At 65.7% G+C, this 115,343-nt stretch carries 95 protein-coding genes and 1 pseudogene (2 of these 96 only partly in view); 49 read left to right on the forward strand and 47 right to left on the reverse strand.

The genetic code is table 11. From position 1 onward, the window contains the following. Positions 1–285 carry the 3' end of a M55 family metallopeptidase gene (locus AC6CIE_RS11475; protein ID WP_218345205.1) on the forward strand. The gene continues 549 nt to the left of window position 1, outside the view, so 285 of the gene's 834 nt are visible here — the last part of the coding sequence; its start codon lies off the left edge, out of view; its stop codon occupies positions 283–285. 14 nt (positions 286–299) lie between these two features. Then, the gene (locus tag AC6CIE_RS11480) at positions 300–2,090 is read left to right on the forward strand and encodes an aminopeptidase P family protein (protein WP_498092248.1); all 1,791 of its coding nucleotides are present in this window, start codon (positions 300–302) and stop codon (positions 2,088–2,090) included. Positions 2,091–2,180: 90 nt separating this feature from the next. Here AC6CIE_RS11480 and AC6CIE_RS11485 read toward each other — a convergent pair whose 3' ends face one another. Then, on the reverse strand, positions 2,181–3,179 hold the full coding sequence (locus AC6CIE_RS11485) for a hypothetical protein (RefSeq protein WP_218345203.1): 999 nt from the start codon (positions 3,177–3,179) through the stop codon (positions 2,181–2,183). A 220-nt stretch (positions 3,180–3,399) separates the two neighbouring features. Here AC6CIE_RS11485 and pyrG point away from each other — a divergent pair, with 220 nt between their 5' ends. From pyrG to ftsB, 4 genes are all read left to right on the forward strand, one after another. After that, positions 3,400–5,052 carry a CTP synthase gene (pyrG, locus tag AC6CIE_RS11490; protein ID WP_175122909.1) on the forward strand — a complete coding sequence of 551 codons (1,653 nt, stop codon included), beginning with the start codon at positions 3,400–3,402 and terminating at the stop codon, positions 5,050–5,052. A gap of 203 nt (positions 5,053–5,255) precedes the next feature. Then, positions 5,256–5,540: a DUF1330 domain-containing protein gene (locus AC6CIE_RS11495; protein WP_056322046.1), complete on the forward strand. Its 285-nt coding sequence runs from the start codon at positions 5,256–5,258 to the stop codon at positions 5,538–5,540. Positions 5,541–5,544: 4 nt separating this feature from the next. After that, positions 5,545–6,831 (forward strand): phosphopyruvate hydratase, encoded by a 1,287-nt coding sequence (eno, locus tag AC6CIE_RS11500; RefSeq protein WP_054429546.1) that lies wholly within the window; start codon positions 5,545–5,547, stop codon positions 6,829–6,831. Positions 6,832–6,897: 66 nt separating this feature from the next. After that, a complete protein-coding gene (gene ftsB, locus AC6CIE_RS11505; RefSeq protein ID WP_175122908.1) occupies positions 6,898–7,395 on the forward strand; it encodes a cell division protein FtsB in 498 nt (165 codons plus the stop codon). Positions 7,396–7,432: 37 nt separating this feature from the next. On the opposite strand, the gene AC6CIE_RS11510 is transcribed toward ftsB, so the two are convergent. From AC6CIE_RS11510 to AC6CIE_RS11575, 14 genes are all read right to left on the reverse strand, one after another. Beyond that, positions 7,433–8,209: a TadE/TadG family type IV pilus assembly protein gene (locus AC6CIE_RS11510; RefSeq protein ID WP_498092249.1), complete on the reverse strand. Its 777-nt coding sequence runs from the start codon at positions 8,207–8,209 to the stop codon at positions 7,433–7,435. Positions 8,210–8,283: 74 nt separating this feature from the next. Continuing rightward, the gene (gene hslO, locus AC6CIE_RS11515; protein WP_175184269.1) at positions 8,284–9,216 is read right to left on the reverse strand and encodes an Hsp33 family molecular chaperone HslO; all 933 of its coding nucleotides are present in this window, start codon (positions 9,214–9,216) and stop codon (positions 8,284–8,286) included. 85 nt (positions 9,217–9,301) lie between these two features. Then, positions 9,302–9,823, reverse strand: a complete 522-nt coding sequence (locus AC6CIE_RS11520) for a gamma carbonic anhydrase family protein (protein ID WP_175122905.1) — start codon at positions 9,821–9,823, stop codon at positions 9,302–9,304. A gap of 2 nt (positions 9,824–9,825) precedes the next feature. Then, the gene (locus AC6CIE_RS11525) at positions 9,826–11,541 is read right to left on the reverse strand and encodes an acetate--CoA ligase (protein WP_498092250.1); all 1,716 of its coding nucleotides are present in this window, start codon (positions 11,539–11,541) and stop codon (positions 9,826–9,828) included. Between the two features lie 125 nt (positions 11,542–11,666). Then, positions 11,667–12,539, reverse strand: a complete 873-nt coding sequence (locus tag AC6CIE_RS11530) for a UDP-2,3-diacylglucosamine diphosphatase (protein WP_175122903.1) — start codon at positions 12,537–12,539, stop codon at positions 11,667–11,669. A 106-nt stretch (positions 12,540–12,645) separates the two neighbouring features. After that, a complete protein-coding gene (locus AC6CIE_RS11535; protein WP_498092251.1) occupies positions 12,646–13,551 on the reverse strand; it encodes a DUF2167 domain-containing protein in 906 nt (301 codons plus the stop codon). A gap of 141 nt (positions 13,552–13,692) precedes the next feature. Then, a complete protein-coding gene (locus AC6CIE_RS11540; RefSeq protein WP_175122901.1) occupies positions 13,693–14,208 on the reverse strand; it encodes an RDD family protein in 516 nt (171 codons plus the stop codon). A gap of 255 nt (positions 14,209–14,463) precedes the next feature. Then, a complete protein-coding gene (locus AC6CIE_RS11545; RefSeq protein WP_498092252.1) occupies positions 14,464–14,652 on the reverse strand; it encodes a hypothetical protein in 189 nt (62 codons plus the stop codon). A gap of 263 nt (positions 14,653–14,915) precedes the next feature. Continuing rightward, the gene (locus AC6CIE_RS11550) at positions 14,916–16,304 is read right to left on the reverse strand and encodes a THUMP domain-containing class I SAM-dependent RNA methyltransferase (RefSeq protein ID WP_498092403.1); all 1,389 of its coding nucleotides are present in this window, start codon (positions 16,302–16,304) and stop codon (positions 14,916–14,918) included. A 570-nt stretch (positions 16,305–16,874) separates the two neighbouring features. Continuing rightward, a complete protein-coding gene (locus AC6CIE_RS11555) occupies positions 16,875–17,303 on the reverse strand; it encodes a CopD family protein (protein WP_175122899.1) in 429 nt (142 codons plus the stop codon). Between the two features lie 91 nt (positions 17,304–17,394). Continuing rightward, the gene (locus AC6CIE_RS11560) at positions 17,395–18,846 is read right to left on the reverse strand and encodes a bifunctional 2-methylcitrate dehydratase/aconitate hydratase (RefSeq protein WP_498092253.1); all 1,452 of its coding nucleotides are present in this window, start codon (positions 18,844–18,846) and stop codon (positions 17,395–17,397) included. Between the two features lie 73 nt (positions 18,847–18,919). Next, positions 18,920–20,113, reverse strand: coding sequence for a bifunctional 2-methylcitrate synthase/citrate synthase (gene prpC, locus AC6CIE_RS11565; RefSeq protein ID WP_056322074.1), 1,194 nt, complete (start codon positions 20,111–20,113; stop codon positions 18,920–18,922). Positions 20,114–20,202: 89 nt separating this feature from the next. Further along, positions 20,203–21,093 (reverse strand): methylisocitrate lyase, encoded by an 891-nt coding sequence (prpB, locus tag AC6CIE_RS11570; protein WP_175122897.1) that lies wholly within the window; start codon positions 21,091–21,093, stop codon positions 20,203–20,205. A 242-nt stretch (positions 21,094–21,335) separates the two neighbouring features. Continuing rightward, positions 21,336–22,325: a malate dehydrogenase gene (locus AC6CIE_RS11575; RefSeq protein WP_054429535.1), complete on the reverse strand. Its 990-nt coding sequence runs from the start codon at positions 22,323–22,325 to the stop codon at positions 21,336–21,338. Positions 22,326–22,680: 355 nt separating this feature from the next. Here AC6CIE_RS11575 and AC6CIE_RS11580 point away from each other — a divergent pair, with 355 nt between their 5' ends. The 7 genes from AC6CIE_RS11580 (at position 22,681) to AC6CIE_RS11610 (ending at position 28,510) form a co-directional block, all read left to right on the forward strand. After that, positions 22,681–23,460: a GntR family transcriptional regulator gene (locus tag AC6CIE_RS11580; protein ID WP_056322083.1), complete on the forward strand. Its 780-nt coding sequence runs from the start codon at positions 22,681–22,683 to the stop codon at positions 23,458–23,460. A gap of 120 nt (positions 23,461–23,580) precedes the next feature. Further along, positions 23,581–23,994, forward strand: coding sequence for a succinate dehydrogenase, cytochrome b556 subunit (gene sdhC / locus AC6CIE_RS11585; protein WP_063952703.1), 414 nt, complete (start codon positions 23,581–23,583; stop codon positions 23,992–23,994). Then, a complete protein-coding gene (sdhD, locus tag AC6CIE_RS11590; protein WP_008161843.1) occupies positions 23,995–24,378 on the forward strand; it encodes a succinate dehydrogenase, hydrophobic membrane anchor protein in 384 nt (127 codons plus the stop codon). Between the two features lie 3 nt (positions 24,379–24,381). Next, on the forward strand, positions 24,382–26,160 hold the full coding sequence (sdhA, locus tag AC6CIE_RS11595) for a succinate dehydrogenase flavoprotein subunit (RefSeq protein WP_175122896.1): 1,779 nt from the start codon (positions 24,382–24,384) through the stop codon (positions 26,158–26,160). Positions 26,161–26,178: 18 nt separating this feature from the next. Then, entirely contained in the window at positions 26,179–26,895 is a 717-nt protein-coding gene (locus AC6CIE_RS11600) for a succinate dehydrogenase iron-sulfur subunit (protein ID WP_056322095.1), read from the forward strand. Positions 26,896–26,919: 24 nt separating this feature from the next. Beyond that, positions 26,920–27,180, forward strand: a complete 261-nt coding sequence (locus AC6CIE_RS11605) for a succinate dehydrogenase assembly factor 2 (RefSeq protein WP_218345193.1) — start codon at positions 26,920–26,922, stop codon at positions 27,178–27,180. Between the two features lie 19 nt (positions 27,181–27,199). Continuing rightward, positions 27,200–28,510: a citrate synthase gene (locus AC6CIE_RS11610; protein ID WP_006218129.1), complete on the forward strand. Its 1,311-nt coding sequence runs from the start codon at positions 27,200–27,202 to the stop codon at positions 28,508–28,510. Positions 28,511–28,604: 94 nt separating this feature from the next. Here AC6CIE_RS11610 and AC6CIE_RS11615 read toward each other — a convergent pair whose 3' ends face one another. From AC6CIE_RS11615 to AC6CIE_RS11630, 4 genes are all read right to left on the reverse strand, one after another. Then, complete coding sequence (locus tag AC6CIE_RS11615) at positions 28,605–29,630, reverse strand: fimbrial protein (RefSeq protein ID WP_175122894.1); 1,026 nt, start codon at positions 29,628–29,630, stop codon at positions 28,605–28,607. A gap of 14 nt (positions 29,631–29,644) precedes the next feature. Then, positions 29,645–32,215, reverse strand: coding sequence for a fimbria/pilus outer membrane usher protein (locus AC6CIE_RS11620; RefSeq protein WP_498092254.1), 2,571 nt, complete (start codon positions 32,213–32,215; stop codon positions 29,645–29,647). Positions 32,216–32,353: 138 nt separating this feature from the next. Next, positions 32,354–33,091: a fimbria/pilus periplasmic chaperone gene (locus AC6CIE_RS11625; RefSeq protein WP_498092255.1), complete on the reverse strand. Its 738-nt coding sequence runs from the start codon at positions 33,089–33,091 to the stop codon at positions 32,354–32,356. An 81-nt stretch (positions 33,092–33,172) separates the two neighbouring features. Further along, complete coding sequence (locus AC6CIE_RS11630) at positions 33,173–33,712, reverse strand: fimbrial protein (protein WP_175122891.1); 540 nt, start codon at positions 33,710–33,712, stop codon at positions 33,173–33,175. 170 nt (positions 33,713–33,882) lie between these two features. Here AC6CIE_RS11630 and AC6CIE_RS11635 point away from each other — a divergent pair, with 170 nt between their 5' ends. Beyond that, positions 33,883–34,995, forward strand: a complete 1,113-nt coding sequence (locus AC6CIE_RS11635; protein WP_498092256.1) for a hypothetical protein — start codon at positions 33,883–33,885, stop codon at positions 34,993–34,995. A 25-nt stretch (positions 34,996–35,020) separates the two neighbouring features. On the opposite strand, the gene AC6CIE_RS11640 is transcribed toward AC6CIE_RS11635, so the two are convergent. The 3 genes from AC6CIE_RS11640 to mdeB form a co-directional block, all read right to left on the reverse strand. Next, on the reverse strand, positions 35,021–35,473 hold the full coding sequence (locus AC6CIE_RS11640) for a DUF2214 family protein (protein WP_498092257.1): 453 nt from the start codon (positions 35,471–35,473) through the stop codon (positions 35,021–35,023). Positions 35,474–35,572: 99 nt separating this feature from the next. Next, a complete protein-coding gene (locus AC6CIE_RS11645) occupies positions 35,573–37,873 on the reverse strand; it encodes an NADP-dependent malic enzyme (protein ID WP_498092258.1) in 2,301 nt (766 codons plus the stop codon). Between the two features lie 249 nt (positions 37,874–38,122). After that, the gene (mdeB, locus tag AC6CIE_RS11650) at positions 38,123–40,810 is read right to left on the reverse strand and encodes an alpha-ketoglutarate dehydrogenase (RefSeq protein WP_498092259.1); all 2,688 of its coding nucleotides are present in this window, start codon (positions 40,808–40,810) and stop codon (positions 38,123–38,125) included. A gap of 211 nt (positions 40,811–41,021) precedes the next feature. On the opposite strand from mdeB, the gene AC6CIE_RS11655 reads away from it, so the two are divergent. Then, positions 41,022–43,073, forward strand: coding sequence for an OPT family oligopeptide transporter (locus tag AC6CIE_RS11655; protein ID WP_498092260.1), 2,052 nt, complete (start codon positions 41,022–41,024; stop codon positions 43,071–43,073). 9 nt (positions 43,074–43,082) lie between these two features. On the opposite strand, the gene AC6CIE_RS11660 is transcribed toward AC6CIE_RS11655, so the two are convergent. The 4 genes and pseudogenes from AC6CIE_RS11660 to AC6CIE_RS11675 all read right to left on the reverse strand — a co-directional run bounded on the left by AC6CIE_RS11660 (position 43,083) and on the right by AC6CIE_RS11675 (position 47,623). After that, complete coding sequence (locus AC6CIE_RS11660) at positions 43,083–44,324, reverse strand: M20 family metallopeptidase (RefSeq protein ID WP_498092261.1); 1,242 nt, start codon at positions 44,322–44,324, stop codon at positions 43,083–43,085. A 4-nt stretch (positions 44,325–44,328) separates the two neighbouring features. Further along, positions 44,329–45,582: pseudogene (locus AC6CIE_RS11665) on the reverse strand (hydantoinase/carbamoylase family amidase); the annotation flags it as partial. 68 nt (positions 45,583–45,650) lie between these two features. Further along, the gene (puuE, locus tag AC6CIE_RS11670; RefSeq protein ID WP_498092262.1) at positions 45,651–46,595 is read right to left on the reverse strand and encodes an allantoinase PuuE; all 945 of its coding nucleotides are present in this window, start codon (positions 46,593–46,595) and stop codon (positions 45,651–45,653) included. Between the two features lie 119 nt (positions 46,596–46,714). After that, positions 46,715–47,623 carry a LysR family transcriptional regulator gene (locus AC6CIE_RS11675; RefSeq protein WP_498092263.1) on the reverse strand — a complete coding sequence of 303 codons (909 nt, stop codon included), beginning with the start codon at positions 47,621–47,623 and terminating at the stop codon, positions 46,715–46,717. A gap of 147 nt (positions 47,624–47,770) precedes the next feature. Between AC6CIE_RS11675 and AC6CIE_RS11680 the strand changes: the two genes are divergently transcribed. After that, positions 47,771–49,012: an MFS transporter gene (locus AC6CIE_RS11680; protein WP_498092264.1), complete on the forward strand. Its 1,242-nt coding sequence runs from the start codon at positions 47,771–47,773 to the stop codon at positions 49,010–49,012. A gap of 14 nt (positions 49,013–49,026) precedes the next feature. Here the strand turns inward: AC6CIE_RS11680 and AC6CIE_RS11685 are convergent, their stop codons facing one another. Beyond that, positions 49,027–50,043 (reverse strand): 1-aminocyclopropane-1-carboxylate deaminase, encoded by a 1,017-nt coding sequence (locus tag AC6CIE_RS11685; protein ID WP_498092265.1) that lies wholly within the window; start codon positions 50,041–50,043, stop codon positions 49,027–49,029. A gap of 192 nt (positions 50,044–50,235) precedes the next feature. Here AC6CIE_RS11685 and AC6CIE_RS11690 point away from each other — a divergent pair, with 192 nt between their 5' ends. The 12 genes from AC6CIE_RS11690 (at position 50,236) to AC6CIE_RS11745 (ending at position 66,154) form a co-directional block, all read left to right on the forward strand. Continuing rightward, positions 50,236–50,706 carry an Lrp/AsnC family transcriptional regulator gene (locus AC6CIE_RS11690; RefSeq protein WP_056567804.1) on the forward strand — a complete coding sequence of 157 codons (471 nt, stop codon included), beginning with the start codon at positions 50,236–50,238 and terminating at the stop codon, positions 50,704–50,706. Between the two features lie 327 nt (positions 50,707–51,033). Further along, complete coding sequence (locus AC6CIE_RS11695; RefSeq protein WP_498092266.1) at positions 51,034–53,901, forward strand: 2-oxoglutarate dehydrogenase E1 component; 2,868 nt, start codon at positions 51,034–51,036, stop codon at positions 53,899–53,901. A 103-nt stretch (positions 53,902–54,004) separates the two neighbouring features. Further along, positions 54,005–55,243 (forward strand): 2-oxoglutarate dehydrogenase complex dihydrolipoyllysine-residue succinyltransferase, encoded by a 1,239-nt coding sequence (gene odhB / locus AC6CIE_RS11700; protein ID WP_175122879.1) that lies wholly within the window; start codon positions 54,005–54,007, stop codon positions 55,241–55,243. A 132-nt stretch (positions 55,244–55,375) separates the two neighbouring features. Continuing rightward, positions 55,376–56,803 (forward strand): dihydrolipoyl dehydrogenase, encoded by a 1,428-nt coding sequence (gene lpdA / locus AC6CIE_RS11705; RefSeq protein WP_056567795.1) that lies wholly within the window; start codon positions 55,376–55,378, stop codon positions 56,801–56,803. A gap of 84 nt (positions 56,804–56,887) precedes the next feature. Next, the gene (zapE, locus tag AC6CIE_RS11710; RefSeq protein WP_498092267.1) at positions 56,888–57,979 is read left to right on the forward strand and encodes a cell division protein ZapE; all 1,092 of its coding nucleotides are present in this window, start codon (positions 56,888–56,890) and stop codon (positions 57,977–57,979) included. 113 nt (positions 57,980–58,092) lie between these two features. Then, on the forward strand, positions 58,093–58,626 hold the full coding sequence (locus tag AC6CIE_RS11715; protein ID WP_498092268.1) for a sigma-70 family RNA polymerase sigma factor: 534 nt from the start codon (positions 58,093–58,095) through the stop codon (positions 58,624–58,626). Beyond that, positions 58,619–59,593: a FecR domain-containing protein gene (locus AC6CIE_RS11720; protein ID WP_498092269.1), complete on the forward strand. Its 975-nt coding sequence runs from the start codon at positions 58,619–58,621 to the stop codon at positions 59,591–59,593. Before AC6CIE_RS11715 ends, AC6CIE_RS11720 begins: the two co-directional genes overlap by 8 nt. Positions 59,594–59,671: 78 nt before the next feature. Next, on the forward strand, positions 59,672–62,200 hold the full coding sequence (locus AC6CIE_RS11725; protein ID WP_498092270.1) for a TonB-dependent siderophore receptor: 2,529 nt from the start codon (positions 59,672–59,674) through the stop codon (positions 62,198–62,200). A gap of 201 nt (positions 62,201–62,401) precedes the next feature. Further along, positions 62,402–62,680, forward strand: coding sequence for a DUF3649 domain-containing protein (locus AC6CIE_RS11730; RefSeq protein ID WP_175122875.1), 279 nt, complete (start codon positions 62,402–62,404; stop codon positions 62,678–62,680). Then, positions 62,677–64,392 (forward strand): PepSY-associated TM helix domain-containing protein, encoded by a 1,716-nt coding sequence (locus AC6CIE_RS11735; RefSeq protein ID WP_498092271.1) that lies wholly within the window; start codon positions 62,677–62,679, stop codon positions 64,390–64,392. Before AC6CIE_RS11730 ends, AC6CIE_RS11735 begins: the two co-directional genes overlap by 4 nt. Next, positions 64,389–64,712 (forward strand): DUF3325 domain-containing protein, encoded by a 324-nt coding sequence (locus tag AC6CIE_RS11740; RefSeq protein WP_056567777.1) that lies wholly within the window; start codon positions 64,389–64,391, stop codon positions 64,710–64,712. Before AC6CIE_RS11735 ends, AC6CIE_RS11740 begins: the two co-directional genes overlap by 4 nt. An 86-nt stretch (positions 64,713–64,798) precedes the next feature. Continuing rightward, the gene (locus AC6CIE_RS11745) at positions 64,799–66,154 is read left to right on the forward strand and encodes a tryptophan--tRNA ligase (protein ID WP_239216232.1); all 1,356 of its coding nucleotides are present in this window, start codon (positions 64,799–64,801) and stop codon (positions 66,152–66,154) included. A gap of 57 nt (positions 66,155–66,211) precedes the next feature. On the opposite strand, the gene AC6CIE_RS11750 is transcribed toward AC6CIE_RS11745, so the two are convergent. Beyond that, a complete protein-coding gene (locus tag AC6CIE_RS11750; RefSeq protein WP_239216231.1) occupies positions 66,212–66,718 on the reverse strand; it encodes a hypothetical protein in 507 nt (168 codons plus the stop codon). Between the two features lie 348 nt (positions 66,719–67,066). Then, positions 67,067–69,442, reverse strand: a complete 2,376-nt coding sequence (gene tex / locus AC6CIE_RS11755) for an RNA-binding transcriptional accessory protein Tex (RefSeq protein ID WP_175184290.1) — start codon at positions 69,440–69,442, stop codon at positions 67,067–67,069. A gap of 174 nt (positions 69,443–69,616) precedes the next feature. On the opposite strand from tex, the gene yoaA reads away from it, so the two are divergent. Further along, positions 69,617–71,707 (forward strand): DNA repair helicase YoaA, encoded by a 2,091-nt coding sequence (yoaA, locus tag AC6CIE_RS11760; protein WP_498092272.1) that lies wholly within the window; start codon positions 69,617–69,619, stop codon positions 71,705–71,707. A gap of 80 nt (positions 71,708–71,787) precedes the next feature. On the opposite strand, the gene AC6CIE_RS11765 is transcribed toward yoaA, so the two are convergent. After that, complete coding sequence (locus tag AC6CIE_RS11765; RefSeq protein WP_175123345.1) at positions 71,788–72,576, reverse strand: outer membrane protein assembly factor BamD; 789 nt, start codon at positions 72,574–72,576, stop codon at positions 71,788–71,790. A 107-nt stretch (positions 72,577–72,683) separates the two neighbouring features. Between AC6CIE_RS11765 and AC6CIE_RS11770 the strand changes: the two genes are divergently transcribed. The 10 genes from AC6CIE_RS11770 to AC6CIE_RS11815 all read left to right on the forward strand — a co-directional run bounded on the left by AC6CIE_RS11770 (position 72,684) and on the right by AC6CIE_RS11815 (position 82,088). Continuing rightward, positions 72,684–73,682: an RluA family pseudouridine synthase gene (locus tag AC6CIE_RS11770; protein ID WP_498092273.1), complete on the forward strand. Its 999-nt coding sequence runs from the start codon at positions 72,684–72,686 to the stop codon at positions 73,680–73,682. Then, positions 73,670–74,434 carry a peptidoglycan editing factor PgeF gene (pgeF, locus tag AC6CIE_RS11775; RefSeq protein ID WP_498092274.1) on the forward strand — a complete coding sequence of 255 codons (765 nt, stop codon included), beginning with the start codon at positions 73,670–73,672 and terminating at the stop codon, positions 74,432–74,434. Before AC6CIE_RS11770 ends, pgeF begins: the two co-directional genes overlap by 13 nt. Before the next feature lie 124 nt (positions 74,435–74,558). Continuing rightward, complete coding sequence (locus AC6CIE_RS11780; protein WP_175122868.1) at positions 74,559–76,193, forward strand: PHA/PHB synthase family protein; 1,635 nt, start codon at positions 74,559–74,561, stop codon at positions 76,191–76,193. Between the two features lie 80 nt (positions 76,194–76,273). Continuing rightward, positions 76,274–77,011, forward strand: coding sequence for a 3-ketoacyl-ACP reductase (locus AC6CIE_RS11785; protein WP_056567753.1), 738 nt, complete (start codon positions 76,274–76,276; stop codon positions 77,009–77,011). Between the two features lie 119 nt (positions 77,012–77,130). Then, positions 77,131–77,697: a polyhydroxyalkanoate synthesis repressor PhaR gene (phaR, locus tag AC6CIE_RS11790; protein ID WP_175122867.1), complete on the forward strand. Its 567-nt coding sequence runs from the start codon at positions 77,131–77,133 to the stop codon at positions 77,695–77,697. Positions 77,698–77,919: 222 nt separating this feature from the next. Beyond that, entirely contained in the window at positions 77,920–78,456 is a 537-nt protein-coding gene (locus tag AC6CIE_RS11795; protein ID WP_056569437.1) for an iron transporter, read from the forward strand. A gap of 32 nt (positions 78,457–78,488) precedes the next feature. Continuing rightward, a complete protein-coding gene (locus AC6CIE_RS11800; protein ID WP_498092405.1) occupies positions 78,489–78,812 on the forward strand; it encodes a cupredoxin domain-containing protein in 324 nt (107 codons plus the stop codon). Positions 78,813–78,826: 14 nt separating this feature from the next. Then, positions 78,827–79,675: an FTR1 family iron permease gene (locus tag AC6CIE_RS11805; RefSeq protein WP_175122866.1), complete on the forward strand. Its 849-nt coding sequence runs from the start codon at positions 78,827–78,829 to the stop codon at positions 79,673–79,675. Positions 79,676–79,716: 41 nt separating this feature from the next. Then, entirely contained in the window at positions 79,717–81,141 is a 1,425-nt protein-coding gene (locus tag AC6CIE_RS11810) for a 4Fe-4S binding protein (protein ID WP_498092275.1), read from the forward strand. 74 nt (positions 81,142–81,215) lie between these two features. After that, complete coding sequence (locus tag AC6CIE_RS11815) at positions 81,216–82,088, forward strand: PhzF family phenazine biosynthesis protein (RefSeq protein WP_175184295.1); 873 nt, start codon at positions 81,216–81,218, stop codon at positions 82,086–82,088. 106 nt (positions 82,089–82,194) lie between these two features. On the opposite strand, the gene AC6CIE_RS11820 is transcribed toward AC6CIE_RS11815, so the two are convergent. The 5 genes from AC6CIE_RS11820 to cphA (AC6CIE_RS11840) form a co-directional block, all read right to left on the reverse strand. Next, on the reverse strand, positions 82,195–82,533 hold the full coding sequence (locus tag AC6CIE_RS11820) for a BON domain-containing protein (RefSeq protein ID WP_056567736.1): 339 nt from the start codon (positions 82,531–82,533) through the stop codon (positions 82,195–82,197). A gap of 74 nt (positions 82,534–82,607) precedes the next feature. Further along, entirely contained in the window at positions 82,608–82,772 is a 165-nt protein-coding gene (locus tag AC6CIE_RS11825) for a DUF1328 domain-containing protein (protein ID WP_006389411.1), read from the reverse strand. 27 nt (positions 82,773–82,799) lie between these two features. Further along, positions 82,800–83,000 (reverse strand): CsbD family protein, encoded by a 201-nt coding sequence (locus tag AC6CIE_RS11830; protein WP_006218180.1) that lies wholly within the window; start codon positions 82,998–83,000, stop codon positions 82,800–82,802. Positions 83,001–83,552: 552 nt separating this feature from the next. Further along, on the reverse strand, positions 83,553–86,123 hold the full coding sequence (gene cphA / locus AC6CIE_RS11835; protein WP_286939123.1) for a cyanophycin synthetase: 2,571 nt from the start codon (positions 86,121–86,123) through the stop codon (positions 83,553–83,555). A 59-nt stretch (positions 86,124–86,182) separates the two neighbouring features. After that, positions 86,183–88,798, reverse strand: coding sequence for a cyanophycin synthetase (gene cphA / locus AC6CIE_RS11840; RefSeq protein WP_498092276.1), 2,616 nt, complete (start codon positions 88,796–88,798; stop codon positions 86,183–86,185). Between the two features lie 259 nt (positions 88,799–89,057). Here cphA (AC6CIE_RS11840) and AC6CIE_RS11845 point away from each other — a divergent pair, with 259 nt between their 5' ends. Then, the gene (locus AC6CIE_RS11845) at positions 89,058–91,343 is read left to right on the forward strand and encodes a cyanophycin metabolism-associated ABC transporter (RefSeq protein ID WP_498092277.1); all 2,286 of its coding nucleotides are present in this window, start codon (positions 89,058–89,060) and stop codon (positions 91,341–91,343) included. A gap of 21 nt (positions 91,344–91,364) precedes the next feature. Beyond that, the gene (locus tag AC6CIE_RS11850; RefSeq protein ID WP_175122860.1) at positions 91,365–91,835 is read left to right on the forward strand and encodes a cyanophycin metabolism-associated DUF1854 family protein; all 471 of its coding nucleotides are present in this window, start codon (positions 91,365–91,367) and stop codon (positions 91,833–91,835) included. Between the two features lie 27 nt (positions 91,836–91,862). On the opposite strand, the gene AC6CIE_RS11855 is transcribed toward AC6CIE_RS11850, so the two are convergent. Beyond that, positions 91,863–92,996, reverse strand: coding sequence for a GNAT family N-acetyltransferase (locus tag AC6CIE_RS11855; RefSeq protein ID WP_175122859.1), 1,134 nt, complete (start codon positions 92,994–92,996; stop codon positions 91,863–91,865). A 96-nt stretch (positions 92,997–93,092) separates the two neighbouring features. Between AC6CIE_RS11855 and AC6CIE_RS11860 the strand changes: the two genes are divergently transcribed. The 5 genes from AC6CIE_RS11860 (at position 93,093) to AC6CIE_RS11880 (ending at position 97,459) form a co-directional block, all read left to right on the forward strand. Further along, positions 93,093–93,917 (forward strand): ferritin-like domain-containing protein, encoded by an 825-nt coding sequence (locus AC6CIE_RS11860; protein ID WP_218345165.1) that lies wholly within the window; start codon positions 93,093–93,095, stop codon positions 93,915–93,917. A 15-nt stretch (positions 93,918–93,932) separates the two neighbouring features. After that, positions 93,933–94,649, forward strand: a complete 717-nt coding sequence (locus tag AC6CIE_RS11865) for an MOSC domain-containing protein (protein ID WP_218345164.1) — start codon at positions 93,933–93,935, stop codon at positions 94,647–94,649. Further along, positions 94,646–95,899, forward strand: a complete 1,254-nt coding sequence (locus AC6CIE_RS11870; protein WP_498092278.1) for a lytic murein transglycosylase — start codon at positions 94,646–94,648, stop codon at positions 95,897–95,899. The genes AC6CIE_RS11865 and AC6CIE_RS11870 overlap by 4 nt, the downstream gene beginning before the upstream one ends. Before the next feature lie 141 nt (positions 95,900–96,040). After that, positions 96,041–96,454, forward strand: coding sequence for a YidB family protein (locus tag AC6CIE_RS11875; protein ID WP_498092279.1), 414 nt, complete (start codon positions 96,041–96,043; stop codon positions 96,452–96,454). A gap of 132 nt (positions 96,455–96,586) precedes the next feature. Further along, positions 96,587–97,459, forward strand: a complete 873-nt coding sequence (locus tag AC6CIE_RS11880) for a DUF4434 domain-containing protein (protein ID WP_343737414.1) — start codon at positions 96,587–96,589, stop codon at positions 97,457–97,459. 64 nt (positions 97,460–97,523) lie between these two features. Here the strand turns inward: AC6CIE_RS11880 and AC6CIE_RS11885 are convergent, their stop codons facing one another. The 11 genes from AC6CIE_RS11885 to wecB all read right to left on the reverse strand — a co-directional run bounded on the left by AC6CIE_RS11885 (position 97,524) and on the right by wecB (position 112,758). Next, a complete protein-coding gene (locus AC6CIE_RS11885; RefSeq protein ID WP_498092280.1) occupies positions 97,524–98,654 on the reverse strand; it encodes an acyl-CoA dehydrogenase family protein in 1,131 nt (376 codons plus the stop codon). Between the two features lie 10 nt (positions 98,655–98,664). Continuing rightward, positions 98,665–99,339 carry an alginate O-acetyltransferase AlgF gene (locus AC6CIE_RS11890; protein ID WP_175122853.1) on the reverse strand — a complete coding sequence of 225 codons (675 nt, stop codon included), beginning with the start codon at positions 99,337–99,339 and terminating at the stop codon, positions 98,665–98,667. Next, positions 99,336–100,829: an AMP-binding protein gene (locus tag AC6CIE_RS11895; RefSeq protein ID WP_498092281.1), complete on the reverse strand. Its 1,494-nt coding sequence runs from the start codon at positions 100,827–100,829 to the stop codon at positions 99,336–99,338. Before AC6CIE_RS11895 ends, AC6CIE_RS11890 begins: the two co-directional genes overlap by 4 nt. Before the next feature lie 25 nt (positions 100,830–100,854). Further along, positions 100,855–101,094: an acyl carrier protein gene (locus tag AC6CIE_RS11900; RefSeq protein WP_175122851.1), complete on the reverse strand. Its 240-nt coding sequence runs from the start codon at positions 101,092–101,094 to the stop codon at positions 100,855–100,857. A gap of 24 nt (positions 101,095–101,118) precedes the next feature. Continuing rightward, on the reverse strand, positions 101,119–102,699 hold the full coding sequence (locus tag AC6CIE_RS11905) for an MBOAT family O-acyltransferase (RefSeq protein ID WP_498092282.1): 1,581 nt from the start codon (positions 102,697–102,699) through the stop codon (positions 101,119–101,121). Between the two features lie 9 nt (positions 102,700–102,708). Beyond that, on the reverse strand, positions 102,709–103,764 hold the full coding sequence (locus tag AC6CIE_RS11910; RefSeq protein ID WP_498092407.1) for an alginate O-acetyltransferase AlgX-related protein: 1,056 nt from the start codon (positions 103,762–103,764) through the stop codon (positions 102,709–102,711). An 88-nt stretch (positions 103,765–103,852) separates the two neighbouring features. After that, the gene (locus tag AC6CIE_RS11915; protein ID WP_498092283.1) at positions 103,853–104,869 is read right to left on the reverse strand and encodes an alginate O-acetyltransferase AlgX-related protein; all 1,017 of its coding nucleotides are present in this window, start codon (positions 104,867–104,869) and stop codon (positions 103,853–103,855) included. A gap of 34 nt (positions 104,870–104,903) precedes the next feature. Further along, positions 104,904–107,648, reverse strand: coding sequence for an NfrA family protein (locus tag AC6CIE_RS11920; protein WP_498092284.1), 2,745 nt, complete (start codon positions 107,646–107,648; stop codon positions 104,904–104,906). Beyond that, a complete protein-coding gene (locus AC6CIE_RS11925; protein WP_175122847.1) occupies positions 107,645–109,339 on the reverse strand; it encodes a glycosyl transferase family protein in 1,695 nt (564 codons plus the stop codon). Before AC6CIE_RS11925 ends, AC6CIE_RS11920 begins: the two co-directional genes overlap by 4 nt. A gap of 12 nt (positions 109,340–109,351) precedes the next feature. Continuing rightward, complete coding sequence (locus AC6CIE_RS11930; protein ID WP_498092285.1) at positions 109,352–111,565, reverse strand: cellulose biosynthesis cyclic di-GMP-binding regulatory protein BcsB; 2,214 nt, start codon at positions 111,563–111,565, stop codon at positions 109,352–109,354. Positions 111,566–111,600: 35 nt separating this feature from the next. Next, a complete protein-coding gene (wecB, locus tag AC6CIE_RS11935) occupies positions 111,601–112,758 on the reverse strand; it encodes a non-hydrolyzing UDP-N-acetylglucosamine 2-epimerase (RefSeq protein ID WP_218345154.1) in 1,158 nt (385 codons plus the stop codon). A gap of 348 nt (positions 112,759–113,106) precedes the next feature. Here wecB and AC6CIE_RS11940 point away from each other — a divergent pair, with 348 nt between their 5' ends. The 3 genes from AC6CIE_RS11940 to AC6CIE_RS11950 all read left to right on the forward strand — a co-directional run. Continuing rightward, a complete protein-coding gene (locus AC6CIE_RS11940; protein WP_239212454.1) occupies positions 113,107–113,700 on the forward strand; it encodes a sigma-70 family RNA polymerase sigma factor in 594 nt (197 codons plus the stop codon). Positions 113,701–113,731: 31 nt separating this feature from the next. Then, a complete protein-coding gene (locus AC6CIE_RS11945) occupies positions 113,732–114,742 on the forward strand; it encodes a FecR domain-containing protein (RefSeq protein WP_498092286.1) in 1,011 nt (336 codons plus the stop codon). 269 nt (positions 114,743–115,011) lie between these two features. Continuing rightward, positions 115,012–115,343, forward strand: the beginning of a protein-coding gene (locus AC6CIE_RS11950) for a TonB-dependent siderophore receptor (protein WP_498092287.1). 2,116 nt of this gene lie beyond the right edge of the window; the window shows 332 of its 2,448 coding nt (coding positions 1–332); its start codon is at positions 115,012–115,014; the stop codon falls past the right edge of the window.

The following is a 115,343-nucleotide window of genomic DNA, read 5'->3' on the forward strand; positions in this document are numbered from 1 at the left end:
GTCACGTTGTCGCCCACAGCGTCCCGCCGCGCGATTGCCGCGGCCGCCGAAACCGCCGTGCGCAACTTCAAGCGCGGCGGCGACAAGAAAGCCGTTCCTTTCGTCATTCCCGCGCCTATAGAATGCCGGTTGCAGACGCAGAGCGCGGCATTGGCCGACCTGTTCTGCATGTGGCCCACGCTCGAACGCGTGGACGGCGTCACCTTGCGATTCACCACGGATAGCATGCAGTCCGCCATCCGTACGCTGAACAGCCTGGGCGCCATGTCTTTCATGTTGCGCTAAGGATCCCATCTCCCATGTCTAGCACCGACGCCCGTATTGCCCAATTGCGGCAGGCCATGAGCCGCCGCGGTCTGACCGCCTACGTCGTACCTTCCTCGGACCCGCACCTGTCCGAATACCTGCCGGCCCGCTGGCAAGGGCGGCGCTGGCTGTCGGGCTTCACGGGCTCGGTGGGCACGCTGGTGGTCACGGCGGACTTCGCTGGTCTGTGGGTAGACAGCCGCTACTGGGTGCAGGCCGAAGCGCAGCTCGCCGGCACCGGCGTGCAGCTGATGAAGATCGCGCTGGCATCGACGCCGGGCCATGTCGACTGGCTGGCCGCCAATACCGGCGCGGGCGACGTCATCGGCGTGGACGGCGCGGTGCTGGGCCTGGGCGCCTTCCGGGCCTTGTCGGCTGCAGCGGCAACGTCCGGCGCCGTGCTGGAAATCCGCGAAGACCTGCTGGACGAAGTCTGGAACGACCGCGCCGGCCTGCCGGACGCCAAAATTTATGAACACGTGGCGCCCGAAGCCTGCGTGACGCGCGCAGACAAGCTGGCGCAGGTGCGCGACGCGATGCGCAAGCACGGCGCGGACGTGCATTTCATCTGCACGCTCGACGATATCGCCTGGCTGTTCAACCTGCGCGGCGCGGACGTGGATTACAACCCCGTTTTCGTCGGCCATGCGCTGGTGGGCATGGACCACGCCACGCTGTTCGTGGCCGATGGCAAGATTGATGACGACCTGCGCGCCATCCTGGCCGCGGACGGCGTCGAAGTGGCGGACTATGCCCAGGCGGCGGATGCGCTGGCTTCGCTGGAACAGGATCAGAAGCTGCTGATCGATCCGGCCCGCGTCACCTGCGGCGTGTTCCATGCCATGGACCCGGCCGTGCCGCGCGTGGAAGCCATCAACCCGTCCACGCTGCTCAAGTCGCGCAAGACCGACGCAGAGCTGGCCAACGTGCGCCAGGCGATGGCGCAGGACGGCGCCGCGCTGTGCGAATTCTTCGCCTGGTTCGAAGGCGCGCTGGGCAAGGAAACCATTACCGAACTGACCATCGACGAGCAGATCACGGCCGCCCGCGCGCGCCGTCCCGCCTACGTCTGCCCCAGCTTCGCCACCATCGCGGGCTTCAACGCCAACGGCGCGATGCCGCATTACCGCGCCACGCCCGAATCGCACGCCACGATCGAGGGCGACGGCCTGCTGCTCATCGACTCGGGCGGCCAGTACCGGGGCGGCACCACCGACATCACGCGCGTGGTGGCGGTTGGCACGCCCAGCGCGGACCAGAAGGTCGACTTCACGCTGGTGCTCAAGGGCATGATCGCGCTGTCGCGCGCATCGTTCCCGCGCGGCACGCCGTCGCCCATGCTGGACGCCATCGCGCGTGCGCCCATCTGGGAAGGCGGCGCGGAGTACGGACACGGCACGGGTCACGGCGTGGGCTATTTCCTGAACGTGCACGAAGGCCCGCAGGTCATCTCGTACCGCGCGATGCCGGGCCCGCACACGGCCATGGAACCCGGCATGATCACGTCCAACGAGCCGGGCATCTACCGTCCGGGCCGCTGGGGCGTGCGCATCGAGAATCTGGTCGCCAACCGCAGCTGGCTGACCTCGGAGCTGGGCGAATTCCTGTGCTTCGAAACGCTGACGATGTGCCCGATCGACACGCGCTGCATCGAGCCTTCGCTGATGCGCGAGGACGAGATCGACTGGCTGAACGACTATCACAAGACGGTGTTCGAACGCCTGTCGCCGCTGGTCGAGGGTGAGGCGCTGGCGTGGTTGACGCTGCGTTGCGCAGCGATCTGACGTTGCATTGATGCCGGCGGCGCCCGGCGCAAAGCAGAAAGGCCACGACGCATGACGCCGTGGCCTTTTTTTCATGGCGCGCGGTTGAGGCTATCGCACGGACCCGCCTTGATTGCGGTAGAGCAGGCGCGTGGCCACCAGGCAACCCAGCGACAGCAATGCGCCGTAGGCCAGCAGCACCAGCGCGGCGGAAGCCGGTGATTGGGCGGCCCATGCCAACTGCTCCCAGGTCATGGACTTGAGGATGATGAGACCGGCGCCCAGGCCCAGCACCTGCGCGAACCAGAACGCAAGGCTGCCCAGCGCCACGGCCCGGCCGGTGCCGGCGTATTCAAAGGCGCGGGGTAGCAGCTTCAGGCACACGATCGTGACCAGCGCCAGCAGCGCGACTGGCAATACCCAGTAGCCCAGCGCGTACTCGGCCCATCCCGCTTCCAGCGTCTGCATCTGCAGAAAGCCGCCGAGCATGATGGAGAAGCTGGTCTGCCAGATCAGGACGGTCAGGCCGCAAATCCATGCCACATGCCGCCGCGTCAGCGTAAGCCCGGCGCCCGGGCCGGTGGGCCCCGCCGTCCATGCGGCAATGCGCAACGCCACCCAGATGCCGATGACTTCCAGCACGATGGTGACGGCGCGGATCATCAGGTTGATGGCGATGGACCGGCCCACGATGCCCAGGCCGAATGCTTCCTCGAGCCAGGAGCCGCTCTTGAACGTGCCGATCATGAGCACGTTCTGTGCAATGCCGACGCCGCTGGACAGGCACAGCGTGTAGAGCGCCTGCAGGGCCAGGAACGTAGCCAGCATCCTGCCGGGCTGATTCACGGTCGCGGCATCGTGCCGGGCGAGCCACTGGCGCGTCGCGCACCAGGCGGTCAGGCCCACGACCAGCAGGGTCGACACCAGGGTGGCCAGCAGCGGGGCCAGCACCGGCGGCTGCATGTAGCTCGCGCGGATCTGGTCGCCGTAGGGCAACGGCGTCATCAACGTGTAGGCCTGCACCAGCACGGAATAAGCCAGCCGCAGCAGAACGGCGGCGACAGCGATGCGCCAGGCAAGGGAATAGGCAGGACGGGTGGAGTCGGTCATCAGCGCGAGGGCGAAGAACGGAGGGCGCTGCCGGGAAGGCGGCGGTCGAAAAATAGGGAGCGACCATAGCACGTGCGCGTGGCGCGGATCGCAGCGTTGCCTTGCCGAGTGCAGCCAATTGTTACCCGCACGGCGCTAGGGGAAAACCCAAACAAGTCGCGTCGCCCGGCTATAATCCAAATTTCCCGCACGCGCCCGCTCGTCCCGGGTGCTCATTACGATGACCAAATACGTATTTGTCACCGGCGGTGTGGTGTCTTCCCTGGGCAAGGGCATCGCCGCTGCGTCGCTTGCTGCCATTCTCGAGTCGCGTGGTTTGCAGGTCACCATGCTGAAGCTCGACCCCTACATCAACGTCGATCCGGGCACGATGAGCCCCTTCCAGCACGGTGAAGTGTTCGTCACTGAAGACGGCGCCGAAACCGACCTGGACCTGGGCCACTACGAGCGCTTCATTTCCGCTCGCATGCACAAGGTGAACAACTTCACCACCGGCCAGATCTACGAATCCGTGCTGCGCAAGGAGCGCCGTGGCGACTACCTGGGCAAGACCGTCCAGGTGATTCCCCACATCACGAACGAAATCCAGGACTTCATCGCCCGTGGCGCCGAAGCCGGCTGGAATGGCAACACCGATGTTGCCATCGTCGAAATCGGCGGCACGGTCGGCGACATCGAGTCGCTGCCGTTCCTCGAGGCCGCCCGCCAGATGAGCCTGCGCATGGGCCGCAACAACGCGGCCTTCGTGCACCTGACGCTGGTGCCCTTCATCGCCTCCGCCGGCGAACTGAAGACCAAGCCCACGCAGCACTCGGTGCAGAAGCTGCGCGAAATCGGCATCTACCCGAACGCGCTGCTGTGCCGCGCCGACCGCCGCATTCCGGACGATGAGCGCGCCAAGATCTCGATGTTCTCGAACGTGCCCCTGGACGCGGTCATTTCCGTCTGGGACGCCGACTCCATCTACAAGATTCCCGCCATGCTGCACAAGCAAGGCGTGGACAACATCGTCTGCGAAGCCCTGGGCCTGACCCCGCCGCCGGCCGACCTGTCCATGTGGGACAACCTGGTCGAAGCGCTGGAACACCCCGAGCACCAGCTCACCATCGGCATGGTCGGCAAGTACGTCGACCTGACCGAGTCGTACAAGTCGCTGACGGAAGCCCTGGTTCACGCCGGCATCCACACGCGCTCGAAGATCAACATCGAGTACATCGACTCGGAAGACATCGAAACCCGCGGCACCGACCAGTTGAAGCACCTGGACGCCATTCTGGTTCCGGGCGGCTTCGGCAAGCGCGGCACCGAAGGCAAGATCGCCGCCATCCGCTACGCCCGTGAAAACGGCGTGCCGTACCTGGGCATCTGCCTGGGCATGCAGCTGGCGGTCATCGAATTCGCCCGTCACGTCGCCGGCCTGGGCGGCGCCAACAGCACCGAATTCGATCCCTCCGCACCGCACCCGGTGGTTGCACTCATCACCGAATGGATGGACCGCGAAGGCAAGGTCGAAAAGCGCGACAATTCGTCCGACCTGGGCGGCACCATGCGCAAGGGCGCGCAACGCGTGCCGATCAAGGCCGGCACCCGCGCGCAGACCATCTATGGCGACGAAGTGAACGAACGTCACCGTCACCGCTACGAGGTCAACAACGTCTACGTGCCGCGCCTGGAAGAAGCCGGCATGGTGATCAGCGCCCGCACGCCGACCGAGAACCTGCCCGAAATGATGGAACTGCCCAACCACCCGTGGTTCGTCGGCGTCCAGTTCCACCCGGAGTTCACGTCCACCCCGCGCGACGGCCATCCGCTGTTCTCCAGCTACATCCGCGCCGCCATCGAGCAGAAGGCTCGCCGCGGCCAGGAGGCCTGATGCGCGTCCGCGGTCCTGAGTTCCGTAAGCGGATCCTCGGGGCCGCGGGCCGTTTCCCCAGCGCCGCCCTATACGGCGGCGCTTCTTTCGGATACAACCGATTAGCATCGGATATGCGTCGCCCGTGCGCCTTGCGCGACACTGGCGGCGGCGTCGTATCCGGCGTCAGCCCCCAACCAACGCAACTGCTCTGAAGGAACCCCATGAGTGCTTATCTCATCGCCGACGTCAAAGTGACCAAGCCTGCGCAGTACGAGGACTACAAGCGTCTGTCCACGCTCGCGATGCGCGCGTACGATGCCAAGATCCTGGTGCGCGGCGGCGAATCCAAGCACCTTGAGGGGCGTGAACCCGGCCGTACCGTCGTCATGGAATTTCCGTCCATGGCCGCGGCGCAGGCGTTCTACGATTCCTGGCAGTACCGCCGTGCCCGCAATGCCCGCGAAGGCGCGGCCGTCATGAATATGTTTATCGTTCAGGGAATGTAAAGTCATGAGTGCAATCGTCGACATCATCGGCCGCGAGATTCTGGATTCGCGCGGCAACCCCACCGTGGAATGCGATGTGCTGCTGGAATCCGGCGCCATGGGCCGTGCGGCCGTGCCGTCGGGCGCGTCCACCGGCGCCCGCGAAGCCATCGAGCTTCGTGACGGCGACAAGGGCCGTTATCTGGGCAAGGGCGTGCTGCGCGCCGTTGAAAACCTCAACACCGAAATCTCCGAAGCCCTGATGGGCCTGGACGCGCAGGAACAGACGTTCGTCGATCGCACCCTGATCGAACTGGACGGCACCGAGTCCAAGGAGCGCCTGGGCGCCAACGCCATCCTGGCAGCCAGCATGGCCGTGGCCCGCGCCGCCGCCGACGAATCGGGCCTGTCCCTGTACCGCTATTTCGGCGGCAGCGGCCCCATGAGCATGCCCGTCCCGATGATGAACGTCATCAACGGCGGCGCGCACGCCAACAACACGCTGGACCTGCAGGAGCTGATGATCCTGCCGGTGGGCGCCGGCAGCTTCCGCGAAGCCCTGCGTTGGGGCGCTGAAGTCTTCCACATGCTCAAGAAGCTGATCCACGGCCAGGGCATGTCCACCGCCGTGGGCGACGAGGGCGGTTTTGCGCCCAACGTTCCCAGCCACGAAGCCGCCATCCAGCTCATCCTGAAGGCCATCACCGAAGCCGGCTACGAGCCGGGCACGCAGATCGCCCTGGGCCTGGACTGCGCCAGCTCCGAGTTCTACCGCGACGGCAAGTACACGCTGGCCGGCGAAGGCGGCATCTCGCTGTCCTCGCAAGAGTTCACGAACCTGTTGGCCACGTGGTGCGACAAGTACCCGATCATCTCGATCGAAGACGGCATGGCCGAAAACGACTGGGAAGGCTGGAAGCTCCTGACCGACCAGCTCGGCAAGAAGGTTCAGCTGGTGGGCGACGACCTGTTCGTCACCAACACCAAGATCCTGCGTGAAGGCATCCAGAAGGGCGTCGCCAACTCGATCCTCATCAAGATCAACCAGATCGGCACGCTGACCGAAACGTTTGCCGCTATCGAAATGGCCAAGCGCGCCGGTTACACCGCCGTCGTCTCGCACCGTTCGGGCGAAACCGAAGACTCGACCATCGCCGACATCGCCGTGGCGACCAACGCGATGCAGATCAAGACCGGCTCGCTGTCGCGCTCGGATCGCATGGCCAAGTACAACCAGCTCCTGCGCATCGAAGAAGAGCTGGCTGAAGTGGCGTCGTACCCCGGCCTGGAAGCTTTCTACAACCTGCGTTGATAAGAAGCGCGGCCCCGGCGTTTTGCCAGGGCCGCATCCACGCCACGACAGTTGAGGTTCCCGCGTATGCGCCTGTTGTTCCTGGTGCTGTTCGTGCTGCTAGGCTTGATCCAATACCCGCTGTGGCTGGGTAAGGGCGGCTGGTTCAAGGTCTGGGATCTGCAACGCCAGGTGGCGGAGCAGCGCGAGACCAACGAAGGCCTGCGCGCGCGCAATGCCGCGCTTGAGGCCGAAGTGCGCGATCTGGAAGGCGGATCGGGAGCCATCGAGGAGCGGGCGCGCGGAGAGCTGGGCATGATGCGGGACGGCGAAGTGTTCGTGCACATCCTGCCCCAGAATACCCAGCCGCCCGCCGGCGCCTCGCTTTCCGCCGAAGCGCCGCCCAAACCTGCCGTAACCGGCACCCCGGCGCGCGCAAATGCGCCGGCTGCCCGGCCTGCGTCGGCCGCGCCCACGACCCGGCCTGCTTCGACGACGGCCACGCCCCGGCCCGCGTCGGCAACGCCTGCCAGACCCGCCGCCACGACCGGCGCCAACAATTCAAATTCCACCGCCCGGCAGTGATGCCTGGCGGTTTTTTTTGTCCTGGTAGCGTCCCGGCCTAACCTGGGCCGCAGCGCAACTGCCGGCATTCCCCATACACCACGCCTTTCGGATGGGGCCGCTTGCGCGCCCAGTCGACCGGATGCGTGTGCATTTCGTGTTCCAGTTCGACCACGATGGGCAGAAGGCCCTGGGTCAGCGCGTGGCCGTTATACGTGCCATCCTGCCGGCCCAGCAAGGCAAGCAGTGCCCGCAACGGCGGCAGCAGTGGCTTGTGCAAATACGTCAGGCGCAGCTTGAGCGTGTTGGCCAGGAAGATGTCCTGGCCGCCCGGGCGTGGTGGTCGGCGGGCATGCTGCAGATCCTGGTAGCCGTTGTCGATGGTCCGTAGGCCCGGCGCGCCAGCCACCTGCAGGTCCGGCCGCCCGTGCTCGCGGAACGACTGGTCGTCGGGCCGCAGCACTTCAATGCGCCAGGGCGGGGCCCCCATCAATGCCTTCAGTGCTGCCATCGCGCCATCCCGCCGTTCAATGGCGCCGGCCGGGCCGCTGGCGCTCGCATGCAGCGGCAGCAACGCCTGCAGAAAGGCCGCTCGCAGCCGGGCCGGGTCGCCATGGCCCGTGGCGCCGGCGCGCGCCGCTTCCATCAGCGCCAGGTGTGCCATCTGGCGCGCGCCGTGCCACCGCGCGGCCTCGACGCACAGCAGGCCCAGCAGCAGCACGATGGCGCCTGCCACGGCGAACTCGAGGGCGGCGGCCCCGTGTTGCCGGCGTACGGTGCGTAAGTCGCAAGAAAAAATTAAGGCGGTCATGGCTGCGCAGTGTGGCGCGCCCATGACCGCCTGTCGATAAGGACAATCCGGCGTGACAAAAACGTTCCAGCGGGCTTGCCGCCGGGACGCATCAATCATCAATGCACGGTGGGAGGCTCATCTCCGGAAGACGTCTGGCTCGCCGAGAACAGCGCCGCGCAGTCGACCGTATCGAACTTGTAAGGCTTGCCGCAGAAATCGCAGGCCACGTCGACCTGGCCGCGCTCTTCCAGGATGCTGTTGACCTCTGCTTCGCCCAGCGAACGCAGCATGTTCGCCACGCGCTCGCGAGTGCAGGGACAGTGCCAGCTCACCGGCTGGGGGTCGAAGGCGATGAGCGTTTCTTCCCAGAACAGGCGATGGATGAGCGTGTCGATGTCGGTGGCCAGGATCTCGTCGCGCTTAAGCGTGCCGGCCAGGGCGTTGATGCGTTCCCAGGTTTCGGCGGCCACCTGTTCGGTCAGGGCGCGGTCGGTTTCGCCGCCGCCGTGGTGCGGCAGGCGCTGCAGCAGCATGCCGGCCGCGTGGTCGGCGTCGGCCGACAGCCACAGGCGCGTATCCAGTTGCTCCGAGGCCTTCATGTAGTGTTGCAGGGCTTCGGCGACGGTCTCGCCTTCGAGCGGCACGATGCCTTGGTAGGCCTGCTGGCCGGGCAGCTTGCGCTGCGGGTCCAGCACCACGATGAAGCGTCCATTGCCGCCGGGGTTCAACAGGCTTTGCATGTCGCCGGTGCTGGGCACCTCGTGGCCTTCGCGCATCTTGACTGTGGCGCGCAGGCTGAGGTCCGAGCGGCATTCCACCACCAGCAGGGCGATGGGGCCGTCGCCCTGAATCTGCAGCACCAGCGAGCCATCGAACTTGATGTTGGCGGCGAGCAGGGTGGATGCCGCCACCAGTTCACCCAGCAGGTCGGTGATGGCGGGCGGGTAATCGTGGTTGGCCTGGACGGCCTTCCACGTGTCAGACAGGCGCACCGCTTGGACGCGGACGCTGCGGTCTTCGGTAAGGTATTTTTTGAGCTGATCGGTCATAGCGGAATGTTAGCCGATCGCGGGGGGGTATTCCCCCTGCTGGCAGCAGGGGTTGGGGCACTTGCGGGGGCCCTCGGGGGAGCCGTCAGCCGATGCGTTTCAAGGCCGTCTTGTACTGTTGGCCGCGCGCCACGTAATGGGCGGTGTTCTTGTGCATGTTGGCGATTTCCTCGGCGGAAAGCTCCCGCACGATCTTGCCAATGCCGATGACCAGCGAATTGTCCGGAATGACCCGGTCTTCGGGGATGATCGCCCCGGCGCCGATCAGGCAGTTGCGGCCGATGACGGCATTGTTCAGGACGATCGCCTGCATGCCGACCAGCGCCCCTTCGTGGATGGTGCAGCCGTGCAGCATGGCCTGGTGGCCGACGGTGACGTTCGGGCCGATGGTCATGGGACAGCCCGCGTCGACGTGCAGGACGCTGGATTCCTGGATGTTGGTGCCTTCGCGGATCAGGATGGCGTCGTTGTCGGCGCGGATCGATACATGCGACCAGATGCTGACGCCGGCTTCCAGCGTGACGTTGCCGATGAGGTCGGCGCTGTCGGCCACGTAGGCCTGCGGGTCGATGCGGGGGATCAGGTCGTTGAGCTGGTAAATGGCCATGCCTAGGTCTCCGTTTGCCGCGCCGGGGCGGCTACGGGCGCGCCAACGTCGGTCTGGGGCGCGCTGGCCTGCGCGCGTTCTGCTTCACGCTCGCGCAGGATGCGCCGCTGGATCTTGCCCGTGGTGGTCATGGGCAGTTCGTCCACGTATTCGATTTCCTTCGGGTATTCATACGGCGCCAGGCGCTCGCGCACGTGCTCCTGAAGGTTTTCGGTGATTTCGCCTCGGTCCCGGAGGGCAAATTCCGGCGTCAGCACCACAAAGGCCTTGACCACCGCCCCGCGCTCGGCGTCCGGCTTGGGCACCACGGCGGCATTGGCCACGGCCGGGTGGCCAACCAGGCAGCTTTCGATTTCACCCGGGCCGATCCGGTAGCCGGCCGACTTGAATACGTCGTCGGCGCGGCCCGCATACCAGAGGTAGCCGTCATCATCGACGGTGGCGAGGTCGCCCGTCAGGCACCAGTCGCCCTTGAATTTGGCCAGCGTGGCGGCCTCGTTGCGCCAGTAACCCAGGAACAGGACCGGGTCCGGAAAACCGTGGATGTCCAGCCGGTTGACCGCGATCTCGCCCGTGGCGCCCGGCGCGACCGGCGTGCCGTCGTCGTCCAGCACCGCCACATTGTGGCCGGGATACGGGCGGCCCATCGAGCCGGGTTTGGCGGGCCAGCGTTTGTTGCTGTTGCCCACCACGTAGTTCATTTCGGTCTGGCCGAACATTTCGTTGGGCGTCACGCCCAGCGCCGTCCGGCACCAATCGAACACCGTCTCGCCCACGCTTTCGCCGGCGCTCATGATGGAGCGCAAGGCAAGCTGGTAGCGCTGGCGGGGCTCTGGCACCGCCTTCATCATCATCTTCAGCGCGGTGGGGAAGAGGAACGTATTGGTGACCTGATAACGTTCCAGCAGTTCGAAGGCGCGTTCCACGGAGAAGCGTCCGCGCGTGCCCACGATGGGGTGGCCGAAATACAGCGTGGGCAGCAGGGCGTCCATCATGCCGCCGGTCCAGGCCCAATCTGCGGGCGACCAGAACACGTCGGCGGGCTTGGGAAACCAGTCCTGCGAGGCAACGAAGCCCGGCAGGTTGCCGATCAACACGCTGTGGGGCAGCAGCGCGCCCTTGGGGGCGCCGGTGGTGCCAGAGGTGTAAAGCAGGATGGCCGGATCCGACGAACGGGTCTGCACGGCCTTGAATTCGTTGGGCTGGCGGGCCAGCAGGCTGCGCCATGGCAGCACACGTTCGTCGGCAAAGCCGATGCCAATGACCTGCTGCAGGGCGGGACAGTGTTCGATGACGGCCAGCAAATTGGCGCTGGAGGCGTGGTCGACGATGGCGACGCGGGCTTCGGCATCGCACAGGCGGCTTTGCAGCGCTTCGGGGCCGAAGAGCGCCGACAGGGGCAGGACCACCGCGCCGACGCTGTAGATGGCCATATGAGCGACCACGGTTTCCGGGCGTTGCCCCAAAACCACACCGACCCGGTCGCCCTTGCCCACGCCCATTTTCACCAGGCCGTTGGCGAGCTGATTGGCGGCTTCCGCCAGGCGGGCGAAGGTCCAGACCTCGCGGTTGCCGGACTCATCTTCGTAGTAGATGGCAATGCGCCGCGCATCCGGACTGCTGGATGCCCAGCGGTGGCAGCACGCTTCCGCAATGTTGAACTGGGTGGGCACCAGCCAGCGGAATGATTGGTAGAGCGCCTGATATTGGTCGTTCATGGCCCTATGTTGTAAGCATGTTGCGGCGTGAACGGGTCATATCGCCCGTTACTCAGGTGCAAGCATGACCTAGAGGGGCGTGAACTGCAATATCCCCGTTGCGTAACGGGGACGCATACGGGTTATCACGGATGCTTGCCTTGCCGGCGCAGCGCGGAGGGCAGGGCGGGCAGCGTCAGGGACCGCGGCGGGCGGTTGGCCGGATCGCGCTGGCGTTCGGCTTGCAGCACCGCCCAGTCCAGAAGCTGGAGCTGACCGTCGTGCGTTTCTGCCAGCGCCGACAGGCTTTCGACCCAGTCGCCGTCATTGCAGTACAGGATGCCGCTCACGTCGCGCAGTTCGGGCTTGTGGATGTGGCCGCAGACCACGCCGTCCAGCCCACGCCGCCGGGCTTCGCCGGCCAGCGCCTCCTCGAAGTCGGTGATGAACGACACCGCGTTCTTGACCTTGTGCTTCAGGTATTGGGACAGCGACCAGTAGTGCATGCCCAGCCGATGGCGAAGGCGGTTGAAATGGTGGTTGACCCACAGCGCAAACTGGTAGAGCCCATCGCCCAGGTGCGCCAGCCAGCGGCTGTGCTGGATGACGCCGTCGAACTGGTCCCCGTGCAGCACCAGCAGCCGCAGCCCCTTGGCCGTGACGTGCACGTCCTCGTCCAGGACCTCGATGTCGCCAAAGGCGAATCCGGCGAACTCGCGGGCGAATTCGTCATGGTTGCCCGGGATGAATACCACGCGAGTGCCATTGCGGGCTTTGCGCAGGATGCGCTGGATCACGTCGTTGTGCGCGCGGGGCCAGTGCCAGTGCTTGCGCAACTGCCAGCCATCGACGATGTCCCCGACCAGGTACAGGGTGTCCGAGTCGTTGTGATCCAGAAAATCGAGCAGGAATTCCGCCTTGCACCCGGCAGTGCCCAGGTGAATATCGGAAATCCACAGGGCGCGCCAGTGCGTCGGTTGGATCTCGTTCACGGTCGCTTCCCTGTGGGCTGTGGTCATGCTTGAGAATGAGACCACCTACCGATGACGCGCGCGTGACGAATCCATGACGCGGTTGTGACGGCGCGCGCGGCCAGGCAGGCGCACGCACCACCCGTCCAGCGGATCAGGACTGCCCGGTGGCCTTCTTGCCCTTCAGGCGCTTCCACAGCCCGCCGCCCAGCGCTGCCGCGGCCAGGATGCCGACCTTGGCGAATTTGGCAAGGAAAGCCGCGATCACCGCGAACAGGCCGAGCTTCTTGGCGGCGACGCCCGCCACCAGCGCCGCCAGGCCATACTCGGCGACCTTGTCGCTCGAGGCATCGAAATCGGCGTAGCGCTTGCCTTCCACGTAGTGCAGGTTGTCCAGCAGCGCCAGCACGGCGGCCTTGTCCGTGGGCACCTTGTTCTTTTCGGTGATCAGGTCCAGGGTGATGTAGCCGTCGCGGCCCAGCGCGTAGGTGTTGTAGTTGACCGTGGCGTCTTCCTCCGCGGCGGCGTCCTTGTGCTTGGCGGCCACCGACCAGACCAGTCGCTGCGTATTGCTGTCGTACTTTGGCGCCTCCACCCAGCCGCCCACCGTCAGCTCCGGAAAACCGCGCTTCCTGCGTTCCTCGTTGGACGCCTCGGTGCCTTCACGCAGGCTGTCCAGCAGTTCGTTGACGTTCCAGTTACGGGCGTCGTCGTCCTTGATGTAGCCGGCCTTGTCGAAATTGACAGTGACGACCCAATCCTCGTCGTCGCTCTTGGGCATCACGACGCCCAGCAGAGAAGGATCCTTGCCGTTGCCATAGGCCTGCATCAACCGGTCGGCCTGCGGGCGCGGCACGAAAAACATGTTCTGGGGCAGCTTCAGCGTGGCCTGGTCGCCCAGTGTCACGTCGGTCGGCCCTTGCCGGGCGGCGGCGAAGGCGGCCTTGGAAGCCGCTTCGATTTCCTGCTGGGCCGATGCGTTTTGGGCGGACGCGCCTGCGTGCAGGAACAACAGCGCGCTGGCGAGGGCCAGCGACAGGCGGGAAAGGAATGCGCGCATGGTGAGAATGAAGCCGTAAATTAAATGGGGCCTCATTGTCCGGGCGTGCGGCTGTCATCTTTCTGAACAGGCGAGCGAAATAGCGGGCGGCTTGGCAAGCATCAAACGGCGATACCGGCCGCGCGCCGCCGAGCGTGCCGGTCAGCGCGCTTTCTTGGCCTGCGGCGCGTTGCGCAGGCGCGTGCCCAGGATCCGGTCGTGCAGGAACTGACCGTCCGGGTCAAACCACGACCAGATGAAGATGGCAAAGGGGGCCGCCACGATGAACATATCCACGGACGGCCAACCGGTGGCCAGCGCCGCGCCCCAGACCACGGCGGCGCCTGCCAGCACCAGCGGCCAGGCCAGGATGTAGCGCAGGATCAGCAGGCCGGTTGACGGCGTGTTGCCGTGTCGGTCCACCAGCCGGATGTTCCAGGTCTTCATGGGCAGCGTCTGGCCGCGGCGGCGCCAGCACAGCACGAAGTAGGCGCCGATCGCCACGAACAGCCACGCCTGCCGGGCGGCCCGCAATTCCAGCGCATTGCGGCTTTGGGTGAGGGTATCGAGCAGGTAACCCGCGAGGAACACGACGCCGAACAGCAGGACGGCTTCGTACATCATGCAGGCAAACCGGCGCAGCCGATTGGGCGTCTCGTCGAGGTGGGCGTCATTCATGGACGCGTATTATCCATAAATTGTTGCCCGCACGCCGGTGGAGGTGTGTGCCCCCCACGCCGCGCGCGATACGCGCTTGCTGCCCTCGAGGGGGCTGCCCCGCCTTCGGGCGGCCGGGCGGCGGGGCAAACCCTTGCCACTGCCGCTTCGGCGCGGCGTTCGCGCAAAAAAAACCCGCCGGTGAGGGCGGGTCTATAAAAGGGGCTATGCAGCCCCCAAGGGGAAAATCGTTAGGCCCGAAGGCCTGAGCCCAGCTTAGGCAACGGAATGCGCGTTCTTGGCGCTCGTCTTGCCGGCCAGAGCCTTGATGCCGTGGGCCAGCTTGCGCAGGCCTGCAGCCAACGCCCGCATCGGATGCGGGCGGAATTGTTCTTCGATAGCCTGGAGCATCAGTTGACGCTCGAGTTCGTCGGTCAGGCGAATGGTGTTGTTCGGGTTGATCACAATAGCCTCCACGGGCTTGCACAGTTGTTTGCTACTAGGGATAACCCGGATTATAGGGGTTTACCCTGAAACTATGCAAGAGGCCGATTCAAGCTGGTGCAACCTGGCAACACCTTGGTGCTGATGATGCCCCAAAACCGCGCGGCCGGGCACCATAAGCAAAGATAGGCGCCGCATGTTGCGGCGCTTTTACAACGTGGGGTGCCGGCGGAATCAAGGAAGGGGCGGCCCCCGCGGCATGTGCCGCAGGGGGGAGAACGCACTCAGGCGTCGCGGTAGCCGGCGGCCACCAGCTCGAAGCCGAACAGGCGGCAATCGAGCGCGCCGTTGTGCAAGGGGACGCGCCGCTTGGGCTTCAAGCGCATCTGGTTGGGCAGCGTCAGGTCGCTGGTAATGACGTGCAGCTCCCACCCCGCAAAATTGCGTTTCAGGCAGGTGGCCCAGTCACGCCACAGGTCGGCGTCCTGCTCCGCGCCCATGCGCTCGCCGTAGGGCGGGTTGGTGACGATCCAGCCGTGGTCGGCGGGCGCCGTCACGTCGCGGGCGTCGCCCACTTCAAAACGGATCGAGTCGGCCGTCAGCCAGGCGCGCTCGGCGTTGTTGCGGGCGTATTCGATGGCCAGGGGATTGAGGTCGTGGCCGACCAGCGGCGCGTCCAGCTGCGGCAGGATGCGGGCGCGGGCGTCTTCCTTCAGGTCGCGCCAGCGGTACGCATCGTGGTCACGCAGACGTTCGAAACCGAACGGGCGCGAGATGCCCGGGGGCACGCCCAGCGCGATCCAGGCCGCTTCGATCAGAATCGTGCCGGAGCCGCAGAAGGGATCCAGCAGCGGCGCCGCCGGATCCCAGCCCGCCAGCGCCAGCATGCCGGCGGCCAGGTTTTCGCGCAGTGGCGCCTCGCCTTTGTCCAGGCGCCAGCCGCGCTTGAACAGGGATTCGCCCGACGTATCCAGGTACAGCGTGGCCGTGTGACCCGTCAGGAAAAGATGCACGCGCGCATCGGGGCGTACCGTGTCGATGCTGGGGCGCTCGCCTTCAAGCTCGCGCAGGCGGTCGCAGATGCCGTCCTTCGCGCGCAGGTTGCAGTACTGCAGGCTCTGCACCGGGCTCTTGATGGCCGAGGTGTCCACGCGCAGCGTCTGTTCGGCGCCGAACCAGCGTTCCCAGGGCGTATCGCGGGCCAGATCCAGGATGTCGTCTTCGTGCGAGATCTCGGCGTGCGCCACCTGCACCAGGATGCGGGTGGCCAGACGCGAGTACAGGTTGGCGCGCTGGATGCCGGACCAGTCCGACGTGAACGAACAGCCGGCCCGGCCTGCCTTGGCATCTTCGTAGCCGAGGGCCTGCATTTCGGCGGTCAGCGCTTCTTCCAGGCCTTGGGGGCAGGGGGCGAAGACGGTGAAGGTTTCAGCTTGACGCGGCTCGCGGGGACGGCGGCTGCGGACGTCGACGCGGGGGGCGGCGCGCTCGCGTGGGGCATCCCAGTCGTGATCTGCATCGGCTTCGTGCGCGGAATCGGATTGCTGCGCGTCGTCGGATGCTGCGGTGTGGTCGGGCTCTTGCGCGAATTCGGGGGCGGGGCCGTCGTCTTCGAACGGATCGTAGAAACGGCCGGCCGGCGTCGCCGGGGCAATGTACTGGTCGTCACGCAAGCGCGGCGCGCGCTGCGGCGTGCGGCCTGCGCGCGAGTCGGGTGCGTCATCGCGGCGGCTGTCATCGCGGCGGCCGTCGTCACGGCGCCCGTCGCCACGGCGGCTGTCGTCCGCGCGGGTGCGGTCCGAAGCGCCACGGCGCGCCGAGGGACGGTCGGATTGGCCGCGATCGGAAGGACCACGGTCGTACGGGCTACGGTCGGACGGACCGCGATCGTACTGGCCGCGCTCGGCCTGTCCGGGGCGTGACTGACCAGACCGCGACTGCCCCGAACGCGACGACGTGCCGCGAGCGGGCGCATCGCGACCCGCGCCGGACGGCCTGCGGGCGCTGCGGGCCTCTTCTTCCTGGCGCCGCTGGTAGCCCTCGGGGTCCTTCTGGCGTTCGGTGTTGTCGCGGGCGCGCTCGATCTGCGCGACCAGGCGCGCGCGGGCGCCGGTGCGGGTGCGTTTGGCAGCGCCCTCGGCTTGGGCGTCGCGGGCCGTTTTCTTGATCGTCAGCGTCTTGCGCGGGCGGTCCTGTTCATCAGAGGACATACGAATCCTGGCGAATGTGCAAAGGTAGGGGTATCAGAAGGGTTTGACGACGACCAGCGCCACCACCACCAAGAGCAGCAAGACGGGAACTTCGTTGAACCAGCGATAGAACTTGTGCGAACGGGTGTTCTTGCCCTGTTCGAACTTGCGCAGCATGAGGCCACAGGCGTGATGGTAGCCGATGACGAGCAGCACGAAAAAGAGCTTGGCGTGCATCCAGCCATTGCCCGGGCCCACGCCGATGCGGTAACCCACGTACAGCCACATCCCGAAAATGATGGCCACGACCGCCAGGATGGTGGTGAAGCGGTACAGGCGGCGCGCCATGCCGAGCAGCGTTTCCTGGACAGCAGTGTCCGAGGTCTGCGCCAGATTCACGAAGATGCGCGGCAGATAAAACAATCCGGCAAACCAGGAAGCGATGAAGACGATGTGAAAGGTCTTGACCCAGAGCATGGCCATGGCGCGATCCGATGGAGGAAAGCCGCATTGTATGCGCGCCGGTGTGAGCCGCAGACGCCTGCCGTTTACACCTCCCGTCAGCCGGACGCCCTCAGATCACGTACAAATCCATATATTCGTGGACCGGCATCGCTTCCAGCGTCTCCTGATCCAGCGACGCCGCCAAAATGCGCTGCTGCTGACGCGGTGGAAACACACGGGCCAGGTTGGTGCGGAATTTGGCCTCCAGCAGCGGAATGCCGTCGGCGCGGCGGCGCTTGTGGCCGATGGGGTATTCGCAGACGATTTCATCCAGCGCCGAGCCGTCGTTGAACTGCACGGTCAGTGCGTTGGCGATCGAGCGCTTGGCGGGGTTGTGATAATCGCTCGTGAACGCGGGGTCTTCGATGCAGACGATCTTGGCGCGCAGCGCATCGATGCGCGGATCCTGCGCGATCTCATCTTCGTAGTCGCCCGCGGTCAGGCGCCCGAACAGCACCGGAACGGCCACCATGTACTGAATGCAGTGGTCACGGTCGGCAGGATTGTTCAGTGGTCCCTTCTTGTCGATGATGCGGATGCACGCCTCGTGCGTGCGGATCCGGATCTGCTTGATGTCGTCGGCGCTTTTGCCCAGGGACTTGAGCAGACCGTGGAGCTGCATGGCGCATTCCACGGCGGTCTGCGCGTGAAATTCAGCGGGAAACGAAATCTTGAACAGCACGTTTTCCATCACGTAGCTGCCATAAGGCCGCTGGAACTTGAACGGCTGTCCCTTGAAAAGCACGTCGTAAAAGCCCCAGGTCTTGGCGGTCAGCACCGATGGATAACCCATTTCGCCGGTACGCGCGATCAGCGCCAGACGCACCGCGCGGCTGGTGGCATCGCCGGCCGCCCAGCTCTTGCGGCTGCCGGTGTTGGGGGCGTGTCGATAGGTGCGCAGGCTCTGGCCGTCGACCCAGGCAAGCGACACCGCGTTGATCACTTCGTCACGGGTCAGGCCCAGCATCTGCGCGACGACGGCGGTGGACGCCACCTTGACCAGCACGACGTGGTCCAGGCCGACCTTGTTGAAGGAGTTTTCCAGCGCGATGCAGCCCTGGATTTCGTGTGCCTTGATCATGCCAGTCAGCACGTCGCGCATGGACAGGGGCGGCTTGCCCGCCGCGACCGCCGTGCGCGACAGCCAGTCGGCTGTGGCAAGGATGCCGCCCAGGTTGTCGGACGGGTGGCCCCATTCGGCCGCGAGCCAGGTGTCGTTGAAGTCCAGCCAGCGGATCATCGTGCCGATGTTGAACGCGGCCTGGACCGGGTCAAGCTGGAACTGCGTGCCGGGCACCTTGGCGCCTTGCGGCACTACGGTGCCCGGCACGACCGGACCCAGCAGCTTCTTGCACGCCGGATATTCCAGCGCTTCCAGGCCGCAGCCCAGCGTGTCGATCAGGCAGTTGCGCGCGGTCTCGTACGCCAGATCGCTGCGGACTTCGTAGTTGAGCACGTAGTCCGCGATATCGGCCAGGACCTGGTCGGGTTCGGGACGGACGTTCGAGATCGGGGCAGACATAGCAGTACCTCTTCGGAAAAGTGAATACAGGTGGCCATGCCGCGCCCTCGATCGGTTTTACTTCCGCTTGGCTTTACTTGCGCTTGTCGATGGGCACGAACTTCTGGTCTTCCGGGCCCACGTAATTGGCGGTGGGGCGGATGATCTTGTTGTCGATGCGTTGCTCGATGATGTGGGCCGACCAGCCCGCGGTGCGCGCAATGACGAACAGCGGGGTGAACATGGCGGTGGGCACGCCCATCATGTGATAGCTGACAGCCGAGAACCAGTCCAGGTTGGGGAACATCTTCTTGACGTCCCACATGACGGTTTCCAGGCGTTCGGCGATGTCGAACATCTTGGTCGTGCCGGCCTTCTTGGACAGCTTCTTGGCGACGTCCTTGATGACCTTGTTGCGCGGGTCGGAAACCGTGTAGACCGGGTGACCGAAGCCGATGATAACTTCCTTGGCTTCCACGCGGCGGCGGATGTCGGCCTCGGCTTCGTCCGGCGTTTCGTAGCGCTTCTGGACTTCGAATGCGACTTCGTTGGCGCCGCCGTGTTTGGGGCCGCGCAGTGCGCCGATGGCGCCCGAGATGGCGGAGAACATGTCCGAACCCGTGCCGGCAATGACGCGGGCCGTGAATGTCGAGGCGTTGAATTCGTGCTCGGCGTACAGGTTCAGCGAAATATGCATCGCCTTGACCCATTCGTCGCTGGGCTTTTCGCCATGCAGCAGGTGCAGGAAGTGGCCGCCGATGCTGTCGTCGTCCGTCTGCACGTCGATGACGCGGCCGTTGTGGCTGTAGTGGTACCAGTAGAGCAGGGCCGAGCCCAGGTTGGCCATCAGGCGGTCGGCGATGTCGCGCGCGCCCGGGGTGTTGTGGTCGTCCTTTTCAGGCAGCACGCAGCCCAGCACCGACACGGCCGTGCGCATCACGTCCATCGGATGGCTGGCGGCGGGCAGGGCTTCCAGGGCGACCTGCAGTTGCGCGGGCAGGCCGCGCAGGCTGCGCAGCTTTTCCTTGTAGGCTTTCAGTTCGGCCTTGTTGGGCAGCTTGCCATGGACGAGCAAGTGGGCGATTTCCTCGAACTCGCTGGTATCGGCGATGTCCAGGATGTCGTAGCCGCGATAGTGCAGGTCGTTGCCGCTGCGGCCGACTGTGCACAGTGCGGTGTTGCCCGCGACCACGCCGGACAGCGCAACCGACTTCTTGGGCTTGAAACCGGCTTTTTCTTCCGGCTTGGCGTCCGATTTGGCTTCTTGCTTCTTGGGAGCCGTGCTCATGTCTCTACTCCTTTCCTTACGCGATGGAAGATGCAATGGGGGCGGGCGCCGCCGCGGGTCTGCCGCGGCGCGCGCCTGACGTTGCGCAACTAGGCCTTGCCCTTCTGGAAGAGCGCGTCCAGCCTGGATTCGAATTCGTGATAGCCGATGCGGTCGTACAGTTCTTCGCGCGTCTGCATCAGGTCGACGACGTTCTTCTGGTGGCCGTCGCGGCGGATCGCGGTGTAGACGGCCTCGGCGGCCTTGTTCATGGCGCGGAAGGCCGACAGCGGATAGAGCACCATGCCCACGCCGACGCTCTTCAGTTCCTCGACGGAGAAAAGCGGCGTCTTGCCGAACTCGGTGATGTTGGCCAGCACGGGCACCTTGACGGCCTTGACGAAGCGGTCGTAGGTGGGCAGGTCGTAAGCGGCTTCGGCGAAGATCGCATCGGCCCCGGCTTCCACACACGCAAGCGCGCGTTCGATGGCCGCGTCCACGCCGTGCGAGGCGATCGCGTCGGTGCGGGCGATCAGGTAGAAATCGCTGTCGGTGCGCGCGTCGGCGGCGGCCTTCACGCGATCGGCCATTTCCTCGGTGGTGACGATTTCCTTGCCGGGCCGATGGCCGCAGCGCTTGGCGCCGACCTGGTCCTCGATGTGGCAGGCGGCCGCGCCGAACTTGATGAGGCTCTTGACGGTGCGGGCGATGTTGAACGCCGACGGGCCGAAGCCGGTGTCGATGTCGACCAGCAGCGGCACATCGCACACGTCGGTGATGCGGCGCACGTCGGTCAGGACGTCGTCCATCGTGTTGATGCCCAGGTCCGGCAGACCCAGCGAGCCGGCCGCGACGCCGCCGCCGGACAGGTAGATGGCGCGATAGCCGGCGCGCTTGGCCAAGAGGGCGTGGTTCGCGTTGATGGCGCCGATGATCTGCAGCGGATTCTCTTCGGCGAGCGCGCGGCGAAAGAGGGCGCCGGGCGATTCGGGTCTGGCCATGGTTGTCTCCTGTTCTTGGTAGCCCACGACCTTATCGCGGGTCCGAAAAATAAATCTGTCCCCTGCGCGACAATCCCCGCGGCAAGATCTTTCGCGAAGAGAGCGAAGAGACAGGTGTATTTCACGGTACTGCGGTATTCAATGCGGCACTGCGGTGTGGCACTCTAGATGCCGCGCGCAATGCGGTCCCGCTTAAGGATTGGGCCCGCATGAACGGGCCCAATCCTTTTACTGCACGCTGCTTACTTCAGCAGGTCCTTGACGCCGTCGCGCTCTTCGAGGAGCTCTTTCAGCGTGAAGTCCAGGCGCTCACGCGAGAAGGCGTCGATTTCCAGGCCTTCGACGCGCTTGTATTCGCCGTTTTCGGTCGTGACCGGCACGCCGTAGATGATGCCTTCGGGGATGCCGTAGGAGCCGTCCGACGGGATGCCCATCGTGACCCACTTGCCGTTGCTGCCCAGGACCCAGTCACGGACGTGGTCGATGGCGGCGTTGGCGGCCGAAGCGGCCGAGGACAGGCCACGGGCTTCGATGATGGCGGCGCCGCGCTTGCCCACCGTGGGGATGAACGTGTCGCGGTTCCAGGCGTCGTCGTTGATCAGCTTGGACAGCGATTCGCCGCCGACGGTGGCGAAGCGGAAGTCGGGGTACATCGTGGGCGAGTGGTTGCCCCACACGACCAGCTTTTCGATGTCTGCGACGGCCTTGCCAGATTTGGCGGCCAGTTGCGACAGGGCGCGGTTGTGGTCCAGGCGCAGCATGGCGGTGAAGTTCTTGGCGGGCAGGTCCGGCGCCGACTTCATGGCGATGTAGGCATTGGTGTTGGCAGGGTTGCCGACGACCAGGACCTTGACGTTGCGGCTGGCGACGTCGTTCAGGGCCTTGCCCTGAGCCGTGAAGATCTGTGCGTTGACGGACAGCAGGTCCTTGCGTTCCATGCCCGGGCCGCGCGGACGGGCGCCAACCAGCAGGGCCACGTCGGCGTCCTTGAAGGCGGTGCGCGGGTCGCTGTGCGCGGTGACTTCCTGCAGCAGCGGGAAGGCGCAGTCATCCAGTTCCATGATGACGCCCTTCAGGGCCTTTTGCGCTTTCTCGTCGGGGATTTCCAGCAGTTGCAGGATGACGGGTTGATCTTTACCCAGCATTTCGCCCGAGGCGATGCGGAATAGCAGTGCGTAACCGATTTGGCCGGCGGCGCCGGTGACGGCGACACGCAAGGCAGGCTTGGACATGGACGTTCTCCGTAATGGTTTGGCGAGAAAAAAATCTCACCAATCAGTGTAATCGTTGGGCGCGGTAACAAGCGGCCGCCAGGGGCGCTGCGCGTCGCGCGGACAGCTTTGAATCCTAGATCGAATTAACGTAAGCGTCAATTGATCTTCTATCTTATATAAGACATAAGACGTTGGACAGCTCGCCTCCCGATATGCCACAATAGAGCGTTTATTCGAATGCGCCGCGGCCCACTGGGCCGCGCGCCTGTATCAAGCCATAAGGCCGGCGGCAGCAGCGCATACGGATGAGTCCGCATCCCTTGGTGCTGCCTTCTCATTCATCCGGATAAACATGACACTTTCAAGAAGATCCATGGCAGAGCCTAGGCCCGAAACCTCCTTACGCAATCGCGCCGCCCGTCCAACGGGCGAGGGAGCCGCTTTCAGTCCGCTCTACCGCCAGATCAAGGATCTGCTTGTCCAAAGCCTCGAACGCGGCGAATGGAAGCCCGGCGAGCTCATCCCCAGCGAAATCGATCTGGCCGCCCGTTTTCAGGTGAGCCAGGGCACGGTGCGCAAGGCGGTCGATGAGCTGGCCGCCGAGCACATGCTGCTGCGCCGCCAGGGCAAGGGCACTTTTGTCGCCACCCACCACGAAGCCCGCGTGCGCTACCGTTTCCTGCGCCTGGCCCCCGACGAAGAGGGCGAGGCCGGCCGCGCCGAAAGCCGCATCCTGGAATGCCGCCGCACCCGCGCGCCCGCCGAAATCGCCCGCGCGCTGGACTTGCGCGCCGGCGAGACCGTCGTCATGATCCGCCGCCTGCTGTCCATGGGGCAGACACCGACCGTGCTGGACGACATCTGGCTCCCCGGTTCCATATTCCGTGGTCTCACCCTTGAGCTGCTGACCGCCAACAAGGCGCCGCTCTATGGCCTTTTTGAATCCGAGTTCGGCGTCAGCATGGTGCGCGCGGACGAGAAGCTGCGCGCGGTCGCCGCGCCGGCTGAAGTCTGTACGCTGCTTAATGTTGCCGCCGGCACGCCGTTGTTGCAGGTAGACCGGGTGTCTTACACATACGGTGACCGCCCCATGGAAATCCGCCGGGGGTTGTACTTGACCGATCGATACCACTACCGCAATAGTCTGAATTGATGAGCTTTTTACCTACGATTTGATACCAACCCGTCTCTGGGCGAAAATACCGCGTTTGCCCGCAAGGGCCGCGGCGATTTAGCCGTAACGATTCCCTAGTTCCGAAACACCGAGGCCGTCATGTCCGACACCGCTGCCAAGCCACGTCCGCAGTTTCGCAATATTGGTATTGCGCAAATTGCCAGTTACCGCCTGCCCCTGGCCGGCAAGCTGTCCATTCTGCACCGCGTAAGCGGCGCGTTGTTGTTCCTCTGTCTTCCCTTGGTCATTCTGCCGCTCTTCGCGGCCAGCGTGGCCGCACCGCAGACGTTCGCCGCCGTGGCCGCGTACGCCGGCAACCCGATCGTCAAGCTCGTTTTCCTCGTCCTCGTCTGGGGCTACCTGCATCACTTCTGTGCGGGCATCCGGTACCTGCTCCTGGATCTGCACATCGGCATCGACAAGCAGTCCTCCAAGAAGAGCGCCGGCGTGGTGTTCGGCGTCAGCCTCGCGCTGACCCTGGTGTTCGCTCTCAAACTGTTCGGAGTGCTGTAAATGGCCGCCGCTAAAAACTACGGACCCAAGCGCCTGGTCGTCGGCGCCCACTATGGCGTCATGGATTTCATCATCCAGCGCATCACCGCCGTCATCATGGCCGTGTACACGCTGGTGCTGCTCATCGGCATCCTGATGATGCCGGCCTTCACGTACGAACACTGGACCGCGCTGTTCAATTTCTACGTGGGCGTTCTTCCGGTTGGCCAGATCCTGGCCACCCTCGCATTCATTGCGCTGGCCTGGCATGCCTGGATTGGCGTGCGCGACATCTGGATGGACTACGTCAAGTCGGTGGGCGTGCGCCTGCTGATGCAAGTGCTGACGATCCTCTGGCTGGTCGGTTCGGTCGTTTACTTCGCGCAAATCCTCTGGAGCATTTAAGCCGTGGTCTCTGTCCTGAAATCCCTGCCGCGCCGCCAGTTTGATGTGGTGGTCGTGGGCGCCGGCGGAGCCGGCATGCGTTGTTCGCTGCAACTGTCCCAAGCGGGCCTGTCCGTTGCGGTGCTCTCCAAAGTGTTCCCCACGCGTTCGCACACCGTGGCCGCACAAGGCGGCGTGAGCGCCTCGCTGGGCAACATGAGCGAAGACAACTGGTACTGGCACATGTACGACACCGTCAAGGGTTCGGACTGGCTGGGCGACCAGGACGCCATCGAATTCATGTGCCGTGAAGCACCGAACGCCGTGTACGAGCTCGAGCACTTCGGCATGCCGTTCGACCGCAACCCCGACGGCACGATCTACCAGCGTCCGTTCGGCGGCCACACCGCCAACTTCGGCGAAAAACCGGTCCAGCGCGCCTGTGCCGCTGCCGACCGTACCGGCCACGCCCTGCTGCACACCCTGTACCAGCGCAACGTTGCCGCGCGCACCCAGTTCTTCGTCGAATGGATGGCGCTGGACCTGCTGCGCAACGAAGCCGGCGACGTCGTGGGCGTGACCGCCCTCGAAATGGAAACGGGCGAAATCTACATCCTGGAAGCCAAGACCACGGTGCTGGCCACCGGCGGCGCGGGCCGTATCTGGGCCGCTTCCACCAACGCGTTCATCAACACCGGCGACGGCCTGGGCATGGCTGCCCGTGCCGGCATCCCGCTGCAGGACATGGAATTCTGGCAGTTCCACCCGACCGGCGTGGCCGGCGCGGGCGTGCTGATCACGGAAGGCGTGCGCGGCGAAGGCGGCATCCTGCTGAACAAGGATGGCGAGCGCTTCATGGAGCGCTATGCGCCCACGCTGAAGGATCTGGCGCCGCGTGACTTCGTGTCGCGCTCGATGGACCAGGAAATCAAGGAAGGCCGCGGCTGCGGTCCGGACGGCAGCTACGTGGTGCTCAAGCTCGATCACCTGGGCGCCGACGTCATCAACAAGCGCCTGCCCTCGATCCGCGAAATCGCCATCAAGTTCGGCAACGTGGACCCGATCAAGGAACCGATCCCCGTCGTTCCGACCATCCACTACCAGATGGGCGGCATTCCGGCCAACTACCACGGCCAGGTGCTGACGCGCGAAAACGGCGAGAACAAGATCGTCAACGGCCTGTACGCCATCGGCGAGTGCGCCGCGGTCTCGGTCCACGGCGCGAACCGCCTGGGCACGAACTCGCTGCTCGACCTGATCGTGTTCGGCCGCGCCACCGGCAACCACATCGTTAACTCGCATCCGGAGCGCCAGCGCGCGCACCAGGACCTGCCGCAACAGGCCGTCGAGTTCTCGCTGGACCGCATCAACAAGCTGGAATCGCGTACGTCCGGCGAAAAGACGCAAGACATCGGCAACGCCATCCGCTTCTCGATGCAGCGCCACTGCGGCGTGTTCCGCACGCTGGACCTGCTGAACGAAGGCGTGACCCAGATCGAAGATCTGGCCAAGCAAGCCGACAGCATCTACTTCAAGGACAAGTCCAAGGTGTTCAACACCGCCCGCGTCGAGGCGCTGGAACTGGCGAACATGACCGAAGTGGCACGCGCCACGATCAAGTCGGCCGCCGCCCGCACCGAAAGCCGCGGCGCACATGCGCTGGACGATCACCCGACGCGCGACGACGAGAACTGGCTGAAGCACACGCTGTGGTACTCCGAAGGCAGCCGCCTGGATTACAAGCCTGTTCAGATGAAGCCGCTGACGGTCGAATCCTTCCCGCCCAAGGCGCGTACCTTCTAAGTCCGGATTGAGCCTACTATGAGCACCAAGAGAATCGTCAAGTTCGAAATCTACCGCTACGATCCGGACAAGGACGAGCGTCCCTACATGCAGAAGCTGGACGTCGAGCTCCAGCCCACCGACAAGATGCTGCTCGATGCGCTGGTGCGCATCAAGAACGACGTCGATGACAGCCTGGCCCTGCGCCGCTCGTGCCGTGAAGGCGTGTGCGGTTCCGACGCCATGAACATCAACGGCAAGAACGGTCTGGCCTGCACGACGAACCTGCGCGAACTGAAGGAACCGATCGTGCTGCGTCCGCTGCCCGGTCTGCCGGTCATCCGCGACCTGATCGTGGACATGACGCACTTCTTCAATCAGTACCACTCGATCCGCCCGTACCTCATCAACGACACGCCGCCGCCCGAAAAAGAGCGCCTGCAGTCGCCCGAGGCGCGCGAAGAGCTGGACGGTCTGTACGAGTGCATCCTGTGCGCGTGCTGTTCCACTTCCTGCCCGTCGTTCTGGTGGAATCCGGACAAGTTCGTCGGCCCGGCCGGCCTGCTGCAAGCCTACCGCTTCATCGCCGATAGCCGCGACGAAGCCACCGGCGAGCGTCTGGACAACCTGGAAGATCCGTACCGCCTGTTCCGTTGCCACACGATCATGAACTGCGTCGACGTCTGTCCCAAGGGACTGAACCCGACCAAGGCGATCGGCAAGATCAAGGAACTGATGGTCCGCCGCACGGTCTAGTTTTTGTGTATTTGAGGTGTACGAATGAGCAGGCTGACTGAACTGGAGCGGGCGCGACTGCGTTGGCGGGCGCGCCGCGGCCTGCTCGAAAACGACTTGATCATCACCCGGTATTTGGATGCCCACGAGGCTGAACTTACCGATGATGACGTGGCCGCATTGACCCAGCTGTTCGAGATGGGAGACAACGATCTTCTCGATCTGCTGCTGGCCCGTAAGGACCTCGAAGGCGAGCTGGATACGCCCAGGCTTCGAGGCATTATTGGCCAGATGCGCGCGCTCTGATTAATTGAGAGGAATAAACATGAACCTGTCTGACAAAAAAGCCACTCTGTCCTTCTCGGATGGCAGCGCACCCATTGAGTTCCCTGTCTACAAGGGCACGGTCGGTCCGGATGTGATCGACATCCGCAAGCTTTACGGCCAGACGGGCATGTTCACGTTTGACCCCGGCTTCATGTCGACGGCTGCCTGCGAATCGGGCATCACGTACATCGACGGCGACAAGGGCGAACTGCTGTACCGCGGCTACCCGATCGAACAGCTGGCCGTGAACTGCGACTTCATGGACATCTGCTACCTGATCCTGAACGGTGAACTGCCGAACCAGGAGCAAAAGGCCGATTTTGACTCGCAAGTGACCCATCACACGATGGTCAACGAGCAGCTGCATTTCTTCCTGCGTGGTTTCCGCCGCGACGCCCACCCGATGGCCGTCCTGACGGGTCTGGTCGGCGCGCTGTCCGCGTTCTACCACGACTCCACCGACATCACGAACCCGCAGCACCGTCACATCTCGGCCATCCGCCTGATCGCCAAGATGCCGACGCTGGTTGCGATGGCGTACAAGTATTCGCAAGGCCAACCGTTCATCTACCCGCAGAACGACCTGTCCTACACGGGCAACTTCCTGCGCATGATGTTCGCCACGCCGTGCGAAGACTACAAGGTCAATGAAGTCGTCGAGCGCGCGCTGGACCGCATCTTCATCCTGCACGCCGATCACGAGCAAAACGCCTCCACCTCGACCGTGCGCCTGTGCGGTTCGTCGGGCACCAACCCGTTCGCCGCGATCTCGGCTGGCGTGGCTTGCCTGTGGGGCCCGGCTCACGGCGGCGCCAACGAAGCTTGCCTGCAGATGCTCGAAGAACTGCAAGCCAACGGCGGCATCGACAAGGTCGGCGAGTTCATGGAGAAGGTCAAGGACAAGAACTCGGGCGTGCGCCTGATGGGCTTTGGCCACCGCGTCTACAAGAACTACGACCCGCGCGCCAAGCTGATGCAGGAAACCTGCAAGGAAGTGCTCTCGGCCCTGGGCCTGGAAAACGACCCGCTGTTCAAGCTGGCCATGGAACTGGAACGCATCGCCCTGTCGGATCCGTACTTCGTCCAGCGCAAGCTGTACCCGAACGTGGACTTCTACTCGGGTATCGTCCAGCGCGCCATCGGCATCCCGACCTCGCTGTTCACGGCCATCTTCGCGCTGGCCCGCACGGTGGGCTGGATCGCCCAGTGGAACGAAATGCTGTCGGATCCCGACTACAAGATCGGCCGTCCCCGTCAGTTGTTCACCGGTTCGGTCACGCGCGACGTGCCCCCGATGGACAAGCGTTAATTCGCTACGCCCCTCCGGAGGGCGACGCCTTCCGGCAAAACGCCAGTCAGCTCAGCGCCGACTGGCGTTTTTCTTTGGCGCCTTGCGCTGGCAGCTACAGATAGTTCATCGTGAAAGTCACTGCCGAGTTAGCCGAACCGGGCGTGACCTTGTCACCGGTTTGACGGTATTTCGCGCGCAAGGGGATCTTGAAGCTGCCGCCCGACGCGCTGTTGTAGCCGGTAAACGGCAGCTTGGCGCCCAGCACAGCCGGATTTCCGTCTCCGTCCAGCAACTGGATGCCTACGCCCGTCGCGGATGAGGCCGCGTCCAGCCCGATGACCGCGTTTGCGGCGTCCAGGACGGGCGTGACGGCGTCGATCTGGTAGTGGATGGCGCTCATTCCCGCCGGGCAGCCATTCAACGAAATATCGAATGGAACCGGCTCACTGGATGTCCCTTTGCCCTTGAAGACGGATGCCTTGGGGGATCCGAGAAGCACGGAAACGTCGGGCGTGGTGCATGCCTGCGAGAACAGCAACACCGCCATGGTGACGAAATTGATCTCGAGGCCGGGATCCTGGGTGAGAATGCTGCCGACTTCATTCGAGAACGATGCGGTGGATGCAATGGTTATCGGCGAAACAATGCCGGTGGCAACCGGCCCGGTCTTAACGAACATCGCGCGTAGCTGTCCGCCGTTGGTGACGGCGCCTTGCATGTTGCATGCCCTTGTTCTCCAGTTCCGGCTGAGGGCTTGGAATGCCGACCAACTGCAGCCGTTGATGAAGCTCCGGGCGCCGATGATGATGCCGAGGCCGTCGACGCCCGTCGCATGGACCTCGTAGGTAACTCCGTCAACCACCTTCGTCTGTCCTGCGCTGGGAATCAGGGCGCGCATACCGGTGCCCGTGGTGGCCCCTCCGGAAACGTTGCACTTGAACCAGTCGGCAGTGGAATCGGTCGTCAGCCAGTCGGTGAGGGCCGTGCCAACGGCGGCATCCCGAGGTACTGTGATGTGCGGCGGCGTATTCACGGAAACCGCGCTTATCGTCTGGGTGCAGGTTGAGGCGGCCCACGAGGTGGTGGAACCCAGCAGGGCAATCAGCGTGGCCCCGGCAAGCAGGATGGTCTTTTTCATCAATGTTCTCGTCGTCAGTTTTTGGCGATCAGGCGGGGCGCCGTCTCTTCGCAGAGCAGGCCGGTTGCCTGAGGCAGCGATTCGGCCTTGGATCGCTGCTCGGGAAGGGCGTAACCGAACGTGCAGGTTTCGCCATCGTTCGCGCCCCATTTCACGGTCAGGACACCTTGTTTGTTCTTCAGTCCGCGCGCGAGAATGCGGCCGCCCTGTGCCACGACACCCACGCTGTTGCCCTCTGCGTCCCGCACGTCGGCGCCGAAGGGAAGGGGTTCGCCGCTGCGCGTGGCAACCGTCAGCAGCGCCGCGCTTCCAGCGCTTTCGGTTTCGAAGCTCAGCCGAACCACCGCGCCGGCGGTGGGGGCCACATGTTGTTCGGTCGCCTTGAGTTCGACGTTCAGAGGCAGGCCCTTAGGGTCGAGCTCGATGCTGTTTCTGGCGTAGGGCGTCAAGGTCGATACGACGCCGCGGCCCTTGGAATCCAGGCGCACCCCGCTGCTGGTCAGCACCCGGGCGCCGGCAGCGTCTTTGGCCTCGACGATTGCGATCGTTTCGCCGGAGTTCGGGGTCATGACGACGCCGCCGCCATACGCCACAACGCCGCCGGAAAGGCCCGCACCGTATTGCGTGTAGTTCGAGCTGGTGCTGGCGTTGGCCGACACGGCCGCCACCGGCGTGCGGTACGAGGCGTTTGCCGCGATGTTGGTGTTGGCTGGACCATTTGACGACATGGCGCGCCCGGCGCTCACGCCATAGTTGAACGCGTTGCCGGCGCCGAGGGCTCCCGCCACCGACTGCTGGATGCTGCCCGAACCATCCGATCCCTTCTGCATGCTGGTCGACGCGTAGACCGGGTTCTGGTTGCGGCCCAGCGGAATGCCCACGTTGAGCATGACCTGGTTGTCCCACTTCTGCGTACCCACGTTGAGCTGACGCGTCGCCGACACGCTGTAGTTCACGTTCTTGTAGCTGTTGCTGTAACCGGCCTGGAGCTGGGTATCGCGGCCGGGTTTGTCCCAGTAATCCTGCGTCGATCCGGTGAAATGGACGGACCCATAACCCTGCGGCAGTTTCTGGTTGATGGTCGCCTGCAGGCGGCCGCGCTGCGTTCCATATTGACCTGCGCCTTGCCCGTGCTCCTGCCGGGATCGCAGTTCCATGGCGTCGGCCATGCTGAGGTAGGCGCGGCTGGAATAGCGATAGGCGCCCAGGGTGAGGCTGGTGCTGGTGGGCTCCAGAAACTTGGAGTAGCTAAGTTTGACGCTTTGTCCATTGCGGTTCTTTTCTTTGGGCAGGCGCGTGGCCGCCTGCGTGATGTCCAGCCCAAACGCGCCGAAGTCCGTGTTCAACGCGGCGCCGCCCAATACGGCGCCGTAGCCTTGGGCCGCGGTCAGGCCGCCGTAGGCGGTCACGAGATTGTTGATGCCATGCTGCACGGTCGCTTGCGCCATCAACGGCCGATCGGCCGTCTGCGGCGTGCGGTATTGGCCCGCGGTCACGCTGTATCGGGTCACGCCCGGGCGCAAGGAATTCACGGCGCCAGAGAAAGGAACCCGGGAGACCAGGACACGGCCGTCGGCTTCGTTGACCACCATTTCCAGGTCGCCGCCGTATCCGGTGGCATACAGGTCGTCGATGATGAACGGGCCGGGGGCCACGGTGGTTTCGTAAATGATGTTGCCGTTCTGGCGGACCTGGACGCGCGCGTTGGTGTTGGCGATGCCGCGCAGGGTAGGCGCAAAGCCGCGCTGCGATTCGGGATACATGCGATCGTCGCTGGACATCTGTACGCCGCGAAACCCGACGCTGTCGAAAGTGGACCGGTCCGTGAACGCGTCGCCGATGACCAGCTGGCTTTTCATGCCGGTGATGTTGCGCTGCAGATTCGTCTGCACGCTTTGATACTGCAGGCCGCGCTTGCTGTCCTTGGTCGCGTTGCCGGTGTGACGCAGGCGCCAGGGGCCCAAGTTCGCGCCGGCATTCAGGCCCGCAAAACTCTGCGTCGAAGCCTTGCCATCGGCGCGAGAGGTGTAGAAGTTGGCGTTGTAATTCAGAAGCGCGGCGGGCACTCCTTCGTCCCAATGTTTGGGGTCCACGAAACCGCGGCCCTGCCGGACCAGCGACGCTTGCGGCACCGTCACGATCAGCCGCTGCTCGCCCGCATCGAACTCCGCGCGCGCTTCCTTCACCAGGTCGGTCAGCGCAACACATTGGTCGCCCGACAACCGTCCGGCGCCCGCGGCGTCAACCTTGGCAAGATCGATGCCCACCAGCTCCACGAGCGCCTGATCGAAGCACGCCTGAAGCGGCGCGTTTGCGGAAGACGATTTATCGATACGCACGTCAGAACGACCCAGCCAGCGGTCGTTCACCAGCACGTCGAGGCGGTAGGTGCCCGGGATTGCGCTGTTTGAGCGCGAGAACTGGCTGACGTCCACGTTCGCGCCGCCCAGAAAGGCATCGTTGAACTCCACGTCCGCTTCCATGGCGGCGAGCTCGGTGCTGCCTGCGGCCCAGGCAGTTGCGCTGAGCAGGCTTAGCGTGATCGCGGCGAGCGCGAAATGCGGCGTGGTGGCAAGACGTTCCATGATGGGCAGGGGCGTGATCAGGCGCGGCGCTGCCGGCAGGCTGATGCCGGCCGATCGTGCCGCGTTGCTGGCGTCGGGAGTGGGATGGGTGAGCAGACAGCCGGCCGGTCGATCCGGGCCGGTAATGCTTGTGTCGTGCTAGGTGGCGCTGACGGACCGGGCGCCTTTGACCGCGCCGCCATGGTCATTCAGGAAGCGGTACGTGACTTCGGCATTTGCGCCCTGGACCACGTCGCCCACAAGGGGAAGGATCTTTTTTTCGCCCGGGGCAATCATGTCCCCGTCGGTGAACTTGGCGCGCTTGCCGTTGCTTGCCACGTTTACCTCAATGAAGGTGACGTGATACGGCGTGGGATTGCTGGCTTCGATGGCGTTGCGGTTGCCGGACTTGACCAGGCGCCAACTGACTTGCGAGGGCGCGTCCTCGGCCTTGCCTTTGAGCCCTGCGGGCCGATAGAACAGCTTGATCCGCGAGCGGAATGCCATCTGCAGCAGGTTCTGGTTGGCTTTGTCCTTGGGCGGAATTTCCAGCACGTTGAGCCAGAATACGGACTCTTTGTCCTGGACCATCGGTTCGCCCGTGTGCATCAGGCGCAGGGTCTGGCCCTTGCCCTGGTCGATCCGGGTGACGGGCGGGGTCACGATAAACGGCACCTGGATGGATCCCGGCGCCGCCTTGGCGTCGCCCTTGTCGATCCAGGCCTGGGTGAGGGCGGGCTGGCTGCCCTCGTTCTTGAGCTTGACGTTGACTTCCGCCTGCCCGGCCTCGTAGATGATGCGAGTGCCGCCAATGACGACGGATGCGGTGGCCGGCGCTGCGGCGGAAATACAGCCTGCCAACGCGGTGGCGGCAATAACTACGTTGAATGGGTTCATCGGATTCCTCGGACTATAACGGTGGGTCTTGACTACTGATCCGGGCGGCTTCAAGGCATTGCAGAGGCCAAGCCTGGCGGCTTATTGGTAAATGATGGTGTATTTGGCGGTGGCGGTTACGTGGCCGGCGCTGGCCTGACCGAGTGCGAAATACTGGGCCAGGTAATTGAGCGAGGCCTCGCCGCTGCTCAGGGAAACGGCTTTGGAGTTCTGGGCTTCGTCGGCCACCGTGACGTTGATGGGCGTTGCGTCGCCATTCAGAAGGCGGATTTCAACGTTGTTTGCGCCACCCGCGCCGATTGTCAGGTTGCCGGTTGCGGCATTGCCATTGGAGCCGGGTTCGAAAAGGGTGTGGACCGTACCCGTGTCCGGGGTGCATGCCGTCAGTCGGATGGTGAAGGGCGTGGTACCGGCCGTTTGGCCTGCCGTGGTCAGGGCGTCGACGCCGACCGAGGGCATGAGCACGTTGAAATTCTTGTTGCCGCTGCCGTTGCCGTCGATGGTGCACGTGTTGGCGGAGATTGCGCCGGTGAAGTTGATCGTGCCGTCGGCGGCGAACGCCAGTTGCGAAGTGGAAGCGAAGGCGCTGATGGCCAGCGCAATGAACACCTTGGATTTCATGATTTGATGTCTGTCAAAAAGGGCTGAAAAACGATTTGCCGACGGTGTTTTTCAGCGGTTCAGGGTGTGTTTCCGTCGACAGGGGTCATTACATTCGGTCTGAGAAGTGGTGTCTTTAATAAAATTCTGATAATTCGCCACAGAGTAATTTTGCGGATAGCATCACCGCCATGATTCCGATAGCACTTCCCAGCGCCAGTTTTTTCATCTTGCTTACCGCCGGCTTCTTCGCAGGACTGTTGCTGCTGGGATGGGGGCTGGTTCTGGCGATCAGCCGCGGCGCGCGGCGCACGGTTCGCAAATACTGGAAGACGTCGGCGTTGCTGTGCGTGGCACTGTTGGTGCCATTCGGCTTTTATGCGTGGTTCCAGGCCATGATGTGGCAGATCGAGCGGGAGATCGAACGCGGCGAAGCGGCACGCAATGTGACGTTGCAGCAGGCCACGACAGTGAGCGGTGTCACGATGCCTGCCGGTACGCGGTTGAAACTGCAGGACGAAGGAAAACTCGACACCTACGTCGAGGCCAGCTTTCCGCAGGCGGTGTCCATGCTGGGTGTGAACGCGACGTTCGTGCGGCGTTATCTCGATGCCGAATACGAGAAGGACACGTATGCGCTGCTGGGCAGGCATCCGCGATCGGTCATTCTGCGCGGCGCCGGTGTGCAGGACGTGCAGGGCTGGCGTTGCGATGCCACGCAGGACATCGAGTTCGACGTGATGCCCGATGGCGCCTTGAAGGCGTTTGAACAATGTGTGCTGGCGGACGGCAACCGGCCCGCAGACCTGGAGATCGCGCCGGGGGCTGTGCTGCGAGGGTCTGACGGCACCGTCTATACCGATGGTTCGCGCGACCCGGACCGTTGGCGGGTGAGCGTGAATGGCACGACTGCCGTGCAGGTGTTCGGGCTTTACCTGAGCCGGCCGAGCCTTTATCTGGATGCGTCGCGCGAAGTGCTGCGGGTCACGGATGCGGAGCTCGCCTGCAGCACCCCGTTCGGCGGGTTGACCTACCCCGCCGGCACGCAATTCAAGACTGCGCGGCGCAAGGCCGCGGGCGAGCGCGAACCGTATCCCGGTGTGCTGGTTTTCTCGCCGTGGAACGGGCAGGCTGCCAAGCGCGCCGGCCATGAGGATGTGCCCGAGGGCAAGTCCGTCTTGCAGACGCTGCAAGGCGAGGTCGTGGACATCGTGGATAACGAAGCGGCGGGCGTGATCCGCTTCGATACCTTCATCATTGACGGCAAGGAGCCGGAGCGCCCGGCCCGGGCGCGCTGCCCCTGAGCGGGCGCGTCAGCCGCCGGATGCGTCAATAGCCGATGCCGCGCGCCATCAGCACCGCGAAGAGCGGCAGGAAGATGAACAGGTGCGAGGCGATCATCACCCAGCGCCGGGCGCGCTTGATCTCGGGCAGGGCGGGGACGAACTCCAGCTGCTGGCGACGTTGCTTTGCCCAGCGCAGGAACGTGAGCGTGGGCGGGATGGAACAGAGCGCGATGACGACGAAGAGCGAGATCTTGGCGTGGAACCAGGGGTTGCCCATGTAGAACGCCGCGCCTTTGGCGCCCAAGGTCAGCCGCAGCACGCCGGTGACCAGGACCAGGATTGCGGACACGCCGTAGAGGCGGTCGTAGATGATCAGGCGCTTCACGCCGGCCGGCGTCAGGTCGGGCCGTAGCAGGACGGCTTCGGCGGTCAGGACCACCACGAGTACGAAGATCGCCAGATAGTGGAACCAGGCATACATTGCATCGGCCAGCATGTCGTCTCCAGGGTAAAGGACAAGCTAGGTTTTACCATCCCGAAATAAAACGGGCGCCCCGTTCAGGGGCGCCCGCGTGTCTGCAGCGAGACGGTGCGATCAGCGGCGGCGCTTCTTGGCTTCTTCAGCGGCTTCCTGCTGCGCGTCGACCACGGCCAGCGCCGTCATGTTGACGATGCGGCGCACGGTGGCGCTGGTGGTCAGGATGTGCACGGGACGCGCGGCGCCCAGCAGGATCGGACCCATCGCGACGCCATTGCTGCCGGTCATCTTCAGCATGTTGTACGTGATGTTGCCCGTGTCCAGATTGGGCATGACCAGCAGGTTGGCGCGGCCCTTCAGCGTGCTGTCCGGGTAGGCCAGGACGCGGATCTTTTCGGACAGGGCGGCATCAGCGTGCATTTCGCCGTCGACTTCGAGATCGGGCGCGCGGTCTTGCACGATCTGGCGCGCTGCGGCCATCTTGCGCGACGATTCCGTGACGCGGCTGCCGAAGTTCGAGTGCGACAGCAGGGCGATCTTGGGCACGACGCCGAAACGCAGCATTTCATCGGCGGCCTGGATGGTGATGCTGGCGACTTCGTCGGCCGACGGGTTCTCGTTGACGTGCGTGTCGGTGACGAACAGCGTCTGGTCGGGCAGCATCAGCACGTTCAGGGCGGCGTACGTCTGGCCTTCCTTCTTGCCGATGATTTCGTCGATGTACTTGAGCTGGTTGTCGTACTTGCTGGCTACGCCGCACAGCAGCGCGTCGGCGTCGCCACGGCGCAGCAGCATCGCGCCGATCAGCGTGTTGTGCTTGCGGATCATCGCCTTGGCGATGGCCGGCGTCACGCCTTCACGGCCCTTCAGCTGGTAGTACGCGTTCCAGGTTTCGTTGAAGCGGCTGTCGTCTTCGGGATCGACGATCTCGAAGTGCTGGCCGGCGACGAGGCGCAGCCCGGCCTTCTGGATGCGCATCTCGATGACGGCGGGACGGCCGATCAGGATCGGGAACGCCAGCTTTTCGTCGGCGACCGTCTGCGCGGCGCGCAGGACGCGTTCGTCTTCGCCGTCGGCGTAGATGACGCGCTTGGGCGCCTTCTTGGCCTGGGCGAACAGCGGGCGCATCAGTTGGCCCGAGTGGTACACGAAGCCCATCAGCTTCTGGCGGTAGGCTTCGATGTCTTCGATGGGACGAGCGGCGACGCCGGAGTCGGCGGCAGCTTGTGCCACGGCCGGGGCGATCTGCACGATGAGGCGCGGATCGAACGGCTTCGGAATGATGTACTCGGGGCCGAACGACAGTTCCTGGCCGGCGTAGGCGCGGGCCACTTCATCGTTCTGCTCGGCCTGCGCCAGATCGGCGATGGCCTTGACGCACGCCAGCTTCATTTCTTCGGTGATGCGCGAGGCGCCGGCATCCATGGCGCCGCGGAAGATGAAGGGGAAGCACAGGACGTTGTTGACCTGGTTCGGGTAGTCCGAACGGCCGGTCGCGATGATGCAGTCAGGGCGCGCGGCCTTGGCGACTTCGGGGCGGATTTCGGGTTCCGGGTTGGCCAGGGCCAGGATCAGCGGACGGTCGGCCATGGTCTTGACCATGTCGGCGGTGAGCACGCCGGCGGTCGAGCAACCCAGGAACACGTCGGCGCCATTGACCACGTCAGCGAGCGTGCGCGCGTCGGTCTTTTGCGCGTAGCGCTTCTTGTTGGCTTCCATGTTTTCGTCGCGGCCGTCCCAGATGACGCCGCGCGAGTCCACCACGAAGATGTTTTCGCGCTTGATGCCCAGGTGAACCAGCAGGTCCAGGCAGGCGATGGCGGCGGCGCCGGCGCCCGAGCACGCCAGCTTGACCGAGCCGATGTCCTTGTTCACGACCTTCAGGCCGTTCAGGATGGCGGCCGACGAGATGATGGCGGTGCCGTGCTGGTCGTCGTGGAAGACGGGGATCTTCATGCGCTCGCGCAGCTTCTTCTCGATGTAGAAGCACTCGGGCGCCTTGATGTCTTCAAGGTTGACGCCGCCCAGCGTGGGTTCCAGCGCCGCGATGATGTCGACCAGCTTGTCCGGATCGTTTTCCGCGAGTTCGATGTCGAACACGTCGATGCCGGCGAATTTCTTGAACAGGCAACCCTTGCCTTCCATCACGGGCTTGGCGGCCAGCGGGCCGATGTTGCCCAGGCCCAGCACGGCGGTGCCGTTGGTGATCACGCCCACGAGGTTGCCGCGCGACGTGTACTTGGAGGCGGCGTCGTCGCCCTGGTCGAAAATGGCCATGCAAGCCGCAGCCACGCCGGGGGAGTAGGCCAGGGACAGGTCGTCCTGGTTGGCCAGGGTCTTGGTCGGGGTGACCGAGATTTTGCCGGGAGTGGGATAGGCGTGGTAGTCCAACGCCAGTTTGGTGAGAGTTTCGTCCATGGGATCGGGGCCTGAAAGGGCTAACGGAAAAAAAACGGGATGAAAAATCGGGATGAAAAATCGGGATGACAAACGGCGGGCTCGCGGCCCGCCGTATTCTTTGCGAAATGCTTGGGGAACACCCGTATTTCACCAGAAAGCGCGGGTGCTTGGTTGCTGCACTGCAGCGAGTGTTCGCGTTGGTTAGCTTTTAATCAAGCAAACACCAGCGCTGCATCGGTCCGATGGTCGAGGTTCGGTGGACGAGAGTCAGACCTCCCAGGGCGGCGCCTGGCGGCTGCCGGCATTCAGGGATTCGCGCAGTGCGCGCGTGTCGTCCTGCCTGCCCAGGGTGTCCAGGGCGTACAGCACGATCCAGTCCGCGCTGACCTCGAAGAAATCGCGCAACCGGGCCCGGGTGTCGCTGCGGCCGAACCCGTCGGTGCCGAGCGTGCGGTAGGGCGCGGGCACGTACGCGCGGATCTGTTCGGGTACGGCGCGCACGTAATCGCTGGCGCCGATCACGGGCGCGTCGCTGCCGCCCAGGCAGGTGCGCACCCAGTCCTGATCGTCGGGCGCGTCCAGGCCCAGCACGCGTGCGCGCTCAGCCTGGCGGCCGCTGCGGGCCAGCTCGGAATAGCTGGTGACGCTCCAGACCTCGGCGTCCACGCCGAATTCGTCCTGCAGGCGGGTGGCGGCCATCTCGGCCTCGCGCAGCATGGGGCCGGCGGCCAGAAGGCGGACCTGCGCCTTGCCGCGCGCGGGCCGCAGCCGGTACAGGCCGCGCAGGATGCCTTCGCGCGTGGCCGGGTCCTCGGGCATGCCGGGCTGCGCCAGGTTCTCGTTCGTGACGGTCAGGTAGAAGAATTCGTCGCGTTGCTCGTCCAGCATGCGGCGCATGCCGTGTTCGACGATGACGGCGACCTCGTAGGCGTAGGCCGGGTCGTAGGCGCGGCAGTTGGGGACGGTGGCGGCCATGATGTGGCTGGAGCCGTCCTGGTGTTGCAGCCCCTCGCCGCCCAGCGTCGTGCGGCCCGACGTGGCGCCGATCAGGAAGCCCCGGGTGCGCTGGTCGGCGGCCGCCCAGATCAGGTCCCCGATGCGCTGGAATCCGAACATCGAGTAATAGATATAGAAGGGCAGCATCGGCAGACCATTGACCGAATAGCTGGTGCCGGCCGCGGTCCATGACGAGATCGCGCCGGCCTCGGTGATGCCTTCTTCGAGGATCTGGCCGTCGCGCGCCTCGCGGTAGTACAGCACCGAGCCGATGTCCTCGGGTTCATAGAGCTGGCCTTGCGCGGAATAGATGCCGATCTGCCGGAACAGGTTGGCCATGCCGAAGGTGCGGGCTTCGTCGGCAACGATGGGCACGATGCGCGGACCCACGGTGGCGTCTTTCAGCAGCGCGGTGAGCATGCGCACGATGGCCATCGTGGACGACATTTCCTTGCCGTCTGCGGCCAGGGCGAAGCGCGCCCATTGGTCTGCGTCCGGGGGCGCGAGCCGCGGGGCCTCGGCGTTGCGGCGCGGAATGTAGCCGCCCAGCGCGGCGCGGCGCGCCTGCAGGTGGCGCAGCTCGGCGCTGTCGTCGGCGGGCCGGTAGAACTTGAGCGCCAGGCAGTCGGCGTCGGAAATCGGCAGGGCGAAGCGGTCGCGGAAGGCGAGCAGCGCCTCGTCGTCCAGCTTCTTCTGCTGGTGCGTGGTCATCTTGCCCTGGCCGGCCGTCCCCATGCCGAACCCCTTCTTGGTCTGCGCGAGGATGACGGTGGGCTGGCCGCGGTGGCGCGCGGCGCGGTGGTAAGCGGCGTGGATCTTCACCATGTCGTGGCCGCCCCGGCTCAGGCGGTCGATGGCTTCGTCCGACCAGTCGGCCACCAGTGCAGCCAGTTCGGGATTCTGGTTGAAGAAATGGGCGCGGTTGAAGGCGCCGTCGTTGGCCGCGAAGGTCTGGAACTGGCCGTCCACGGTGTTGGCGAAGGCGCGGGCCAGCGCGCCGCCCGTGTCCCGGCGCAGCAGGGCGTCCCAGTCGCTGCCCCAGACCAGCTTGATGACGTTCCAGCCGGCACCCGCATACAGGGTTTCCAGCTCGTCGATGATGCGGCCGTTGCCACGCACGGGACCGTCCAGGCGTTGCAGGTTGCAGTTGACGACGAAGATCAGGTTGTCGAGCTTTTCGCGCGCGGCCAGCGTGAGCGCCGCGATGGATTCGGGCTCGTCCATTTCGCCGTCGCCGAAAATGCCCCACACCTTGCGGTCGGCGCCGGGCACGAGGGAGCGGTGCTCCAGGTAGCGCATGAAGCGCGCCTGGTAGATCGCGTTGATGGGGCCGATACCCATCGAACCCGTGGGGAACTGCCAGAAGTCGGGCATCAGCCACGGGTGGGGGTAGGACGACAGGCCTCGCAGGCCGCGCGTGGTGGCCGTGATTTCCTGGCGGAAGTGCGCCAGGTCGTCCTCGCCCAGAAAGCCCTCCAGGAAGGCGCGCGCGTACACGCCGGGCGCAGAGTGCGGCTGCATGTAGACGATGTCGCCGGGATTGCCGTCCGCCCGCGCCCGGAAGAAATGGTTGAAGCCGACCTCGAACAGGTCGGCGGCAGATGCATAGCTGGCGATGTGGCCGCCGAGTTCGCCATGCGCCTGGTTGGCGCGCACCACCATCGCCAGCGCGTTCCAGCGGTTGATGCGGGCAATGCGTTCTTCGACGGCCAGATTGCCGGGGAAGGGCGGTTCCTGGTCGGCGGGAATGGTGTTCAGGTATGCGGTGCGGGTCTGGCTGTTGGCGCGCAGGCCGAGCGAGGCGGCATGACCCAGCACGCTGTCCAGCACATAGCCGGCACGATCGGCCCCGTCCGCCTCCAGCAGGGACTGCAGCGCTTCGCGCCATTCGGCGGTTTCTGCGGGGTCGGCGTCGTCTTGGCGGGCCGATGCGGAAAGAGGCTGGCGAGGGTCGAGCATGGTAAGTCGTCTCCTGTTTTTATCCTCATCCTAGACCCATGCGCCAGGCATGAGGCATCGAAATTCCCGGGCAAATCCGGCGCTTTCAGCATAATCTTTCGCCAGGGTCCCGCGCCACGGCAGGTTCTACCGCCGCATCGTGCTTACGGCTGGTGACCACGGTGTGGACGGCCAGGCGCTAGAATTCGCGGCTATCAATAGGGAGAAACCCATGACTGAGCCCATCCGCGTTCCGCCGGAGGTCACGCTGCCGGAGCTTACGTTCCGCGGCGTCCTGCTCGGCGCGCTGATCACCGTCATCTTTACCGCCTCGAATGTGTTCCTGGGGCTGAAGGTGGGCCTGACGTTTTCGTCCGCCATCCCGGCGGCGGTCATCTCGATGTCCGTCCTTCGCATGTTCAAGGACGCCAACATCCTTGAAAACAACATGGTGCAGACGCAGGCTTCGGCGGCCGGCACGCTGTCGGCCATCATCTTCATCCTGCCGGCGCTGGTCATGATGGGCCACTGGCAGGGCTTTCCGTTCTGGCAGACGCTGGGCATCTGCGCGGCCGGCGGCATGCTGGGCGTGATGTTCACGATTCCGTTGCGTCACGTGATGGTGGTGCAGAGCAACCTGCCGTATCCCGAGGGCGTGGCGGCGGCCGAGATTCTGCGCGTCGGCAGCGCCGAGCGCGCGCAGGACGAGCCGCAGGACGCCGCGGGCGCCTCGGCCAAACCCGCCGCCACCGGCATGGGCGACATCGTCGCCGGCGGCATCGCGGCGGCCGTGGTCAGCTTTGCGGCCAACGGCCTGCGGGTCCTGGGCGACAGCGTGAGCGGCTGGTTTGCTTTGGGCGGCGCGGTGTTCCGCCTGCCGATGGGCTTTTCGCTGGCGCTGCTGGGCGCGGGCTATCTGATCGGCATCGTTGCCGGGCTGGCGATGCTGACGGGCCTGGTGATTGCGTGGGGCATCGCGGTGCCCATCCTGACCGCCATGGGCGACATGCCCGCCGGGGCGACGCTGGCTTCGTACGCCACAGGCTTGTGGTCCTCGCAGGTGCGCTTCATTGGCGCGGGCGTGATCGCCGTGGGCGCGATCTGGACGCTGGCCACGCTGTTCGTGCCGATGGCGCGCGGCGTGAAAGCGTCGTTTTCGGCGCTGACCAAGGAGGGTGCCGCACGCACCGGGGCGGCGCCGCGCACCGAGCGTGACCTGTCGGCCGGCTGGATCTCGGCGGTGACGCTGGTGCTGGTGGCGATCCTGGTCTTCACGTTCCAGGTGTTCCTGTCCGGCACGCCGCTGTCGTCGGGCGCCATCTGGAAGCTGGTGGCCTATGCGGTGCTGTTCGCGTTTGTGTTCGGTTTTCTGGTGGCGGCCGCCTGCGGCTACATGGCGGGCCTGGTGGGTTCGTCGACCAGCCCGATCTCCGGCGTGGGCATCGTCGCCATCGTGCTGGTGTCGGTGCTGATGCTGGGCGTGGGCGGCGATCTGATGGCGCTGGAAAATGGCGTGCAGATGGCGATCGCGCTGGCGATCTTCAGCACGTCGGCCGTGGTGGCGGTGGCGTCCATTTCGAACGACAACCTGCAGGACCTGAAGACCGGCTGGCTGGTGGGCGCAACGCCGTGGCGCCAGCAGGTTGCGCTGCTGATCGGCTGCGTCGTGGGCGCGGCGGTGATCTCGCCAGTGCTGGAGCTGCTGTACAACGCGTACGGTTTCGCGGACGCGATGCCGCGCGAGGGCATGGACCCGTCGCAGGCGCTGTCGGCGCCGCAGGCCACGCTGATGCTCGCTATCACGCGCGGCATCTTCACCCACCAGCTCAACTGGACCATGATCCTGATCGGCATGGCTGTCGGCGTGGCCCTGATCGTGGTGGATGAAATTCTGAAGCGCACGTGCAAGGTTGCGCGCATCCCCGTGCTGGCGGTGGGCATCGGCATCTACCTGCCGCCGACCGTGGCCGCGCCCATCGTGGCGGGCGCGCTGCTGGCGTGGCTGCTGGAAGGCGCGCTGCGCCGCCGCGCTGCCGCCGCCGGCCAGCCTTATGACAGCTATGCCGAAGCGGCCAACCGCCGCGGCGTGCTGCTCGCTTCCGGGCTGATCGTGGGTGAGAGCCTGGTGGGTGTGCTGATGGCCGCGATCATCGGGGCAGCGGGGTCCGAGGCGCCGCTGGCGATCGTTGGTGAAGACTTCGCCGGCATGGCGTCCTATCTGGGCCTGGCCGTGTTCGTCCTGGTGGCGGTGCTGTTCTGGCGCCGGGTGATGCGGCTGGCGTAGAACAGGGTGTCAGACACCCGTGCCCGGTTGCAGCAGATCCGCCAGCGTACGCGCGATGACCTTCGTCGCGCGTCGCAGGTCTTCCAGAACGACACGTTCGTCGCTCCGCTTGGCGTGCGATTCCAGCACCGTGCGCGGACCTGCGCCGTAGATCACGCCGGGGATGCCGGCCTCGGCGTATAAGCGCACGTCGGTGTACAGCGGCGTGCCCATCGCCGGAATGGGTTCGCCGAACACGGCCTCGCCGTGTTGCTGGATGGCCTGCACCAGCGGCTGCGCGCCCGGCAGCGGGCGCATCGAATTGGCCAGCAACAGCCGCTTGATGTCCACGCGGATGCCGGGGCATGACGCTGCGGTTTCCTCGATGATGCGCCGGATGCCGGCCTCGACCTCGGCGGCGTTTTCTTCGGGAATCATGCGGCGGTCCAGCTTGAAGCTGACCTTGCCCGGCACCACGTTCGTGTTGGTGCCGCCTTCGATCCGCCCCACGTTCAGGTACGGATGCGAAATGCCCGGCACCTGCGACGTGATCTTGCGGTACTGCGCGTTCTGCGCATACAAGGCATTGAGCAGCGCGACGGCGCCTTGCAGGGCGTCGACGCCGCTGCTGGGAATGGCGGCGTGGGCCATCTTGCCGTGCACCGTTACCTCCATCTGCAGGCAGCCGTTGTGCGCGGTGACGACTTCATAGCTGAAGCCCGCCGCGATCAAGAGGTCGGGGCGCGTCAGCCCCTGCGCGAGCAGCCAGCCGGGACCCAGCAGGCCGCCGAATTCCTCGTCATACGTGAAGTGCAATTCCACCGCGCCGCGGGTCGGCTTGGCGATGGCTTCCAGCGCCCGCACGGCGAACGTGAAGCTGGCGAAGTCGCTCTTGCTGACCGCGGCGGCGCGGCCGTACAGGCTGCCGTTGTCGATCTCGGCGCCATAAGGATCGTGCGTCCAGCCGTCTCCGGGCGGCACCACGTCGCCGTGGGCGTTGAGCGCGATGCGCAGGCCGTCGCGGCCGTATTCGCGCCGCACGATGAGGTTGGTGATGGACTGCATGCCGTAGTCCTGCACGGCCTGCGCAGGCACGGGATGCGCTTCGGCCTCAAGGCCAAAGCCCTGCAGCAGTTCCGCGGTGCGCACCGCGTGCGGCGCGTTGTTGCCGGGCGGCGTGTCGGTGGGCACGCGCACCAGTTCCTGCAGGAAGCGGACTTGTTCGTCGAAATGGGCGTCAACCCAGGCGTCGAGTCGGGCGTAATCGGTCATGGCGTTATGTCGAGGTTTCGTTGGCCAGCGCATCGAGCAGGCTCAGCATGGCCTGCGCGGCAAGTTCGATGTCGTCGCTGGTGGTGGATTCGTTGGGGTTGTGGCTGATGCCGTTGTTCTGGCCGCGCACGAACAGCATGGCTTGCGGCATGACCTCGTGCAGTTTCATGGCGTCGTGGCCCGCGCCGCTGGGCATGCGGTGCACGGGTACGCCCAGCGCGTCGACCGCGCGTTCCCAGCGCTGCTGCCAACGCGGATCGCTGGGCGCGGCGGAGGCGCGCATGGTTTCCTCCAGGGCGTAACGCAGGCCGCGCCGCTGGCAGATGGCGGCCAGTTCGGCCAGCACGTCCTCCGCCAGCGCGTCGCGCTGCGTATCGCTGGGCGCGCGCAGATCCAGGCTGAATCGGCATTCGCCCGGCACGACGTTGATCGACCCGCTGGGCACCTCAAACATGCCCACGGTGCCGACCGAGTCGCCATCGCGGGCGGCGCGCCGTTCGACAAACAGCGCCAGTTCGGCGGCGGCCACGGCGGCGTCGCGCCGGCGGTCCATGGGCGTCGTGCCCGCGTGGCTGGCCAGGCCCAGGATCTGCACTTGATAGCGCACGCAGCCGTTGATCGACGTGACGACGCCCAGCGGCAGCCCCAGTTCGTACAGCACGGGGCCTTGTTCGATGTGGACCTCGACAAAGCCCAGGTAGCGGGCCGGATCGCGCCGCAGGCCGGCAATGCCGTCGATGTCCAGCCCCGCGTGCAGCATGGCGTCGCGCATGGTGATGCCGTCGGCGTCCTTCTGGTCCAGCCATTCAGGCTTGAAATCGCCGATCAGGGCGCCCGATCCCAGGAACGTCGCGCGATAGCGCTGGCCTTCTTCTTCGGCGAAGGCGATCACCTCGACGTCGAAGGGCAGCCGCCGGTTCTGGCGGTGCAGCGCGCGCACGCAGGCCATGGGCACGAAGATGCCGAGCCGGCCGTCGTACTTGCCGGCGTTGCGTACCGTGTCGAAATGGCTGCCCGACATGAGGACCGGTGCGCCGGGCTGCGCGGCACGGTAACGCCCGACCACGTTGCCGACGGCATCGATGCCGACCTCGTCAAAGCCGCAGTCCTTCATCCATTGCGAGATGCGCGCGGCGCAGGCGCGGTGCGCGTCGGTCAGATAGGTGACTGTGAGTTGGCCTTTCTCGGCGTAGCCCGGATCGCTGTAGACGCTGAGCGCCTCGTGCCAGTCCCAGATGTCCTTGCCCATTCCGGGTTCGCCGACGCGCTCGCGCGGGCTCGGCTCGGCGTTCGGATCGTTCAGATTGTTGGTCATGGTCGTCCTGTTCAACGGTCGGGGGTGTAGGGGTGCGTGGCTTTCCAGTGACGCGCAATGTCCAGCCGGCGGCAGATCCAGACGCGGTCGTGGCGTGCGATGTGATCCAGAAAGCGTTGCAGGGCGACGATGCGTCCGGGGCGGCCCAGCAGGCGGCAGTGCATGCCGATGCTGAGCATCTTTGGCGCCTCGGTGCCTTCGGCATAGAGCGCGTCGAAGCTGTCTTTCAGGTACTGGAAGAAGGGATCGGCGTGCGAATAGCCCTGCGGCAGCGCAAAGCGCATGTCGTTGCAGTCCAGCGTGTAGGGCACGATGAGCTGCGGCGCGGTCGAGCCATCGGTCTTGCGGACCTGCATCCAGAAGGGCAGGTCGTCGCCGTAGTAATCGCTGTCGTATTCGAATCCGCCGTCGTCGGCGACCAGCCTGCGCGTGCGCGGGCTGTCGCGTCCGGTGTACCAGCCCAACGGGCGCGTGCCGGTCAGCGTGGTGATGGCGTCGATGGCCAGCCGCATGTGCTCGCGTTCGGTGGCCTCGTCCACGTCCTGGTAGTGGATCCAGCGCCAGCCATGGCAGGCGATTTCATGGCCCAGTTCGACGAAGGCTGCCGTCAGGTCGGGATGGCGTTGCAGGGCCATGCCGACGCCGAACACCGTCAGCGGCAGTTGCCGCTTCTCGAATTCGCGCAGGATGCGCCACACGCCCGCCCGTGACCCGTATTCGTAGATGCTTTCCATGCTGAGATGCCGGTCCGGATAGCTGGCCGGGTTGAACATCTCGGACAGGAACTGCTCGGAGCCGGCATCGCCATGCAGCACGCTGTTCTCGCCGCCTTCTTCGTAGTTCAGCACGAACTGCACGGCGATCCGCGCGTTGCCCGGCCATTGCGCGTGCGGCGGATTGCGTCCGTAGCCGACGAGGTCGCGGGGGTAGGGCAGCGTGGTGTCGTAGAGGGGCATCGGCGGTCGCAGGAAGGGGGATGATCGGTCGCGTGATGACGCGGGTCTGATCATGTATACAAAGTATGTACATCAAATACCAGCCGCCGGCCATCGGCGAATGCCCTACGCCGCGGTTTTCATACTGGCGCGGCGTCGCGCTCCTTGAACAATTCCTCGCCCATGAAGTCGATAAATACCCGTAGCTTGGGCGCCAGATGCTTGCTGGACGCCCACAGCAGCCGGAATGTGCCTTGGTGTTCGACATGGGCGTCCAGCACCGAAACCAGTTCGCCACGCTGCAAGGCAGGCCGCACCAGAAAATCGGGCAGGCACGCGATGCCTAGGCCTGCCACTGCCACATCCAGGAGGGCCGCGGACGTGTTGCACACCATCGACGCGGGCACTGTCCATTCGGCCATGCCTGCGTCGCGCTTCAGCGGCCACGGTTCAAGCTTGCCGGTGCTGGGAAATCGGTGCTGCAGGCAGGCGTGATGCTGCAGGTCGGCCGGACCGCGCGGCGTGCCGCGGCTGGCCAGATAGCCCGGCGCGGCGACAAGCAGCAGACGATAGTTGCCGACCGGGCGCGACACCAGCCGCGAGTCCGTCGGCTCGCCCGTGCGCATCACGATGTCGAAGCCTTCGTTGATGACGTCCACCAGACGATCTGAAAAATCCACGTCCAGTTCGATCGCGGGATAGCGGTGCATGAATGCGGTCAACGCCGGCATGACCAGCATGCCGACGAGCGGAAGGCTGATGCGCAATCGGCCTTGCGGCGCCTGGCGCGTTTCGGAGAGTTCGAGTTCGGCGGACTCGAGCTCGCACAGGATGCGCCGGCAACGTTCCAGGAAAACGGCGCCTTCGGCGGTCAAGGTGATGCTGCGCGTGCTGCGATGGAGCAGGCGCACGCCCAGGCGTGTTTCAAGCCGGCAGACGCTCTTGCCCACCGCCGACGCCGACACGCCCAGATGGCGGGCGGCTTCGGAATAACTGCGCATTTCGGCGGCTTGCACGAAGGCGGCAATGGCGCTGAGCGATTCAACCATGATGCGATTCAGGACAATTTGTCCGATATATTTTGAACACCGGCATTATTGTCCCGGACTGCACTTGCCGCCAACATGGCTGCCTTCCCACAACACGTGCCGGCGTCGGGGATTTCCACCCGCCGCCGGCCAATCAAAAGGCAGAACATGGCAGGTAATCAGGCGGCGGCCTCCGGCCCCGGCGCGCGCGAGGCGCGTCTTCCCATTGCAGCACTGCTGGCCCTGGCGCTGGCCGGTTTCGTCACGATCCTGACGGAAGCCCTGCCGGCCGGCCTGTTGCCGCAGATCAGCGCGGGGCTGGCTATTTCCGAAGCGATGGCCGGACAGCTGGTGACGATCTACGCGATCGGTTCGCTGGCGGCGGCGATACCGTTGACCGCCGCGACGCGAGGCGTGCGCCGCCGCCCGTTGCTGCTGGCCGCGATCGCCGGCTTCGTCATCGCCAACACCATCACGACGGTGTCCGCCAGCTATGCGCTGACGATGGCGGCGCGTTTCGTCGCCGGCGTGTCCGCCGGGCTGCTGTGGGCGCTGGCCGCGGGCTACGCTGCGCGCATGGTGCCGGAGCATCAGAAAGGGCGGGCCATCGCCATCGCGATGGTGGGCACGCCGTTGGCGTTGTCGCTGGGCGTGCCGGCGGGCACCTTCCTGGGCAACGTGGTGGGATGGCGCTGGTGTTTCGGCATCATGAGCGCGCTGGCGCTGATCCTGATGGCGTGGGTGCGCATCCAGGTGCCGGACTTTGCGGGCCAGGCTGCGGGCAAGCGCGCGCCGCTGCGCCGCGTCTTCACCCTGCCGGGCGTGCGCGCGGTGCTGTTCGTGGTGTTTGCATTCGTCCTGGCGCACAACATTCTCTATACCTACATCGCGCCGTTCCTGGCGGCGCGCGGTATGGAGGACCGCACGGACGTGATGTTGCTGGTGTTCGGTCTGTCGTCGTTGATCGGGCTCTGGGTCATCGGCGTTCTGATCGACAGCCACCTGCGCGTGATGACGCTGGCCAGCACGGTGCTGTTCGCGTTGTCGGCATTGGTCTTGGGCTTCAGCGGCAATGATCCGGCCGTGGTGGTCACGGCGGTGGCGGCATGGGGCCTGGCGTTTGGCGGGGCGCCGACGCTGTTCCAGACTGCGCTGGCCAAGACCGCGGGCGAGTCGGCCGATGTGGCGCAGTCGATGCTGGTCACGGCCTGGAATCTGGCGATCGCGGGCGGCGGTGTCATCGGCGGCCTCCTGCTCGAAGGCGTGGGCGTCGCCGCCTTTGCGCCCGCGCTGGTGCTGTTGCTGGCGGCGACGCTGATCGTGGCGGCAGCGGCGCGCCGCCATGGGTTTCCCATGGCGGGCGGGCAGGGCTGCAATGTCAACGCAAGTCCCCGCAAGGCCACCCCGTGACGCCGAATCCGCCGCTATCCGTTGCGGTAGAGAAAGCTGTAGGCGTTGATCGCCGGCACCCCTCCCAGGTGCGCATACAGAACCCTCGAGCCGGCGGGAATTTCACCTTTGCGGATGATGTCCATCATCCCCTGCATGGATTTTCCTTCGTACACGGGGTCGGTCATCATGCCTTCCAGCCGAGCGCACGTGCGGATGGCGTCGTTGGTTTCGGCTGAGGGCAGGCCATATGCCGGATAGGCGTAGCGCGTGTCCAGCACCACGTCCTTGTCTTCGATGGGTTTGCCCAAGCCGACGAGGTCGGCGGTGCGCCGCGCGATGCGCAGGACCTGCGCGCGGGTCTGGTCCGGCGTGGCGGACGCATCGATGCCGATGACGCGATCGGCGCGGCCGTCGGCCGCAAAACCCACCACCATGCCGGCCTGCGTGCTGCCCGTGACCGCGCACACGACGATGTAGTCGAACTTGAATCCCAGCTCGGCTTCCTGGCGGCGCACTTCTTCGGCAAAGCCTACATAGCCCAGCCCGCCTAATTCGTGATCGGACGCGCCCGCCGGAATCGCATAGGGCTTGCCGCCGCGGCGTTTCACTTCTTCCAGCGCCTCTTCCCAACTGCGGCGAAAGCCGATGTCAAAGCCCTGATCGACCAGCCGCACGTCCGCACCCATGAGGCGGCTCATCATGATGTTGCCGACGCGGTCGTAGACCGCATCGGAATAGTCCACCCAGTTCTCCTGGACCAGCACGCAGGCCAACCCCAGTTTGGCGGCCACCGCCGCGACCATCCGCGTGTGATTGGACTGGATGCCGCCAATCGTGACGAGCGTGTCGCAGCCTTGTTCCAGCGCCTGCGGAATCAGGTATTCGAGCTTGCGCAGCTTGTTGCCGCCGAAGGCAAGGCCGCTATTGCAGTCCTCACGCTTGGCGTAGATCTCGACCTTGCCGCCCAGATGCTGCGACAAGCGCTCCAGCTTTTCGATCGGGGTATCGCCAAAGGTCAGGCGATGACGGGGAAAACGTTGCAGATCCATGGTGGCTCCTGGTGATCCTGGCGGGCCCGGCGTTGCGGCGGGGTTCGCAAAAATCATAGAAATCATGGGGTTGAGGGGTCAATTGCGTATTTTTTTAATCCGCCAAATCGAAAGGTCGTTTATCCCGATTAATCGATCTAATATTTGCAAAACAAAAAATCCGGCGAAATTAAATTTTTAGGGACGCTATCCATGACCGCCGTTTTCACGCTGGACCGCATCGACCGCCAGATCCTGCGCATTCTTCAGGACGATGCGCAGATCACCAATCTGGACTTGAGCGCCCGCGTGCATCTGAGCCCTGCAGCGTGCCTGCGGCGCGTGGAAAGGCTGAAGAGCGAAGGCGTCATCCGAAAGACGGTCGCGTTGCTGGAGCCCGCTGACGTCGACATGGCCACGCTGGTCATCGTCGGCGTGGTGCTGGATCGCTCGACGCCCGATTCATTCACAGACTTCGAGGAAGCGGCCAAGGGCATCAGCGGTTGCCTGGAATGCCATCTGGTGGCGGGCGAATTCGACTATTTCCTGATGTTGCGTATCCGGGACCTGGAACGCTTCAACAAGCTGCATGCGGGCGAGATCATCAAGCTGCCCGGCGTACGCCAGATTCGTACTTTTTTCGTGCTCAAAGAGATCATGTCGACCACCGCGCTGCCGGTTTGACGACGCGTAAACGCAACACTCATCTTTTCTGTTATTTGAAATGACGCGCTGCCGCATTTTGCATTGACGGATTTTGGTGGCGCGTAGACGGCGCAATAGAAGGGGTTGGACGGACATTCCGTTGCCGCATGACAGCATTCCGAAAGGCCTTTTGCGTCACAGAAATGCAGGAAGACGCCCATAAACTCAAAGGGTTATACTTCTCGACCATAGGCTTTCAAGGCTTGTACGCGCCTTCTGCCCCTGCTATCCGCCTAACGGGAAGCCCGTGTCGCGGAAGGTTTTCCTGCATCGTCTCGAGTGAAGCACTCGTAAAGGTGAAGCGATATGTCTTCGGAAATAGAATCTCTATCCACGTCTTACCTCTTTGGGGGTAATGCCCCGTATGTCGAGGAGCTTTACGAAGCCTACCTCGATAACCCCGGTTCGGTACCTGACAACTGGCGCGAATATTTCGACCAATTGCAGCACGCTCCCGCAACCGACGGCCAGGAATCCACTCGCGACCAGGCCCACGCTCCCATCGTCGAATCGTTCGCCCAGCGCGCCAAGGCCAATGCCTTCGTGCAACGCTGCGCCGAACCCGACCTGAGCGTGGCCAGCAAGCAGGTTTCGGTGCAATCGCTGATTGCCGCCTACCGTTCGCTGGGTTCGCGCTGGGCCGACCTCGATCCGCTCAAGCGCCAGGAACGTCCGCCGATCCCCGAGCTCGATCCCGCCTTCTACGGCCTGACCGAAGCCGATCTGGACCAGACGTACTCGGCCACCAACACCTACTTCACGACCGCCAGCACGATGACGCTGCGCGACATCCTGAAGGCGCTGCGCGACACCTACTGCCGCAGCATCGGTGCAGAATTCACCCACATCTCCGACCCCGCCGCCAAGCGCTGGATCCAGGAACGCCTGGAAACCACGCTGGGCGCGCCCACGTACACCGCGGAAGAAAAGCGCCACATCCTTCAGCAGCTGACTGAGTCCGAAGGCCTGGAACGCTTCCTGCACACCAAGTACGTCGGCCAGAAGCGCTTCTCGCTGGAAGGCGGCGAAAGCTTCATCGCCTCGATGGACGAAGTGGTCAACCACGCCGGTGAAAACGGCGTCCAGGAAATCGTGGTCGGCATGGCCCACCGCGGCCGCCTGAACCTGCTCGTGAACATCATGGGCAAGATGCCCGGCGACCTGTTCGCCGAGTTCGAAGGCAAGCACGCCGAAGGCCTGACCGACGGCGACGTGAAGTACCACAACGGCTTCTCGAGCGACCTGTCCACGCGCGGCGGCCCCGTCCACCTGTCGCTGGCGTTCAACCCGTCGCACCTTGAAATCGTCAACCCCGTCGTCGAAGGCAGCGCACGCGCCCGCCAGGAACGCCGCGGCGATACCGAAGGCAAGCAAGTGCTGCCGGTGCTGGTGCACGGCGACGCGGCCTTTGCCGGCCAGGGCGTCGTGATGGAAACCCTGAACCTGGCGCAGACGCGCGGCTACGGTACGGGCGGCACGCTGCACATCGTCATCAACAACCAGATCGGCTTCACCACGTCCGACCCGCGTGACTCGCGTTCGACGCTGTATTGCACCGACGTGGTCAAGATGATCGAAGCCCCGGTGTTCCACGTCAACGGCGACGATCCCGAAGCCGTGGTGTTCGTCACCAAGCTGGCGCTGGACTACCGTCTGCAGTTCCGCCACGACGTCGTCGTGGACATCGTCTGCTTCCGCAAGCTGGGCCACAACGAGCAGGACACCCCGTCGCTGACGCAGCCCCTGATGTACAAGCGCATCGGCCACCACCCCGGCACGCGCAAGCTGTACGCCGACAAGCTGACCACGCAAGGCGTGCTGGCCGACGGCGAAGCCGATCAGCTGGTCAAGGACTACCGCCAGCTCATGGAAGACGGCCAGCGCACCATCGAACCGGTGCTGACCGACTACAAGAGCAAGTACGCCATCGACTGGTCGCCGTTCCTGGGCGCCAAGTGGACCGACCAGGCCGACACCGCCGTGCCGCTGGCTGAACTCAAGCGCATCGGCGAACGCATCACCACCGTGCCGGAAGGCTTCACGGTGCACCCGCTGGTCGCCAAGCTGCTGAACGACCGCCGCACCATGGCCAAGGGCGAAATGAACCTGGACTGGGGCATGGGCGAACACCTCGCCTTCGCGACCCTGGTGTCCTCGGGCTACGCCATCCGCATCACCGGCCAGGATTCGGGCCGCGGCACGTTCACGCACCGCCATGCCGTGCTGCACGACCAGAACCGCGAACGCTGGAACGACGGCACCTACATTCCGCTGCAGAACGTGTCGGAAGGCCAGGCCCCGTTCACCGTCATCGACTCCGTGCTGTCCGAAGAGGCTGTGCTGGGCTTTGAGTACGGCTTCTCCAGCGCCGAGCCCAACACGCTCGTCATCTGGGAAGGCCAGTTCGGCGACTTCGTCAACGGCGCCCAGGTCGTGATCGACCAGTTCATCAGCTCCGGCGAAGCCAAGTGGGGCCGCCAGTCGGGCCTGACGCTGATGCTGCCGCACGGCTACGAAGGCCAGGGTCCCGAGCACTCGTCGGGCCGCATCGAGCGCTTCCTGCAGCTGTGCGCCGACAACAACATGCAAGTGATTCAGCCGACCTCGGCTTCGCAGATCTTCCACGTTCTGCGCCGCCAGATGATCCGCCCGTTCCGCAAGCCGCTGGTGTTGTTCACGCCGAAGTCGCTGCTGCGCAACAAGGACGCCGGTTCGCCCCTGACCGATCTGGCCGGCGGCAGCTTCCGCCCGGTCATCGGCGAGGTCGACGAGGCCATCGACGCCGGCAAGGTCAAGCGCGTGCTGGCTTGCTCGGGCAAGGTGTACTACGACCTGGTCAACGCCCGCCGCGAGCGTGGCGCCGACAACGTCGCCATCATCCGCGTCGAGCAGCTGTATCCGTTTGCGCACAAGTCGTTCGAAGCCGAACTGCGCAAGTACCCCAAGGCAACCGAAGTGATCTGGGTGCAAGACGAGCCCCAGAACCAAGGCGCCTGGTTCTACGTTCAGCATCACGTGTACGAGAACATGGTCGAAGGCCAGAAGCTTGGCTACGCAGGCCGTGCCGCGTCGGCATCGCCGGCCGTGGGCTACCTGGCCAAGCACCAGGAGCAGCAGAAGGCCCTGATCGAGACGGCCTTCGCGCCCAAGTTCAAGGTCATGTTGACGAAGTAACCTTTACTTGATGCACGCGCCGCGGGCGGCAAGTGTTCCGGAACACCGTTTCGAACCTTGCCGCGCCGCGTGACAAGAACATACTCTCTACGGAATAAACAAAATGGCTATTACCGACGTCGTCGTTCCCCAACTTTCCGAATCCGTTTCCGAAGCGACCCTGCTGACCTGGAAGAAGCAGCCGGGCGCTGCCGTTGAAGCCGACGAAATCCTGATCGAAGTCGAAACCGACAAGGTCGTGCTGGAAGTGCCGGCCCCCGCCTCGGGTGTGCTGGCTGAAATCGTCAAGGGCGATGGCAGCACCGTGACCTCGGGCGAAGTGCTGGCCCGCATCGACACCGCCGCCAAGGCTGGCGCCGCCGCCACCGCGCCGGCTGAAGCCCCGAAGGCCGCCGAGCAAGCCGCCGCTGCTCCCGCGCCCGCCGCTGCGGCACCGGCCTCGACGGCCGCCGCCGGCGTCGCTTCGCCCGCCGCCTCGAAGATCCTGGCCGAGAAGGGCGTTGACGCCGCTTCCGTGGCGGGTTCGGGCCGTGACGGCCGCGTGACCAAGGGCGACGCCCTGGCCGCCAGCGCCGCTCCCGCCAAGGCCGCACCGGCCAAGGCCGCCGCCGCGCCCGCCCCGACCACGCTGTCGCTGGATGGCCGTCCGGAACAGCGCGTGCCGATGAGCCGCCTGCGTGCCCGCATCGCCGAGCGCCTGCTGCAATCGCAGCAAGAAAACGCCATCCTGACGACGTTCAACGAAGTCAACATGCAGGCCGTGATCGACCTGCGCGCCAAGTACAAGGACAAGTTCGAAAAGGAACACGGCATCAAGCTGGGCTTCATGTCGTTCTTCGTCAAGGCCGCCGTTGCCGCGCTGAAGAAGTACCCGCTGATCAACGCCTCGATCGACGGCAAGGACATCATCTACCACGGCTACTTCGACATCGGTATCGCTGTCGGCAGCCCGCGTGGCCTGGTGGTGCCGATCCTGCGCAACGCCGACCAGCTGTCCATCGCCGACATCGAAAAGACCATCGCCGACTTCGGCCGCCGCGCTGCCGACGGCAAGCTGGGCATTGAAGAAATGACCGGCGGCACGTTCTCGATCTCCAACGGTGGCGTGTTCGGCTCGATGCTGTCGACCCCGATCATCAACCCGCCGCAATCGGCCATCCTGGGCGTGCACGCCACCAAGGATCGCGCCGTCGTCGAAAACGGCCAGATCGTCATCCGCCCGATGAACTACCTGGCCCTGTCCTATGACCACCGCATCATCGACGGCCGCGAAGCCGTGCTGGGCCTGGTCGCCATGAAGGACGCCCTGGAAGATCCGCAGCGCCTGTTGCTGGACCTGTAATCTCGACGCCCCTGACCGGCGCCGCGCCTGACCTGCTGGTCGCGCGGCGCCCGGGCCGGCTCCCCGCCGGCCCGCAGCCCGACTGCGCTGGGCAGGAAGTGCGCTTCTTCATCCCTCATTCGCGAGAACACTATGTCCAAACAATTTGACGTCGTCGTGATCGGCGCAGGCCCCGGCGGCTACATCGCCGCCATCCGCGCCGCGCAGCTCGGCATGTCGGTCGCTTGCATCGACGCCTGGCAGAACGGCCAAGGCGGCCCGGCTCCCGGCGGCACCTGCACCAACGTCGGCTGCATCCCGTCCAAGGCGCTGCTGCAATCGTCCGAACACTTCGAGCAAGCCAACCACCACTTCGCCGAGCACGGCATCGAAGTCAAGGGCGTCAGCCTGAAGCTCGACACGCTGATCGGCCGCAAGAACACGGTGGTCAAGCAGAACAACGACGGCATCCTGTACCTGTTCAAGAAGAACAAGGTCACGTTCTTCCACGGCAAGGGCGCGTTCAGCGGCCAGGTGGAAGGCGGCTGGGCCATCAAGGTCACCGGCACCGCCGAGGAAGACCTGGTTGCCAAGCACGTCGTGGTCGCCACCGGCTCGTCGGCGCGTGAACTGCCCGGCCTGCCGTTCGACGAAAAGGTCGTGCTGTCCAACGACGGCGCACTGAACATCGGCGCCGTGCCCAAGACGCTGGGCGTCATCGGCGCCGGCGTGATCGGCCTGGAAATGGGCAGCGTGTGGCGCCGCCTGGGTTCCGAAGTCACGATCCTGGAAGCGATGCCGGAATTCCTGGCCGCCGCCGACGGGCAAGTGGCCAAGGAAGCCCTCAAGGCTTTCACCAAGCAAGGCCTGAACATCCAGATGGGCGTCAAGATCGGTGAGATCAAGGCGACCGCCAAGTCGGTGACCGTGCCCTACGTCGACGCCAAGGGCGCCGAGCAGAAGCTGGTCGTGGACAAGCTGATCGTCTCGATCGGCCGCGTGCCCTACACCGGCGGTCTGAACGCCGACGCCGTGGGCCTCAAGCTGGACGAGCGCGGTTTCGTGGCCGTCGACGGCGACTGCAAGACCAACCTGCCGAACGTCTGGGCAGTGGGCGACGTGGTGCGCGGCCCGATGCTGGCGCACAAGGCCGAAGAAGAAGGTGTGGCGGTTGCCGAGCGTATCGCCGGCCAGCACGGTCACGTCAACTTCGACACCGTGCCGTGGGTCATCTACACCTCGCCGGAAATCGCCTGGGTCGGCAAGACCGAGCAGCAGCTCAAGGCCGAAGGCCGCGAGTACAAGGCCGGCAGCTTCCCGTTCCTGGCCAACGGCCGCGCCCGCGCGCTGGGTGACACCACCGGCTTTGCCAAGGTGATCGCCGATGCCAAGACCGACGAAGTCCTGGGCGTGCACATCGTGGGCCCGATGGCCTCGGAACTGATCTCGGAAGCCGTGACCATCATGGAATTCCGCGGCGCCGCCGAAGACATCGCCCGCATCTGCCACGCGCACCCGACCCTGTCGGAAGCCGTGAAGGAAGCCGCTCTGGCCGTGGACAAGCGCGCGCTGAACTTCTAAGCCGCGTCTGACTTCTGCAAGACCGGGGGCGGGTTCCAGGACCCGCCCTTTTCTTTATTCCCTTCAGCTTGATCCGGTTCCCCTATGAACGTCAGCGACTACTACGAACACGCATTGGCCGAACGCGGCTACAAGCCCGACGACGCGCAGAAGAAGGCGATCGACCGCTTGCAGCGCTATTACGACGAATGGGTCAAGTTCAAGTCGATGCGCTCGAATGCGCTGAAAAAGCTGCTGAACCGTCCCGACGTGCCGCGCGGCGTGTACCTGTGGGGCGGCGTGGGCCGCGGCAAGAGCTTCCTGATGGACGCGTTCTATGCCACCGTGCCCGTCGTGCGCAAGACGCGTCTGCACTTTCACGAGTTCATGCGCGGCGTGCACCGCGAACTCGAGGAAGTGAAGGGCATGCAGGATCCGCTGGACGAGGTCGCCAAGCGCGTGGCCAAGCGTTACCGGCTGATCTGCTTTGACGAATTCCACGTGTCCGATGTGGCGGACGCGATGATCCTGCACCGCCTGCTGCTCAAGCTGTTCGAATACGGCACGTCCTTCGTGATGACGTCCAACTACGAACCGTCCACGCTGTACACCGATGGTCTGCACCGCGACCGCGTGCTGCCCGCCATTGCGCTGATCCAGTCGCGCATGGATGTCATGAACGTGGATGCGGGTATTGATTACCGCCGCCGCTCGCTGGAGCAGGTGCAGAGCTATCACACGCCGCTGGACGAGAGCGCGCAGAAGGCGCTGCAGGCGGCCTTCGATGCGCTGGCCGACACGCCGCCGCAGGATCCGGTGCTGCGCATCGAGCATCGCGAGATCCGCGCGCTGGCGCTGGGCGGCTCGGTCGTGTGGTTCGACTTTGCCACGCTGTGCGGCGGTCCACGGTCGCAGAACGATTACCTGGAACTGGCCAACCGCTTCCACGCCGTGATCCTGTCGGGCGTGCCGCGCATGGGTCCGCGCCAGGCGTCCGAGGCGCGCCGCTTCACCTGGCTGATCGACGTGTTCTACGACCACCGCGTCAAGCTCATCATGTCGGCCGAATGCGAGCCCGAAGAGATCTACACGGAAGGCGCGCTGGCCAACGAGTTCCACCGGACGGTGTCGCGCATTCTGGAAATGCAGTCGCGCGAGTACCTGGAATCCGAACGCCGTCTGGCCGTGACGTTGTAGTAAAGCCTCATCCGGTCCTCATTTCAGGGGCTGGGTGGGCGCAATCATTGTTAATGCAAGTCATTATCAATTAAGATTTTGGGACTTTTGGTTCAGCGCCGCAGTCTCAATCCGTGTCTTCCACCTTGCTTTCCTCATCGGTCCCGTGCGTCGACGCCCAGGTCGCGCCTGTCGATGGCCTGTATCGCGATCACCGCCCGTGGCTGTTTGGGTGGCTGCGCCGCAAGCTGGGCTGCGAACACCGCGCGGAAGACCTGGCCCAGGACGTCTTTGTCCGGGTGATCCAGGGCCGCAAGCAGGTACGCGCCAGCGAGGCGCGCGCGCTGCTCACCACCATTGCAAAAGGCCTGGTGGTCGATCACCAGCGGCATGCCGCGCTGGAGCATGCGTATCTGGCCTATCTGGCCACCGTTCCCGAATCCTATGCGCCATCGCCCGAGGCGCAGGCCGAGCAACTGCAGGCGCTGGTTCAGCTGGATCGCCTGCTGGACGGCCTGCCGCCCAAGGCCCGCGCGGCTTTCCTCTTGTCGCAGCTGGATGGCCTGACGTATCCCGAGATCGCCGAACGCCTCGATGTGTCGCTGAGTTCGGTGCAGCAGTACATGGTGCGCGCGATGTCCGCGTGCTATGCCGCGATCCATGCCTGACGCGGCCAACGGCGCGCCTGTGGACGCCCGCCCGACCGATGCCGTGGTGCGCGAGGCCATCGCGTGGTGGGCGCGCCTGCAATCGGGCATTGACGATGCGCGCGACCACGAATCCTGCCGGGCCTGGTTGGCCCAGGACCCCGCGCACCGCGTGGCGTGGGATCAGCTGCAGGACATCGGCCGCAATGCGCGCCGCGTGCCGGCGGCCCTGGCGCACTCGGCGCTGAATGCGCCTGCCTCGCACGGCCGGCGCGCCGCGCTGCGCTGTCTGCTGGCCGGCGCGGGCATCGCTGCCACTGGGTGGGCGGGCTACCGCCATGCCCCGTGGCAACGGCTGGTCGCCGACTACAGCACCGGCGTGGGCGAGCGCCGTGCGCTGGCGTTGGCGGACGGGCTGCGCGTCACGCTGAACAGCGATACCGCGGTGCGCGTCAACGTCAGCGGCAGCGCGCGCGACATCGACCTCCTGCGTGGCGAGATGCTGGTGCAGGCCGAGCCGCGCCCGGGCGTGCAGGCGCTGCGTGTGGATACCGGCTACGGCGAACTGCGGGCCGAGCGCGCGCGGTTTGACCTGCGGCGCACGGCGGACGGTTCGCGCGTGGGCGTATATGAAGGCAGCGTCGCGCTGCTGCGCCAGGGCGTGATGACGCAACTGAGCGCCGGTGAACGGCTTGCCTACGCCGACGACGGCGAGGTCCGCCGTGGCGCGTCGGACCCGGATCGCCTGGCGTGGGTGGACGGGATGGTGGTGGCCAAGGAATGGCGGCTGGACGATTTTGCCGAGCACCTGGCGCGCCAGCGGGTGGGCGTGATCCGCGTTGATCCCGCGGTGGCGGCATTGCGGCTGTCGGGCGTGTTTCCGCTGGACGACGCCGAGCGCGCGCTCAAGGCGCTGGAACACACATTGCCCATCGCGGTGACGCGCCGCACGCAGTACTGGCTGCAGGTTGGCCCCAGCGGCGCCTGAGTTACATATTTTCTTGCCGGCGCATTGCAGGTTTTGCATCCCCGTACGGAAAGCAGAAAGAAACCACCGTACAGGGAGATGTTTGTGTCCGCTTCAATCCACCCGCGCCTGCGCACACCGATGACCGCCGGCCGTAACGCTGTGCTGGCCGCGACCTGCGCCGGGGCGCTGTTTGCCGGTGCGCCGGCGGCTTGGGCGCAGCCGGCGCCTGCCGCAGGTGCGCAAGCCACCGCCAATGGCCAGCGCAGCTACCAGATTCCCGCAGGGCCGCTGGCCGACGCGCTGACCCAGTTCGCGCGCAGCGCCGGGGTGGTGCTGTCGTTCGACCCGGCGCTGGTGCGCGGCCGGCGTTCGGATGGGTTGAATGGTTCTTACACGGTGGGCGCGGGCTTCTCGCGCATCCTGGCGGGCAGCGGCCTGCAGGCGCGCGCGCAGTCGGGCAACACCTGGACGCTGGCGCCCGCGCCGGTCTCCACGGGCGACACGCACACGCTCGCGCCGGTGACGGTGACGGGCATGTCGGACAGCGCCTTTGCGCCCACGGTGGGCTATGTGGCCACCGCCAGCGCCAGCGCCACCAAGACCGACATCCCGTTGATCGAGACGCCGCAGTCGGTGTCCGTGGTCACGCGCGAACAGATCACCGAGCAGGGCGCGCAGACGCTGAACCAGGTGCTGCGCTACACGGCGGGCGTTGCCACCGAGTCCCGCGGCGCCACGGCGACCCGCCTGGACCAGTTCAACGTGCGCGGGTTCTCGGCGTCCACCTATCTGGACGGGCTGCGCGTGTTCGGCGGCCGCGATGCGCTGCCGCAGGTCGACGCCTTCCGCCTCGAGCGCGTCGACGTCCTGAAGGGCCCGGCGTCGGTGATGTACGGGCAGGGCGGCCCGGGCGGCGTGGTGAACCAGGTCAGCAAGCGTCCGCTGGAAGAGCCGCTGCGCGAAGTGGAGCTGCAGGTCGGCAACTACGACTTCCGCCGCGCCAACTTCGACTTCGGCGGCCCCATCGACGAAGAGGGCAAATACCTGTACCGCCTGGTGGGCTCGGGCTACATGTCTGACGGCCAGGTTCAGGACACCAAGGAGCGCCGCTACTTCGTGTCGCCGGCGTTCGCGTACAAGCCCAATGCGGACACGTCGCTGACCATCCTGACCAATTTCCAGCACGATCCCGACATGGGCTCGTACGGCGCCGTGCCGGCAATGCGCACGCTGCTGCGCGCGCCCGACGGTTTCCGTCTGCCGGCCGATTATTACGACGGCGACGCCAATTTCGAAAAGAGCGACCGCAAGAGCTATTCGCTGGGCTACATCCTGGACCATCGCTTCAACGACACCTTCAAGGCGTCGCAAAGCCTGCGCTGGACGCATTCGGACGCCAAGTACCGAAGCGTCTACGGCGCGATGACCAACTACTACGGATACACCGACCCGACCTACCTGTATCACCAGCGCGCCTCCATCGCGACGGACGTGGACGTTGGCGCGCTGACGATCGACAACAACCTGCAGGCGCGGTTCAACACGGGCAAGATCGGCCACAACGTGCTGGTGGGCTTTGACTATCAGCACGTCAAGACCGACACGCTGTCGGGCTTTGGCTCGGCCCCCCCGCTGTACGTGAAGAACCCGGACAACTTCCAGAACATTCCGGTGCCGGCGTTCTCCAGCGACGCGTCCACCACGCAGTACCAGACGGGCGTGTACTTTCAGGACCAGATCAAGATCGACCGTCTGTCGTTCCTCTTGGGCGGGCGCTATGACTGGTCGCGCAACGTGGGTGAAACGACCGCCATCGCTTCCGGCCGTGTCACCCCGTCCAAGCTGAAAGCGGAAGCCTTTTCGGGCCGGATCGGCGCCATCTACAACTTCGACAATGGCGTGGCGCCGTACATCAGCTATTCGGAATCCTTCGAGCCGCAGTCGGGCACGGGCTGGAACAACACGCCGTTCAAGCCGATCGAGGGCAAGCAGTACGAGGTGGGCATCAAGTACCAGCCGCCGGGTTCGGCCACGTTGCTCACGTTCGCGGCGTTCGACATCCGCCGCGAGAACATGACGACCACCGATCCGGATCCGACGCACGTGTGCGGCACGGCCGGCGGCCGCTGCTCGATCCAGGCGGGCGAGCTGCGCACGCAGGGCATCGAGCTCGAAGCCAAGACCGAGCCGATGCGCGGACTGTCGCTGATTGCCGCGTACTCGATCATGAACAACGAGTACACCAAGGCCTATCCCAATGCGGCCGGCTTCGACTTGACCGGCAAGACCCCGGCCGCGCTGCCGTCGCAACAGGCGTCGGCGTGGGCGCGCTACCAGCTTCAGGAAGGGCCGCTGGCCGGCCTGGGCGTTGGTGGTGGCGTGCGCTACATCGGATCGTCCTATGCGAACGAAGCCAACACGCTGAAGGTGCCGAAGGTCACGCTGGTGGACCTGATGCTGGACTACGACCTGGGCCGCGCCTCGCCCGCGCTCAAGGGCATGCAGGTGGCGCTGAACGTGCAGAACCTGTTCGACAAGGAGTACATCGCGTCGTGCTCCGGCGAATCGTGGTGCTGGTTCGGCTACCAGCGCTCCATCAAGGCCAGCTTGCGGTATCGCTGGTAAGCAGCGCCAAAAGGCGGCTCCCCGGCGAGCCGCCTTTTCTTTGGTCCGAGACTGCCGTTCCTGACTTAACGAGAATCGTTATAATTCAGGCCTTATACAGGGAAAGGCGGATAAGCTCGGAAACCCCGTCCCCACCCCGGGTCCGCCACGGACCCGCCACCACCTAGAACTCCCGTGAAAGCTCCCGCAGCCGGCGCAGGCATGATGCGCTACAGAATGGCCGTTTTCTCTCGCGCGACGGCCGCCATCCTGGGCGGCTACGCCCTGGCTTCGGCGGCGGCTGCCTGTCTGGCGGTCTGGCTGCCCATGGGGCGCGCCGACGCCGTGACCGCGGCGCAGATGCTGTCCTTCGTGGTCTACGCCTGCGGCGTGATCTGGGTGTTCGCCACGCGCAGCGCCTGGCGCGCCTGGGCTGGCATCCTGGGCCCGGCCGCGCTGCTGGGCGGTTTATTCCTGGCGCATCGGCTGGTGGCGGCATGAAGGCGGCCAAGCACAAGCATCCCGGCGAAGAGGGCATTCGTCAGTCCATGTCCTGGCTGCACACGTGGGCAGGCCTGATCTTCGGCTGGGTGCTGTTCGCCATGTTCCTGACGGGCTCGCTGGCCTTCTTCCGGCCCGAGATCACGCGCTGGATGCAACCTGAGGTTCAAGCGCAGCCGGCGCCGGCAGTGCAGGCCGTTGCCACGGCGCAGCGCTATCTGGCGGAACACGCGCCGGACGCCAAGCGCTGGTTCATCACGCCGCCCTCGGATCGCGAGCCCCTCATCCAGCTGCTGTACCAGACGCCCAAGCCCAAGCCGGGTGAACGCGGGTTCGTGCGCGTCAAGCTGGATGCGGCCACCGGCGAGCCCGTGACGGCGCGCCAGACGCGCGGCGGCGACTTCTTCTACCGCTTCCATTTCGAACTGGAGACCGCGTTTCCGTGGGGGCGCTGGCTGGCCAGCATCGCGGGCATGTTCATGCTGGTGGCGATCATCAGCGGCATCATCACGCACAAGAAGATTTTCGCGGACTTCTTCACCTTCCGGCCGGGCAAGGGCGGGCAGCGCGCCTGGATGGACGGCCACAACGTGCTGTCGGTGCTGGGTCTGCCGTTTCACCTGATGATCACCTTCAGCGGCCTGGTGCTGTTCATGGTGATGCTGATGCCGGCGGGCATCCAGGCCGTATACGACAATCCGCGCCAGTTCACGAGCGAGGTCTTCAAGGCCAACAAGATCACGCCGCCGCAGAACCAGCCGGCGCCGCTGGTCGACATCGCGCCGCTGGTGGAACAGGCCCAGCAGCATTGGCAAGGCCGCCTCGGGCGGGTGACCGTCAACAATCCCGGCGATGCGGGCGCCACCATCACGCTGGTGCGCAACGTGGGTGACGGCGTGTCGTACGGGCTGCTGGCGCCCTTCATGCGCTTTGACGGGGTGACGGGCGCGCTGCAGGAGGCCGAGGACGATCACAGCGCCACCGTCGTGACCACGGGCGTCATCACCGGCCTGCACCTGGGCCTGTTCGCCGAACCGCTGCTGCGCTGGTTCTATTTCATCGTCAGCCTGGCCGGCACGGCCATGGTGGCCACAGGCCTCGTGCTGTGGATCGCCAAGCGCCGTCAGAAGGCGCGGCAGGGCGACGCGCGGGAAGCCTTCTCGCTGCGTCTGGTCGACGGCCTGAATGCGGGCACTATCGCGGGCGTCGTGTTCGGCGTGGCGGCGGTGTTCCTGGCCAACCGTCTCCTTCCGGCCGACATGCCCGGCCGCCAGGTCTGGGAAGTGCGCGCCTTCTTCATGGCCTGGGGGCTGTCGCTGGTCTACGCGTTTCTGTTCCTGCGGCGCAAGTGGCAGGACCTGCTTGCCATCGCCGCCGCCGCGCTGGCGCTGGTGCCCGTGGTCAATGCGCTGACCACCGACCGGCACCTGGGCGTTTCCCTGCCGCAGGGCGACTGGGTGATGGCGGGCTTTGACCTGACGTGCCTGGCCAGCGCCCTGTTCTTTGCCTGGATGGCAATGAAGGCCGCCCGCGCCCGCAAGGCGCCCGCCAGAACGGCGGGCAAGCCGCGCGCCGCGCGCAACGAAGCGGTCAAGGCCGCCGTCGCCGCCACTGCCCATCCCCCGGCAACCGCCCCAGCCCCCGCCCACGAGCCCGCCGTCCCGGCCGCCGTGCACCGGACCGCTTTTGAACCGCGAGGTGATACGCCATGACGCTTGCCGCCTTCTGCCTGGCCTATGCAGGGTTTTCCGCCCTGTGCCTGGGCATGGACCGTCACTACGAAGACCTGTTCGACCGCGCCTTGCCGCGCCGCCATCGGCTGCCGCTGCGGCTGTTCGGCTGGGCGTCGCTGGCGCTGTCGTTGTGGGCGTCGGCGGCGGTCTGGGGCTGGAGTTACGGCACGGTCGAATGGATCGGCATCCTCAGCATCGCCGGTTTGCTGCTGATCTGGTTCCTGACCTTCCGGCCGCGCGCCGCGCTGACCGCGGGCGGCCTGTGCGCGCTGGCGGCGCCAGTGCTGGCGGTGCTGTAAGCGCGGGGCCCCGAGTCTTTCCGGGGCGGGGCCGGGCTGCGGCACGTTACACTCAGGGCTTCCCCTAGCAACCGCCTTCTCGCCTCATGAACACCCGCGTCCTTACCGGCATCACCACCACTGGAACTCCCCATCTCGGCAACTACGCGGGCGCGATCCGTCCGGCGGTGCAGGCCAGCACGCAGCCCGGCGTGGACGCATTCTTCTTCCTGGCGGACTACCACGCGCTCATCAAATGCGACGACCCGGCGCGCGTGGCGCGCTCGCGTCTTGAGATCGCCGCCACGTGGCTGGCGGTGGGCCTGGACCCCGAGCGCGTGACGTTCTACCGCCAGTCGGACATCCCCGAGATCCCCGAACTGAGCTGGCTGCTGACCTGCGTGACCGCCAAGGGCCTGATGAACCGGGCGCATGCCTACAAGGCCTCGGTGGACCAGAACGTGGCCAAGAACGTGGATCCGGACGACGGCATCACCATGGGGCTGTTTTCGTACCCGATCCTGATGGCTGCGGACATCGTCATGTTCAACGCCAACAAGGTGCCCGTGGGCCGCGACCAGATTCAGCATCTGGAAATGGCGCGTGACATCGCGCAGCGCTTCAATCATCTGTATGGCCGCGAGTATTTCTCGCTGCCGGAGGTGGTCATCGAAGAAGATGTGGCGACGCTGCCCGGGCTGGACGGCCGCAAGATGTCCAAGAGCTACAACAACACGATTCCGCTTTTCGAAGGCGGCAAAAGCGCATTGCGCGCCTCGGTGATGCGCATCGTGACTGACTCGCGCGAGCCGGGCGAACCCAAGGACGCCGAATCGTCCCATCTGTACACGCTGTACCGCGCGTTTGCCACGTCCGAGCAATCGGCGGCGTTCCGCCAGCAGCTCGAGGCCGGCATGGGCTGGGGCGATGCCAAGCAGGCGCTGTTCGAGCACCTGGAAAACCTGCTGGCCCCGATGCGCGAAAAGTACGTCGATCTGATGGCCAACCCGGGCCGCATCGAAGACATCCTGCAGGCGGGCGCCGCCAAGGCGCGCAAGCTTGCCGTGCCGTTCATGCAGGAACTGCGCGAGGCCGTGGGCCTGCGCACGTTGGGCGCCGCCGCTACGGCGGGCAAGGGCGCCCAGGGCAAGAAGGAAAAGTCCAAGGGGGCGCGATTCGTCAGCTTCCGCGACGAAGACGGCGGCTTCCGCTTCCGCCTGCTGGCGGCCGATGGCGAGGAACTGTTGCTGTCGCAGCGCTTCGCCGATCCCAAGGAAGCGGGCGCACTGATGCGCCGCCTGCAGTCCGAACCCGCCGACAGCGTCCTGCAGGCACATGCCCAGGGCTATGCGGTGGTGATCGACGGTGAGACGGTCGCCACCGCGCCCGAAGGCGTGCAGGGCGAACCGGCTGCGGGCATCGCGCGCACGCGCGAAGCGCTGCTGTCGCTGGCGCAGGAATAACCGGTAGCGGGTAGCGGATGGACAAAGACGGCGCGGGCAATCCGCGCCGTTTTGCATTCAGTTCAGGCGTGCGCTGGCGACGATGCGTCCGTCGCGCACCTGAAAGCGCTGCACGCGGCCTTGCCCCGCGATTTCAAGCTGGTCACCGTCCGAATAGCCCGTGACGTGGGGACAGTCCAGCCATTGCGGATTGATGAACGGAAAATACTTCAGCGTGCCGCTGCCCTCGCTGGCGAAGTCGAACGTGGTGTTGGCCACGACTTCGGGATCCCATTGGCTGGCGTCGTAGGTGATCACGCAGCCGATGCCGATGCGGTAGACGATGCTGGCGCCCATGCTGGCAAATCCCAGCGCGCCCACATGCAGTTGCGCGCCATTGCGCAGTTCGATGACCCGGCTGCCCAGGCGTTCGAGTGTGACGTGCTTGAAGGTGAGGTCGGCGCTGTCGACGATCAGATGCGAATACTGACCCAACGTCACGTCGCCGTAGACGCCGCTTGCCGTGGCGTCCTTGTCGGTGATGGTTGCGGTTTCGTTTGCGGCGAGCGTAATGGTGCTGAGCATGACGGAACGGATCTCCGGGCTATCAGGGGGGCGCGCTCTTGTTCTGATGCTGCTCCCCGACAGGCGCTTCGCGCAGTAGCTCGCCTGACCGCGGGTGCTTGTGTCGCCGGTGAACGCTTTCGTGATAGACAGCGTCATGCCGGTTTTTATTATTTAGACACAATTAGATATTTTCACTTATTTCTGTGGTGCCGAATTGCGGGAGCGCAACAAAAGCGAGTGATCTAGGGGTAAGCCCCTAGGTTGCAGGGGCGACTGAAGGTGATTTGAAGGGGCTGCCCAAAAGAAAATCCCGGCGCCTCGGGCGCCGGGATTTCGGTAAAGCAGGGATGCCGAGGGATCAGCGGATCAGCGCTTCAACTTGGCAAAGGCGTCGGCCATGGCGCTGTTCATCGACGCTGCTGCGCCGCCGCCTGCGTTGCGGCCGCCATCGCCCTGACGGCGTGGGCGATCACCGCCCTTGGGCGCATCGGCGCTGCGGCGGGCGGGCGCGGCGGTGTCGTTCAAGCGCATGGTGAGCGCCACGCGCTTGCGCGCGGCGTCCACTTCCAGCACCTTGACGCTGACCGTCTGGCCGACGCGCACCACGTCGCGCGGATCCTTCACGAACTTCTCGGCCAGCGCCGAGATGTGGACCAGTCCGTCCTGGTGCACGCCGATGTCGACGAACGCGCCGAAGTTGGCCACGTTGGTCACCACGCCTTCCAGCACCATGCCCGGGTACAGGTCGTTCAGCGTTTCCACGCCTTCCTTGAACTGCGCCGTCTTGAACTCCGGGCGCGGATCGCGGCCGGGCTTTTCGAGTTCGGCGAAGATGTCCTTGACGGTCGGCAGGCCGAAGCGCTCATCGGTAAAGTCCGACGGCGACACGCCCTTCAGGGCTTCGCGCTGGCCGATGATCTGCTTCACTTCTGCCTTGATCTTGGCCACGATGCGCTCGACCACCGGGTAGGCTTCGGGGTGGACCGACGACGCGTCCAGCGGGTTGTCGCCGTTGGGGATACGCAGGAAGCCGGCAGCCTGTTCGAATGCCTTCTCGCCAAAGCGCGGAACCTTGCGCAGGACCTCGCGCGTGGGGAACGCGCCGTTTTCGTCGCGGAAAGAGACGATGTTCTTGGCCAGCAGCGAGTTCAGGCCGGACACGCGGGCCAGCAGCGCGGCCGACGCCGTGTTCACGTCCACGCCCACCGCGTTCACGCAGTCTTCGACCACGGCGTCCAGCGAGCGCGCCAGTTCGCGCTGGTTGACGTCGTGCTGGTACTGGCCCACGCCGATGGCCTTGGGATCGATCTTGACCAGTTCGGCCAGCGGATCCTGCAGGCGGCGGGCAATGGACACGGCGCCGCGCAGCGTCACGTCGAGGTCGGGGAATTCCTGGGCGGCGATTTCGGAGGCCGAATACACCGACGCGCCCGCTTCGGAAACGACGACGCGGGTGACCTTCAGGTCGGGGAAGCGCTCCATCATGTCGCCGACGAGCTTTTCGCTTTCACGCGAAGCCGTGCCGTTGCCGATGGCGATCAGGTCCACGTTGTGGCGCGCCACCAGCGCGGCCAGCGTGTTGATCGTGCCTTCGCGGTCGCGGCGCGGTTCGAACGGGTACACGGTGGTGGTGTCGACGACCTTGCCGGTCTTGTCGATGACGGCGACCTTGCAGCCCGTGCGGATGCCGGGGTCCAGACCCAGCACGGCCTTGGGGCCGGCCGGCGCGGCCAGCAGCAGGTCTTTCAGGTTGGCGGCGAACACGCGAATGGCCTCGGCTTCGCCGCTTTCGCGCAGGCGGCCGATCAGTTCGCTTTCGAATGCGGTCAGGAGCTTGACGCGCCAGGTCCAGCGGCAGACTTCGCCCAGCCAGCGCGCGCGCGGCGTGGCGTCCAGTGCGAACAGGCCGTTGCCGAGCTTCAGGAAGTTGGCGATACGGGCCACGCACGGATGCGGCGTCTGGGCTTCGAGGTCGGCTTCCAGGCCAAGGCGCAGCTCGAGCACGCCTTGCTGGCGGCCGCGCAGCAGCGCCAGGATGCGGTGCGAGGGCAGGGTGCGCAGCGGCTCGTTGAAGTCGAACCAGTCGCGGAAGTTGGCGCCTTCGGTTTCCTTGCCCTCGATCATCTTGGAGTACACCAGGCCGGTGGACCACAGGTGCTCGCGCATGTCGGCCAGCAGGTCGGCGTTTTCGGCGTAGCGTTCGGCCAGGATGTCGCGCGCGCCATCGAGCGCCGCCTTGGCGTCGTTGATGGCGGCTTCGGGATTGAGGTATTGCGCGGCCAGCGCGGCGGGATCGCAGGCGGGATCGGCCAGGATGGCGTCGGCCAGCGGTTCGAGGCCGGCTTCGCGGGCGATCTGGGCGCGCGTGCGGCGCTTTGGTTTGTAGGGCGCGTACAGGTCTTCCAGGCGCTGCTTGGTGTCGGCCGTGGCGATTTCCTGCTGCAGCTCGGGCGTCAGCTTGCCTTGCTGCGAAATGGATTCCAGGATGGCGCCGCGGCGTTCTTCGAGCTCGCGCAGGTAGCCCAGACGGACTTCCAGGTTGCGCAGCACGGTGTCGTCCAGGCCGCCGGTCGCTTCCTTGCGGTAGCGGGCGATGAAGGGCACGGTGGCGCCGTCATCCAGCAGTTCCACCGCCGCAGCGATCTGGGAGGCGCGGGCGCCCAACTCGGTGGCGAGCTGAGCGACGATGCGGGCGTTGTCGACGCCGGTGGCGACGTTCGTGATAGTGGAAGTTTCAGACATCTCTATACGACGGCAAAAAGGGAAAACGAGGGGCGGATTGTGCCATAAGCCGTTGTTACGGAACGTGGCCGAAGTGACTGATCCGTCCCTCTGCCAAGGGCATTGCGGCAGGCCGCAAGCAGGAAACCGGCGCGCCAGCGGGTATCATTTGGGGCCCTACATTAGGCTGCTGTAATGCTGGACCTGGACATATCCGAATTCTTTGACGAGGACGGGCCGCTGGCCACGGCCTTGCCCGGCTACAAGCCGCGTCCATCGCAGGTGGAACTGTCGCAGGCCATTGGCCAGGCCATCCAGGACCGCGCCACGCTCGTGGCCGAAGCCGGCACCGGCATCGGCAAGACCTGGGCCTATCTTGTACCCGCCTTCATCCAGGGCGGCAAGGTGCTCATTTCCACCGGCACACGCACGCTGCAAGACCAGCTTTTCGCGCGCGATCTGCCGCGCGTGCGCGCCGCGCTGGCTGCACCCGTCACGGCCGCGCTGCTCAAGGGCCGCGGCAACTACGTGTGCCATTACCACCTCGAACGCCTTCAGGGCGACGAGCGCGCGCTCAAGTCCCGCTCCGAAATCCAGCAGCTGCGCCAGATCCAGGTGTTCGCAGGCATCTCCAAAACGGGCGACCGCAGCGACCTCGCGCAGGTGCCCGAAGACGCCGACATCTGGCAACGCGTCACGTCCACCCGCGAGAACTGCCTGGGCCAGGAATGCCCGCGCATCCGCGATTGCTTTGTCGTCAAGGCGCGCCGCCAGGCGCAGGAAGCCGACGTCGTCGTGGTCAACCATGCGCTCTTCATGGCGGACTTGATGCTGCGCGAAGAGGGCGTCACGGACCTCCTGCCTGAAGCCGACACCGTCATCTTCGACGAAGCCCATCAATTGCCGGACACCGCCACGCGCTTTCTGGGCACCAGCGTATCCACGCACCAGTTGATGGACTTCGGCCGCGCGCTGGAAGTCGCGGGGCTGGCCTATGCGCGCGAAGCCGCCAAATGGAGCGACGTCAGCCGTCACATCGAAACCGCCGCGCGCGAGTTGCGGCTGGTCTGTGCGCCGCTCGACAAGATGCCGGGGCGCAAGGCCACATTCGAGGCCATCCCCAACCCCGAGGAATTCGACGAGGCGCTGCTGTCGCTGCGCGAAGCCATCGACAGCGCCACCAAGGCGCTGGGCGCCGTCGCCGAAAAGCATCCGGATCTGCTCGCGGCTGCGCGCATGGGCGCGGAGATTTCGGTCAAGCTCAAGCGCTGGGCCACGCCCGGGCGCAGCAGCGGCGCGCACGACGACGAAGGCTGGGGCCGCGACGATCAGGCCCCCGTGCAGAGCCCGCTGGGCGACGGTCCGTCCACGCCCGCGGCATTGCTTGAAGGCGCCGCGCAGGCCGAACAATGGACGGGCCCGGCCGTGCGCTGGGTCGAACACGGCCTGCATCACGTGCGGCTGCATTCGGCGCCGCTGTCCGTGGCGCAGGCGTTCTCCAAGTTCCGCAAGCCCGGCCAAGCCTGGATCATGACCTCGGCCACGCTGTCGATCAACGGCGAATTCACGCACTTCACCAGCCAGCTCGGCCTGGATACCGCCCGCACCGGCAAATGGGAGTCGCCGTTCGACTACCCCGAGCAGGCGCTGCTGTTCGTGCCGCGCGGCATGCCTGAACCGCAATCGCCGCAATTCCTGGAGCGGTTCGTCCAGACGCTGATGCCGCTGCTTGAGGCCAGCCCGGGCGGCACGCTGGTGCTCTGTACGACGCTGCGCGCCGTCGACAAGGTTGCCAACCTGCTGGCCGACGCCTTCGACGACGCGGGTCATGACTGGCCGTTGCTCAAGCAGGGCGAGGGCACTCGCCGCGATCTGCTGGACCGCTTCTGCAAGCTCAAGCATCCGGTGCTGGTCGGCAGCGCCAGCTTCTGGGAAGGCATCGACCTGCCGGGCGACGTGCTGACGCTGGTGGCGATCGACAAGCTGCCGTTCGCGCCGCCGGACGATCCCGTCATCGAGGCCCGCCTGCGCGCCTGCCGGGTGCAGGGCGGCAATCCGTTTGCCGAATACCAGTTGCCCGAAGCCGCGATCTCGCTCAAGCAGGGCGCGGGCCGGCTTATCCGTACCGAATCCGATTGGGGCGTGCTGATGGTGGGCGACGCGCGGCTGGTGGAAAAGCCGTACGGCAAGCGCCTGTGGCGCGGCCTGCCGCCGTTTGCGCGCACACGCGAGCTGGAAGAGGTGCTGGCGTTCTACCGGCGTAAACGCGGACCGGACGACGCGTAGCACGACCCCCCGCACGCCCAGCAGGCGAAAAAAAGCCCTTCAGAAATCTGAAGGGCTTTTTGCTTCCCATGCAGGCGGAATCAGTTGAAGGGATTCCACCAGCTCCTGTCGGCCTTCAGGCCCTGGGTCCGGAACGCGCTGTTCGGGAAGTTCTTGTCGTAGACGCGCTGGGCATCGTTCTTCAGGTCGGTCATGTTCAGTTTGTCGTACGACTGAACCATCAGGTAGAGGGCCTCTTCGGTGGCGGGGGCGCCTTCGAAGTCGGTGATGACGGTCTGCGCGCGATTGGCGGCGGCCACGTAGGCGCCGCGTTCGTAGTAATAGCGGGCGACGTGGACTTCGTTCATGGCGATGGTGTTGACCAGCCACGCCACGCGCTTTTCGGCGTCGACGCTGTACTTGCTTTCGGGGTAGCGCTTGATCAGCTCGGTGAAGGCGTCATAGGACGCGCGCAGACCCTTGGGATCGCGCTCGGCCGGATCCTGGCCGGTGATGTTGCTCATGAAGGCGCTGGCCGGCGTGAAGTTGACCAGGCCCTTCAGGTAGAGCGCGTAATCGGTGCCGGGGTGATTGGGGTAAAGCTGCTGGAAGCGGTCGATGGCGGCGAGCGCCTGCTCGTTTTCGCCGTCTTTCCAGTTGACGTAGGCCAGTTCAAGCAGCGCCTGCTGCGCGTAGACGCCGAACGGGTAGCGGCTTTCGATGGCGGTCAGGCGCTCGCGCGCTTCCTTCCAGCCGCCCGACGCCATTTCGGCCTTGGCGTCCGCGTAGAGTTGTTCTGCGCTCCAGTTGGTGGTCTTGTCGTATTTGCTGTCCGCCCCGCTGCAACCGGCGATGACGATGACGGCAAAAAGCGCGATGACCACGCGCAAAACCGACCCGCTGCGGGATGCGGGGTTCGAGGGAGCTGCAGGGTGGTGAATCACGAGAATCGTATCCTTGGTGTTAGCATGGCAGGCTGATTATATGATTTGTCTCCATGTCTGATACAGCCGCCCGCGCAGATCTTGTTTCCGACGATAGCGCCGACGAAAATCTCGACGAATCCGGCCGCGGGGAGCCGCAACTTGTAACCGTGCCGTCCGCCACGCGCGCCGACCGGCTCGACAAGATTCTGGCCGGCCTCCTGCCCGACCATTCCCGCAACCGCCTGCAAGGCTGGATCGAATCCGGCAACGTCCTGGTCAACGGGGCGCCAGGCAAGATCCGCCAGACGGTCGGCCCCGGCGACGAACTCACCATCTGGGCCCAACCCGCGCCCGATGCGCTGGCCTTCACGCCCGAACCCGTCGAGTTCGGCGTGGTCGCCGAAAGCCCCGACTGGATCGTCGTCAACAAGCCGGCGGGCCTGGTCACCCACCCGGGGGCCGGCAACTGGAGCGGCACGCTGCTCAACGGCCTGCTGCATCGCTACCCGGAGCTTGCGCAGGTTGCCCGCGCGGGCATCGTGCACCGTCTGGACAAGGACACCTCCGGCCTGATGGTCGTGGCCCGAAACGACATCGCCCAGACCCATCTCGTGCGCCAGCTTCAGGCGCGCAGCATGGGCCGCGAATACGTGGCCCTGGCGCACGGCTGGGTTGCCGCCGCAGGCAAGGTCGACCGCGCCATCGGCCGCGATCCGCGTGTGCCGGTGCGCATGAGCGTTGAACGGACCGTCGCGCCCAAGCCGGCCATCACCAATTACGCGCCGGCCCGGCGCGGCTCGGTGGAACCCGGCGGCCGTGTCACCGAAGTGGTATGCCGCCTGGAGACGGGCCGAACCCACCAGATCCGAGTGCACATGGCCAGCCTGGGGCATCCGCTGCTGGCCGACACGATCTACGGCGGCAAGAACATTGCCGGGGCAGAGCGACAGATGCTGCACGCCCGCGCACTCCATTTCGACGATCCCGGCGGCAAGGGCGACGTCCACTTCGACGCGCCGGTGCCTGCCGACATGGCGCAGGTCCAGGAGAGCATTGCATGGAACGCCTGATTGCAGACCTGCCCGTCGTGACGGGGCCCGACTGGAATGGCGTCAGCTACTTCTGCACGACCCGCGCCGGTGGCGTCGGCGTGGCGCCGCATGACACCCTCAATCTTGGCCTGCGGGCCGAAGACAACCCGGAGGCCGTGGCCGAGAATCGCCGCCGCGTGCGCGCGGCAGTGCCGGCCGACCCGCTGTGGCTGCGTCAGGTGCATGGCAGCGAGGTCGTGGACGCGGACGCGATCGACGTGCCGGCCGAGCCTGCCGTGGACGCCAGCGTCACCGCGCAGCCCGGGCGCGTCCTGGCCATCATGGTGGCCGATTGCCTGCCGGTGCTCATCGCCGACACAGAAGGCAAGGTGCTGGGCGCGGCGCATGCCGGCTGGCGCGGCCTGGCGGGCGGGGTCCTGGAACATACGCTGGACGCCATGCGCGCCAAGGCGCCGCAGGCGGCCGGCTGGCGCGCCTGGGTCGGGCCCGGCATCGGCCCGCAGCATTTCGAAGTGGGGCAGGACGTGCTGGACGCCTTCACGGCGGACGACCCGGCCACGGCGCGCTTTTTCGCGCCACGTGACGGCGCGGCCGGCAAGTGGCTGGCCGACCTCGCCGGATTGGCGGATTTCCGGCTGCGGCGCGCCGGGGTACAAGAGGTGTCCCTCAGCGGCGAATGCACGGTGACGCGCAAGGACCGGTACTTTTCCTACCGCCGCGACGGGGTGACGGGACGCATGGCAATGCTGGCCTGGTTGCATCCGGTTTGACGCCGCGCAAAGGCCGGGCCCGGGCTTGCGTTTTACCGTAGTAAGCCTCCTTGTATACCCGCATTGACAGTCCTGGACCCGGAATGCAACATCAATCGCGAAGTCTCGATAACAAGGTGTCGAAGTGAATGCCAATCTCTCCGCAGGTCCCATTCCGGTGAGCGTGGCACCGGAAGTCCTGGCTGACATCCAGGCAGAGTTCGCGCGCGAATGGCAACGCCTTTGCGACGATGCCCAGCGCGGCACGCTGGCGCCGCCGTCCGATCGCCGGTTCTCGGGCGATGCCTGGGCGGCGAACGCGTCGCATCTGTTGCTGGCGCATACCTATCTGCTGTCCGCCCGCGCCATGCAGCGCATGGTCGATGCCGCGCAGGTCAGCGAGCCCATGCGCGACCGCCTTCGATTCTCCATCATGCAGTGGGTCGACGCGCTGTCGCCCAGCAACTTCCTGGCATTGAATCCCGACGCGCAGCAATCCATCGTAGAAAGTGCGGGACGCGCGTTGAACGAAGGTCTTGCGAACCTGCTGGGCGACGTCCAGAAAGGCCGCATCACACAGACCGACGAGTCCCAATTCGAGATCGGCCGCAACGTGGCCACGACCCCCGGCGACGTGGTGTTCGAGAACAAGCTGTTCCAGCTCATCCAGTACGCGCCGTCGACCGGCACCGTGCACGAACGGCCACTGGTCATCGTGCCGCCGAACATCAACAAGTTCTACATCCTGGATCTGCAGCCCGAGAACTCGTTCGTGCGTCACGCGGTCGGGGAGGGCTACACGGTCTTCCTGATTTCCTGGCGCAATCCGGTGGCGGCCGATACCGACGGCGTGGACCGCGCCACCTGGTCCGACTACCTTGACGACGCGGTGCTGCAGGCGCTGCGCGTGGCCAGCGACATCACGAAGCAGCCGCAGGTCAATGCGCTGGGCTTCTGCGTGGGCGGCACGATGCTGGGTGCGGCGTTGGCGCTGGCCGAAGCGCGCGGCGAGCATCCCGTGGCTGCGCTGACGCTGCTCACCTCGATGCTCGATTTTCACGACACCGGCGTCCTGAACGTCTTTGTCGACGAAACCCACGCGCTCATGCGCGACCATCAACTGGGCAACGGCGGCCTGATGGCGGGCCGCGACCTCGCCACCACCTTCTCGTTCCTGCGCCCCAATGAGCTGGTCTGGAACTACGTGGTCGGCAATTACCTGAAGGGTCAGAAGCCCCCGGCCTTCGATCTGCTGTTCTGGAACGGCGACAGCACGAACCTGCCGGGGCCTTTCTTTTCCTGGTATTTCCGCAATACCTACCTTGAGAACAACCTCAAGGTGCCGGGCCGCGCGCAGGCCGCTGGCCTGCCGCTGGACCTGACGCGGTTGCGCATGCCGGTCTATATCTTCGGTTCGCGCGAAGACCACATCGTGCCGTGGGTTTCGGCTTATGCATCCACGCAGGTCCTGCGCGGACCGCAGCGTTTCGTGCTGGGCGCATCCGGCCACATCGCGGGCGTGGTGAATCCGCCCGCCAAGAAGCGCCGCAGCTACTGGGTGGCCGATGCGCTGGAACAGGAAAGCCAACCGCTTCCCGGCGACCCCAACACGTGGTTTTCGCAGGCCGTGGAGCAACCCGGAAGCTGGTGGCCGGACTGGTCGGGCTGGCTGGCCGAGCATTCCGGCAAACAGGTCAAAGCAAGGACAAAGGCAGGCAATGCCAAGTACCGGCCGATCGAGCCGGCCCCTGGCAGATATGTAAAGGTCCGGGCGGCCTGATACCGCGTATCGCGGTCCGATCCCCCGGGCAGGAAGATGTTTAATCAACGAGGCGTCCGTCGCACACAGGAGGAAGTCCAATGAGCGGAAAACTGGCTTACGTAACAGGCGGGATGGGCGGGATCGGCACCTCTATTTGCCAGCGCTTGGCCAAGGATGGCTTTCGCGTCGTGGCAGGTTGCGGCCCCAGCCGCAATTACCAGCAATGGCTGGATGAGCAAGCCGCGCAGGGTTTCACGTTCTACGCGTCGGTGGGCAACGTGTCCGATTGGGACTCCACCGTAGCCGCCTTCGAAAGGGTCACGGCTGACCTCGGGCCGGTGGACGTGCTGGTCAACAATGCGGGCATCACCCGCGACGGGCTGTTCCGCAAGATGACGGCCGACGATTGGCGCGCGGTCATCGACACGAACCTGAACAGCCTGTTCAACGTGACCAAGCAGGTCATCGACGGCATGGTCGAGCGCCAGTGGGGGCGCATCATCAACATCAGTTCGGTCAATGGTCAGAAGGGTCAGTTCGGCCAGACCAACTACTCCACGGCAAAGGCCGGCATCCACGGTTTCACGATGGCGCTGGCTCAGGAAGTGGCCAGCAAGGGCGTGACCGTCAACACGATCTCGCCGGGATACATCGGCACCGACATGGTCCGCGCCATCCGGCCGGACGTGCTGGAAAAAATCGTCGCCACGATTCCGGTGCGCCGCCTTGGCACGCCCGAGGAAATCGCGTCCATGACGTCGTGGCTGGCCTCGGATGAATCCGGCTTTTCGACCGGCGCGGACTTCTCGCTGAACGGCGGCCTGCACATGGGTTGACGTGACATGGGCCGCCCCGCGGCGGCCCACTGGCGCTGTACGGCTTCGGGCAGAGGGCCGTACGGCATTACACTCACATTATTCGAAGCCTAAAGAGATCGCCCGATCCGGGGACAACCATGACGCAAGCACAAACCGGCGCCAGCCTGCGCCTGATTAAAAAATACCCCAACCGTCGCTTATACGACACCCGGACCAGCACCTACATCACCCTGGCAGATGTCAAGCAACTGGTCCTGGCGAACGAGGAATTCCAGGTTGTCGATGCCAAGAGCAGCGAAGACCTGACGCGCAGCATCCTCCTGCAGATCATTCTTGAAGAGGAGAGCGGCGGCATGCCCATGTTCTCCTCGAACATGCTGTCGCAGATCATCCGTTTCTACGGCCACGCCATGCAAGGCATCATGGGCTCGTACCTGGAAAAGAACATCCAGGCCTTCATGGAGATCCAGCAGCGCATGGCCGAGCAGTCCAAGGGCCTGTACGGCAGCCAGTTCGGGCCGGAAGCCTGGACGCAATTCATGAACGTGCAGACGCCGATGCTGCAGAACATGATGAACAACTACATCGACCAGAGCAAAAACCTGTTCGTGCAGATGCAGGACCAGATGCAGGATCAGACGCGCGCGATGTTCTCGACCTTCCCGTTCACGCCGGGCAGCACCCCGGGCGCGGGCCGCAAGTAACCACCGCCGGACGCAGGGCCTGACCGGTCCGCGTCAATGCAAAAAAGCCGTCTTGGCGCATGCCAAGGCGGCTTTTTGCTGATTGAGCCAACGCAATGATCCGGCACTTTTAGTGCGGCCAGGTTCAGGGTTGTGTCAGCAAAATCCACTAAATTAATGAAAACGGTTCTTGTTTGTGTTTTGAGAGCCGCTATTTTCATTTGTGTCTCAAGGATTATGCACATGATCAAGAAAGCCTTGGCGCTGGCCATTGTCGCGTTGAGCGTGTCCGCCGCCCATGCGGCCGAATACCCCATCGGCAAGCCTGTCGAAAAGGGCGGCATGGAAATCGGCGCGGTGTATCTGCAGCCGATCGAAATGGACCCGCCCGGCATGATGCGTCCGGCCAAGGATTCCGACGTGCACCTGGAGGCCGACATCCACGCCACGGCCGGCAACAAGACTGGTTTTCCTGAAGGCGAGTGGGTGCCGTATCTGGTCGTGAATTACGAGATCCAGAAGGTCGGCAGCCAGAACGTGCAGAAGGGCACGTTCATGCCCATGGTCGCCAACGATGGCCCGCACTATGGCGAAAACGTGAAGCTCGAGGGTCCGGGCAAATACAAACTCAAGTACACCATCCTGCCGCCGACGGCGAACAAGATGAGCCACTTCGGCCGTCACGTCGACAAGGAAACGGGTGTGGGCGAATGGTTCGAGCCGTTCGACCTGGAATATGAATTCGTCTACGCCGGCACCGGCAAGAAGGGCGGTTACTGATCGTGCGCCGCCTGCTTCGCGTACTTGCCGCAATGCTCATCGGCCTGTCCGGCGTAGCCGGCATGGCGCCTGCGCAGGCGGACGAACTGCCCACGTTCACCTTGCGGTTCAAGCCGGACGGCACGTTTGAGCCGGCCACGCTGGAAGTGCCCGCGGGCCGTTTCAAGATTGAACTCATCAACGAGAGCAACGAGCCGGTGGAATTCGAAAGCATTCCGCTGCGCAAGGAAAAAGTCCTGGGACCGGGGGTGAAGTCCTTCGTGGTCATCACCATTTCGCGTCCCGGCGAGTATCCCTTTTTTGACGACTTTCACCAGAGCGTGAAAGGCACCTTGGCCGTCAAGCCCAAGGAATAACGCGGCACCAAAGCATGGAACAGGTACTTTTCATCGTCTGGCGCGAAAGCGTCGAAGCCCTGCTCGTGGTGGGCATTCTGTATACGTGGTTGCGCGCCACGCCGGAAGGCAAGCGCGGGCTGCCGTACCTGTGGGGCGGCGTGGCGGCGGGCCTGGCGTTGGCCGTGGCGCTGGCGCTGGTGCTGCTGGGCGTGTCGTCCTGGCTCAGCGATGAAGGCCAGGAATGGTTCCAGGCCATCATGTCGCTGGCCGCTTGCGCGCTGGTCGTGCAGATGGTCGTGTGGATGAAGAAGCACGGCCGCACGCTCAAGGGCGAACTCGAAAGCGGGGCGCGCGCCTCCGTGGCAAGCGACAACTGGTGGGGCCTGCTCGTGCTGGTCGCCATCGCCGTCGCCCGCGAAGGCAGCGAGACCGTCGTGTTCCTGTACGGCACGGTGTCGGCGGGCGAGGGCGGCAGCGACATGCTGATGCTGGCCGTCGCAGGCGTGGCCGGTTTCGCGGTGGCGCTGCTGACGTTCTGGCTGCTGCAACTGGGCGGCAAGCTCATCACGTGGCGCCGCTTCTTCTTCGTGACCGAAATCCTGTTGCTGCTCCTGGCCGGCTCGTTGCTGGTGGGCGGCCTGGACCACCTGATTTCGCTGGATGTCCTGCCCACCATCGTGGACCCGGTCTGGGACAGCTCCTGGCTGCTGAGCGACAGCACGGGCATTGGCAAGGTGCTGGCCGACTTCGCGGGATACCGCGCATTGCCTGCGTTGTCCTCGCTGCTGTTGTGGGTGGCTTACTGGATCATCGTCTGGGCGCTGCTGCGCTGGGCGGGCGGACGGCCTGCGCCCGTGGCCGCTGCCCGCGGAGCATCCTGATTCCGGTGTTTTCTCCGGACTGATTTTCTTAAGGTTTGACCATGGCTGCTGCACTCGGGAGGGCAACCTCCCGCATCGCCGACTTCCTCCGTGACCATGCCCCGCTGTTGCGCAAGCTGCAGTGGGGCATTGTCGCGTTGTACGCGTTCCTCCTCATCGTGCCGGCGTTGCTGCCGCTGCCCGACAACGCGGCCTCGGTGTTCAACAACCTGACCGTCGTGGCGCAGTTTGCGTTCTGGGGCGTGTGGTGGCCGTTCGTCCTGATCTCGATGCCAATCCTGGGGCGCGCATGGTGCGGCTGGCTGTGTCCCGAAGGGATGCTGACCGAATGGGCCAGCGAGCGCGGCCAGGGCCGGGCCATTCCGAAGTGGATGCGCTGGGGCGGCTGGCCGTTCGTGGCCTTCGCGTTGACGACCATCTACGGTCAGCTGGTCAGTGTCTATCAGTACCCCTTGGCGGTGCTGGCCGTCCTGGGCGGATCCACCGTGGCAGCCATGATCGTCGGCTGGCGCTACGGGCGCAGCAAGCGCGTGTGGTGCAAGTACCTGTGCCCGGTCAATGGCGTGTTCAACCTGCTGGCCAAGCTGGCGCCCTGGCACTTCAAGGTCGACGAGGAAAAGTGGCGCCATCCCGTCATCCGCATCGAGCCCATCAACTGTGCGCCGCTGGTGCCGTTGCGCCATATGAAGGGCGCGGGCGATTGCCACGTCTGTGGACGGTGCAGTGGCTATCGCGGCGCCATTGCACTGACACCCCGCTCGCCTGAAGAAGAGATCGTGCACGTGGCCGATGGCGATCCGTGGCAGACGGCATTGCTGTGTTTCGGCCTGATGGGCATTGCGATCGGCGCGTTTCTCTGGAGCGCCAGTCCGTGGTTCGTGACGGCCAAGCAATGGGCCGCGACCTGGCTGGTCGAGCACGACATCCTATGGCCGCTGATGGACAACGCGCCGTGGTTCATCCTGACGCACTACCCGGACGTGAACGACAGCTTCTCGTGGCTGGACGGCGCCGGCATTCTGCTCTTTGTCGTCGGCGCCACGATATGCGTGGGCGGCGCGGCCTTCCTGTCGTTGTGGCTCGCCGACCGCATTGCGCCCGCCGCACCCGTGCCGCCGGCGCCCGTCAATTCCCATGCCGCCCATGCGCCCGTATCGCGCTGGGGGCGGGCCGGTCTGCACAAGCTGGCGCAGGCGCTGATTCCGTTGGCTGGCATTGGCGTGTTTTTGGGCCTGTCCGCCACGACGATCACGCTGCTCAAGCATGAAGGCGTGCAGGCGGCATGGGCGACGCCGGTCCGGTTCACGCTGCTGACCCTGGCGGTGCTGTGGACGCTGCGTCTTTACGCGCGCCTCCTGAATGCGCGTCCGGTCGGCATGGCGCGCAAGGTTGGCGCGGGTCTTGTGCTGGCCGCGGGCCTCGCGCCGTTCTGCATTGCGTGGGTGCTGTTCTTCGCGGTCTGGTAAGCGTTTGACGGGGCCGCTGCGATACAGTGGGGGCTTATCCGGCGCCGCCGGCATTTTCCTCACTGCTATCCGCCATGGCTTCCTACGCATTTCGTCTACTCAACGTTTTTGCCTCGTCCACATTCAGCGGCAATCAGCTCTGTGTGTTTGAAGACGCGCGCGGCATGGATGATGCCACCATGCTCAATCTTGCGGCGCAATTCAATCTGTCCGAGACCACGTTCATCCTGCCTTCGGATCAAGCCGACGCGCGGGTGCGCGTTTTTACACCGGGCTTTGAAATGAAGTTCGCCGGGCATCCGGCTATTGGCACCGCGCAGGTCGTGCGCGACCTGAGGCAGACCGGCGACGCGTTGACGCTGGAATTTCAGGCTGGTGTCGTGCCGCTGTCCGCCAGTGGCGACGCGTGGACCTTCACCGCGCCGTGTCCGGGCGGGGTGCGCACCGCCGCACCCAAGTTGGATCCCGCCGGCATCGCCGGGCTGGTGGGCCTGGGCGAAAACGACCTGCTGGCCGACCCGATCTGGGTGGATACCGGCGCGGACCAGTTGCTCGTGCCGCTTGCCAGCGTGGACGCAGTGCGCCGGGCCAAGCCGGACGCGTCGCTGCTCAGCCGCTGGCAGACCAGCAGCCTCGAACGCAAGTCGCTCTATCTGTTTGCGTTTGACGAAGGCAATGTCCAGGCGGGCCGACAGGTCGTCGTGGCCCGCTACTTTTACGCCACGCCGGGCGGTGCGATCAACGAAGATCCCGGCACCGGTTCGGCTTGCGCCAATCTCGGCGGCTGGCTCCTGCATCGCAAGGCCGCGCTGCCCGCCAGCGTGCTGGTGGAGCAGGGCGACCAGACCGGCCGCCCCTGCCGCCTGCAGCTGGATGTGTCGACCGATGGCCGCATCCAGGTGGGCGGACGCGCGCTGGAAATCGGCCGCGGCGCCGTCACGCTATAGCAGAACGCAAATCCCAAAGCGAGCATGTAAAAGCCAGACGTGAAAACGGCGCCTGTTTGCACAGGCGCCGTTTTCAAATCAGGCGTCAACTACATCGATGCCTTGATTACTTGCGGTTCTTGGCCGGATCAACCTTGATGTTGTTCTTGACCTGCTTCACGCCTTCAACGCCACGGGCGACCTTGGCGGCGTGATCCGCTTCGGCAGCGGTGCCGACGGTGCCGGTCAGCGTGGCTTCGCCGTTGTTGGTTTCGACGGCGATTTCCAGGGCGCTCAGCTGCTTGTCGGCAACAAAGGCGGCCTTGACCTTCGTGGTCACGGTGGCGTCGGACGCGTACTCACCCACGGACTGTTTCGGCTTGCCGTCATCGGCGGCAAAAGCCATGGAAGTGAAGACAGCGCCCGTACCCAGTGCGGCGGCGGCGATCAGCTTGCGAATTTCCATAGTAATGCTCCTTTTTATTGGTGTTCAGCGCGTTCGTGACGCTATGACGATCTACTAAAGCTCAGATGCGGGTTCTATTTCTTGCGGAAGGCGCCGCCCAGAATGGACAGGAGAGCCAGGACCAGAAAGACGAAGAACAGGATCTTGGCAATCCCCGCGGCGCCGGCGGCGATGCCGCCGAACCCCAGGACAGCCGCGATGATCGCGATAACGAAGAAAACTACGGCGTAATGCAACATGTCAGCTTCTCCTGGTGGTTATGGGAATCAGGGATTGCGGTCGAAGAAGTCGCGGACTTCCTTTTGCGCCTCATCCTTGGTCTTGCCGTAGCGTTCCTGGATCAGACCAGCCAGACGCTCGGCGTTGCCTTCGGTGCGGGTCAGTTCGTCGTCGGTGAGTTCACCCCAAGCCGCCTTGGCCTTGCCCGTCAGTTGCTTCCACTTTCCGGCGATGATGTCGTTGTTCATGGTGACCTCTCTCTGGTTTCGTGCGGCGGCAGGTTCATGGCCTATGAAGCTGCCGGAACGCGGTGTGTTGGGAACTGATCAGCTAGGTTCTAAGCTACGAGTCGCCCCCTGGGGCTGTCAAACCACGCTGTGGAGAAATGTAACTGCGCCGCCTCTGAAAATGCCCCGGGTTTGAGACGAGAAAACGCGTTCCGGGCGCACGAAGGTCGAGTTACATTTGAGCAACCATTTGACCCCTTTTGTGCGTGGCTAGTAACCGATCCGCTCTCGAAACCCACTGCTGGCGCGGCTGGCCGGGCAGGGCGCATGCCGGTATAGTCCACACGGAACCGGCTGGCGGTTCGCCACGTAAAGGGAGAAAAGCTCGCATGACGAAACGACTTTGCAGCGCCATCTTGCTGGCGCTTGGCGCCATGGCGGCCGTGGGGTGCACGCACGTGACGGACCGGTATCAGGCCTCGGCGCCCATCGCATCCCCGCACGGCTGATGGCATCGCAAGACGAAAAAAAACGGGGCGCCTGAGCGCCCCGTCCGCATTTGCGCCGAGCCGTTCAGGGCTGGGCGATGCGCTTGGCGATGTGGTCCAGCGCTTCTTCCACCTGATCGACCAGGATCAGGCACAGATCGCCCGAATTCAGGCGCGCCAGCGCCGTGTCGATGGCCACGAACTCACCATGGATCTCGTCGATCTGCGTGGTGCGGCTGGCGCCCACCAGACCCTGCTGCAACAGGGCCAGCACTTCGCCGTCCGCGCGGCCGCGTTGGCACTGGTCCTGGTAGAGCAGCACGTCGTCGAAGGCGGCGCCCAGGATCTCGGTCTGCATGCGGATGTCTTCGTCGCGGCGGTCGCCCGCGCCACTGATGACGACCGAGCGGCGCTTGGCCGGCATGGCGTCCACGGCACGCACCAGCGCCTGGATGGCGTCGGGGTTGTGGCCATAGTCGGCGATCACCGTGGCGCCGCGGTAGTCGAACACGTTGAAGCGGCCAGGAGCCGTCTGCGCGTCGTTGACGAACGTGGCCAGGCCGCGGCGCACGACATCCCAGCCCAGGTCCAGCGCCCACGCCGCAGCAATGGAAGCCATCGCGTTCTCGACCTGGAAGGTGATCGTGCCGTTGCGCGTGAGGGGGATCTCGGCCAGCGGGAAACGCACCTCGTCGGCGCCTTGTGCCGCCACGATGGCATCGCCATCGCGGTAGACCGAACGCAGGCCCTGCGCGCGATGCGTGGCCAGCACGGGATGGTTGCGGTCTTCGGCAAAGTAGGTGATCGAGCCCGGGCAGCTTGCAGCCATCTCGGCCACGATGGGATCGGCCGCGTTCAGCACGGCCATGCCCGACGGATGCACGTGCTGCACGATGACGCGCTTGACGACGGCCAGGTCCTCGACCGTGCTGATGTAGCCGAGCCCCAGGTGGTCGCCCATGCCGATGTTGGTGACGATGGCGACGTTGCAGCGGTCGAACGCCAGGCCTTCGCGCAGGATGCCGCCGCGCGCGGTTTCAAACACCGCGGCGTCCACGTCCGGGTGCATCAGCACGCTGCGCGCGCTGCGCGGGCCGCTGCAGTCGCCGGTGTCGATGCGCAGATTGTCGACGTACACGCCGTCGGAGTTCGTCATGCCCACGCGGTTGCCGGCCGCGCCCAGCAGGTGCGCTGTCAGGCGGACCGTGGTGGTCTTGCCGTTGGTGCCCGCGACGGCCACGACCGGAATGCGGCCGTCGTCGCCGTCCGCGAACATGTTGGCGATGATGGCTTCGCCCACCGCGCGGCCCTTGCCGAACGAGGGGTTCAGGTGCATGCGCAGGCCAGGCGCGGCGTTGACTTCCACGACGCCACCGTGCTGCTCTTCAAGCGGGTATTGCACCGTTTCGGCCACCACGTCCACGCCGCAGATGTCCAGGCCGATCATGCGGGCCGCGGACACCGCGCGCGCCGCCATTTCGGGGTGGACCTCGTCGGTCACGTCGGTTGCGGACCCGCCGGTGCTCAGGTTGGCGTTGTTGCGCAGGAAGATCAGCGTGCCGGCGGGCGGTACGGAATCGGCGTCAAAGCCCTGTTTTTTCAGCGTCGCCAGGGCGATGTCGTCGAAACGGATCTTCGTCAGCGAGGTGGCATGGCCGTCGCCGCGCAACGGGTCGGCGTTGACCTGCTCCACCAGTTGGCGGATGGTCTGCTGCCCGTCGCCCGTGACTTGCGGCGGATCGCGTCGCGACGCCGCGACCATCGCGCCGCCCACCACCAGCAGGCGGAAATCGTGGCCCGGGATGTAGCGTTCGACGATGACCTCGGAGCTGATCTCTTCGGCCACTTCAAAGGCCTGGATCACGCGCTCGCGGGTTTCGATGTTGACCGCGACGCCACGGCCCTGGCTGCCGTCGCGCGGCTTGACCACGACCGGACCGCCCAGTTCCTGCGCCGCTTCCCAGGCCTCTTCGGCGGTGGTCACCGAACGGCCCATCGGCACCGGCACGCCCGCGGCGTCCAGCAGCATCTTGGTCAGGTCCTTGTCCTGCGCGATGGATTCGGAGATGGCGCTGGTCAGGTCGGTTTCGGCGGCCTGGATGCGGCGCTGTTTGCTGCCCCAGCCAAACTGGACCATGCTGCCTTGCGTGAGGCGGCGGTAGGGGATGTTGCGCGCGGTGGCGGCGTTCACGATGGAGCCGGTGCTCGGCCCCAGACGCACGTCTTCGTCCAGCTCGCGCAGACGCTTCAGGGCGTCGGCAATGTCGAACGGCGTGTCATCGAGCGCGGCGCGCACGAGGTCCTGCGCCAGTTCCATCGCCAGCTTGCCGACTTCTTCTTCGCTGTACTCGACCACGACCTGGAACACGCCCGGTTCGATGGTGGAGGCGGTGCGGCCGAACGTGACGGGGCAGCCGGCGTGCGCCTGCATCGTCAGCGCAACGATCTGCAGCACGTGGGCGATGGACACCGCGCCCTGGTGACCTTCGGGGCGCAGCAGGCCGGTTTGCGGCAGCCGCGCGCGCAGGCGGGCTTCGAACTCGGGCAGGTTGTCGATGGAGCATTCGGCATCGCCGCAGGACACGATGGCCTCGATGGCGGTGTTCTTGCTCCACAGATTGGGGCCGCGCAATGCTCGGATTCGGGAGACTTCCATGGCAGGGTTTCCTGTCGTCTGGCGCGCGTCCACCGGGGGCGGCCGCGCGCCTAATAAGGTCAGTTTTGTTGGATCCAGCGGCGGACCAGATCGATGGTCGGGCCGGAGAACGCCTCGTCGGACTGCAGCAGCGCGAAGTCGCCGGCGCCGATGCCGTCCAGCACGCTGGCAATGGCCTTGCCGTGGTCGGGCTCGTCCTGGATGTCCTTGACGCGGCTGCCTTGCCCCAGGCCCTGGCGGAGCAGCGCGCGCGCTTCGCCGTCGGGGCGCTTGCTGCGCACGGTCGCGTCGTCATACAGAACCACGCGGTCGAACGCGTCGCCAAGGAGCTTGCCCTGTTCGATCAGGTCCGCGTCGCGGCGGTCTGCGCCGGCCGAGTACACGGCAGCGCGCCGGGCGGACGGGAACTGGTCGATGGCCGTGAGCAGCGGACGCAGCCCCGAGGCGTTGTGCACGTCGTCCACTACGACCGTGGCGCCATTGCGCTCAAACAGCGTGAACTGCCACGGCGCGTCGGCCTGGTCGATGTCGAAGGTCTCGATGCCGGCGCGGATCAGTTCCACCGGGATGTCCAGCGCCCACGCCGAACCCACGGCTGCCAGCACGTTTTCAACCTGGAAGGCCACGCGGCCGCCATGTGTCAGCGGGATGGCCGCGACGTCGGCCAGGCGTTCTTCTTGGCTGCCCTGTGCCAGCACGATGCTGCCGTCGCGCACGAACACCGCGCGTCCGTCCTGGGCCAGGTGCTGGACGATGGCGGGCAGGGCGGGATCGATGCCGAAGAAGATCACGCCGCCGTCGCAGAGCTCGGCCATTTCGACCACGCGCGGATCGCGCGCGTTCAGCACGGCCACGCCATCGGGCAGGACCACGTCCACCTGCGTGCGGAACACGTTGAACAGGCGTTCCGTTTCGTTGATGTCGAAGTCGCCGAGATGATCGCCGTCGTCGATGTTGGTGACCACGCCGACCTGGCAGCGGTCGTAGGCCAGGCCCTGGCCGAGGATCACGCCGCTGTCGTTCTCGATGACGGCGGCGTCCACGTTGCGGTTCATGAGCAGGCGCGTGCCCGACGCGAAGTCGGCGCGGTCGCCCTTTTGCACGAGACGGCGGTCCAGGTAAAGGCCTTCGCTGCACGCGAGGCCGGTGCGCTTGCCTGACAGGTGCAGCAAGCGCGCCACCAGGCGGGCGACGACGGTCTTGCCGTTGGTGCCGGTCACGCCGACGATGGGAATGCGGCCCGCGTCGCCCTCGGGGAAGAGGTGGTCGACGATCGCGCGGCCCACGGGACGCGGCGTGCCGTCGGCGGGCTTCAGGTGCATCAGCAGGCCAGGTCCGGCGTTGACTTCGACGATGGCGCCGCGCTGTTCATCCAGCGGGCGCGTGATGTCTTCGGCCACGAGGTCCACGCCGGCGATGTCCAGGCCGACGATGCGCGCGGCCAGCGTCACGGTGGCGGCCACGCTGGGGTGGACGCGATCGGTCACGTCGAACGCGACGTTGCCGCTGCGCTGCACCAGCACGCGCTGGCCTTCGGGCGGCACGCTGTCTTCCGACAGGCCCTGGCGCGCGATCTCCAGCCGGGCGGCGGAATCCAGGCGCACGGGATTGAGCGGATGGTTTTCGGTACGGCCGCGGCGCGGGTCGGTATTGATCTGGCTGTCGATGAGTTCGGTGATGGTCGACTTGCCATCGCCCGTCACCCACGCCGGTTCGCCGGCGGCCGCCGCGACCATGCGGTTGCCCACCACCAGCAGGCGGTGTTCGTTGCCCAGCACGAAGCGTTCGACGATGACGCCGCTGCCTTCGTCCACCGCGACGCGATAGGCCGAGACCACTTCCTCGCGCGTCGTCAGATTGGTGAAGACGCCGCGGCCATGGTTGCCGTCGTAGGGCTTGACCACCACGGGCAGGCCGATATCCTCGGCGGCGTCCCACGCGTCTTCCTCGCTTTCAACGAGGCGCCCCTCGGGCACCGGCACGCCGCAGGTCGACAGCAGTTCCTTGGTCAGGTCCTTGTCGCGTGAAATGCCTTCGGCGATGGCGCTGGTGCGATCGGTTTCGGCCGTCCAGATGCGGCGCTGCGCCGAGCCGTAGCCGAATTGGACGAGGTTGCCCTCAAAAAGACGGATATACGGAATATCGCGATCATCGGCCGCATCGACGATGCAGGCCGTGCTGGGGCCGAGGCAGTGGCGGTCGACCAGGCTGCGCAGCTTGGCCACGGTGGCGGGCACGTCGAACGGCCGGTCCTCGATGGCGGCCATGACGAGGTCGCGCGCTTCGTTCAATGCAGTCCGGGTGACCTGTTCCTGCCAGGCGCGCACGACGACCTTGTAGACGCCGCGCTTGGAGGTTTCGCGGGCCTTGCCGAAGCCGCCGCGCAAGCCGGCCAGGTTCTGCAATTCAAGCGTGACGTGTTCGAGAATGTGGCCGGGCCACGTGCCTTCTTTCAGGCGGGCAAGAAAACCGCCCCGCACGCCGGGGCTGCATCGATGTTCGATCAGCGTCGGCAGCCATTCCGTCAGGCGCTCATAAAATCCGGGAATCGTGTTGGAGGGGTAATCCTCCAGTTCACCGATATCCACCCATGCTTCAAGGACCGGACGATACGTCCAAATGTTCGGGCCGCGCAAAGCCACGACATCGATAAATTCAATGTCTTTCTTTTTCATGTTTTAATTCGCTCGAGAAGCAGGTTGGCACGCGCGGACGCCCCTATGCAAGACCGCGATTTTATTGGGGTTGCGCCTTAAGAATAATGCCAACGAGTGGGGGATCCCAGATGTTCCTAATTAGAAAAATCGGCTGATACTATACGACGCCTTCATGGCGTGAACTCGTTGTGTTGTAAGGAAGGGACACGTTTGCCGCCGATGGCGTCAAACCGGTTGCCGCCTAGTAGGGCAGAGTCCTGGCCCGGTATGCGTTCCAATGAAAAAACCACACCTGCTTTCCGGCCTTGCCGACGCATTTCCTGCCCGCTGGCGGGATGAAATCCGCACCGAAGTGGCGGATGACGAAACCCTTCTGGCCTGGGTTGAAATAGACCTCGATCAGCGTTTGAAATTCCAGCCGGGTCTGGTCGCCGTGACCGATAAACGGCTGATCGCCCGCCTTCCCGACGATTCCGGTTGGGAATCCTGGCCATACGGCCCTCAATTGAAGCTATCCCTCAGCGATCATGCCGGCGCCGCCGTGCTGGAGCTGCACGACGACAACGGCCGTCTGGGCGTCTGGCGATTCACGCTGGCTTGCAATCCCGCGGCGCTGCGGCTGTTGGCCCAGTTTGAAACGCAGCAGTCGATTCGTCTGTCGGGCAAGCCGGCCGAAGCGCTGGAAGAACGCACTTGCACCATCTGTAATAACGTCATTCCCGCGGGCGAGGAAGAATGCCCGACGTGCAATCAGGAGCAGGCCGCGCCGTCGACCACCTGGGCGCTCTTGCGGCTGTGGCGTTTTGCGCGGCCCTACCGCGGCCCGTTGTTTGCCGGTTTTCTGCTGACGCTGCTCGGCACCGCGGCCACGCTGGTGCCGCCGTACCTGACGATGCCGCTGATGGACGATGTGCTGATCCCGTTCCAGAACGGCGCACCCATTGATTACAGCCTTGTGCGGCTTTATCTGGGCGGCCTGTTGGGATCGGCCATTCTGGCGTGGGGGCTGGGTTGGGCGCGCACGTATATTCTGGCGTGGGTCAGCGAACGCATCGGCGCGGATCTGCGCACCACCACCTACGCGCACCTGCAGCAACTCTCGCTCGAGTATTTCGGCGGCAAGCGCACCGGCGATCTGATTTCGCGCATCGGTAGCGAAACCGACCGCATCTGTGTATTCCTGTCGCTGCACCTGCTGGACTTCGCCACCGACATTCTCATGATCGCCATGACGGCGGTCATTCTGATCAGCATCAATCCGTGGCTTGCGCTGGTCACGCTGGTGCCGCTGCCGTTCATCATCTGGATGATCCACGCGGTGCGCGACCGCTTGCGGCACGGCTTCGAAAAGGTCGACCGCATCTGGTCCGAGATCACGAACGTGCTGGCCGACACCATTCCCGGCATCCGCGTGGTCAAGGCATTTGCGCAGGAAAAGCGCGAGGTCGCGCGTTTCCGCGAAGCCAACAACCGCAACCTGGAAGTGAACGATCGCGTCAATACGACGTGGTCGCTGTTCTCGCCGACGGTCACGCTGCTGACTGAAGTTGGCCTGTTGGTGGTGTGGATCTTCGGCATCTGGCAGGTGTCGCAAAAGCAGATCACCGTGGGTGTGCTGGCCGCGTTCCTGGCGTATATCGGGCGCTTCTACATGCGCCTGGATTCCATGAGCCGCATCGTGTCGGTCACGCAAAAGGCCGCGGCCGGCGCCAAGCGCATCTTCGACATCCTGGACCACGTGTCCAGCGTGCCGGAACCCCAAAACCCCGCCAAGCTGCCGCATATCAACGGCCGCATCGAACTGCGCGACGTGGGCTTTCGCTACGGCAACCGCCAGGTCATCCGCGGGTTGAATCTGACGATCGCCCCGGGCGAAATGATCGGGCTCGTGGGGCACAGCGGTTCGGGCAAGAGCACGCTGATCAACCTGATCTGCCGTTTCTACGACGTATCCGAAGGCGCCGTGATGGTGGATGGCGCGGACATCCGTTCGGTCCGCGTGGCCGACTACCGGCGCAATATCGGGCTGGTGCTGCAGGAGCCGTTCCTGTTCTTTGGCACGATTGCCGAGAACATTGCTTACGGCAGGCCGGACGCCACGCGCGACGAGATCGTGGCTGCGGCGCGCGCCGCGCATGCGCACGAATTCATCCTGCGCCTGCCGCACGGCTACGACTCGCTGGTGGGCGAGCGCGGCCAGGCCTTGTCCGGCGGCGAACGCCAGCGCATATCGATTGCGCGCGCCCTGTTGATCGACCCGCGCATCCTGATTCTTGATGAAGCGACGTCGTCGGTGGACACCACGACCGAAAAAGAAATTCAGAAGGCCCTGGACAACCTGGTCCGCGGCCGCACCACCATCGCGATTGCGCACCGCCTGAGCACCCTGCGCAAGGCCGACCGGCTGGTGGTCCTGGACCGCGGCCAGATCGTGGAGCAGGGGCCGCACGAAGAACTGATGGCCCGCGAGGGCGCCTACTATCGCCTGTATCAGGCGCAGGCGCGCCAGGCGGAAGCCGACGCCCAGGCGTCGGGCAGCGAAGACATGGCCGCCGTGGCCTGACGCGGAAACGGAACTCTCGCCATGACCTTGCCGTTCTTTCAATTGCGCCGCAATGCCTTCGGACGCCTGGAGTTCCAGTCGGCCGACGGCGAATCGCATGAAGGTGTCATCCCGGTGCGCGCCTTCCCGATCAGCGAGGCCGGCCGCGGCCTGTCGCTGGTGACCAGCGACGGGCACGAGCTGCTGTGGATCGAACATCTGTCCGACGTCCCCGCCGAGCCGCGTGCGCTGATCGAAGAAGAACTCGCCAGCCGCGAGTTCATGCCCGAAATCCGCAAGCTGTCCAGCGTGTCCACCTACGCCACGCCCAGCGTCTGGAAGGTGGATACCGACCGCGGTCCAACGTCATTCACGCTACGCGGCGAAGAAGACATCCGCCGCCTGTCCGCCCAGACGCTGCTTATTGCCGACAACCACGGCATCTTCTATCTGGTGCGCGACATCCAGTCGCTGGATAAGCACAGCCGCAAGCTGCTGGACCGCTTTCTCTGACGGCAAGGCGGTCGTACAACGCCGGTGTCAGACACCCCGCCCCTTGAACGGCGTGTGCGATTCCAGTTCCCCCAGATAGTCCGTCACCGCGGCGGTTTCCTCATCCAGGAAGTTCTGGATCGCCTCGGCGAACCCCGGATGCGCCACCCAGTGCGCTGACCACGTCGGCGTGGGCAGCAGGCCGCGCGCCATCTTGTGTTCGCCCTGCGCGCCGCCCTCGAAGCGCGCAATGCCATGCGCGATGCAATAGGCGATGGACTGCATGTAGCAGGTCTCGAAGTGCAGCCCCGGTACGTATTCCGTCGCGCCCCAATACCGGCCATATAACGCGTCGCCGCCCGCCAGGTTGAGCGCCGACGCGACCGGCACGCCGTCGCGTTCGGCCAGGATCAACACGAAAGCATCGGGCTGGTCGCGGTATGCCTGTTCGAAGAACTCGCGGCTCAGATAGGGCGGGTTGCCGTGGTCGAAGTAAGTGCGGCAATAGCAGCCGTAGAAGAATTCCAGTTCCTCCGCGCCGATCTCGGCGCCGCGCAGCCAGCGGAAGGTGAGGCCCGCGGCGGCGACCTTCTTGCGGTCCTGGCGGATCTTCTTGCGCTTGTCATGGCTCATGGTGGCCAGGAACGTGTCGAAGTCGGCGTAGCCCGCGTTGGTCCAGTGGAACTGCACGCTCTCGCGGATCATGAAGCCCGCCTCGCGCAGCGCGCGCACGTCGGCGTCGGCCGGAAACAGCAGGTGCAACGACGACACGTTGACCTCTTCGGCAAACGCCACCAGACCGCGCACCAGCGTTGCGCGGTCTTCGTCGTTGGCGGCCAGCAGCCGCGGGCCGGTGACCGGCGTGAACGGAATGGCCGACAACAGCTTGGGGTAGTAGCGCATGCCGTGCCGCTGGAAGGCGTCGGCCCACGCGTAATCGAACACGTACTCGCCGCGCGAATGCGACTTCAGGTAAAGCGGCACCGCGCCTGCCAGCACGTCGTCGCGCCACAGCGCCATGAAATGCGGCGCCCAACCCGTCTGTCGCGACGCGCAGCCCGTGTCGTGCAGGGCAAGCAGAAAGGCGTGCCGCAGAAAGGGTTGGTCTCCGGCCAGCGCGTCCCATTGCCGGGCGTCGATGCGGGACAGATCGGTTTCCAAGGTAAGGCGCAGGGGATCCATCCGCGAATGATAAAGTCTTCGGCAGCGCATGGCGTGCAAGCCATGGCGACGACAGGGATTTGGGGCGTCCACGCGGCGCCCGGGAACGACGGCAATATGGACAGCAGCAAGACTGCCCACGGCGGGCAGGATGACGATGCGCACGGCATGCGCGAGCAGGCGCTGGCGGCGCTGGCCGCCACGGCATGGCCCGACAAGCTGGCGCGCGTGCGCGCCATCGCCGACGACGCCCGGCTGGATTGCGAGCGCGTTCTTGCGCCCGTCGCGGGACTGCCCGGCCGCCCGGCAAGGCCCGAACTGGTCGCGCCGGGCGAGGTCAGGCAGCGGTCCATGGCCACGCCGGAAGGCAGGGCAGCGCTCCTGCACGCGCTGGCCCACATCGAATTCAACGCCGTGAACCTTGCGCTGGACATCATGTGGCGGTTTGCCGGCATGCCCGAGGCGTTCTACCGCGACTGGCTGCGCGTGGCGCGCGAAGAAGCGCTGCATTTCGACCTGCTGCGTCAGCGCCTGGACACCCTGGGCTATGCCTACGGCGACTTCCCCGCGCACAACGGATTGTGGGATATGGCCGAGCGCACGCAGGACGATCTGCTGGCGCGCCTGGCCCTCGTGCCGCGCACGCTGGAAGCGCGCGGCCTGGATGCGTCGCCGATGATCCGCAACAAGCTGGCGGGCGCGGGCGACGCGCAAAGCGCCGCCATCGTCGACATCATCCTGCGCGACGAGATCGGCCACGTCGCCATCGGCAACCATTGGTACAAGCAGCAGTGCGCGCAGGCGGGCAAAGAGCCGGTGGCCTGCTATGCCGAACTGGCGGCGCGCTATCAGGCGCCGCGCCTGCGCGGCCCTTTCAACCTGGAGGCGCGGCGCGCCGCCGGATTCGACGACGACGAGCTTGCCGCGCTGCAGGCCGGCTGAAGGGACGACGGGAAAATGGACATCACAATCGACGCGCTGCTGACGGGCGCCGTGCGGCCGCTGGGCGATTCGGGGCGCGACAGCGGCATCGACAAGCACCCGGTCGCCGAGCGGCGCTGGCTCGGTCTGGAAGGACTGGACGGCGACGCGCAGGCAGACCGGCGCTTTCACGGCGGGCCGGAGAAGGCGCTGCACCACTACGCGCGCGACCACTATCCCGCCTGGCTGCAGACGCTGGGCGAACGCACGGTGCTGCGCGCGCCCGGCGCGTTCGGCGAAAACCTTTCCACCACCGGCCTGACCGAAAGCGACGTGTGCGTGGGCGACGTCTATCGCGCGGGCACCGCGTTGATCCAGGTATCGCAGGCGCGCCAGCCGTGCTGGAAGCTGGATCACCGGTTCCAGCACAAGGGCATGGCCGCGCAGGTACAGGCCAGCGGCATGACGGGCTGGTATTACCGCGTGCTGCAAACCGGCTGGCTGGCGCCCGGCGACTCGCTGACGCTGCAAAAGCGCCTGCATCCGCAGTGGTCGCTGGCGCGGGTGCAGGACATCCTGAACCGCCGCGTGCTGGACCCGGACGTGCTGCACGCGCTGGCCGCGCTGCCCGAGCTGTCGCCGAACTGGCGCGCGCTCTTTGAAAAGCGCGCGCGCGCCGGCGAAGTCGAAGACTGGACGCGGCGCCTGCAAGGCGATGCCGCCATCGCCCCTCCCGAGGAATCCCAAGCATGAAATCCCTGTTGCGCCGCTCGCGGTCGAACACTGCTGTAAATCGCGCGTTGACCGCCGCCGCGATCACGACCGCCGCGCTGATTGTGCCGGTGCCGCCGGCGCTGGCCGCCGGCGACTTTGCCGCCTGCCTGTCGCAGTTGCGCGCGCCCGCCTTGAAGGCCGGCGTGTCGGCGGCGACGTTCGACACGCACACCGCAAACCTCTCACCTGACATGGCGGTGATCGACCTGCTGGACGCGCAGCCGGAGTTCAAGACGCCCATCTGGGACTACATGGCGGGCCTGGTGGACGACGAGCGCGTGGCAGATGGAAAGGCCGGCATGGCGCGGTGGCCGGCGGAACTGGACCGGGCGGCGCAGCGTTATGGCGTGGACCCGGCCACGATTGCCGCGGTGTGGGGCGTGGAAAGCAACTTCGGCCGCACGCTGGGCGGACGGCCGCTGCTGACGTCCTTGTCGACGCTGTCGTGCTATGGCCGGCGCCAGGCGTATTTTCGGGGCGAATTCTTCTCCACACTGAAGATCATCCAGGACGAACACATCGCGCCCGAACGCCTGGTTGGCTCGTGGGCTGGCGCGTTTGGCCAGACGCAGTTCATGCCGTCGACCTATCTGCGGCTGGCGGTGGACTTTGACGGCGACGGCAGGCGCGATCTGGTCGACAGCGTGCCGGACGCGCTGGCATCCACGGCGAATTTCCTGAAGCGCGCGGGCTGGAATCCGGCGCTGGCCTGGGGCTACGAGGTCAGGCTGCCCGCGAAACTGGACACGTCCGCCGCGGGCCGCAAGAACAAGCGGCCCATGTCGTCGTGGGTGAAACAGGGCGTGACGCGCGCCGATGGACAGGCGCTGCCAGGCGGCGATACGCCGGCCGGTCTGCTGCTGCCGGCGGGCCGCAACGGCCCGGCGTTTCTGGTGACGCGCAATTTCGATGCCCTGTATTCCTACAACGCCGCCGAAAGCTATGCGCTGGCCATTGCGCATCTGTCCGACCGCCTGCGCGGTGGCGGCCCGCTGATCCAGGCCTGGCCCACGGACGATCCCGGGCTGTCGCGCGCCGAAAGGCGCGAACTGCAGCGCCTGCTGATCGCGCGGGGCTATGAACTGGGCGAGCCCGACGGCATGATCGGCGCTCGCACGCGCCAGGCCTTGCAGGCCGCCCAACGCGAACTCGGCCTGCCGCCAGACGGACGCGCCGGCCAGAAGGCACTTAAGGCGCTCAGGACGTCGACAGCCACGCCGAAGGGATGAACCGAAAGCCCTATCCAAAAGCATGAGCCGCCCGCGCGATTTACAACTTTTGCAAAGTCGTCGCGGGCGGCAACAGCATTGCCGCGCACCGCGCTTTTCATCGGCCTATACTGATTTCCCGACTTTTTCAGGAGCGCGGCAATGAGTCTATTGGACACTTTGGCCTCGATGGCCGGCGGTGGTCAGCAAGGCGGTTCGGCCTCGCTGCTGCCCGCGCTGATCGAGCAACTGAACAAATATCCGGGCGGCCTGACCGGTCTGATCGCCAGCTTTCAGAAGGGCGGGCTGGGCGAAGTGGTGGCGTCCTGGGTGGGCACGGGGCAGAATCTGCCCGTCAGCCCTGACCAGCTCGGTTCCGTGCTGGATCCCGGCGTCGTGAACGAACTGGCGGCCAAGACGGGGCAGGACACCACTTCCGTGCTGGATTCGCTGTCGGCCCTGCTGCCGCAACTGGTCGACAAGGCCACGCCGGAAGGCGCGGTGCAGCCCGGCCAGCCATTCAACCCCGCCGATCTGCTGGGCTCGCTGTCCGGCATGTTCAGCAACCGCGGATAAAGGCTGGGCAGTCCCCTGATACCCCCGCAGCTCAAATCCCCCCTGCGCCGGCGCCTCTTTCAGGCGCTGGCGTTAAGCGCCCTGGCGCCGCTGGCGGCATGTTCGCCGCCGCTTTCCCTGAACGCCACCTTCCTGCAGCTCTGGCGCAGCCACGCGGACCTGACGCCCGAAGACTGGCGCCAGCGGCTGCGCAGCTTCCGGCGGCTGGGCTGCCGCGAGATCTTCCTGCAATGGACCGGACTGGAAGGCGGGCGGCCGGACGACTGGATGGCCCCCGGGGCGCTTCTTGCGACCCTGTTCGACGAAGCCGCGCACCAGGGCATTGGCATCCACGTGGGCCTGCCGTACGACCAGCGCTGGTGGGACGTGCTGGCCCGCGCCGACACGCCCGCGCTGGCCGCCTTTCTGGACCAGACGCGCGAACGCGGCGCCGCGTACATGCGGGAGTCCGGCTGGAATCAGCGCCGCGCGTTCCGCGGATGGTATCTGCCATACGAACTGGAACAGTACAACTGGGCGTCCGCCGAACGGCAGGCGCTGCTGGTGCCATGGCTGGACGCGTTGTCGCGCGCGGCGCAAGAGACCAGCAGCAGCGTGCCGTGCATCTCGACGTATCACAGCCGCCTGCCGGGCGACGGGTCATTGGCGAAGTTGTGGAGCCATGTTCTGGACCACGTGGGCATACACCCCATGATCCAGGACGGCGTCGGCGTGGCCGGGTTGGAGAACCTGCGGGCGCTGGAACCGCTGCACGACATGCTGCTGGCGCGCCACGCGTCTTTCGACCTGATCCTGGAACTGTTCGAGGAACTGCCGTCGGGCGCCACCGATGGCTCGACCTTCAAGGCGCGGTCCGCCGATTTTGAGCGGGTGCGTGAGCAGTGGGAGGTGGCGCGCGGCTACGGCGCCAAGCGCATCGTGGCCTTTGCGCTGGACCCGTGGGTCATCGACGACACGCCGGAGGCGCGCGCGCTGATGCAGGCGTGGATGGACGCCCGGCTCTGAAGTTCGCTTTGGCTGCGCGGCCCTGCAGTGCGCCTCTGGAATGCGCGGCGTCAGGCGCGCCGCTTCAGTTGAAGCTGCGCCCGATGATCTCCAGCATGACCTCGTTGGTGCCACCGAAGATGCGCAACGCGCGCGCGTCGGCCCACGCGCGGCCGATGCCATATTCCGCCATGTAGCCGTAGCCGCCATAAAGCTGCAGCAGATCGTCCAGAATGCGGCCCTGCATCTCGGTCGCATTGAGCTTGGCGATGGCTGCCGTGGTCGCATCCAGCTCGCCTTCCATCATGCGCGCCAGGCAATCGTCCAGGAAGACGCGCAGCATGGTGCTCTGCGCGCGCGCATTCGCCAGCTTGAAGCGCGTGTTTTGGTAGTCGATCACGCGGCGCCCGAACACTTTGCGATCGCGCGTGTACTGCGCCGCCTGATCCAGCATGCCTTCCTGCGACGCCGCTGCGCGCAGCGCGATCGCCAGGCGTTCGCGCGCCAGCTCGCGCGTCATGATCTCGAACGCATTGTTCAGCGGACCCAACAGGCAGTCGGCAGGCAGGCGCACGTCGTTGAAAAACAGTTCGCAGGTGTCCTGGCTGTGCTGGCCGATCTTGTGCAGGGGCGAGCCCTTCGTGTAACCCGGCAGGTTTTCCTCGACGCAGAACAGCGACAGCCCGCGCGCACCCAGATCGGGATCGGTGCTGGCCAGTACGATGGCCAGGCCCGCGTTCACGCCGTTGGTGATGAAGGTCTTCTGACCATTGAGCACGAAGTGTTCGCCATCGCGCCGCGCGCGCGTGCGCACGGCCTTCAGGTCACTGCCTGCGTCCGGCTCGGTCAGCGCGATGGCGCCGATGGTCTCGCCGCGCGCCATGGCGGGCAGCCAGCGCTGTTTCTGCGCGTCGGTGCCGACGTTCAGCAGATACGGCGCGACCATGTCGGAGTGGATCGAAAAGCCGATGCCCAGGAAATTGGCGCGGGCCAGCTCCTCGATCACCACGGCCGAATGCCTGAAGTCGCCGCCCGCGCCATACGGATCCGGCAGCGCGCAATTGAGCATCCCCTCGTCGCCGGCCCGCCGCCACAGCGCGCGCGGGGTCACGCCTGCGTCTTCCCATTCGGCATAGCGGGGCGCGATCTCGCTCTCGATAAAGCGCTTGACCTGGTCGCGGAAGAGTTCGTGGTCGTCCCGGAAAACGCGGCGCATGATGGCCTCCCTATTTCTTGTACGCGTCCGTGCCGCTGGTCTGGCCACGCAGCACGGGGGCCTCGGGCGTCCCGGTCAGGAACAGGCTGTAGTGGTCGCCCGGCTGCAAGGCCGGCAGCGGCAGCGCCTGCGACGCGGCCGTGCCGCAGCCGGCGGCCAGCGTCGCGCTGACCGGATTGATCGCGCGCGCGGCGGACGCGCCGGGTTCGACGTCCTTGAACAGGACCGGGCCCGACGGACTGACGGACAACTGCCCGGCGGGGCAATCCGTCGCCAGGTTGTAGAAGCGCAGCTCGGCCTTCAGCGCGTCCTGCGCGCCAGCGTTGTCGTCGATGACGCTGAACGACAGCCTGCCGCCGTCACGCCGCGGCACCAGCGTGCTGAACGTATCGGGCGCCACCTGCAGCGTGCCGGCAAGCTTGCCGTCGATGCGCACGTCGAAGGGCTGATTGCCCTTCACGATGGCGTAGGTGGTGGCCTGCCGGTCCGGTCCGATCTCCTGGACCGGCCCTTGGGCGACCTGCGCCTGCAGCGGGTTCACGTGCGGATTGACCACCCGCACGAACGAGGAACCCGCTGGCGGGCGGGCGGCATACAGTTGCGCCAGCACGCCTTCGGCGGCGGCGCTGGCGGAGCAGGCCGCCAGCGTCAGGGCGAGGGCGAGACGAAAGGTTGTGCGAGTCATGTTTGCGGCTCCGGTTTCTTGCTGAGGCGCGTTTCAAGATACAGGCGTTCGAGCTGCTTGCGGTCCGCCTTGTCCGTGCTGGTCGTGGGAAAGTGCGGGCAGGCCACCAGTTCTGACGGAATCATGTACGGCGGCAAACGCCGGCCCAGCGTGACCTTCCAGTCTGTCAGATCAGCGGGCAGCGGTTGCAGGCCGGCGGCAGGGGAGCGCGTACGCTGGCCATTTGCGGCGGGTTCGACAAAGCCGATCAGCCTGACGATAGCGCCATCGGGCCGCCGCAGCGCCACCGTGGCGCCGGCACGCACGCCAGGCAGGGCGGCGATGGCCGCGTCGATCTCCGCCAGTTCGATGCGATAACCATGCAGCTTGATCTGATCGTCGATGCGGCCGCGGAAGGTGACGAGCCCCTGCGCGTCGATCTCGCCCAGGTCGCCGCTGCGATACCCGCGCTTGCCGTGGCGCGTGAACATGCGCGTGGCGTTCAGGTCGGGGCGGTTCAGGTAGCCGCGCATGACGTGGTCGCCCGCGATGCTGATCTCCCCGTTTTCGATGAAGACCTCGGCATAGGGCTTGGCGCGGCCAATGGGAAATGGATTGGGCGCCGCCGCGCGCAACGCCGGGTCGATCTCAACCCAGGTGGTCGAGCATGTCGCTTCGGTTGGTCCGTAGGAGTTGACGATTCGCACCTGCGGAAAGCGCTGCCACAGTTCCTCGGCCAGTGCGGGCGTCAGCGATTCGGCGCCGAATACGAAGACGCGCAGATCGGGCAGGTGGGCGTGGTTGAACTCTGGGTTGAACAATTGCTGCCGCACGAACGAGGGCGTGGAGGCCCAGACGCTGATGCGGCTGCCGGCCAGATACTGCACAAAGGCGTCGCGCTGCGCGATGGTCTCGCGCGGGCACAGCACGCAGGTGCCGCCCAGCGTCAGCGCGCCCACCCAGTTGAACAGCGAAAAGTCAAAGCTGAACAGCATCTGGTCCATGAAGACCGGCGCCGCGCCCAGCGCGAGGCAGTCGCGGATCCATCCGGCAAAGAGGCCGATGCTTTCGCGGCCGATCTGCACGCCTTTCGGATCGCCGGTGCTGCCCGACGTGAACATGATGTAGGCCAGACTTTTCTCTTCCAGCGGCACGGCCTCACCGCCCGTGGAAACGAATTGCGCGGCCTGCGCGTCGTAGCGCAGGTCCGCGCGCACCAGTTCGCCGATGCGTGCGATACGCTCGGGCGGGTTGATGACATCCACCGGCACGAAGGGCACGCCCAACCGCAGGCAGCCCATTATCGCCACCAGAAACGCCGTCTCCTTGTGGCCGGAAATCACCAGCGGCGTATCGGGTCGCGCGCCCGCGTCCCGCGCTTCCTGTACCCAGGCCTCGGTGGCGGCACGCAGCGCGCGCCACGACGTGGCCCCGCGCGCGTCCACGACCGCGATCGCGTCGGCGTCAGTCTGCGTGTCCGCGAAATCGAATGTGGTGAAGTCGAAGCGCATGGTCCTGCCCTCCCGTGGGTGCGCGTCAGGCGCCGCGCCGTTCCGCGATGAAGGCGGCCAGCGTATGCACCGATTCCAGATGCACGTCGATCTCGGTGGGCGGGATCTTGCAGCCGAATTCGCGCTCGACCGCCAGCGCCACGTCGACAGCGGCCAGCGAGTCGACCAGCCCCGATTCGATCAGCAGCGTGTCGGGATCCACCTGCGTGAGGATGATGTCTTCGACGAGTTGCGCCACTTTGGCTTCGATAGCGTTGATGTCCATGTCTTGCTCCGCGACCCCGTGGGATCAGAATTGGAAATAGAGAAACCGGGCTTCCTTGTGCAGGTTCACCAGGCAGAAAGCCAGCAGCACGAGCATGACCGCCAGCCACGCGACGTTGGGACGCCAGCGCATGAACGTCTGCGGGGACTCGCTCGGCTTGAACAGGGCGGGCGACCAGCGGCCCAGTATCTGGTGCGAATTGGGCGCGAACCATGCGATGCCCAGCAGCACGACGGCATAGATGAGCTGCATGTGGTGGCCGGCGATGACGCGCCAGGCGTCGCCCAAGGCCAGACCGGCGACATGCGCGGACATGTCCAGCGGCTCGATGCCGCGCGCGCCGGTCATGCCCTGCACCAGCAGCATCGCGTCGCCCACGCCGTGGGCGCGGAAGAACGCCTGCGCCACCAGCACCGCGACAAACGTGATCAGCACGCACAGCGCACGCGTGGCGGCATGCGTGTTGCGCGCAGCGGCGGGCTTGCGGCCCACGACGAAGATGCGCCAGGCATGGTTCACCGACAAATACATGGCGTGCAACAGCCCGAACACCACGAACTGAAAGCCGGCGCCGTGCCACACGCCCGCCAGCGTCATCGTGAACAGCGTGGGCAGCGCAATGCTGCCGGCAAAGCCGCCCAGCGTCTTCAGCCCGGCCGAGCCCACCGGCAGGTTGCGGTTCGTGCGCCACTTGTTCACCGCCACCGCCACCGGGTAATACAGATACGCGGTGATGTAGCGCGTCAGCGTCATGTGCCAGCGCGCCCAGAATTCGATGATGTTGCCCGCCTTGTAGGGCGAGTTGAAATTCAGCGGAAAGCGGATGCCGAACATCTTCGCCAGGCCCAGCGCCATGTCCGAATAGCCCGAGAAATCAAAGTAAAGCTGGAGCGCATAGCAAAGGCTGGCGCCCCACGATCCAAAGAACTGCAGCTCGCCCGGCGCTGCGAACCCCGCGTCGGCGTACGGCGCGATGCCATCGGCCAGCAGCACCTTCTTGGCCAGGCCGATCACGAACAGGATCGCGCCCACCGACAGGTTCTCGGCCTTGAAGCGGTAATTCTCCGGCTGCGCGAACTGCGGCATCATTTCCTTGTGATGCAGGATCGGGCCGGCGATCAGGTGCGGAAAGAACGTCACGAACAGCACGTAGCTCAGCAGGCTGCGCTCTTTCACGACGCCCGCCTTGCAGTCCAGCAGATAACCGATCTGTGTGAACGTGAAGAACGAAATGCCCAGCGGCAGGATGATGTCGTCCACGGTTGCCGCCGTCATGCCCAAGTCATTCAGGAAGTTCAGCAGCGTCACGAAATACTTGTAGTGAAACAGCAGCGCCAGATCGGCGCCCACACCCAGTCCCACGATCAGGCCCTGCAGACGTGGGCGTGCGGCGTTGTGCAGGATCAACTGGCTGACCAGGTAGTTGAAGGCGATGGAGCCGGCCAGCAGCACGACGAACTGCGGATTCCACCAGCCATAGAACACCAGCGAGGTCAGGCACAGCCACAGCGCTGCCAGCCGCACGTTCAGCGGTCCCAGCGCGTAGTACACCGCCAGCGTCACGGGCAGGAAGATGAACAGGAACAGGTAGGAGTTGAATAGCATCTTGGTTCGCTACGGGATGCGCGCCAGCAGGGCTTGTTCGTCCGCAGTCAGCGGCAGCGACAGGGCGTTTTCCGAGAACTCCCAGATCACGAGCTTCAGGCTGGCGGGCCATTGCGCGCGCTGTCCCAGCGCCATCGTCAGCGCGCCGGAGAACTGTCCGCCGTCCACGCTCATGTTCCAGACCTCTCGGCCCAGGCCCATGCCCAGGCGCTCCCCGAACTGGCTGCGGCGGCCGTTGGAGGTGCCCGCCAGCAGCACCTCTACCGGGGGCGGCTCGTCCAGGAGGCCGCCGCTGCGCACGGGTTCGATCTTTGCCTCCGACACCTGCTCCAGATCCGGCCGCCATCCGGCCGGCGCCTGCTCCAGGCCTGCCAGCACGATCAGGTCGCCCATGCGCGGCTGGGGCGCAGAGGCCGGTTCCGTCTTGAACGCCTGCGTCCCCTTGCCGTTCAAAAGCGGCAACGCCGCTTCGGCCACGCGCGCGGCTGCCGCCTGCGCACCTTGCGCATTCATGTGCACGTCCGTACGGAAAAAGCGGGGCGCGGGGGCCGCCATCAGCGCGTCGCGCAGGTCGACGAAGGGCACGCCGTCCGCGCGCAGCGCCGCCTGCCAGGTGTCCAGCGTCTGGCGCATCGGTTGCGACACGGGCAGGCCGCAAAGCTGGGCGGACTCGATGCGCGACTTGTCCGGCACCGCGACCACCAGCACCTGCACCTGCTTGGCGCGCAGTTCGCGCACCCAATGCCGCATCAGGCGCAGGCGTTCGTCGAAGACGTGCACGCCGGGCGGCGGCCGCAATCCGTCGCGGTAGAACAGCCAGCCAGGGCAGCCCATCGCGACCTGCTCGCCCAGGTCGCCGAACAATCGATAGCGCAGCGCGGCATTCCAGGTGTCGACGTCGGCCTGGCGCGGCAACGCCAGCGCCTTGTTCAACGCGGCGCCCGCCGAGCCATCCAGCCACGCTGACGGTGACATCGCGACGGCGCCGACGCGCGCCTGCGCCAACCGCCACCCGCCCCAGCCCAGGCCGACGGCCAGCAGCACGGCGACCACCCAGGCGGTCAGCCGATGGTTGGCGTCCGGGCGGTCGCCGCCGGGACTTCCGGTGCCCCGGCCTCCGGCGGCGTGCGACTTGTCCGGCGTACTCACGTGCCTACTTCCCGATAGCCGCTTTCATGCGCGAACGCCAGGTGTCGGCGCTCATGATGGACGCGTTGTCCCACAGGCCGCGGGCCTCCGGTCCCTGCGCGTAGGTGGGTTCGAACATCTGCCAGACCAGCACCTGCGGCTTGTTCTGCTTGAAGGCGGGCGATTCCAGATACTCCAGCAGCATCACCCAGTGACCCACGTTGCCGGGCTTCCAGTTGACGGAAACCGGACGGTCCAGCGCGTTGGACAGCTTCTGCGGAAACCCGAAGTAGGGCTGCACCATGCTGTGGCCGGTGACGTGCACGGGCGCCGGCGTGTCGTCCACGAGGCTCTGGCTATCGGATTGGCGCCGCACCGTGAAGGTCTCGCGGCCCGCCTGCTTGCGCTGGTCCGGCGTGAGGAAAAGCTCGGCCAGGTCGCCATAGCGGCGCTCGTTGACCACGCTGCCCAGCGCCATGCCGGTGCCGGGCTTGCCGGCCAGCGTCTTCACGTCCTGCTTGATGCGCTGCGCCAGCGCATCGGCGGTGGCATCCGCGGCAGCCTGCGTCCAGTGCTGGTCGGTGCGATAGAAGACCTCCTGGCCGCTGCTCTTGACCCGCTGCAGCACGGCCTCGTCGTCGATGGTCGCGACGCCGGCCTGCTTTAGCTTGTCCTGGATGGTCTGATAACGCTTCTTAACGTCGGCGCTGAGCGCTTTGCCGTCCGGCAGCTTGTCCTGATAGAAAAGCGTCTTGTCCGGCAGCACCAGCACCTCAAGCTGGATGCCCTTGGCCGCCAGCGCGTCACGCGTCTCGCGCACCAACTGCGTGGACGCGTCGATGCCGCGCACATCCACCTGCGTCAGGCTGCCCCAGCCAGGAAAGAGCCAGTTGTCCTTACCCTGAATCACGATGGACGAGGCCTGCTGCGCCTGCGCCGCAGTGGCGCACGCCGCCATCAGGGCGGCCGATGCCAGCGCGCGGGCCAGCGGGCCGGAAAGGCTCGGCAGGGTGCGTTTCGGAAGACGGGTTGCGGTGTGCATGGGTGAACTCCTTGTATTGCGGATCGGCGTGCCGTCAGTACGACAGGGTCAGGTTGATGAACAGGCCCTTGGCCCGATCGGCCTGCCCGCCGCCGATGTTGAAGCGGTATTGCGTCGTCAGATCCAGGTAGGACATGGGTGCGGTGTAGTGGCCTTCGCGGAACCAGTAGCGCAGGTTGAAGCCGGGGCCGGCGCCCATCGACCACGACGTGGTGTCGCCCAGCAGCCGGTAGGAATCCGATCCATCGATGTCAAAGCCGGTGACACGGTTCTTGTTCCACAGCCAGTCCGCGCCGATGACCGCATAGGGAAAGAACACCAGCCGTTCGCTGATGGCGTCCACGCGATAGCTGCGGCCCACGCGTAGTTCGCCGGCGCCGAACGCCTGGTCGCGTTTCAGCCGGCCCGACGACTTCTCGCCGTCGACGCCCGTCGCGTTGTCGCGCAGCCAGAACTTGGCCGGCATGTCCTGCCAGGAATAGCCGGCCTGCACATAGCCTTCCATCGTGAACCAGTCGGGGCGATCGATGCGCAGCGTCGTGCCTTCGTACAGGCCGTAGGTCACATACGCGAGCCAGCCGCCGCTGCCGGCGTCCGTCTGGTAATGCGCGGTCTGGTTGTCGCGGTTCAGGGCGCAGCGCAGGGCCGCCGGGTCCGGACTGAACGTGCCCCGGCGCGTGGCGCTGCCCAGATTGAACTGGCGTTCCAGCCCGAACGTCACGCCCACTTCGGTGGACGGCGTGAAGCGCATGCCCAGCGAGCCGATCGTGGTGGGGATGCCGGATATGCCCTGGTTGGTGGCGCTGTCGATGTCGACGGTTCCGCCGCACGGGTCGGACACCGTCTGGCTCGCGGTACGGCCGCCCTTGTCGTACAGCGTGTTCGACAGGCGTCCGTACAGTTCAAAGGTCCGCGTCGAGGAATTCAGGAAGTCCGACGGCCGCCAGAAGATCTCGGCGGTGCTGAACACGGCGTCGCCTGGCACGGTGATGGCCGCGCCGCCCAATCCCGAGGATGCAGGCCGTGCCCCGCGGTAGCCCGCGGAAAAGTACCCGCCCCATTCGCGCGACAGCCCGCCGACGGCGTTGCGCGTGTCAAAGCGCTGCTGCGGCGTGAGCTCGAGTTTGCCGGCGTCGTTCTCGTCGATCGCCTCCTTCAGGCGATCCACCGCGCCGCGCTTGTCCCCGACGCCGGCCAGCGCATAGCCTTCATCCAGGATCACGGTCGGCGGCGCCTTGCCGGTGGCGCGCGCCGCCTGGAAGTCCTGCAGCGCCAGCTTGGGCTGACGCATGCGCTGGTGCAGGTAGCCGCGCTGCATCAGCAGCGTGGGGGCGTCGGGCTGCGCGGCCAGCGCGGCGCTCATGCGCGTGTTGGCCTCGGCCAGTTGCGCGGCGTTCCCGGCCGCCAGCGTGGTGGTCAGCAGGCGCTGGTACTCCTTATTGGCGGGATCCTGCTCGGCCGCCTTGCGCGCCTGGCTGATGGCTTCCTGGTAATCCTCGCGCGCGTAGGCGGCATAGGCCAGCGAGGCTGGGCCGCCGCTGCCTGCGGCATCCGACGGCAGCAGTTCGCACGAGGTGCCGTAGGGCGTGTCGCGGCAGTCCTGCACCGGCGCGGGATAGTTCGCCAGCGTCAGCGTGGCGGGGATGGCCGGGCGCGCGCCCGCGCGCTTGATGCGCTGCGCGGCCGCCTCATCCTTGCCGCCCAGCGGTTCGACCAGCGCCAGCGCGCGCGCGTTTTCGCCCGCGGCCAGGGCGGCGTCGGCCGCGATCAGGCGCACGTTGCGGCGCTGTTCGTCGTCCAGCCAGTCCTGTTTGAGCGCCGCATCGAAGTCCGCATCTGCCTCCTGCGTCCGGCCCTGGCGCTGGCGCAGGTAGCCGCGCATCAGTAGCGCAACGGTGTTCTCGTCGTCCTGCCGCATGGCGTCCGTGGCGGCTTCCTCGGCGGCGGCGAGCTGGTTGTCCAGCATGAGGGCCGTGATGAGCAGCAGGCGATGGCTGGGACTTTCGGGCGCCAGCGCGACGGCCTGCCGCGCCAGAGGCACGGCGTCGCCGGGGCGGTTGGCGATCAGCGCCTGATAGCCTTCCTCGGCCGGCTTGACTGCCATCCGGCGCTTGAGCGTCTGCTGCCGCGCGGCCAGGTCGTTGCCGTTTGGCGCGCCCAGCGACACGGCCTTGGCCGCGGCCGCTTCGGCCTCGGCGTACTTGCCCTGCGCTTCCAGCGCATCGAGCCACAGCATGGCCCATGCGCCCTGTTTGGGATCAATCCGGAACGCGCGTTCGGCGCCGCGCTCGGCTGCGGGATAGTCCGCGCGGTTGTAGTCGGCATAGGCGCGGGTGGCGATGGGAAAGCCGCGCTGGTAGGCACTGCTGGCCCGGGGCGTGGCAGGCGAGGCCGCGGGCTGGGTGCCAGGCCGGGTGGCGGCGGCAGGGCGCAGGTTGGCGCGCGCTTGGCGCAGGGCCGGCGAGTCCAGCCCGCTGGCGATGGCGTCGGCTGCGGCCTTGTCGGCTTCGGCAAGCTTGCCCTGCTTTTGCAGCGCGTAGATCAGCAAGAGGCGCAGGCGCTCCACGTCCGGGCGCAGCACGATGGCCGATTCCGCCTGCTGCTGCGCCAGCGCATAGTTGCCGGCGTCGTAGTTCTTGTAGCCCTCGTCGGCAAACTGCCAGGCCGCGCCTTCCAGCGGCGCTTCGGCCCCAGGCTGCGGTTGCGCCCCAACAGGCGCTGCGGCCCAGGCGCAGGCGAGGGCCGCGGACAGAACGAGCGAGCGAGGGAAGGACATCATGGGGGTGAAGGTTTGGTGGCGGGCGCGGCCGGGGGCTCGCCTTGTCCGGCCTGTTGGAATTGGATGGCTTCGGTCAGCGTGCCTTCGTCCAGCCAGCCCTGTTCCGTCAGGATCTGGCCCAGCGGCTTTTTCTCGCGCGCCTGGATTTCCAGGGCCTGCTCCAGCGTGGTCTGGTCGATGGCCTGCCACGACAGCAGCAGCTCGCCCAGGCGCTGGCGCTGCTGCGCCAACTGATCCGTGGACGGGAAGTCGTGCATGGTCTTGTCCCACGCCAGCCGCTTGCCCGTGATCAGATGGCCGATGAACAGACGCCACGCCCGGGCCGCCGCCATGGCGTTGATGAAATTGCCGACGATCATCCGCGGAATCGACAGCAGCGCGTGCTCCCAGCCATACATGCGGCCGACGAAGTAAGCGCGCTGCACCACGCGCAGCAGCAGGGCGACGGCATTGGCCCACATCAGCGTCACCAGCCAGCCGCCGGGCCGGAAGTACGACGGGTAGTACACCGTCCACCAGCCAAACAGGTCGGCCAGATAGAAGACGAAGAAATTGGCCAGCAGCACATAGGCCAGGATGGCGATGAAGGACGTCACCAGTCCCTTGCGATCGCGAAAGAGCAGATACTTGGTCGCGAGTGACCCCGTCCAACCCACCTGCTGCCAGCCCTGTAGCCCGATGCCCAGCGTCCAGCGCGCCTTTTGCCGGTACGCGGTGCGGAAGGTGTTGGGAAAGTACTCTCGCACGCCCAGCGGCATGCGCAGATGTGCGACCTGTTCCTTGCCCAGGCCGAACCACGATTGGCGCCGCGTCACGTACTCGACCGGGAACTTGCCGAAGATCTGGCGCATGCCGCGCTGGGCCAGACGCGCGCCGATGTCGTAGTCCTCGGTCAGCGTGTCGGTGTTGAACGGCTGATTGTTCGTCTCGGCCGCCAGCTCCACCAGCGCGCGGCGCGAAAAGCACGTACCCACGCCCGCCGACGGCACCATCTTCGACAGGCTCTCGCGCACCACCAGGTCCTTGGTGTGCCATTCGGCAAACTCGTCCATGTAGGTGCCGGCCACCAGCTCGTACCAATGGCGTTCCAGCGACGTCACCGGCAGCTGGATGAAGTCGATGCGCGGCAGCAGGTAGTTGTAGTACTTCAGCTCCAGCGGATGCAGCACGTCTTCGCTGTCATGCAGGATCACGCCGGCAAAGGGCACGGGCTGCTTGGCGTCCTGCGCGAAGATCGCCTGCACGATCCAGTTCAGGCAATCGGCCTTGCAGGTCGGACCATCATGCGGCACCTCCACACGGACCAGCTGCCGGTAGCGCCGCCGCATCCGTTCCACTTCGTTGATCGTGCGCTCGTCGTTCTGGTAGGTGCCGGCAAAGATCATGTAGTTCTTGTATTCCAGCGTCGACACCATCGTCTCGAGCATGGACGCGATCACGTCGTACTCCAGCCAGGCCGGCACCATGATCGCAAGCGGCTGCTCTTCCTTGGCGCGAAGCTGCGCGGCGGTCAGCGGCGTGTAGCGGCGCTTGATGGTCAGCGACCGCCACAGCTCGCGCACCCAGTACCAGCCGTCGATGAACAGGTCATCCAGGCTGGACAGGAGGATGATCACGCCGACGACGGCGGTCACAACCTCCAGTCCGCGGTAGTAATCCGCGATCAGGTAGGGCCAGTAGAGCGAGGACATGACGCCGTGGCCTTAATGGGGATCCTTGCGTTTCCTGCGGGCGACGCGCATGGCGAAGATCAGGAAAAGCAGCAGCACCAGCAGGCTGATGCTGATGGCCGGCACGCTCCACGAGATGTAGCGCCGCCATTCGAAGAAGGCGCTTTCCCCCGCGCCCGGCGGGTGGCTCGCGTCGGGGTTGGCGCTGTCGATCCACGCGACGGGCCCCGCCGCGCCGATGATCGCGATGTTGCCGCGATTCAGCACAAACGGCGCATCGGTCATGCCGGGCTGCTCGCCCAGCGTGTGCCACAGCACGCCCTCCTGGCCGCCCGCGCTGACGACTTCCGCGGTGCTCAGTTGCGTCAGCCCCGAGATGTCCAGCAACGTCGTGTCCTTGCCGGCCACCTTGAGCTGCTTGCGTTCATTGACCTGAACGGCGGGCTTGGCGCCGTCGACCGGCAACTCCATCGCCAGGAACGCGCGGGCCGGTTTGACGGCCTGGCCGGCGGGCGACACCGACAACTCGGCACGCGTGGCCGACACGCCGCTGGCCGCGGCGATGCCGATGACGCGCTTGATGTTGTCGGGCGCGTCGGCCAGATAGCTGTCCGGAATCAGCACCTGCGGTGACCCCGCCATCAGCGGCAAGAGTCCCACGAACGTGCCGTCGGGCTGCGCCTTGCCGGGCTTCACGTAGCTGGTCGGCAGCACGTTCACGGGATAGCCCTGCGGAATCTCGTTGCAGTCCACCGACACGGGCTGGCGCTGGAAGGTCACGCGCACCGCGTTCGTCACGCCCAGCGCATAGCCGGGCACCCGCGCCGTCAGCCGCTCGGGCCGGCCGTCGGCCTCCAGCTGCTTGGCGCCCAACAGGATGCCGTTCCAGAAGATGGACGCCACCGGGCGCGTGGACGAGGCCCCGGGCGCGGCCGCCACGTCCATGATCAGTTCATCCGGCACGCGGCCGTCGGTGGTTACGGCGGCCAGCGGAAACGACGCGTTCCAGTCCGCGCGCGCCACCACGTCAAAGCTCGCCGACGAGCCGCCCAGCGTCGACAGGCGCACGCCGCCATCCTGCATGGACTGCGGGGGGAGGGCGGTCTGCACCTGCACCTGGAGGCTTGCCAGGATGCGGCGCCAGGACGTGTCGAAAACGCCGGCGCCTTGCGCGCCCGCGTCGGCCGCGACGGCGATCACCGCCTGGCGGCCCAGCGACACCAGGCGGATCTCCTTGGACGCCAGGCCGGCGCCCGCCAGCGGCATGCGCTGCTGGCGCCATGCCTTGAACGCGTCCGCCGCATCGGGATCGGACGCAAGCTGCGCCTGCAACGCGTCCAGCGCTTCGTTGTACTTCGTGCTGAGCGCGGCATTGGCAATCACCACGTCTCCGGCGACGGCCGGCGCGCCCATCACCAGCAGGGCGCCGATCTCGGCGGGGTTGGCGAGCTTGTGCGTTTCCTTGCCGGTCAGCGCGGCAAACGCCGGCACCTGTCCCAGTCCGGCCGGGGCCTGCAGACCGCGCGTGTCGACCGCTTCGCCCACCGCCGGGAAGGCCCGGACCGCCACGCGCTTGCCGCTGCGCTCCATTGCCACGCCCAGGCGCCAGGCGCTGTCGAAGGCCTGCTGGTCCAGCTTGCGGCTGGCGACCATCAACACGGGCTTGCCCGGCAGCGAGCCCCAGGCGTCGTCCAGGCTGTTGATTGCCGACGCGTCATAGCGGTAGCTCAGCCGCGTCTGCGGCGAGATCGTCAGGGCATTGCCCGTGGCGCGGTTGCTTTCGCAGTGGCGCAGCGCGATGTCGGACTGCCAGTCCACGCCCAAGCGCAAGAAACCCGACTCTCGCGTGCGGCGTTCGACGGCGAGCGTCCGGCTGGCCGAGCCTTCGCCATCGGCGACGCGCTGCGCCGTTTGCGGCACGCCGTCCAGCCACAGCACCATGCTGGTCCGCCCCGGCTCACCCTTGGTGTAGCGCGCGTCGAAATCCAGCCGCGCGTCCGTGACCGGCACACCGTGCGGCACCGGCAGATAGAACTCCTGCCGTGCATCGCTGTTGGACAGAACGACGGGCTCGGTGATGCCCAGGTCTTCCAGCGTGGTGCTGCGCGTCACCATGTCGTCGCTCTGCAGCCGGCGCAGCGCGTCGCCGGCCGGACTGGCCAGCGCGGCCAGCGGCGCCAGCAGCCCCGCCGCGAGCAGGGCGCGGCACAACGTACGGACATCGGTGGCTTGTAAGGAGGAGGGCATGAAAGCTCCAGGCAAGATAGGCATCGCGGCAGAAGTCAGAGGGAGGAGTGGGCGGCAGCGTGGGGAGCGAATTCCGAAACGGCGCGGCCGCAGAGCGCATCGACAATGCGCTGGCTGGCCTTGCCGTCGCCGTACGGATTGATCCGCCGCGAGAAGGCGCTGTGCAGCGCGGGGTCATCAAGCAGGCGGTGCACTTCGGTGACGATGCGGCGCGTATCGGTGCCCACCAGCGCCACCGTGCCGGCCCGCACCGCTTCGGGCCGCTCGGTGACGTCGCGCATCACCAGCACCGGCTTGCCCAGATAGGGCGCCTCTTCCTGGACCCCGCCCGAGTCGGTCAGGATCAGATGCGCGCGCTGCATGAACCACACGAAATCCAGGTAATCCAGCGGGTCGATCAAATGCACGTTGGCCAGCCCGGACAGCTCTGCCATCACCACGCCACGCACCTGGGGGTTCAGGTGGACGGGGTACACGATCTGCAGGTCCGCGCGCCGCGCCAGATCGGCCAGCGCCGCGCAGATGTTGCGAAAACCCTCGCCAAAGCTCTCACGCCGGTGACCCGTCACCAGCAGCAGCCGTCGGTTCGGGTCCAGCCATGCGTAGCGGGTCTGCAGCATGCGGCTCAGCGCGCTGCCGGCGGTCAGCTTGGCGCAGGTCATCGCCAGGGCGTCGATCACCGTGTTGCCCGTCACCGTAATGCTGCCCGCCAGGTTTTCGCGCAACAGATTGCCGCGCGACTCCGCGGTGGGCGCGAACAGCAGGTCGCCGATCGCGTCGACGACGCGGCGGTTCATTTCCTCGGGAAACGGCATCGCCAGGTTACCGGTGCGCAGCCCGGCCTCGACGTGACCGATGCGCACGCGGCGATGGAACGAGGCCAGCGCACACGCCGACGCGGTGCTCGTGTCGCCATGCACCAGCACACAGTCCGGTTTCTCCGCTTCCAGCACGCCATCCACGCGGCTGATCAACCGGGCGTACAGGCCATTCAACGTCTGGTTGGGCACCATGATGTCCAGGTCGTGCTGCGCCTTCAATTCGAAGAGCGCCAGCACTTGATCCAGCATTTCCCGATGCTGCCCGGTTACGCAGACCACGCTCTGGATCTGCGGCTCGTTTTGCAACGCGGTAACCAGCGGAGCCATCTTGATGGCTTCGGGACGCGTGCCGAAAATCGACAGGACTTTCATGGCGGTGTGGCCCCCAGCGCCAGTGGCATTTTCTTGCGGCTATTTTGTCTTGAAAGCATTCGTAATATGTGTCGGAATATGTCGAGCTTTCCTGGCATCCGGTGCGTCGTAAAGCCTCGCTTCGCGCGATCGCATCACAGGGGAGACGCAGGTTTCATCCGGAATTTGGGGTCAATTCACCTGTGGCCGTTACAACTGCCAAGATAAAGCACGAAACAATAAATTTCCGTTATGAACGCCGGGCTTTAAACGCGCCGATTCGCGCCAACGGAAATGCCGCGTTGCAAAACGGGGCCGTTGTGCGGATAATCACGAGTAATTCTTATTTAGATTTCCGGGCGTCCCAGGATGGCCCGAGGTCCTTCTACCGCCGTGGCCAGCGACGCGCCGTCCTCACAAATCGAATCCCTGTACACCCACCATCACGGATGGCTTCATGGGTGGTTGCGCCGACGCCTGGGCAATTCGTGTGACGCGGCCGACCTGGCGCACGACGCTTTCGTGCGCCTTATCCAGAAGCCGCGCCGCTTCGACAGCGCTCCCGAGGCTCGGGCGTATTTGCGCGCCATGGCCAACGGCATGTGCGTGGACCTGTGGCGGCGCCGCCAGATCGAGCAGATGTGGCTGGAAGAGCTGGCCGCGCGGCCTGAGGCCGTGGCCCCGTCGGCTGAACATCAGGTGATCGTCATCCAGGCGCTGCTGGAAATCGACGGCATGCTGCGCAGCATGCCGGTCAAAGCCGCCAATGCTTTCGTCATGGCGGTCGCGTGCGAGATGTCCGACAAGGAAGTGGCGCAGGAGCTGGGTGTGTCCACCCGAATGGTTCGCAAGTACGTCGCCCAGGCCATGCTGCACTGCCTGATGCTGGAGGCGCGGTCGGTGGCCATCGAACCGCCGATCCATGTGAATTCGGCCGCGCCCGTGGGGACCGGTTCGGCATGACAGGCTGGGATTTCCGCGTTCGAGGCGCAACATGACCTCCGTGCAATCCGCCGTCGAGCCCACGCACCAGGCGCTTGAGCAGGCTGCCGAATGGTTTGCGCTGCTGCGCTCCGGCGAGGCCACGCCCGACGAGCGCCGGCGCTGGCAGTCCTGGCTTGAACGCGCGCAGGAAAACCGGACCGCCTGGGGCTACGTCGAGCGCATCAGCAGCCAGTTCCAACCCGTCCAGTCCAGCCCCGGCCGCGACGCCGCCGCCAAGGGCTATTGCATGGCCAATAGCCGCATGGCGCGGCGGCGTCAGATGTTGTTCGGCCTGGCGGCGCTGGCCGGCACGGGCCTGTCCGGACTGGCGGCGTGGCGCCTCACGCCGCTTCCCGGCGTGGTGCTGGCCTGGGCGGCCGATCACCGCAGCGCCACCGGCGAGGTCCGGCAGATCGAACTGGCTGACGGTTCCGTCGTCTGGCTCGGCACCGGCAGCGCCTTCGACGAGGATTACAGCGGCGGCCTGCGCCGGCTTCGCCTCTTGGCAGGCGAAATACTGATACAGACCGCGGCCGATCCCGCACGCCCGTTTGTCGTCGATACCCCGCAGGGCAGGGTGCGCGCCCTCGGCACGCGATTCACGGTGCGGCTCGACGGCGACGAGACGCTGGTGGCGGTCTACAAGGGCGCCGTCGAAGCGCGCACCGCCGTCACGGGCAGCACGCGCGTTATCCAGACGGGCGAGCAGACGCGCTTCACGGATGCAGCGCTGGCCGCCACGCAATCTGCCGACCCCGCGCGCGAGGCCTGGTCGCGCGGCATCCTGGTCACCAACAACACGCCGCTGGCGGATGTCGCCAGCGAGCTGCAGCGCTATCGCGGCGGCGTGCTGCGCGTGGCGCCCGAGATCGCCAACCTGCCGGTCATCGGCAGCTATCCGGCCACCGACCCCGATCGGGCGCTGGCCATGCTGGAAGGCGTTCTGCCCATCCGCATCCAGCGGACCTTGCCGTGGTGGGTCAGCATCCAGCCGCGAGGCGGTCCGGTCGGCAGCCGCTGACGCGATCCTCACCCTTTCCCGCCGCCCGCCCGTCCGCGATTCATCGCGATTCGCACGGCATCGCAACAATTTTTCTCCCGCCCGGTTCCGCTTTTGAGGTTCTCGTTCGATTCCCCTAATGAGAGCGAATTCAATCGCACGGCTCGTCGATAAACCTCATCGGAACCCAGTTCGTCATGCCCCGTCATTCAGTCCTTGCCGCTAAGCGGCCGCCCCACTCATTCCGCCGCCTCGCGGGCAGTTCCCGCCTGACCTGCTCGGCGCGTGTCGTGCAATTGGCGATCGCGGGCGGCGTGGCGGTCCTGGCGGTCAACGCGCCGGACGCTGCCGCGCAGCCCGCGGCGGCCCAACAATCCGCCGCCGCGACGCGGCACTACGACATTCCCGCGGGCCCGTTGAGCACGGTGCTGGCGCGTTTTGCCAGTGAGTCCGGAGTGCTGGTCGCAGGCGCCGGCGAGCTCGCGCAAGGCAAGCAGAGCCCGGGCGTATCGGGCAACCTGGACCCGCGCGCCGCATTGAACGCCTTGCTGGCAGGCACCGGCCTGGCCGCGACACCGGCAGAGGGCGGCAGCTATGTGCTGCACCGCGCGGCGCCCGCCGG

This window comes from Achromobacter sp. GQ309 (assembly GCF_059759315.1).

Excerpts from the sequence above, each read along its gene's own strand:
- AC6CIE_RS11480 (WP_498092248.1), top strand. The coding sequence starts at position 300 with ATGTCTAGCACCGACGCCCGTATTGCCCAATTGCGGCAGGCCATGAGC.
- AC6CIE_RS11485 (WP_218345203.1), bottom strand. The coding sequence starts at position 3,179 with ATGACCGACTCCACCCGTCCTGCCTATTCCCTTGCCTGGCGCATCGCT.
- pyrG (WP_175122909.1), top strand. The coding sequence starts at position 3,400 with ATGACCAAATACGTATTTGTCACCGGCGGTGTGGTGTCTTCCCTGGGC.
- AC6CIE_RS11495 (WP_056322046.1), top strand. The coding sequence starts at position 5,256 with ATGAGTGCTTATCTCATCGCCGACGTCAAAGTGACCAAGCCTGCGCAG.
- eno (WP_054429546.1), top strand. The coding sequence starts at position 5,545 with ATGAGTGCAATCGTCGACATCATCGGCCGCGAGATTCTGGATTCGCGC.
- ftsB (WP_175122908.1), top strand. The coding sequence starts at position 6,898 with ATGCGCCTGTTGTTCCTGGTGCTGTTCGTGCTGCTAGGCTTGATCCAA.
- AC6CIE_RS11510 (WP_498092249.1), bottom strand. The coding sequence starts at position 8,209 with ATGGGCGCGCCACACTGCGCAGCCATGACCGCCTTAATTTTTTCTTGC.
- hslO (WP_175184269.1), bottom strand. The coding sequence starts at position 9,216 with ATGACCGATCAGCTCAAAAAATACCTTACCGAAGACCGCAGCGTCCGC.
- AC6CIE_RS11520 (WP_175122905.1), bottom strand. The coding sequence starts at position 9,823 with ATGGCCATTTACCAGCTCAACGACCTGATCCCCCGCATCGACCCGCAG.
- AC6CIE_RS11525 (WP_498092250.1), bottom strand. The coding sequence starts at position 11,541 with ATGAACGACCAATATCAGGCGCTCTACCAATCATTCCGCTGGCTGGTG.
- AC6CIE_RS11530 (WP_175122903.1), bottom strand. The coding sequence starts at position 12,539 with ATGACCACAGCCCACAGGGAAGCGACCGTGAACGAGATCCAACCGACG.
- AC6CIE_RS11535 (WP_498092251.1), bottom strand. The coding sequence starts at position 13,551 with ATGCGCGCATTCCTTTCCCGCCTGTCGCTGGCCCTCGCCAGCGCGCTG.
- AC6CIE_RS11540 (WP_175122901.1), bottom strand. The coding sequence starts at position 14,208 with ATGAATGACGCCCACCTCGACGAGACGCCCAATCGGCTGCGCCGGTTT.
- AC6CIE_RS11555 (WP_175122899.1), bottom strand. The coding sequence starts at position 17,303 with ATGGCCATGCTCTGGGTCAAGACCTTTCACATCGTCTTCATCGCTTCC.
- AC6CIE_RS11560 (WP_498092253.1), bottom strand. The coding sequence starts at position 18,846 with ATGTCTGCCCCGATCTCGAACGTCCGTCCCGAACCCGACCAGGTCCTG.
- prpC (WP_056322074.1), bottom strand. The coding sequence starts at position 20,113 with ATGAGCACGGCTCCCAAGAAGCAAGAAGCCAAATCGGACGCCAAGCCG.
- prpB (WP_175122897.1), bottom strand. The coding sequence starts at position 21,093 with ATGGCCAGACCCGAATCGCCCGGCGCCCTCTTTCGCCGCGCGCTCGCC.
- AC6CIE_RS11575 (WP_054429535.1), bottom strand. The coding sequence starts at position 22,325 with ATGTCCAAGCCTGCCTTGCGTGTCGCCGTCACCGGCGCCGCCGGCCAA.
- AC6CIE_RS11580 (WP_056322083.1), top strand. The coding sequence starts at position 22,681 with ATGGCAGAGCCTAGGCCCGAAACCTCCTTACGCAATCGCGCCGCCCGT.
- sdhC (WP_063952703.1), top strand. The coding sequence starts at position 23,581 with ATGTCCGACACCGCTGCCAAGCCACGTCCGCAGTTTCGCAATATTGGT.
- sdhD (WP_008161843.1), top strand. The coding sequence starts at position 23,995 with ATGGCCGCCGCTAAAAACTACGGACCCAAGCGCCTGGTCGTCGGCGCC.
- AC6CIE_RS11600 (WP_056322095.1), top strand. The coding sequence starts at position 26,179 with ATGAGCACCAAGAGAATCGTCAAGTTCGAAATCTACCGCTACGATCCG.
- AC6CIE_RS11605 (WP_218345193.1), top strand. The coding sequence starts at position 26,920 with ATGAGCAGGCTGACTGAACTGGAGCGGGCGCGACTGCGTTGGCGGGCG.
- AC6CIE_RS11610 (WP_006218129.1), top strand. The coding sequence starts at position 27,200 with ATGAACCTGTCTGACAAAAAAGCCACTCTGTCCTTCTCGGATGGCAGC.
- AC6CIE_RS11615 (WP_175122894.1), bottom strand. The coding sequence starts at position 29,630 with ATGAAAAAGACCATCCTGCTTGCCGGGGCCACGCTGATTGCCCTGCTG.
- AC6CIE_RS11620 (WP_498092254.1), bottom strand. The coding sequence starts at position 32,215 with ATGGAACGTCTTGCCACCACGCCGCATTTCGCGCTCGCCGCGATCACG.
- AC6CIE_RS11625 (WP_498092255.1), bottom strand. The coding sequence starts at position 33,091 with ATGAACCCATTCAACGTAGTTATTGCCGCCACCGCGTTGGCAGGCTGT.
- AC6CIE_RS11630 (WP_175122891.1), bottom strand. The coding sequence starts at position 33,712 with ATGAAATCCAAGGTGTTCATTGCGCTGGCCATCAGCGCCTTCGCTTCC.
- AC6CIE_RS11635 (WP_498092256.1), top strand. The coding sequence starts at position 33,883 with ATGATTCCGATAGCACTTCCCAGCGCCAGTTTTTTCATCTTGCTTACC.
- AC6CIE_RS11640 (WP_498092257.1), bottom strand. The coding sequence starts at position 35,473 with ATGCTGGCCGATGCAATGTATGCCTGGTTCCACTATCTGGCGATCTTC.
- AC6CIE_RS11645 (WP_498092258.1), bottom strand. The coding sequence starts at position 37,873 with ATGGACGAAACTCTCACCAAACTGGCGTTGGACTACCACGCCTATCCC.
- mdeB (WP_498092259.1), bottom strand. The coding sequence starts at position 40,810 with ATGCTCGACCCTCGCCAGCCTCTTTCCGCATCGGCCCGCCAAGACGAC.
- AC6CIE_RS11655 (WP_498092260.1), top strand. The coding sequence starts at position 41,022 with ATGACTGAGCCCATCCGCGTTCCGCCGGAGGTCACGCTGCCGGAGCTT.
- AC6CIE_RS11660 (WP_498092261.1), bottom strand. The coding sequence starts at position 44,324 with ATGACCGATTACGCCCGACTCGACGCCTGGGTTGACGCCCATTTCGAC.
- puuE (WP_498092262.1), bottom strand. The coding sequence starts at position 46,595 with ATGCCCCTCTACGACACCACGCTGCCCTACCCCCGCGACCTCGTCGGC.
- AC6CIE_RS11675 (WP_498092263.1), bottom strand. The coding sequence starts at position 47,623 with ATGGTTGAATCGCTCAGCGCCATTGCCGCCTTCGTGCAAGCCGCCGAA.
- AC6CIE_RS11680 (WP_498092264.1), top strand. The coding sequence starts at position 47,771 with ATGGCAGGTAATCAGGCGGCGGCCTCCGGCCCCGGCGCGCGCGAGGCG.
- AC6CIE_RS11685 (WP_498092265.1), bottom strand. The coding sequence starts at position 50,043 with ATGGATCTGCAACGTTTTCCCCGTCATCGCCTGACCTTTGGCGATACC.
- AC6CIE_RS11690 (WP_056567804.1), top strand. The coding sequence starts at position 50,236 with ATGACCGCCGTTTTCACGCTGGACCGCATCGACCGCCAGATCCTGCGC.
- AC6CIE_RS11695 (WP_498092266.1), top strand. The coding sequence starts at position 51,034 with ATGTCTTCGGAAATAGAATCTCTATCCACGTCTTACCTCTTTGGGGGT.
- odhB (WP_175122879.1), top strand. The coding sequence starts at position 54,005 with ATGGCTATTACCGACGTCGTCGTTCCCCAACTTTCCGAATCCGTTTCC.
- lpdA (WP_056567795.1), top strand. The coding sequence starts at position 55,376 with ATGTCCAAACAATTTGACGTCGTCGTGATCGGCGCAGGCCCCGGCGGC.
- zapE (WP_498092267.1), top strand. The coding sequence starts at position 56,888 with ATGAACGTCAGCGACTACTACGAACACGCATTGGCCGAACGCGGCTAC.
- AC6CIE_RS11720 (WP_498092269.1), top strand. The coding sequence starts at position 58,619 with ATGCCTGACGCGGCCAACGGCGCGCCTGTGGACGCCCGCCCGACCGAT.
- AC6CIE_RS11725 (WP_498092270.1), top strand. The coding sequence starts at position 59,672 with ATGTTTGTGTCCGCTTCAATCCACCCGCGCCTGCGCACACCGATGACC.
- AC6CIE_RS11730 (WP_175122875.1), top strand. The coding sequence starts at position 62,402 with ATGATGCGCTACAGAATGGCCGTTTTCTCTCGCGCGACGGCCGCCATC.
- AC6CIE_RS11735 (WP_498092271.1), top strand. The coding sequence starts at position 62,677 with ATGAAGGCGGCCAAGCACAAGCATCCCGGCGAAGAGGGCATTCGTCAG.
- AC6CIE_RS11740 (WP_056567777.1), top strand. The coding sequence starts at position 64,389 with ATGACGCTTGCCGCCTTCTGCCTGGCCTATGCAGGGTTTTCCGCCCTG.
- AC6CIE_RS11745 (WP_239216232.1), top strand. The coding sequence starts at position 64,799 with ATGAACACCCGCGTCCTTACCGGCATCACCACCACTGGAACTCCCCAT.
- AC6CIE_RS11750 (WP_239216231.1), bottom strand. The coding sequence starts at position 66,718 with ATGCTCAGCACCATTACGCTCGCCGCAAACGAAACCGCAACCATCACC.
- tex (WP_175184290.1), bottom strand. The coding sequence starts at position 69,442 with ATGTCTGAAACTTCCACTATCACGAACGTCGCCACCGGCGTCGACAAC.
- yoaA (WP_498092272.1), top strand. The coding sequence starts at position 69,617 with ATGCTGGACCTGGACATATCCGAATTCTTTGACGAGGACGGGCCGCTG.
- AC6CIE_RS11770 (WP_498092273.1), top strand. The coding sequence starts at position 72,684 with ATGTCTGATACAGCCGCCCGCGCAGATCTTGTTTCCGACGATAGCGCC.
- pgeF (WP_498092274.1), top strand. The coding sequence starts at position 73,670 with ATGGAACGCCTGATTGCAGACCTGCCCGTCGTGACGGGGCCCGACTGG.
- AC6CIE_RS11785 (WP_056567753.1), top strand. The coding sequence starts at position 76,274 with ATGAGCGGAAAACTGGCTTACGTAACAGGCGGGATGGGCGGGATCGGC.
- phaR (WP_175122867.1), top strand. The coding sequence starts at position 77,131 with ATGACGCAAGCACAAACCGGCGCCAGCCTGCGCCTGATTAAAAAATAC.
- AC6CIE_RS11795 (WP_056569437.1), top strand. The coding sequence starts at position 77,920 with ATGATCAAGAAAGCCTTGGCGCTGGCCATTGTCGCGTTGAGCGTGTCC.
- AC6CIE_RS11800 (WP_498092405.1), top strand. The coding sequence starts at position 78,489 with ATGCTCATCGGCCTGTCCGGCGTAGCCGGCATGGCGCCTGCGCAGGCG.
- AC6CIE_RS11805 (WP_175122866.1), top strand. The coding sequence starts at position 78,827 with ATGGAACAGGTACTTTTCATCGTCTGGCGCGAAAGCGTCGAAGCCCTG.
- AC6CIE_RS11810 (WP_498092275.1), top strand. The coding sequence starts at position 79,717 with ATGGCTGCTGCACTCGGGAGGGCAACCTCCCGCATCGCCGACTTCCTC.
- AC6CIE_RS11815 (WP_175184295.1), top strand. The coding sequence starts at position 81,216 with ATGGCTTCCTACGCATTTCGTCTACTCAACGTTTTTGCCTCGTCCACA.
- AC6CIE_RS11820 (WP_056567736.1), bottom strand. The coding sequence starts at position 82,533 with ATGGAAATTCGCAAGCTGATCGCCGCCGCCGCACTGGGTACGGGCGCT.
- AC6CIE_RS11825 (WP_006389411.1), bottom strand. The coding sequence starts at position 82,772 with ATGTTGCATTACGCCGTAGTTTTCTTCGTTATCGCGATCATCGCGGCT.
- AC6CIE_RS11830 (WP_006218180.1), bottom strand. The coding sequence starts at position 83,000 with ATGAACAACGACATCATCGCCGGAAAGTGGAAGCAACTGACGGGCAAG.
- cphA (WP_286939123.1), bottom strand. The coding sequence starts at position 86,123 with ATGGAAGTCTCCCGAATCCGAGCATTGCGCGGCCCCAATCTGTGGAGC.
- cphA (WP_498092276.1), bottom strand. The coding sequence starts at position 88,798 with ATGAAAAAGAAAGACATTGAATTTATCGATGTCGTGGCTTTGCGCGGC.
- AC6CIE_RS11845 (WP_498092277.1), top strand. The coding sequence starts at position 89,058 with ATGAAAAAACCACACCTGCTTTCCGGCCTTGCCGACGCATTTCCTGCC.
- AC6CIE_RS11850 (WP_175122860.1), top strand. The coding sequence starts at position 91,365 with ATGACCTTGCCGTTCTTTCAATTGCGCCGCAATGCCTTCGGACGCCTG.
- AC6CIE_RS11855 (WP_175122859.1), bottom strand. The coding sequence starts at position 92,996 with ATGGATCCCCTGCGCCTTACCTTGGAAACCGATCTGTCCCGCATCGAC.
- AC6CIE_RS11860 (WP_218345165.1), top strand. The coding sequence starts at position 93,093 with ATGGACAGCAGCAAGACTGCCCACGGCGGGCAGGATGACGATGCGCAC.
- AC6CIE_RS11865 (WP_218345164.1), top strand. The coding sequence starts at position 93,933 with ATGGACATCACAATCGACGCGCTGCTGACGGGCGCCGTGCGGCCGCTG.
- AC6CIE_RS11870 (WP_498092278.1), top strand. The coding sequence starts at position 94,646 with ATGAAATCCCTGTTGCGCCGCTCGCGGTCGAACACTGCTGTAAATCGC.
- AC6CIE_RS11875 (WP_498092279.1), top strand. The coding sequence starts at position 96,041 with ATGAGTCTATTGGACACTTTGGCCTCGATGGCCGGCGGTGGTCAGCAA.
- AC6CIE_RS11885 (WP_498092280.1), bottom strand. The coding sequence starts at position 98,654 with ATGCGCCGCGTTTTCCGGGACGACCACGAACTCTTCCGCGACCAGGTC.
- AC6CIE_RS11890 (WP_175122853.1), bottom strand. The coding sequence starts at position 99,339 with ATGACTCGCACAACCTTTCGTCTCGCCCTCGCCCTGACGCTGGCGGCC.
- AC6CIE_RS11895 (WP_498092281.1), bottom strand. The coding sequence starts at position 100,829 with ATGCGCTTCGACTTCACCACATTCGATTTCGCGGACACGCAGACTGAC.
- AC6CIE_RS11900 (WP_175122851.1), bottom strand. The coding sequence starts at position 101,094 with ATGGACATCAACGCTATCGAAGCCAAAGTGGCGCAACTCGTCGAAGAC.
- AC6CIE_RS11905 (WP_498092282.1), bottom strand. The coding sequence starts at position 102,699 with ATGCTATTCAACTCCTACCTGTTCCTGTTCATCTTCCTGCCCGTGACG.
- AC6CIE_RS11915 (WP_498092283.1), bottom strand. The coding sequence starts at position 104,869 with ATGCACACCGCAACCCGTCTTCCGAAACGCACCCTGCCGAGCCTTTCC.
- AC6CIE_RS11920 (WP_498092284.1), bottom strand. The coding sequence starts at position 107,648 with ATGATGTCCTTCCCTCGCTCGCTCGTTCTGTCCGCGGCCCTCGCCTGC.
- AC6CIE_RS11925 (WP_175122847.1), bottom strand. The coding sequence starts at position 109,339 with ATGTCCTCGCTCTACTGGCCCTACCTGATCGCGGATTACTACCGCGGA.
- AC6CIE_RS11930 (WP_498092285.1), bottom strand. The coding sequence starts at position 111,565 with ATGCCCTCCTCCTTACAAGCCACCGATGTCCGTACGTTGTGCCGCGCC.
- wecB (WP_218345154.1), bottom strand. The coding sequence starts at position 112,758 with ATGAAAGTCCTGTCGATTTTCGGCACGCGTCCCGAAGCCATCAAGATG.
- AC6CIE_RS11940 (WP_239212454.1), top strand. The coding sequence starts at position 113,107 with ATGGCCCGAGGTCCTTCTACCGCCGTGGCCAGCGACGCGCCGTCCTCA.
- AC6CIE_RS11945 (WP_498092286.1), top strand. The coding sequence starts at position 113,732 with ATGACCTCCGTGCAATCCGCCGTCGAGCCCACGCACCAGGCGCTTGAG.